Genomic DNA, 115,343 nt, shown 5'->3' with positions numbered 1-115,343 from the left:
ACAGTCAGGGCGTAAGAATGAAGACAGCACTCGCAACCGTTACCATATCTGGCACGCTGAGAGAAAAATTCGAAGCGGCGGCAAAAGCCGGTTTCCAAGGCGTGGAAATCTTCGAGAATGACTTAACTCAGTTTGATGGTACGCCAAAAGATGTGCGTCGTATGGCGCAAGATCTAGGCTTGGAAATTATTGCTTTGCAACCATTCCGTGATATGGAAGGTATGCCTGAGCCAATGCGCTCGCAAAAGGCAAAGATGTTGCAGCACAAAATCGATGTAGCTCATGAGTTGGGTACGAATCGTTTGTTATTTTGCAGTAATGTGCAGCCTTACTCTTCTGCGGATCGTGACGTTTGCGCGGCGGATTTATTTGCTCTTGCTGAAATAGCCAAAAAAGAAGGCATCATGCTGGGTTATGAAGCCCTAGCTTGGGGTTACCATATTGCCGATTATCATGAAGCATGGGATCTGGTTAAACGTGTTGATCACCCGAACTTGGGTATTATTTTAGATACCTTCCACATGTTTTCCCGTGGTAATACGCTAGATGTTCTGCGTGATGAAATTCCGCTAAACAAGATTGCGCTGGTGCAAGTGGCCGATGCGCCAAGTCTACAAATGGACGTGTTGCAATACAGTCGACATTTCCGTTGTTTCCCTGGCCAAGGCGACATGCCAGTGGTCGAGTTTTTACAAGTTTTGAAAGACAAAGGGTTTGATGACTATTTGTCCCATGAAATTTTCAACGACGAATTCCGTTCTTCTTCACCACTAGAAAAAGCCATTGATGGCATGCGTTCATTGATTTGGCTTGATGACCAAACAGTGAGTAAGCGTGAAGAAAAAACCGCCCCTATTGTGGCTCCACAAATTAGCGATGTGGAATTTATTGAATTTGCGATTGAAGGCGAAAGCGGAGAAGCGCTGACCAATACTTTGGCTCAGTTGGGTTTCCATGAAACACATAAACATCGCTCTAAAAACGTTAGCTTGATGCGTCAGGGCAATATTAACCTGATCCTCAACCGCGAGCCGAAAAGCCAAGCCCACGAGCATTTCCAAAAGCATGGAGTATCGGTTTGTGCGATGGCGTTTGCCTCTGAAAACGTCAAAGCTACTTTGTCTCTTGCTGAGCGTTATCGAGTTGAGCGTTTTGATAATCAGGCCGGTCCAGGTGAACTAAATATTCCAGCACTTCGCGGTATTGGCGATAGCTTGGTGTACCTTGTTTCAGCAGACGCCGCAGTACGTTTTTTCGAAGTGGATTTCAAACCAATTCAGGGTATTCAAGGCGAGTCTGGTGTTGGCTTAACGCGATTTGATCACATTGGCCAAACGGTTTCCAATACCGACTTTTTATCAGCGACTTTCTTTTATAAATCGTTGTTTGGTTTCGATATCGATGCCAGCCAAGACTTGCCGGATATTCATGGATTGGTCGTGAGTCGTACGGCGCTAAGCAAAGACAAGCGCGTACGTATTCCATTGAATATGACCAACGCACGTGGCGCGTCGGCACAGCGTTTTATTCAGAAATCAAAAGGCTCTGGTGTGCATCAAATTGCTTTTGCTTGTGATGATATTTTTGCTGCGGCAAAAAACATTGATAGCGAGAAGCAGTTACCGATTCCACACAACTATTATCGTGATATTGAAGCGCGCTTTGGTTTGCCTGCAGAGATGATTAAAAAATTACAGTCACACAACATCATGTATGACCAAAATGACGAAGGTGAATTCTTCCATTTCTATACAGAAGAAGTACATGGCGTCTTTTTTGAAGTTGTACAACGAGTTGGTGATTACAGCCGTTATGGCGAAGCGAATGCATTTGTCCGTCTTGCCTCACAGGCGCGCCAAGAGAAAAAATAAATCATTGTCATTGCGGGGAATGATTTATTTTAGGCGTATTCATTTGTGAGGAAATTACGCCGGAGGAAGGAAACTTCCTCCGGTTTTTTTTGCTTTAAAAAATGGAAATACAGCTGTGTCTTTTTGTTATTTGGCGGTTACTTGGAACCGACCAACCAGCGAGTTGAGCTTCAAGGCAGACAATCCAACGCGGGACGAACGTCTTTGTAGTGCAGCAATCGAGCGTTGCATTTGTTCTGTCGCTGCACCCATTTCATGTGCGGTTTTCGCATTTTCTTTGTTGCTTTCGTTGAGCAATAAAATAGCCTCAAACATGGTGTCGACTAAGGCGTATAAAGCACTGTCGCCAGTGTTGGTTTGTTCGTTTGCCATGAGATTTTTATCGACATTTTCTGCGCCTTTTTCCATAAAACTCACCGCACTGCGTGTTTCTTCCTGAATACCTTCTAGCATGGCTTGTATTTCTTCTGCAGCGGCGGCTGTTTTGGACGCTAGACTGCGTACTTCATCGGCCACGACGGAAAATCCACGTCCATGTTCGCCCGCTCTTGCGGCCTCAATAGCGGCGTTTAATGCCAATAAATTAGTTTGGTTGGTGATGTCCGAAATGGTGGTAATGATACCGGCAACTTCATTGGTTTTTTGATCTAGTGACTTTACCGATTCAGCTGTGGCTCGCACTACATCGCGTATTTCTTGTGTGCCTGTTTTGGCGTCTAGCAAGCGAGATTGTGTTTCTGCTGCCACTTGATTCATCGCTTGCTTCAAATCATCCGCGGTTTTCGATGCGTTTTGCACTTCGTCTATTTGTTGCTGAAACACTGTCAGCATGCTTTCAACCGTAGATTCGAGATAGTGCGAGGCTTGGCTTGCTTCTTCATTAGTGCGAACCATAAAGTCATTAGACTTTTTGACGTTGGTGCTGGCAGAGATAACTTGTCCCATAGTGGTATCAAGATTATCTATAAAACTATTCATCCAGCGTCCCATATCGCCGGTTTCGTCGTTGGCAAGATCGTCGTCAAGGCGCTGCTTAAGGTTGCCTTCACCCTCTGCGATGGTTTGAATTACTTCCGTCATTTGGCTCATGCTGCTGCTTATTTTTTTGGTGCTGAGTCTATTAAATAGCAGCCCTGCGACGGTTAAGCTGGCGAAAGCCGCCAAGCTGGTCAAGACAATGGATAAGTTGGTGTAAGCCTGTAATGAAGTGCTGACGATAAGAGGCACGCTGGAAGCCAATAGGTAGCTTTTCATTAATTTTAGATTGATAGAGCGACGACGATAGACTTCTTCCAAATCGCCTTCACACATCATCCCCCAAGTGTCTGGGCTGCCTTTTAACTGAAAGGTAACGCCTTTGCCGATAACAGGAATATGTCGGTAGTCAGAATAACCGGGGTAAGTCACAAAAAGATTCTGGCCGTTCTTGATGGTTTCTCTTACACCGGGATGTAATTCTTTTGTTGCTGGGTCAGTAAAGCGGATTTCAAACTCTGTGTGTTGTTGAACTTTAACTGTTCCCCAGTTTGTGGTTATTCCGCTTTTTAGGTTTTCGCCATGGCTGAAGGTGTTATCTTCAAAACGTGAGCGGGAAAGTGCTGTTCCGGGTAATAGGGATTTGTCGAACTCAGACTTCACCATGAACAAATAGTTGTCGCCGGATTCTTTATAAATGTGTCCCGCTTCGCGCTGGATTAGATCGCCAACTACATCATTGGGAACGCGAGCGCAAATAGCACCAACGCTGATGCCGTTTTGTTTAATTGGCAGGTAAAACATCAGGGTCACTGCATCATGGAATTTTGAGCTGGAAGCGCCGATGCTTAGCGTGTTTTGGTCCACGTATGGTCCATGGAGGAACTGATGATTTAAGCCAGCTTCTACTGCTTTAGCTTGTAAGTCTGTCTTATTGACACGGTCTTTTGTGGTGGAATTGAGCACTTTGCCTTGCGTATCAATCACGAAGTATTCAGACACGTCAGGCACTATACTTAGACGTTCTTCTAGCGCTTCTTGTTCAATATGAGGGAATGAGCTAGTTATTATTTCTAATAAAACTTCTAATTGTGACCATTGATTATTCACCCAAGTATTGAGTAGTTTTACCCTTGTGTTGGCGATGCTTTCAAAGGTTTTTTCAATATTGGGGTAAGTGTCTTTATTTAAGTAGCATGACCAAAAGAGAGAGAGTCGTCCGGTATTGCCAAACCAAGGTAACCAACGACGTTCTTTTGCTGAAAGTAACATCTGATTGCTTTTCAAACTCATATCTATATTGCTCCGTTGCGTTAAGCACTACTTCGTTGCATGCGCTTAGGGGGAGCTTATAAAAAGCAATTTTTTTGCCATTGTTTTTTCAATATAAAACTTTAGTTTGATGCACTGCTAACTTATAAAAATACCTTATCATTCGACTGAATATGAAGAGTAAAACAGTGTTTTATTTAATGGCGGATTTTTAAAGTTGCACCAAATTGGTGTATTTGTTTTTTTATTGCTCTCTGTTGGTTCTTTTTGGCGATAAAAGGTAATTTTTTGACGTTTTTAGTTTTAAGTTAAGTTTTGAGTAGGAATAGAGAATGAATCTTTTTGGTGGTGATAAAGTAAAAAACACTGACTACCTCATCTATAAAATTGGTAGTCAGTGTTTGCTAAGCAACAATTAAATGAATTAACGGAAAAGTTTCCGCTTCAGCCATTTTGTCCAAATAGGAGATTGCGTAAATAGAATTAAAACAATCACACTAAATAGCACTGTTGAAAGTGGGCTGTGGAATAGGTTAATAAATAAGTCCCCAACACTGCCACGTTCAGACAGAATAGCACGACGCCAGTTTTCGTCAGTCAAGGAACTCAAAATAACACCTAAGATTACTGGGCCAACGGGAAAACCGTATAGACGCATAAAGTAGCCAAATACACCAAAGGCGAGCATCCACCAAATATCCGTAATGGCATTGTTAATCGCATAAGCACCAACAATAGACAAAAGGAAAATTAACGGAATCAAAATGCCTTTAGGGCATTCGACAATTTTCGAGAAAAGTCTAATGCCAGTTAAGCCAAAGATCAGTACGAAAATGTTCGCTAGTGTGAGGTTACCGACGGTAAACCAGAACATATGAGGCTGTTCGATAAGCAACAAAGGACCTGGGTTTAAACCATGAATAAATAAGGCGCCGATAAACACTGCTGTTACTGCGTCCCCAGGGATACCCAAGGTTAACATTGGAATATAAGCACCACCGACAGCAGCGTTATTCGCCGATTCTGGTGCGATCAAGCCTTCTTTAGCACCTTCACCAAATGGAACTTTTGGATTCTTAGTTACGCGTTTAGCATGGTCGTAAGCCATCAGCGCGGCAATATCACCACCGGTTCCGGGTAACGCTCCTACAATGACGCCAATGAAAGACGTTTGTAAGCTCAGCGGCATGTACTTTTTAATGTCTGACCATTTTGGAATGATGCGAGATATCTTCTGCTTCACTACGGCCTTGTTCATGTGGTGTAACTGGTGCAAGGCTTCAGAAATACCAAACATACCAATCATTACCGCAACAGGGTTAATACCATCCCAAAGCTCGACAACGCCAAACGTAAAGCGCTCTTCGGCTGTCATTGGGTCTAGTCCAACGGTACCGATCAATAGTCCAAGAGCGCCAGCAAAAATGCCTCGAGCCAAACTGCTGCCAGACAAAGAGCCTACTAGCATAATGCCAAGCACGCCCAACATCATGTAATCGCGCGGTTGAAAGGTAATAGCAAATTCACTCACCGTTGGTGCGGCAATAGCCAAGACGATAATGCCGACAAAGCCACCGACCACGGACATAATTGTAGATAAACCAATGGCTTCCCCAGCTAAACCTTTTTTCGCCAAAGGATAACCATCTAGAGCCGTAGCAATAGCAGAAGGAGCACCTGGGATATTAAGCAATATAGCGGTACGAGAGCCTCCATATACCCCACCCATGTAGACACCAACCATAAGACACAGTGCGTAATTTACATCCCATGAGAAGGTAAATGAGATCAAGATAGAAACGGCCATAGTGACCGATAAACCGGGAATAGCGCCGACGTAAATACCCAAGAAAGTTCCTAGTGCTGTTAAGCCTAGTAATTCTGGGGACAACCAAGACATGGCGAAATAATTAAAAGCATCCATAAGGTGACTATCTCCACAAAGACTTTATTGAGGATAGGATTTCGCGCTCAGGTACGATGCCTTCGGGAAGCACGACTTGAAAAACGAGGCGGAAAATGATGTATACAACAATCAGTGCGAACAGCGTAATAGCGAGTGTTATGAGCGGACTGCGTCGATATAAAAATTGGATGGAAATGAATAGGAAAGCAAAACTAGTAAGAATGAATCCTAAGCTTTCCAGCACCACTGAGTAGATCAAAATCAATGCCATAATGGTTGCAATAACTGGCGGGAAACAGTGATAAACGAAACGAACATCCTTTGCTGCAGGTACTTTCAACGTGTTCAAAAAAGTCACACAAGATGCCAATATCATGGCAGCAGAAGCGGCAAGTGGAAACGCGCCAGGAGAGCTTAACGAGCTGAATCCTGAAATATTATAAGCTTGCCAAAATAGATAAACACTTCCTAAAACCAATAGAAAACAGAATATGCGTTCACCAGGTTTACGGGTTTTGATCATAGGAGATTGACTGGACATGGTAACTCCAGATAAAGCAAAAAGAGGAGACGCGACTTATTGTCAGTTAAGTCGCGTCTAGGGATCAAAATGGAACGATAACCTTATGGTTTACGGATACCAAACTCTTCTGGTGAAAACTTACTAAAGCCTGCATCATGCACTAACCAAGAAGATGTTGAACGGTATGCTTCTAGGAAGTAATCGGCTTCTTCACCTGAAATATTCATGATGGTGAAACCGCGCTTTTGCATTAGATCAACAAAGTCTTTGTTGAAAGCGGCTTTTTGGAAGGCTGCCTGCAATTTTTCTACCGCTTCATCAGGTGTGCCTTTTTTCACGAACACGCCAAAGAAAGGTCCCCATGGTAGGTAAGACTTCATGCCTGGTAGTGCATCAGTGATAGGTGCAAGGTTAGGCAGAAGTTTATTGGCTTCAACATCAACAATACTAATGGCTTTCATGCGGCCAGCTTTGATTTGTTCGATAGTAGCACCTAGTACGGCTGGCATTACATCAATAGCACCGCCTTGAAGAGCCGTCAATGCTGGGCCATCACCATTATACGGAATGCTGGTGTAGTCTAGTTTGACTTGAGAATCCAGCATGGCTGTAACAATAGAAGTTAACCCGCCAGGGCCTGTAGAACCAAATTTCACTTCGCCTGGATGGGCTTTTGTATACTCAATCAGTTCTTGCATCGTGTTAAATGGTGCGTCGTTGTTAGCCACAATAATTGGCGTACCACGAGCTAGCACATTGATCGCGATCATATCGCTGTAATCAATATCAGAAAGCCCTAAAATTTTGTACATCTGAGGATTTTCAGCCCCCATTAAAAGCGTGTAACCGTCGGCAGCTTTCGCATTAACATACTTAGTTGCAATAGCACCAACACCGCCAGTTTTGTTGGTTAGGATAATGTCTCCGCCAAGCTCTTTTTCAACGTGAGGGGCAATAGAACGCATAACCGTATCGGTTGAGCCGCCCGCTCCCCATTGGATAATGCCTTGTATATCTTTAGTTGGATAATCGGCGAAAGTTAGAGATGAAGATAAGGATAGTGCTGCTAGTAACGCTATTGTTGTTTTTTTCATTAGGGGCCTCTGTAGCGTCCATCTTTTGATGGTTTTGGCTTTGTTAGTGTTTTTATTATTAGCGATAGATACTTGATCAATCCTTGAGCTAGTATTTCGCAACCGCTATAACCTTAGCTGATCGATGATTGTTGATAAAGGCTGTATCGATTCCATATGTTACTCATTTTATTGCCTTTTAGTTATAGATAGCTTGGTTAAAATATGTAATTTACTATTTATCTAAGAGACGAAACAGAAAGAGTGAAAGAACCTATTAATATCAACTTATTGATATTAATAGGTAAAGGTAAGCGATGTTTTTATAGCGCGGTTGAAAAAGCGATGCGAGTAAGGTTTTCAGTCTGGTCAGTTTTCACCACCACATTGTCTTCAATACGAATGCCACCATAGGGCATGAAGTATTTAATGCGCGCCATATCGCAACCGTGATTTGATACTTCTGCCTGCATCTTGTCGATCAGCATTGGAATGAAATACAAGCCGGGTTCAATGGTGATCACCATATTCTGTTCTAATGTTCTTGTGAGGCGTAAAAAAGGAGCGTGCTCGTCTGGCATGCTTAAGGTGCCCGCTTGATCAATTTGATGGCCACCCACATCGTGAACCTGCAAGCCAAGCAAATGACCCAAGCCGTGAGGAAAGAAAACTTGTGGAATGCGTTTTGCTAGTTGCTCTTCAACGCTTAAAGCACAAATCTTATGTTCAAGCAGTAATGCCGCAATACCTGCTAGCGTGTTTTGGTGCAAATCGCGGAAGGCAACACCAGATATGGCGCTACGGCAAAGCTTTTGTTCCATTACATCAAGGTCATTGATCAAGGCGTTAAAGTCATCATCGTGACGGGTAAAAGTACGGGTAATGTCACTGGCATAGCCATGTTCGTTGGCACCAGCATCAATCAGGAGCGTACGAGAGTTGGCGACTTGTTCTATAGATTTATGTTCATAATGCAAAACAGCTGCATGCTCGTCTAAACCGACAATGCCCGGATAAGGTTCTTGGAAAGCACTTTGTTGGCTGGCTTTTAAAAAGGCGAGATGGATTTCCAGTTCGCTCATTCTTGCAAGAAACGCTTCTTTCGCCGCGAGATGACCAGCAGCACCGCGCATACTTGCTTGGCGCATGGCTTGTATTTCGAAGTCGGTTTTCACCGCTTTTGCAAAATCGACATAGGCTTTTAAACCATCACAAGCGACAGCGAATGACATTGCTTGTGGGCCAAGCCAAGCGGTTTTATTGGGTAAATCAGCGAACCATTTGTCTGTTTTTTTCGCCGTAACAATGTTCCAGTTTTGTTGCCAATCGCCGCTAGGAACAGGATTTGGAGCATGCCAGAAATCGTCACGAACAGGCCAAACTAACGTCGGTTTTTCGCCTGTTTTCAGCACAACATAAGTTTCTGCACCTAAGGTAAAAGGTAACCATTGTTGCGCGCCAGAATAGGCATGAAAAGGATGGGTATGATCATCCTGAAAGTAATAACTTTTTTCCCCTGAGGCTAAAACAATGGCATCTAGGCCAAAATGCGCCATGGCATTTTCATATCGATTGATGAGAACGGCAAGATGTTCTTGATACAGTGTCGTCATAGAAGGACTCATATTTCTCTGCAAGTGTTAGCTAGAATGCAGACTTGTATCCATTAAATCTGCATTGTGTATTCAGGGGGATAAATTATTAGGATACGCTAAATTTTAAGGGGGCTCTCACTATTTTTTGGCTGTAATTTTATTGAAGCCAAACATCAAGCAACGAAAAGTTAAGAATCCACAAAATACAGAAATAAAGGCCAATAACAAATCATTTTCCACATTAAAGAAATGTTTAAAAATATAGAAAAACGCGATGGTTATAATGATGCGTATCAGGCTGTCGATTAATGGGTAAAGTTTTGTCACGTTTGTATTTCCTTATGTCACGTTTGTATTTCCTTATAAAGACGCTGCTTGAAAAAAGATTTTCACATGAAAACAGCTAAGCCCATTATTTGATAGGCAAATATACTGAGGTGATGAAGTCTTTTGAGCTATTTTTTTGCATTGGCCCGGCTTCAAAAACTTCCACACCATAGTGTCGCCGATGGGGTTTTAAGTTGTGTAGTCTCATAAAGCTGTAAAGCACATGCCAAGCCAAAGATAAGTTTTGGTAGCAGCCTACATAGCGTAAATGCAAATAGTTACCTTGTAAGACAATACGTTCAGGGCAGAGTTCACAAGGCACAAGGTTTTGTACGGGAATACCTAATCGACCAGAAAAATAATGATGGGCGATGTCGGCTTTTTTATATAGAGCGAAACTTGGGCCAGCAGGTGGATTTTCAGGACCAAGCTCGGTAATCAAATCGTGAAAGCCTTGATCCATTTTTTGCGACATAGGTTGGTTGCTCACCACGAAAGGTCGAGTTACCGCATCAACATTGTCTAGCTTGGTCTTGTTAAGCCATTCAAAGGTTGGCGCGTTGTATTCATGGCTAGATGCTTTGCTGTATTTGTTTAGATAAGCCAATAGTTTTAGTAGTGCGAGTTCGGCGTCTTTATCCGAGCGAATGCTGTAATTTTTTTGTTTCCAACGGGTAAGAAAAGGCAATTTCCCCGTAATTTGAATGGTGATTAAAGTGCGTTCTTTCTGTTTAGTAAGGTCAATGTTGAAGTGTACGTCGTTTGGGTAAAATGCTGGCGCTTCTAATAACGTATGAAAATAATGAGCGCCGGAGCGTGCTGGTTTTAAAGTAATATGCCCATCTTTAATCAGCTTTCCTTGCCAAACTAAGCAGGAAGGAAAGACAGAATGAATGCCTGAGTTTAAGTATTCAAAGTCTACATAGGACTTAGGTTCATAAATGAGCCAAGGTAGCCAGACTTGCCAATTAGTAAGGTCACTTAGATCTTCAGTAATTGCATCAATCGGCGCATCAATAACTGCATTTTGTCGACTAAAGAAACGACCTCTAAATAAAAATAGATACGCTAATAATACAGCGCTGAAAAGCATGATCAGGAATAACGTGACAAGCATACATATCTCATCCTTATAATAGATTCAAAGAAGCGTTTATCGGCTAAGTGCTGAAAATAGGCAATCAGAATCTTGCTTTTCACAGCATAGTGTTTAATGTAACTATTTTGCAAGCGAGCGTTTTTTGAGCAGCCTACATAGGCTTCTATGAAAGAACACTTTAAAGAGAGCACGAGAGGATAGTTAAGATGAAATCAACACTGGTGTGGGATTGGCCTGTGCGAATTAGCCACTGGCTGATTGTGCTTTTATTTACTGGTTTGATTATTACGGGTAAATCAGAAGGCGATTATATACAGTACCATTTTTACATGGGCTATGGTTTGTCTGCGGTGGTTATTGCTCGTGTGCTTTATGGTTTCTATGGTTCTTATTACGCGCGTTTTAGTCAGTTTGTTAAGGGGCCAAAGGTCGCTTTTCGCTTTGCTATGTCGCTGTTGTCTGGTCGTCCAAAAAAGTACTTGGGTCATAACCCTGTTGGTGCATTAATGGTGGTAGTTTTATTGCTCGCGCTTTCAGTACAGTGGGGAACAGGCTTATTTACTAGTGATGAGGTGTTTTGGTTTGGGCCTTTTTATTCTCTTATTTCAGAAGATTTGGCTAGTCAGTTGGCGTCGATTCATCATTTCTTACCTAACGTATTACTTGGTTTAGTTGCCATGCATGTGCTGGCTGTGTTTTATCATGAGTTGTGTCTTAAAGAGCGTCTTATTGAAGCCATGATTCTCGGACGTAAAAAACATCATACAATTACATCGGTTGAAGTCGCTTCTGTTGAAGTGAAGACGCCCCGCTGGGGCGTGATATTTTCTTTGTTGATGGGGCTTTCCTGGTTGGCAGCACTATGGCTGGCGCCTATCTAAAAAGACTTGTTTTTTAGATGTATAGACAAGTTGATTGTTTGTTCTTATCGAGTCACGATATAATTATTTCTTAAATTCACGAACATATGGAATCCTTAGTGTCTGACGTAACTGCTCCCAATTTAGCGAATTTATTCGATGATTTACCGGATGCCCCTTTGCCGATATATGCCAAGTTAAAGCAGGCGATTTCGTTGAAAATTTCATCAGGAGAATGGCAGACAAATCAGCGTATACCTTCGGAATCTGAAGTCGTGAAAGCTTTGGGTGTGAGCCGTATGACGGTCAACCGCGCACTGCGCGAATTAACTGCTGAAGGTTTTCTTGTTCGTCACCAAGGATTAGGCACTTTTGTTGCCGAGAAAAAGGCTCATTCAGCACTGTTTGATGTTCATAACATCGCAGAAGAGGTGGCTGCTCGCGGTCATAAACATCGCTCTGAATTATTAGTCTTGGAATCTGCCAAAGCGACAATGGAAGAAGCGATGACGTTAGGTGTTCGTACCAATCATGGGATTTTCCGTTCGGTGGTTTTGCATTTCGAAAATGATTTACCAATTCAAATTGAAGAACGTGTTGTGAATGCGACGTTAGCACCAGAATACGATAAACAGGATTTTGCAAAGCATACGTCTTACGAATATTTAATGAGTGCTGCACCGATGACAGAAGGCGAGCATTTGGTGGAAGCTATTTTACCTAATGCAGTCGAATGTGAACGCTTACAAATTCAAGCATCAGAGCCGTGTTTGCAAATAAAACGCCGTACTTGGGCGGGCGATGACATCGTCACCGCTGCGCGTTTATTGCATCCTGGTTCTCGTTTCCAACTTTTTGGGCATTTTGGTCGTTAATCTAACTCAGTAATGTTAATAAAAACGCCACTGCCTTTAGTTAATTTTGCATTGGCGTTTTGCGAGAAAATCACCATGCTGTGTGCACTTATCGTCAAGACAGTATTCTCAATTTCTAGCATTCCATCCTCGCAAACATAAAAACCACAGAACAAGAAGTCGTCATTTGAAAACAAGGTGCTATTATTTGAAAATAAGAGCGAGCAAGGTGCTGTGAAGGCTTGAACATTGGCATGAGTGTCGGTTTCTCGCACCATGATGTTAAGGTCTTCAATCTTGCCACTTTTCAGTGTGGCATAAGTTGTATCTCCACCTGAAAAGCGCGCTATATCCAATGCATTACTTAACTTGTTTGTGTGGCTGTTGTTTTTGACTGCATGTTCGAGTGTCATTCCTTCGCCAGACAACAAGACTAAGGTGCGATGCAATCCGCTGAAGTCTGAAAATACGCCGTCTTCAACCACAGATGCTTGGCTGATACGAAAACGCAGGCCGCTTTCATCTTCATGGCGTTGAATCTCTAGGGTTTCGCCAAGGCCGTTTTTCCAAGGCATGCGTTGGTAATCACTTTGCGCAATGATCTGGTATGGCAACGAAGTATTAAACGTCATACATCACCTTTTTAATCACTTGAATAAAAGCCTGACGGCTGCTTTCTTCTTGCTGGTGGTGGAAGTCTTTTATTGTGTGTTTGCCAGCGACAAAAACGTCTTTAACGAGATTTTCATTGGTGGCAAATAACCAACGGTTGAGTAAGCTCTTTGATTCGCTTGCGGCGATAAAAGGGTGAGACTCGTCGAGCACCATAAAGTCAGCTCGGTTACCTTGGCTTAATCCCAATGACACGTCGCAAGCTTGATTACCACCCAATAAGGCTTGTTGGTATAGGTTGTCGCCGACGCTGGTTTGGTCAGCACGGTATAAACGGTTGCGCTGTTGATCGCGCAAACGTTGTCCATATTCCAGTGTTCTTAGCTCTTCAACAATCGACAAGCTAACATGGCTGTCGGAGCCAATTCCCCAACGGCCATTTTCTTTCTCGAATTCCACCGCAGGGAAAATGCCGTCGCCTAGATTTGCTTCGGTAGTTGGGCATAATCCCGCAACGGCTTTGCTCTTCGCAATGGCTTGGCGTTCTGCATCGGTTAGATGAGTGGCGTGAACTAAGCACCAGCGCTCATTCAAACCTATTTCATTATGTAGCCATTCCACTGGACGTTGTCCGCTGAAGGCTAGGCTGTCTTGAACTTCTTTTTGTTGCTCCGCGATATGAATGTGAACCGGACAATCTTTAGCAAGAGATTGTAAGACGGTGTCTATTTGCGGTTTGGTCACCGCGCGTAATGAGTGAAAGCAAATCCCTAGCCTATGGCGAGCATGATTCGCTAACGCTTTATCGCAGGCTTGATGTAATGCCAAATAAGAATCTGTGGAATTGATAAAACGCGCTTGTCCGGCGTTAGGTGCTTGCCCTCCAAAACCAGAGTGCGAATACAGCACTGGTAGCAAAGTTAAGCCCATTCCAGAGTCGTCCGCTGCAGCGATGATTTGATTCGACATCTCACCAAACTGGCCATAATGCTTTCCGCCAATATCGTGGTGCAGATAGTGGAATTCTCCGACTTGTGTATAACCGGCTTTTAGCATGTCGATATAAAGTTGTTTGGCAATAATACGAGCATCGTCTGGCGTAAGTTTTTGCACGATCTTGTACATCAAATCTCGCCAACTCCAAAAGCTATCATTCGGATTTAAGCTGATTTCTGCTGCACCAGCCATCACTCGCTGAAAGGCATGAGAATGAACGTTGGCAAGCGTTGGCAAGACTGGGCCAGATAATACATGGCAGTCTGTTATCGGTGTGCTGTCTGCTTTAAAAGAATGAAATTGTCCGTCTTTTACTGAGAAAAGCACATTATTCGACCAGCCAGAAGAGAGCAAAGCTCGTTCAGAAAAATAGTATTGAGTGCTATCGCAATGAGTTGAGTTATGGCCCGTCACAAGTCATTCCCTAATAAATATTGATGCTCTGAGTGTAATAGAAAATATAATGTATATACAAGTGTGTTTTTAATGGGTTTATTAGTTATCTATTTACTCGTTTATTTAGTGACTGTTTATTAAGGTTTTTTTTGTTGTGTTGATGGTTTTTTCTCTATTTTTAAAGATGAAAAGGCGATTAATTTTAAAAAATGGCTTGCATCCAGAAAAATTAGATTTTATCTTTAGATTGATTGTATATACATGTTCGTTAAATCTTCCTTTTAATCAGAATAAAAAGACATTCTTTGATAGGTGAAAAAATGACTAAGCAAACACTCGCTCAAAAACGTTACCGCGCAGGTGTCGTCAAAGCGGCAACCGGAACGACTCTTACCGCAAAATCTTGGTTTACTGAAGCGCCAATGCGTATGCTAATGAACAACCTAGATCCGGATGTGGCAGAAAACCCAGAAGAATTGGTGGTTTACGGTGGTATTGGGCGTGCGGCGCGTGATTGGGAATGTTATGACAAGATCGTTGAATCCCTAAAAGAACTAGAAGAAGACGAAACTTTATTGGTGCAATCTGGCAAGCCAGTGGGTGTATTCAAAACCCACAGCAACGCACCGCGTGTACTTATTGCCAACTCAAACTTAGTGCCACATTGGGCCAACTGGGAACACTTTAACGAGCTAGATGCCAAAGGCTTGGCGATGTACGGCCAAATGACAGCGGGTTCTTGGATCTACATTGGTAGCCAAGGCATTGTGCAAGGCACTTATGAAACTTTCGTTGAAGCGGGTCGTCAGCATTACGATGGTAACTTGGCAGGTCGTTGGGTATTAACGGCGGGGCTTGGTGGCATGGGTGGCGCACAACCTCTAGCAGCAACCTTGGCTGGCGCGTGTTCGTTGAATATCGAATGTCAGCAAAGCCGCATCGATTTCCGTCTACGTACTCGTTATGTGGATGAGCAAGCGACTGACCTAGACGATGCCATGGCTCGCATTAAGAAATACACCGCAGAAGGCAAAGCGGTTTCTATCGCGCTTTGCGGTAATGCTGCAGAAATTCTACCTGAAATGGTAAAACGTGGTATTCGCCCAGATATGGTGACAGACCAAACATCGGCTCATGATCCATTAAACGGCTACTTGCCATTAGGCATGAGCTGGGAAGAGTACCGAGAAAAAGCACAAACTCAGCCAAAAGAAATCGTAACCGCTGCGAAAAAATCCATGGCGAAACACGTTCAAGCTATGTTGGATTTCCAAAAAATGGGTGTGCCGACGTTTGATTACGGTAACAACATTCGTCAAATGGCGATGGAAGAAGGCGTGGAAAACGCCTTTGATTTCCCAGGCTTTGTACCTGCTTATATTCGTCCTTTGTTCTGTCGCGGTATCGGTCCTTTCCGTTGGGCTGCCTTGTCTGGTGATCCAGAAGATATCTATAAAACGGATGCCAAAGTAAAAGAATTGATCGCGGATGATGAGCATTTGCATCGTTGGTTAGACATGGCGCGTGAGCGTATTCAGTTCCAAGGTTTGCCAGCGCGTATTTGTTGGGTCGGTCTTGGTCAACGTGCCAAACTTGGCTTAGCCTTCAATGAAATGGTTCGTAGCGGTGAATTGTCTGCGCCAATTGTTATTGGTCGTGATCATTTGGACTCTGGTTCTGTATCGAGCCCGAACCGTGAAACCGAAGGTATGAAAGATGGCTCTGATGCGGTATCGGATTGGCCTCTATTGAATGCCTTATTGAACACTGCATCAGGTGCAACTTGGGTATCTTTGCACCACGGCGGTGGCGTAGGCATGGGCTTCTCTCAGCATTCTGGCATGGTGATTGTGTGTGACGGCAGTGATGATGCGGCAGCGCGTATTGCTAGAGTTCTTCATAATGATCCAGCGACAGGCGTGATGCGTCATGCAGATGCGGGTTATGAGATTGCTATCGATTGTGCGAAAGAGCAGGGATTAAATCTGCCTATGATTACCGGAAAGTAATAGACAGTTACAAGATCTTAATATACGACGCGACACTTAAATATTATTTGTTTTAAGTGTCGCGTACTGTTTATAGAAGAAGCCTCATAAGGGCGTAAAACAATATTATAAAAATTATTTGATGGCAGAATATGACATCAAGATTGGAGAGCACTATGTTTGAATTAACCATAAAACCAGGTCAATTGACTCTAAACGAATTGCGTCAAATTAGCCGTCGTCACGTTAAATTGACGTTAGACGAAAGCGCTTTCCCAGCGATTCATGCTAGCACGCAAGTGGTTAACGATGTAATAGCGGAAAATCGTACGGTGTACGGTATTAACACAGGCTTTGGTTTGTTGGCGAATACGCGTATTGCCCCAGAAGATTTGGATGAGTTGCAACGCAGTATCGTACTATCTCACGCTGCAGGTATCGGTGCTTTGATGGAAGACAAAACCGTCAAACTGATCATGGCGTTGAAGGTAAACAGCCTAGCGCGTGGTTTCTCTGGTATTCGTTTGGAAGTGATTCAAGCACTGCTGACTTTGATTAACAAAGAAGTGTATCCATGTATTCCGAAAAAAGGCTCGGTTGGCGCATCGGGCGATTTAGCGCCATTGGCTCACATGAGCACCGTGTTATTAGGTGAAGGCAAAGCCCGTTACCGTGGCGAAGTGATTTCCGGTCAAGCGGCGTTGTCTATCGCTGGATTAGAGCCTATTACCTTGGCTCCAAAAGAAGGTTTGGCGCTGCTAAACGGCACGCAAGCGTCTACCGCATTTGCCTTGGAAGGTTTGTTTGAAGCGGAAGATTTATTCGCCTCTGCTATTGTTTGTGGTTCTTTGTCTGTAGAAGCTGCGTTAGGTAGCCGTAGTCCATTTGATGCGCGTATTCATGAAGTCCGTGGTCATCAAACACAAATCGATGCAGCCGCTGCGTATCGTCATCTATTAGGCGAAACCAGCGAACTGGGTGACTCTCATCAAAATTGTGAGAAGGTCCAAGACCCGTATTCATTGCGCTGCCAGCCACAGGTTATGGGTGCGTGCCTTGAGCAAATCCGCAGCACGTCGAAAGTCTTGTGTGTAGAAGCCAACTCAGTATCGGATAACCCATTAGTCTTTGCCGCTGAAGGCGACATTATCTCTGGTGGTAACTTCCACGCAGAACCTGTTGCTATGGCGGCAGATAACCTTGCCTTGGCGATTGCCGAAATTGGTAGTTTATCAGAACGCCGTATGGCGTTGTTGATCGACAGCAATCTAAGTAAATTACCACCATTCTTGGTGGATAACGGCGGTGTGAACTCTGGTTTTATGATTGCTCAAGTAACGGCTGCAGCCCTTGCGAGTGAGAATAAAAGCTATGCGCATCCTGCGTCTGTAGATAGCTTACCAACGTCGGCTAACCAAGAAGATCACGTCTCTATGGCAACTTTTGCGGCACGTCGCTTGAAAGATATGGCGGAAAATACTCGCGGTATTTTGGCTGTTGAGATTTTGTCTGCGGTACAAGGTTTAGACTTCCGTGCGCCTTTGAAATCCAGCAAACGCCTAGAGAATGCTCGTGCAACGTTACGTGCTCGCGTGCCTTTCTACGATAAAGACCGTTACTTCGCGCCAGACATTGAAAAAGCCAATGAATTACTATTGGAAGCGGTACATAACGAAACGATGCCTGAAGGGCTATTACCTAGTGTTAAATAGCCTAGTTTATAAGTAACCTAGCGTATAAATAGCCAAGCTTATAAGCAAAGCGAAAAGTAAATATTTAAAAGGACAGCTATGACAAACGATACCCCAATGAAGTTAGACAGCTTATGGCGTGGTGCTAATATCGCTACCATGAAAAATGGCCTGTATAGCGTGATTGAAAACGCAGCGATAGGCGTCGTCTGCGGCCGTATCGTTTGGATTGGCGAAGCGCAAGATCTGCCAGACTATGAGACTCAAAGCGAACATGATCTGGATGGCGGTTGGATTACACCTGGCTTGATCGATTGCCACACGCATCTTGTGTTTGGCGGTAATCGCGCGGGCGAATTCGAACAGCGCTTAAATGGTGTGAGTTATCAAGAGATCGCCAAGCAGGGCGGAGGCATTGCGTCGTCTGTGAAGGCAACGCGTGACGCCAGTGAAGCAGAGTTAATAGCCAGTGCTTCCCGTCGTCTAAAAAGCTTGATGGCCGATGGTGTAACCACGGTTGAGATCAAATCAGGCTATGGTTTGTCGCTCGATTCAGAGCTGAAAATGCTGAGCGTAGCGACGCAACTAGGAAAGCTATTTCCCGTGACGGTGAAACGTACTTGTTTGGCTGCACACGCCATGCCGCCAGAGTTTGACGATAAAGACGCTTATATTGATTATCTCTGTGAAACGGTTCTACCAAAAGTCGCTGAGCTTGGCGTGGCTGATGCGGTGGATGCTTTTTGCGAAGGCATTGCCTTCAGTACAGAGCAAGTGGCGCGTTATTTTAAATCCGCTGAGTCGTTAGGTTTGTCGGTGAAAATCCATGCGGAGCAATTGTCTTCATTAGGCGGTACTCGTATGGCATCGTCGTTCAAGGCGTTGTCGGCGGATCATATTGAATTTATTGAAGAAGCCGATGTGAAAGCTATGGCAGAGTCCGGCACGGTTTCTGTGTTATTACCGGGAGCGTTTTTTACTCTAAAAGAAACTCAGCGTCCACCGATTGCTTTGTTGCGTCAATATGGTGTGCCGATGGCGATTGCCACGGATGCCAACCCCGGAACCTCTCCTGCTTTATCGCTTCGACTCATGATGAACATGGCGTGTACCTTGTTTGCACTTACGCCAGAAGAAGCGCTTGCTGGCGCGACCATTCATGCTGCAAAAGCATTGGGAATGTCTGATACTCATGGTAGCTTAGAAGTTGGTAAAGTCGCGGACTTTGTTTGTTGGGATGTAGAAAGTCCTGGAGAGCTAAGTTATTGGTTAGGTGGCGATTTATTAAAAGCTCGTGTGTACCAAGGCGAGAAAGAATAAGGGGCAAGATAAGATGACAACGCACAAGACGCTAATTGTACCAGCATTTGATTTTGTACAAGGAGACTCGCCTATATTGGTCAGTATGCCTCACTCAGGCTTGAACTTGACTGCTGAGGTGCAAGCTGGTTTGACAGATCAAGCTAAAAAATTGCCTGATACCGATTGGTTTATTCCTGAGCTTTATGAGTTTTTAGAACCATTGGATGTGGGTTTTATCAAGGCAAATTACTCTCGTTACGTCATCGACCTAAATCGTCCTTATGACGACAAACCACTTTATACGACGAAAACCACAGGCTTGTTTCCTGATATTTTATTCGAAGATAGTCCGGTTTTTGTCGATGGCAAAGCGCCAACGGACGAACATAAAGCTTTTTGCAAAGATCACATCTGGAAACCTTATCACGATATGATTGAGAAAGAGTTGGCTCGATTGAAAGCCAAATTCGGCTACGTGATCTTATTCGATGCTCACAGTATAGCGGCCGAAGTGCCTATGCTATTTGAAGGCACGCTGCCAGACTTTAACTGGGGCACCAACGAAGGTAAAGCTTGTGACGAGAAAATCGCCAACGCCGTCACGCAAATACTGCGACCACACTACACGCAAGTACTCAATGGACGTTTTAAAGGCGGCTACATCACTCGCCATTTCGGCCAACCAAGCGATGGTATTCACGCTATCCAGCTCGAACTTTCCCAAGCAACGTACTTAAATGATGAATTGGCAAAACAGTCTGAATATCAATTGGATGAAAAGAAACAGCCAGTGATTACACAACAACTTAAAGACGTGATTGAGGCTTTAATGGCGATTAGGTTGTAGTCTGCCTGCGAGGTATAAAATATAGTGATTGGAATATAACGATTCTAAGCACTATATTTTTAGCTACATCTTAAATGTGAGGCTGACGTTATGTATCAAGACGTTTTGGATTTTTGGTTTAATGATATTGAGCCGGAATCATGGTTTAAAAAAGACATCGACTTCGATAATAAAATCATCACTAAATTTGGCAAACTTCATCAACAAGCGGTTTAGGGCGAGTTGTCCGCTTGGCGTCATTCTCCTAAAGGCGCATTGGCTGAAATAATCATACTGGACCAATTCTCACGTAATATTTACCGCGATCAACCTGAATCTTTTGCAGCTGACCCTATGGCGTTAGCGCTGACTCAGGTTGCAATTCATAAGGGTTTTGATCAAAAATTATCTCTGTCAGAGCGAAGCTTTTTATACATGCCGTTTATGCACAGTGAATCCGCCGTGATTCACGAGGAAGCAGTAAATCTATTTAGAGATTTGGGTATTGTTAATAATTTAGATTTTGAGTTAAAGCACAGAAAAATTGTGGATCGTTTCGGACGTTATCCACATAGAAATGCCATCTTAGGGCGAAAATCTTCCGCTGAAGAGTTGGTATTTTTAGAAGAGCCCAATTCAAGTTTCTAATTCCCATCAAAACGTCTTGCGTATTCATGCTTTTATCCAGTGTTCACTTTTATAATGAAATGAGTGTTTTTTGATCAACAATAAATTAATCTGATAGAAGGTTAATTTATTCGATTTATAAAACGCTATATTTTCATGGGTAAATTGATAATCCGGATTAAAATATTACTATTTTTAAGCTGCTTTTTATTTCTGAGTGCTTGCTCTACCTTGGATTCCAATACCAATTTATCGGTTAAAAAGAGTTTATCTGTTGGATTTAAGCCTTATGGCGTGGCAACTGCTAATGTGTCTGATGGAGCGCCGGTTCGTACCGGTAACTCATCGTTCCGTTTCGAAGTTAGAGATGGAGATTGCGGTCATGATGGAGAGGGGTGGTGTGACTGCAAAAATGATCGTCAACGCTATGAATATTCGACTGGTGATGTGACTGGTGAAATTTGGTTTAACTGGTCACTGTATATACCCACTGATTTTGAAAGCATATCCCCAGCAACAGTTACCCTTGGTCAGTTTCATCAACATAATGGCTCAGGCCCACCGTTTATTTTTTTAACTGCCGGAAGAGCTTTCAAATCATATAGAGGAACGAGTTAGGAAACTTGATGGTTTTGTATTCAGTTTATTTGACCCCTGAAGTAGAAAAACTAACAATGGTCTAGTGCTATATTTTTTTATTTCCTAACAATGGATTGAAGAAACATGATTGAAAAAACAAGGAGTTGGTTACTTGGAAGTAGAGATAATCCACAGCAATACACGCAGCATGCGGTTCAGTTAATTGTCTTTGTTGCATTTTTGTACGCTGCGGCTATCAATTATGTAACCTCAGCTTCTGGTTATATTAATATCTGTATACAGTTAGCTATGTCCATTAGCACATTAGGTATTTGGTATCGTTCTCGCTGGCATAACGAATATCAACGTATGGCCATCACTTTTATGGTCATGATTACTACGATTACATTACCGATTAATTGGTTCTTGAATGGTGGTTCTTTCGGTCCGACTTTTTTCTTAAATATTTGTGTTTTCATGTATATCTCAGTCGCATTTCGAAAAAACCCTTATTATCGCTATTTTGGCCAAAGTTTTGCCGTCTTAGTACCTATCCCATTAGTAATGATTGAATATTACCATCCTGAATGGATTTCGACTTATCCTGATAATGAAACGCGCTTAATTGATCTAGCTTCAACTTCTGTTGTGACTAGCATTTTCATGTTGTTAATGATGGAAAATCTAACTAAAAAATTCCTTTTAAGGCATTCAAAAGTAGAACAACTATCAGAACAGTTACGTCAATTATCTGAACGAGATTCATTGACAGGGTTGCTAAATCGGCGTGCTTTTGAAAGTAGTTTTAGTGAGTGGAAAGAGACTAAAGAATGTCTGACTATTGCGGCAGTTGATCTCGATTTTTTCAAAAAAATTAATGATCAGTGGGGCCATTACTATGGTGATGAGGTTCTTATAAATAGTTCTACTCAATTGTCTGAAATATCCAAGGACACAGGATCTTTGGCCTTTCGTACGGGAGGCGAAGAATTTATGTTGATGATGCCATGCTCACTCAACGAAGCTTATAAACATATACAGATATTACATGATCGATTTGCAGAGATGAAACTGTTAAATGGTCCTGTTACTTTCAGTTCAGGGTTGGCTGAAGTAAAGCCAGATGAAAGCCAAGATCAATTTTTAAAACGGGTTGATAGGCTGCTCTATCAAGCAAAGAATCAGGGGCGGAACTGTACTGTCGTTGAATAGCGAATTAATTCAAATATTTTGAGATAAATTTGCAGCTTGATTAAATTAATATTGATGAAGCATTTAAGATTTATTGATTCTCTAATAAAAAGAGTTTTATTCGCCACACACTTTGACACTTTTGAAGCGGATTTTATTAATCTTTGGCGTCAAGATAGCAGCAACTTAGACGGATGAGCAGGCTTCTGCTAAGTAAAAGTATTCCAATAAAAAAGAGCAAGCTACTTTCATGGCTTGCTCTTTTTTGTCTATAGAAACTTGGCTAACCTTAAAGCACGGTTACTACGTCTTCTATAGCTAAGCGCGATTTTGGTAGCGCTGCGTTGTAGTCTTCGTCTTTGTGGTGATAACCGATAGCGAGTGCTACGTCGCATTGGTAGCCTTCAAGTTGAGCTTGGAAGGTTTCGCCGATGAGTTCTGGGTCAACGCCTTCCATTGGTGTGGAGTCAATACCAAGACGAGCTGCGGTGTGCATGACATTGCCAAGGGCTATGTAGACCTGAGACTTTGTCCACGCCGCGTTGTTACCGTTATCATCCATGTTCATTTCTGCGAAAGCAAAACCGCCGAAGGCCTGTTCTCTGTTTTCAGGTTTAGTACGGCCGTCTTCTATGCCTTTGTCTACAACTTTTGCGTAGTCCTCACGTTTGTAATGGGTTTTGTGAGCAAATAAGATGATGTGTGATGCATCTTTGGCGTGCTTTTGGTTGAACTGGAATTTGTTCGCAAACGTATCGTGAAAGCGTTGTTTCGCTTCATCACTTTCAATCACGATAAATTTCCACGGTTGAGAGTTAATAGAAGAAGGCGATAGGCGCATTGCTTCATAAATAACCTCTAAATCTGCCTGAGAAATTTTCTTCGAAGCGTCGTATTGCTTTGCTGTATGACGTTTTTCTAAGTCGGCAATAATCTGGTGTGACATGTTTTATCTCCACAATAAGCAAAAGTGTTTAGCGCTCTGAAAACTAGCAGCGCTAAAATTAATGGCGCTATAGTAACGAGACTTTATTAAATGAAGAACAGGGTTTTTATTGAATTATTATCAAATATTATTTGATAATAGATGGTAATTCTCTTTGCTAATAAGGACTAAACCATGCAGCTTGAAGATCTTCGAGTCGTTCTGAAAGTCGCAGAGTTTCGTAGCATTACGGCTGCTGCAACACATTTAGATATGCAAATGGCGACAGCAAGTGCGGCGGTTAAGCGAATAGAGGCTGCACTTGGTGTTGAATTGTTTGTTCGAACCACGCGTCACTTACGTTTATCCAGTGCTGGTGAGCGCTATTTGCCACAATGTATTGCCGCCATGTCTATGTTGGATCAAGCTAAACAAACTATTCACAATGATTTGGATATCATTAGCGGTGAGATTCGTTTAGCGGTGTCGTCTGATTTGGGGCGAAATATTGCGATTCCTTGGGTGGATGATTTTATGGAGCAGTATCCACAAGTCACCTTAAGAGCTCATGTTAGCGACAGCAATATAGATTTTTATCGTGATGCGTTGGATATTGCCCTGCGTTATGGCGCGCCATCGGATTCGAACTTGTACGGTTTTAAAATATGTAATGTGCCTCGATTATTAGTGGCGAGTCCAAGCTATCTTGAATTGCATGGCACGCCAGAACATCCTAAAGACTTGCTTAATCATCAAGGTTTGTTTTATCAGCTACAAAATATTTTGAACGATACTTGGCACTTCTCATGTAAAGAGTCAGGTGAAAAGCCTGGTGCAGAGCGCTCTTATAAAATTAAGCCCAAAGCCTATTGTGCGGCGAACGATGGAGACTTGGTTCGGCGTTGGTGCGTGGCGGGGAAAGGCGTGGCAATAAAGTCCTCGTTGGATATTGCCAATGACTTGCTTGCAGGTCATGTTGTTTCTTTGATGCCGGATTATAAAATTCCCCAAGTGGAGCTTTGGTTAATTAGTCCGAGTCGTCAATCCATCACGCCAACGGTGCGCCTCTTGCGAGATATGTTTCGAGAGCGCACCAAGGCGCTTTTAACTCAATTAGTAGATAAAGGGTTGTTAGGGAAAAGTGTACTGGAGGATTGAATGCTTTGCTTTACGACATGCTTTATAAAAAATGCTTATTTTAATAGAGCTTTTTTTTCTAAAAGAGGTGCTTGAAAATTTGCTTGGTGATCCTATTTTTAGCAATGTGACAGGTTCGTCTTACGTTAAAAGAGAACTTCTGTTACGACTTTTGATGATTAGTATTTTGCTTCAATTAGGAGGATCTATTATGAACTCAATTGATTTTACCCCACTTTATCGCAGTAGCATTGGTTTTGACCGTTTGGCGTCTTTACTTGACAATGCACTAACAACGGACAATGTGTCTGCGGGTTATCCACCTTATAATATCGAAGTGGTCGATGATAACCGCTACGCCATTTCGCTTGCTTTAGCAGGTTTTGAAGAAAGTGATCTAGATATTAAGGTGGAAAAAAATGTGCTAACTGTCCGTGGTGATAAAGCGGATTCTGATGGGCACAGATATCTCCATCAAGGCATTGCAAACCGCTCATTTGAGCGCAAATTTAATCTTGCCGATTATGTTGAGGTAACCGATGCGGTGCTAAAAAATGGACTACTTACCATCAGTTTGGTGAAAGAAATTCCTGAGGCAATGAAACCAAGAAATATTGCCATTAACCAAGCAAGTGATGGTGTTCTTGAGCATCAAAAAGATGACTCAATAGAAAGTAAGTCCAAAGTAGCTTAAGTAAGAATAGCTTATTAAGCACAAGGGCTGTGAAAAATCACGGCCCTTTTTTATCAATTTTTAGTCATAAATATTATTTTGCGAATAGTTGTCTCATATCTTTAAAGGCTTTGAATTCCAGAGCGTTACCGCAAGGGTCGAGGAAAAACATTGTGGCTTGTTCACCCACTTGGCCCTTGAAGCGAATATAAGGCTCAATAATAAAATCTGTTTCCTCGGCCTTGAGTCGCGCAGCTAATGCTTCCCATTGCTCCCAAGTTAATACCACTCCAAAATGCGGAACTGGCACATTGTGCCCGTCCACTGAGTTCGTGCCAGCCGCTTCCTGATATGACATTTTTGGGTGATGATGAATCACCAACTGATGACCGAAAAAATTGAAGTCTACCCAAGCCTCGGCGGATCGTCCTTCTTCTAAACCGAAAACATCACGATAAAATGCCCGTGCTAGCGGAACGTCGTAAACGGGAATGGCAAGGTGAAAGGGTTGTAAGCTCATTTTTTATCTCCTGCAGATGACTGACTTTAGAGATTGTAAATCGATCAATAGAACAATAATATCAATGAATATTTTTATGAATGATAAGAAAAATTGATCAATGATTAAAGAACTCAAAACACTGATTGCCGTGGCAGAGGAAGGGACGTTCGCAGCAGCGGGTAATAAAATTGGCCTAACGCAAGCGGCGGTTAGTGCTCAAATACAACGATTGGAAAATGAGTTAGGTCTAGTTTTGTTTGATCGAGTTGGACGTTCCGCTCATCTTAATCATGCTGGATTGACTGTGTTGGAGCAGGCGAAAGATATTGTTGAACGTTGTCGCCAATTAGGTATGACGCCACAAGCATCGGAAGGCGTTAAGCTTATTAATGTTGGTGCGATTACCTCTATACAAAGAACGCTTTTACCTACTGTTTTGGCGCAATTTCATCAGCAACATACTCATTGTCGAACACGAATATTTCCAGGTGTTTCGATGGCGTTGTTGGATCAGGTGGATTCAGGAGAGCTGGACCTTGCTGTAATGATTAAACCTACTTTCGTGGTGCATTCTGATTTGGTTTGGGAAGCCTTGATAGAGGAGCCGTTTGTCTTAATCGTGCCACGTAGTTATGACGTAAATGATTGGAAAATTGCTCTCAAACAATGTCCTTTTATTCGTTATGATCGAACGTCTTTTGGTGGGCGGCAAGTGGATAAGTTGCTACAGCAGCTGCCTTTTTATCTTGATGAAAAGTGTGAAGTTGATGAGATAGGTGCGATTGTGAAGCTGGTGGAGTTAGGTGCTGGCGTTGCCATTGTGCCGCAAACAGAAGAGCATCGAACTTGGCCTAAGTCAGTCAAAGCGTTAAAGCTTGGAGATCATAATATACAGCGTGAAATTGGCTTGGTTTATAAAAAGCATTCACTTGTTGATATTGATATAAATGGTTTAATTCAGTTGATCAAAATGTCACGTGAGTTGCTATAGTTATGAGACTAAATATTTTTCTATTGGAATGATGTCGAGGTAGGGATATGGCGGAATTTCTTGTTTTAGGTGCAGGAATGGTTGGTGTGAGCAGTGCGTTGGCGCTGCAAGCTCGTGGTCATCAAGTAACAATCGTTGATCGTACTGGTGCGGGTCTTGAAACCAGTTATGGCAATGCGGGTATGATTCAAGTCGAGGCTGCTGAGCCCTATGCGTTGCCAAAAGATATGGCAACATTGTTTAAATACGCGCTTGAAATTAGCAATGATGTGACTTGGAAGATGAACGGTGCGCTACAAATGGCGCCTGCTTTGTGGTCGTATTTTTGCAATTCGTCGCCCGAAAAACACGCTAAGATTTCTCGTGTTCATTCTCAACTAACTTTTCGGTCTACTGCTGATCATGAGCCTTTGATTCGCGATTCTGAATCTGAGCATTTGATTACTCATTGTGGTCTTGTCATGTTACATAGGGACGAAAGAGAGTTTCAGAAAGCCTCGAAAAAAGCCGAATTTCTCATGAAAGAATATGGCGTCACGTCTGATATTTTTGATGGCAAAAGCTATCAGAAAAAAGAACCTGCATTAAAGAAAACACCAGCGGGTGCGGTGCATTACACGCAAAGTTGGAGTTGTTCTTCTCCGGGGGATTTAACTAAGTCCTACTGCGATTTGTTCGTCAAACGAGGTGGCCGCTTTGTCACTGGTGACGCCAGTACTTTGCAACATACTGTTTCGGGTTGGCAGATTCTCACCAGTGATGGCGAGCTGAAGGTCGAGCAAGTGGTAGTAGCACTTGGGCCTTGGTCGCCAGAGTTACTAAAGCGCTTTGGTTATCGAATTCCGATGGTGTACAAGCGTGGTTATCATGGGCATTTTCACGCGCCAAAAACACTGCAACGGCCATTTTTAGACGTGGCCAATGGCGTGCTGGCTGCACCGATGGTTAAAGGATTAAGAGTGACGACGGGCGCGGCTTTGGTACCGCTTAATTCAGCTATTGATACTAGCCAGCTTAAACGCGGAGCTATCGCATTGAATGAAATCATCGACTTAGGCGAACAAGTAGAAGAACCTCAATGGATGGGAACTCGCCCTTGTATGCCTGACATGTTGCCACTTGTCGGTGAAGCGCCAAATCATAAGGGTTTGTGGTTTCACTTTGGTCATGGGCATCAAGGTTTTACGCTTGGCCCAACTACGTCAGAGTTGTTGATTCAAGCAATAGAAGGTGAGCGTAATGAGTTACTAGAAGCGCTTGTACCAATTAATCGTTTGTAATCCATCTAAAAGAAAATAAGAAAAGTAAAAACAAAAAAAGCAGACGTTTGTGAAAACGTCTGCTTTTTATTGACCAATTCATTAACGTCTTGAATTAGTTGCTTTTCAAGTAGTTCAGCATAGTGTCAGCATCAGATACTTCAAACGGGTCGCTTGGAGCATCGTCTTGGAAGCCAGCTTCAGAGAACATTTTCTTGATCTCGCCGTTTTCTACTAGCATAGAATAGCGCCAGCTGCGCATGCCAAAACCTAGGTTGTCTTTTTTGACAAGCATACCCATTTGGCGAGTGAAGTCACCGTTGCCGTCAGGTAAAAGGAAAACGTTTTTCGCGTTTTGGCTTTTGCCCCACTGGAACATAACAAACGCATCGTTCACAGAAATACAAATTACGGCATCAACGCCTTGCGCTTTGAATTCTTCGTATAGTTCTTCGTAGCGTGGTAGGTGAGATGTAGAGCAAGTAGGAGTGAATGCACCTGGCAAAGAAAAAACAACGACTTTTTTGTTGTTAAACAAATCAGCAGTAGTGACGTCTTTCCATTCAAATGGGTTCGATCCTTCTAACGCTTCATTACGAACACGTGTTTTAAAGACAACATTAGGTACATTAGTAATCATTTTCTTTCCTTTTTTTGCGTATTAATAATTTGAATTTACGTATTAGCGATTTAAGAAACCTCGTTTCTGCAAGAAGCTTAGCATATGTTCGCGTTTCTTTTTCTGTACAGCGGCCGCAGTTTGCTCAGACCAATTACTGCTTTTCTGATTATCACCACGGCTTTGGTAATACGCCTGCATTTGCGCATCATAGGCTTTAACATCTTCTGCACAACGGCTGCTGTCGTAGCTGTCTTTATGAAGGATGACATCGACTGGTAGACGTGGTTTTAAATCAGGTTGTGCGTCTGGGTAGCCAAGGCAAAGACCAAAGATTGGGTAAACTTGATCAGGAAGATTCAATACTTCAGCAACTTGTTCTGGATCGTTGCGAATACCACCGATAAACACGGCACCAAGACCAACCGATTCTGCTCCAAGCATTAAGTTTTGTGCAAAAAATGTCGCATCGGTTGTCGCTGCAATAAAGTGTTCTGTGTTGCCTTCTAACTCACCTAAGCCTTGCTCTAAGCTGCAATACTCAACGCGAGTAAGGTCTGCACAGATGACAAAGAATTCTGCTGCAGATTCGACCCATTTTTGACCGCCTGCCAGCGTTGCAATTTTTTGTCGATTTTCTTTGTTAGATACTTGAACAAGGGAATAGGCCTGAATAAAACTTGAAGAGGCCGCGCCTTGTGCGCACTGGATAAGTTGCTTGAGTAAAACTTCATCAATGGTTTTGTCTGTGTATTGACGAATAGATTTATGATTTGACTGAGCTTGAAGAATTGGGTTCATAGTCGACATCTTTTGAAAATGAGATGCATAGATACTAGAGGCTTAGTGGTGATGGGTCAAAGTACTATCAGTAATAAAGAAGTATAAACAGAGGAAAGACTTACCCATTTGGGGTAAGTCTTTCTATGTACAGGTGAAGTTTTTTTAGAAGCGGTATTCAGCACCAACACTAGCTTGTTTAAAATCAGAGTCAAAGTCTGAATTAGAATCAACGTTATCTGCGTTTAGATCAACGTCGTACCATGTATATTGAGCGTTAACTAGTAAGTTTTCTGTCACTTTGAAGTTAACACCTGCGCCTGCAAATAAGCTTCTATCGTCTGAACTGCCTTTAACCGAGGCGATGTTATAGTCGGTTTCATGCCAAAGCTGACCAGCCTTTGCAAAGAGCTCAACCGTTTGAGTGATAGGGATTGTTCCTTTTAACGCAGCTGTGTAACCAGTTGTTTCTGCATTTGCGGCACTGTTGCCGTAGCTGCCAAAGTCAATGTAACTACCTTCTAAGGCAAGGAAAGAGTTGAAACGGTAACCGACAATACCTTGTACTACATCGTTATCGTCATCAAAGTCATCATCGCTTTCCACTTTAAGATAACCGTAATTACCGCCAACATAGAAACCACTGTTGTTTTCAGCCATATCTTCCGCTTTCACTGCGGCACTGAATGAGGCTATAGCGATGCTACCTGCGATTACTGGAATAAATTTTTTCATTGTATAACTCCTTTTAGTTACTTAATTGAGAACTTTGCGAGTTGAGTTACTACTCTGGGACATGAATTTTTGAATGGCTAGTTTTCCGAAGGCTTTTACCTATTTGCTTCATTTTCTATGCGTTAAACCTAGGTAAGAAACGCTTTGCTGATACTTTATAGAGAGGGATTGAGCGGAGAAAATTAGGTTGAAGATAGTAAAAGAATTACATAAAGGTGCCAGAGCTTCGAAGTTACACTGGCACCTTTATGTATTTATTAATTGTTTTTATTCAATGATATTGATGACTAGCCACTTCTCCCCATAAGCTTTCAATACGATTGTCTCGGCCGCAGCTTGCACGGTAAAAAGCATAACGAATGGGATTCTTGGTGTAGTAACTCTGATGGTATTCTTTAGCAGGGTAGAACTTTTTGGCAGGAAGAATTTCGGTAACAATATCGTTTTTAAACGGTTTTGTTTTTTTGACCTTAGCTAGAGACGCTTCAAAAACTGCTTTTTGTTGGTCATCTTGGTAAAACATCGCGGTCTTGTAAGGAGAGCCTTTGTCACAGAATTGGCCTTCGGCATCGGTTGGGTCAATTGTTTTCCAGTAATAGTCAGCCAATGTCTTTAAAGAAACGATGTCATCATCAAAATAAATGACAACGGCTTCAAAGTGGCCGGTATTTTTGGCAGATACCTTGCTGTACGTTGGGTTTTCAGTATGACCTCCTGTATAGCCAGAGACAACATCACTGACACCTTGAACCAATTCAAAATCAGATTCTACACACCAGAAACAACCGCCTGCGACTATCATGGTTTGTGGTGCGGCTTGTGACATGCTACTAAAAGTTGTTACTCCAGTAAGAAGCAGCAATCCTAAAGCGCTGTTAAATATATGTTTTATGCTCATTTTGTGTGTCCTTTAAATCATAAGAAATATGTCATCTAGCTCTTTGGCGTTATGGGGAATGCTTTTCTTACATCTATTTTTTCTTACACTTATATAATAGATATAAACAGTAGGAGGAAATTGACATCTCGAATGCTAGATAAGGTGTAAGCAAGTTTAATACGTTATCTTCCTACTTAATGACCTATTTTTTGTACATTTGCATGGCACACTAGATGCGGTTCTAAAGGGAGCCGTTATTTGGCTGTATATATGCTGAGCATATTAAAGACATCTAAATAATCAATTAAACAAATATAGGATTGTCTTATAGTATGTTTAACAGTCAATTCAACTCTCATCTGTTCATGGATACGATCACTGTTAATTCGCACTGTTAGGTAGGTGAAGATTACCGCTGTGCTGTTTGAGGTTTGAAAAGAAATATTCTTTGTACAAATTTTAATGGGGTAGTCATGAGTGCATTTGTTACTGAACGTGTATTAAGCGTTCACCACTGGGATGAAAATTTATTCAGCTTTAAAACCACACGTAATCCAAGCTTACGTTTCGATAATGGTCAATTCGTTATGATTGGCTTGGAAACGGAAACTCGTCCTTTGATGCGTGCTTACAGTATTGCTAGCCCTAACTATGAAGAGCACTTGGAGTTTTTTAGCATTAAAGTGCCAAACGGGCCGTTAACTTCACGTTTACAGCATTTAAAAGTCGGCGATGATGTTTTGGTCAGCCGCAAACCGACTGGTACCTTGGTGACTCGCGATTTACACCCAGGTAAAAACTTGTATTTGTTGTCTACTGGCACAGGCTTGGCGCCTTTCTTAAGTGTTATTCAAGATTTTGACGCTTATGAACAATACGAAAAAATTGTTTTGATTCACGGTGTTCGCCACGTTAGTGAGTTGGCTTACGCTGACTTCATCGAAAAAGAATTGCCTGAAAATGAATTCTTCGGCGAGCAAGTAAAAGACAAATTAATTTATTATCCAACCGTGACGCGTGAACCGTTCCGCAATCAAGGTCGTCTGACCGATTTGATTCGCAGTGGTAAATTAGCCGAAGATATTGGTTTGCCTCAGTTGAATCCTGCTCACGACAGAGCCATGATTTGTGGTAGCCCAAGTATGCTTAAAGATACGTCCGCTTTGCTCGATGAACTTGGTTTTAACGAATCACCAAAAATCGGTGTGCCAGGGGATTATGTTATCGAGCGAGCTTTTGTCGAACATTAACTGCGAGAGTAATTTTCTCGCTGACAAATAAATTTAGGAGATGTTATGAGTACTGATACAAAATCGAATCAAGATTATGTTCCTCCAAAGGTTTGGACATGGAATACAGAAAATGGTGGTAAATTTGCCAGTACTAACCGTCCAATAGCAGGGGCAACGCACGAAAATGTCCTGCAAGTCGGTAAGCATTCACTTCAACTTCATTCTTTGGCTACGCCGAATGGTCAAAAAGTTACCATCATGCTGGAAGAGCTTTTAGCTTTGGGAATCAACGAAGCAGAATACGATGCGTATTTGATTAACATTGGTGAAGGTGATCAGTTTGGTTCAGGCTTTGTTGAGATCAACCCTAACTCCAAAATCCCTGCCTTGATGGATCATAGTACCACGCCACCAACTCGTGTATTTGAGTCTGGTTCTATCCTGCAATACCTAGCTGAAAAGTTTGATGCCTTGGTACCAAAAGATCTAGCTGCTAAAACAGAATGTCGTAACTGGTTGTTCTGGCAAATGGGCTCTGCGCCTTATTTAGGCGGTGGCTTTGGTCATTTTTACGCCTATGCTCCAACGAAAATGCAATATCCAATTGATCGCTTTTCTATGGAAACCAAACGTCAGTTAGATGTATTGGATAAGCAGTTAGCGAATAATACTTATATGGCGGGTGAGGAATATTCTATTGCTGATATCGCGATTTGGCCTTGGTACGGCAATTTGGTGCTAGGTAATTTATACAGCGCAGCGGAATTCCTTGATGTGACTAGCTATAAAAACGTATTGCGTTGGGCTAAAGCTATTGAGCAGCGTCCAGCGGTACAGCGCGGTCGCATTGTTAATAAGGCTTTTGGTGATGGCGCTAAGCTTCAAGAACGCCATGATGCAGCGGATTTCGACGGCCTTATCTAGTAAAAAAATAGAGCTGAAATGGTGCATTTTTATAAAGAGACAAGGCATAAAATGGCTTGTCTCTTTTTTATTTGTAATAAATAAGAAGAGTTCAAAAAATAAACAGTTATTTGTGTTTATTCTGTGGCTTGTCACCATTTTGTAAGACGTGTCTGTGTTAGAATTGAGGCCTACGAAATCTGTTGGCCAGCATGATGCTGCAACCTACTCTTTGTTTGTGTCTATGTACTAGGCGATGTTTGCCTTTTTTTGCAGCGGCTAGATAAAAGAGAACAGCTCTACGTCTCATTTAGAGAGCTTTACCATGCAAAATTTAACGCAAGATGGACAAAACCTAGTTAACTCCCTTTCCCGTCGCTACAACCTAAGCTTTGATGCTGTGATGCACATGTTGATTGCCGTCAATAATGGCAATGGTTCGATGGCACAGTTCAACTGCCCTGAGCTGGGCGGTGGCGGTCAGTGGATGCGCGGAGGCATGACCATGGTGGGTGACATGTTCAACTATGGTTTGAAATCGACAGTGGATAACCTGTGTAATGAATTGGCTAACGGCCTGGCTAATATGCAAGTGTTCATGCCATTACCAAAGGGCTCAAAATCCAGTAATCAATGGTGGCCGGGTGATCTTGGTCAGCCTTTTAGCAGCGGTGCGCAAAATAGCACGCGTTACGCTATTTTTCCGAATCGTTTAGCGGTTGAAGTGAATGGCAATGTGACGGTTTACGATACGTTAGACAATAATATTGGTGGCATAAGCCAGCAGCAGGGCGGTAATTCATCACTGACTTTTTCGAGCCAATACGGCACGATTCCGGTGAATACCTTACCCATTGTTTCTGGTGCAGGTTCGTCTAGCTCAAATACGAACAATCAATCATCACAACAGTCAGCACAACAAAATCTAGCACCACAGAATAACTTTGTGGCTCCGCCTGCGCCAATGGCCTTTACGCCAGCGCCTGCGATGCAAGCTCCTCAGAATTTGACTAATGCATCGTCTGTTGATGAAGTGATTCAATTGATTGAAAAGTTGGCTAAGTTGCGAGATATGGGCGCGATTTCAGATAACGAATACAATTCTAAGAAAACAGATTTACTCAATCGTATTTGATTGAGTAAATAGAGTGTTTTGTTAGGTAATTGCAACCAATTAGAACGGCAGAGCAGCATCAGCCTGTAACATGGCTTGCATGTTTTCTGCTGTCATTGGTTTGGCGTAATAATAGCCTTGCCCGTAAAGGCAGCCCATTTCGATTAACCTTTCTGATTGTGATTTATTTTCTATACCTTCCGCGATGACTTCGCATTCAAAAGAATTTGCCAGCATGACGACAGATGACACGACGGCTTGTTTTCTAATATCCTGCTCTACTCCATCAATAAACGATCGGTCAATTTTTATGTGGTTTACATTAAGATTGCTGATGTAAGACAAAGAGCTCATGCCTGTGCCAAAATCGTCTATAGCTAATTTGATTCCGGCTTCTTTAAAGTTATTTAGACTTTGAGATATGTATTCTATGTTGACGCTGGTTGCAGATTCGATTAACTCTATTTCTAGTTTATTTGCTTCAATTTTATGATTTTTAAGTAGCCTAAGAGTGAAGTCTAATAAACTTGGGTCGAGTAAATTGTAAGGTGATAGGTTAATTGCGATGGGTGTAAACAGCCCTTGCTGGTGCCAAAGGTCAAGCTGTTCAATTGCGTTTGTAATAACGTAGCGGCCAAATTCTTGAACACGACCACTTTGCTCTATCAACTCAATAAAATGGGCTGGGGGTAGAAGCCCATCTGTTGGATGATACCAACGAGCTAATGCTTCAACACCAATAATATGACCATCTTTAAGTGACACTTTAGGTTGATAATGAAGCTTAATTTGCCTTTCAGATAATGCATCATCTAAATCGGCACGAAGTTTTAAGCGCTGGCGACCGCACTGTATATTTCTTTCATTAAACATACTCCAGCCACTGCGATTTTGTTTCGCTTCATACATGGCCGTATCAGCATATAGTATCAACGACTCTGGGTCTGTGGCCTGGCTTGGATAATGTGAAAGGCCAATGCTGGCACCTGTGCTAATCGCGAGTTTATTAATCATTACCGGCTCATTACAGGTAATGATTAATCTCTGTACAAGATTTTTAGCTTGCTCAATATCCACTTCTGGTGCCCAAATGATAAATTTGTCACCACCAAAGCGAACAAGCGTTTGAGCGTCGTCTAATACTTGATTCAGTTTTTGAGCCACTTTTATTAAAAGAGTATCGCCTGCTGCATGCCCAAATGTGTCGTTTACTTCTTTGAATTTGTCTAAATCGATGACAAAAAGACAACCTTGTTTAGGGTGATGGCTATAAAATTCTTCGTATTTTTTATACGTTGGATCCGAGTGATCGATAATGATGGGGTGCATCATGTTAGCCAGAAACAGGCGGTTGGGTAATCCTGTTAATGAATCATGAGTCGCCAGATGAGCTAGTGAATCGTTTTTATCCTGAACGCGTTTATTCATCCATGATGATAGAGTCAGTGCGAACCAAGTTGCTAACCAGAAGACGATAATTGAGGTAATGATGAGGCGTTTCATCACAAATGTGAGTGTATTATCAATATATTCTGATGTCTTGATAATGATGACTTGGTATTTATCCCCTCTTACCACCTGCCAAAGAAATTGCTTTCCACTCATTGTTTCTTGGCCATTTGGCATATCAACGGTAGATAAAGACGTGCTTGTCAACAACATGAGTTTAGATAATAAGAGATCAATCTCAATAGGGTTCATTTTATGATCAATAGACCATTCTAGATTTGGTCCAGTGATTTTTATATAAAGCTCTGATTCCTCTAAATGACCATTAAAGTAGACCAACTTAATAAGTTCTGCGAGATGTTCTTCAGGAGCTTTCTTGTTAGTAATGAGAAGTTCACCATGGATCAACATGGCTTGCCTATGTAGTGAGTCTAGCGCTGTTTTTAGACCCAGATCAGCCGCAAGGCGATAAGATACGACCGTATAAATAGAGGCGACAGATAACGCAACAGTAAGACATATCAGTATCAGCTTTAAGCGGAAGGATTTGTCTCTTTGTAACTCTAACAGTGCTGTCATAAAAACCTTGAGTGGGTGGAAGGCTTCTTATTTTTTAACTTTATAGGTACTAATCCCTGCGACATGATAAACGGGGCACCATCCTGACAATAGGGATATTAAGTTGAGTGCACCGAATACGCCTATTAATACTTCTAATACAGGCTCTTCTAAATAGTCGCCGTTGAAAAGAGCAAAACCAGTAAATACAATTCCTACAACGCCTCGAATTATTCTATCCGCAGGATGTAAATTTCTTTTCATTTAGGACTGCCTTTTAAATTTATTAATATCACGAGTACTGCAAAATAGTCGGCTTTATGCGGATAAGAAACAATATCAAGACTGTAAGGAATTGCATCACATTTGTAATTGGAGTGTGTTGACAGGGCTTCCTGACTACAAAATAAGGCGCGTTTTGATGAAGTTTAAAAAAGCTTCAATACGAGATGCTAGAGCTGTGTGTTTGTAGTAGACCGCATTAACTTGCTCTCTGGGATTGGGTGTCTGTATGGATTCGATTAGTAGGCTGATCAAGCGTCCTGCTTTGATATCTTCACTCACCATAAAGTTAGAGAGTAAGGCAATGCCATTACCTGCTAAACACAATTGACGAACGGTTTCGCCGCTACTTGCTTTGATGTCAATTGACAGTTGAATAGGTGGTATTGTTGGCAGTTTGTTTAAATTGGCAATATCGGAAAAGCCGATGATATCGTGCAGTGCTAGCTCCTCGACTGTCTTTGGTATGCCGTTTATTGCCAGATAATCTGGCGAAGCAACCAAATGAAGTATGCTTCTTCCAAGCAAGGTGGCATGTAATCCTGAATCACTTAATCCTCCAATACGAATAGCAAGATCGGTGCGTTTTTCAATTAAGTCAATAATGCTGTCGTTCGATACTAGCTCAAGTTCAATATCTGGATAAGCCGCTCTAAAGGGTTTAATAAGAGGAACGAGTTGATGAAGTACAAAAGGACTAGCTGCATCGATGCGTAATCGCCCAGAAGGTCTGGTTTTTTGGGCAGTAAGCGCAAACTCCGCACCAGCAATCTGTTCCATTGCACTGCGAATCGCCATGATAAAGCGTTCGCCTTCCTGTGTTAGGCTGACTTTTCGTGTCGTGCGGGTAAACAAACTGCATGCGTGTTCTTGCTCTAAGCGAGTTATGGCACGAGATACTTTCGCCACTTGAATGTCTAATGCATTGGCTGCTGCAGAGAAGCCGCCATGATCGGCAACCGCAAGCAATATTTCTAAGTCTTCTGTTTTTGATCGAATGCCGTTCATTGCTTATTCCATCACATTATTATTGCTGTTATTGATAAAGTAATTTGTTACTTATGCTGTTTTTGTAAATATTAGCAAGCTTCATACTCCACTCCAACAAAACTTGAAATGTCTCTTTTAAAGGCAGCTTTCTTTAATGGAATGTTTCTTCAATATAGGAGTGCATGATTATGCCACTTGCTCTTTGGGCGCTGACTCTCAGTGCCTTTGCAATAGGAACCACAGAGTTTGTTATCGTAGGTTTGATACCGACGATAGCGAATGATTTATCCGTCAGTTTACCCAGTGCAGGCTTGCTCGTCAGTTTGTATGCGTTAGGTGTTGCGGTTGGCGCACCAGTGCTAACGGCTTTGACGGGCAAGCTCAATCGTAAATGGCTGCTCATTGGCTTAATGAGTTTGTTCATTCTTGGCAACATGCTGGCTTGGGCGGCACCGGGTTATAACTCGCTCATTGTTGCTCGTATCTTAACCGGATTGGCTCACGGAGTATTTTTTTCGATCGGTTCGACGATAGCCACACGTTTGGTGTCGAAAGAAAAAGAGGCCAGCGCGATTGCGCTCATGTTTACTGGTTTGACCGTTGCTCTTGTTACTGGTGTTCCGTTAGGAACTTGGATTGGACAGCATTTCGGCTGGCGTGCGACTTTCTTGGTGGTCTCAGCATTGGGCTTAATCGCCATGATTGGCAGCGCAATTCTAGTGCCAAATAATCTTAAACAATCCCCTAATGCCAGTTTGGTAAAACAAATGTCTGTATTGGTTAAGCCACGTTTGCTTTTGGTGTATGCCATGACAGCAGTGGGTTACGGCGGAACGTTCGTGGCCTTTACTTTTCTCGCCTCCATTCTTGAATCTGTGAGCGGTTTCCCATCTTCCGCCATTGGTTTGATCATGCTGGTGTACGGTGTATCGGTAGCGATTGGTAATATTTGGGGCGGAAAAATGGCTGACCGAATTGGTCCGATTAGTGCTTTGTCTTATATTTTCTTGGCTTTGGCTGCGGTGCTTGTTCTCTTTTACTTCACCGCGCCCTATCCATGGCTGGCCTTGATAACCGTATTGCTTTGGGGCGCTTTCGCTTTTGGTAATGTACCAGGCTTGCAGGTTTATGTAGTGCAAATTGCGGAACGAGAAACGCCCCACGCAGTAGACGTTGCCTCGGGTTTAAACATCGCTGCGTTCAATGTAGGCATTGCGTTAGGAGCGCTTATAGGCGGACACATTGTTGATCAATATCGCTTAATAGATACGGCTTGGGTTGGTGCGGTCATTGTTTTGGTGGCGCTGGTTCTGACACGCTTTAGCGGCTACTTAGATAAGAAAGACCGCTTTACGGTTCAATTAAATAACCTTTAACAGGAAAAATATTATGAAAAATACCAACTTTACGCTGGGAATGGGCACTTTTCGACTTCAAGATAAAGTCGCTTATGACTCTGTGAAAATGGCGTTAGAAGAAGGCTATCGCCATATTGACACTGCTCAAATCTACGGGAATGAAGCCGAAGTAGGGCAAGCCATTGCAGATAGCGGTATCCCAAGAGACGAATTGTTCATTACGACAAAAGTTTGGTTCGAAGCTTTTAGCGAGGACAAATTCATCGATAGTGTGAAAAAAAGCCTTACTAAGTTGAAAACCGATTATGTGGATTTACTTTTGATTCACTGGCCGTCGCCGCAAGATGAAGTCGATATGGTGTTGTATCTAAACGAATTGAAAAAGTCGAAAGATATGGGGTTAGCACTCGAAATCGGTATTTCTAACTTCACCATAGCGCAAACTCAACAAGCGCTAGACATTCTGGGTGAAGACGAGCTATTCACGAACCAGATCGAAGTGCATCCATATTTGCAAAACGACAAGCTAGTGAATTTTTGCCAAACTAATAAGGTTGCAGTGACAGGTTATATGCCGTTTGCCTATGGCAAAGTATTGTCTGATGAAACGCTAAAAGCTATTGCTGAAAAACACCAAATAAGTACTGCGCAACTAGTTATTCAATGGCTGGCTCAGCGCGATATTGTCACTATTCCGTCGTCTACTAAACGTAAGAACCTTACTTCAAACTTTGAGAAAGTAAGTATTACTCTAAGCGATGCAGACATGGATCGAATTGCCGAATTGGATTGTAATGATCGACAGGCCAACCCAGATTTTGCCCCTGAATGGGATGCATTTAGTTAGTTTTAAAGAATATTAGCGTTTAAAAAGCTGGCTTGTTGAGGGATTTGACTCGACGAGTTGGCTTTTTCGTTTTGGGAAAAATAGAAGAATAAAATAGCTGCGAAAAATACCAAATAAAAAGCATCTATGCAGACTTTGTCTAAGTTTGTTCCATTAGTTACGGGAGTCATCTAAGATAAACTTTAGTTTAAAGTTTATTGGATAGTTTATTGGAAAGGGTTGTTGTTAATGTTTGTAAGGTTTCTGCGTCCAAACAATCTCTCCCAAAAAATGATGCGTGTGATTTTTTCCATTTATTTGGTTGTTACCCTTCTAATCACAAGTTTGCAGTTTTTGAGTGAATATCTGAAAACGCAGGATGCTATTGTCAGTGAATTACAGCAATTGGATGCAACCGTTCGAGGTCCTATTTCGACTAGCTTGTGGCAGTACAACCACAATCAGTTAGATTCGCTCACCTCGGGGCTTATTCAAATGCCAATTATTGAAGGTGTGGATGTTTTCGATCAAAATTCGCAAAGTATAATATCGAAAAGATTTTACGATCCTACCTCTGTTCCATTGTCTATTTTTGATTCGACATCAGAATTAAGCTGGTCTCTAAATGGCGAAAGCATACCTCTTGGTACGCTGGTACTTTATTCATCCTCAGGTGTGGTGCTAGAACGAGTTTGGTTCGGCTTTGCTTTGATTGCTATTACCGCATTCATCAAGTTAACTGTTTTATTCTGGCTGTTTATTTGGGCCTTTGACCGCTATTTAGCCGCTCCTTTAAGAGAGCTGATGTCGCAGGTGAATGAGGTGCAATTAAGCCCAAGCATTAGTAAGCGAATTAATTTATCAAACACTGACAATAATGAACTCAGCCAGCTTCAAGAACATATGAATAATATGCTCAGTGCCATGTCGACAGATCGAGCTCGACTGCTTGAAGGCGAGCAAGCCCGGCGAGATTGGTTAGAAGATGCTGTGGCAAAGCGCACCGAAGACCTACAAATTCTCAATGAAAAACTCAAACACCTCGCAACAAGAGATTCTTTGACTGACGTCTTAAATCGAGGAAGCTTTTTTGAAACAGCACAACAGTTGCTGGTTCTTTCCCAGCGTCAAAAATCGATAGCGTCTTTTATCCTGATGGATTTAGATTTTTTTAAGCGTATCAATGATACTTATGGTCATTTTATCGGGGACAAAGTACTGATCCACTTTACCCAAACACTTCAGGGCTTTTTAAGAAAATCAGACCTTCTTGGCAGAGTGGGCGGTGAAGAGTTCGCCATATTTCTTCCTGATACCGGATTAGATGCTGCTTGCCAGCTTGCTGATAAAATACGTCAAACTATAAGTGATGCCGCGTTAGAAGTGGAAGGTAAGACGGTCACTTATACTGTAAGCCTTGGTGTTGAGTCATCTGGTCCCGAAGATCAATTAATTGATGAACTGTTTAAGCGTGTCGATTTGAAGTTGTACGGAGCGAAAGATAAGGGGAGAGATCGCGTTGAGAGATAATAAACTAAGAATGCTATCTTTCCTTATGTTTGCCTTGGGAGCTGGCGTGTCGAGTGTTAGCCATGCGAAAACACTAAAAGTGTGTTATGACCAATGGCCACCAATGACCATATTTCCCACAAAAGAAGTGCCTGAACGCGGTGTTGTCATCGATATGGTGGAGCAAATTTATTCATCAAAAGATTATTCCCTCGAATACTTTGAAGTGCCGCTAGCAAGGGGATTAGACATGGTAGCTGAAGGGCTTTGTGACATGCTGCCAGAATATCTCTATTCGAAGAATTCAGACAATGCCTTTGTCTATGCCAGTGAGGCAACATTTTCATACGCTACCGCTTTTGTTGTCAGAAAAAGTGACTCTTGGCGCTATCAAGGCATTCAATCCTTAAATGGCAAACGTATCGCCACGGGGCCGGGTTGGGATTACAGTTCGATGAGTGCTGGCTATCAACATTATATTGATGATCCTGCGAACTCGGATTTTGTTGAAGTAATCGCGGGTTATGATGACGTAGTTGATCGTATCTTCCATATGATTAAAGAGGATCGCGTCGACTTATACGCCGATAACGACCTTGTTCTTCAATATGTTTTAAACCAATTAGATTTAAATGATGACCTTATAATTGTGCGCCCCGGCTTTGAAAAACAATTGGTCGAAATGCCTATCTTTTCAAAACAAATGCCCGTTGAAAAAAGACAAGACTTGATCAATATTTGGAACGAAGGCCGCTTGGCCATGAAGGGCAAAGAAGAGCAGGCCCTTCTAAAAAAATACAAAGTTTCATTAGAGAAGTAACGTAAGACAGACCAGCATAGCTTTGGAATTGTTGGAAACTAAAAAAGATGGGCTCACTATCAGATCAACTCATAGAAGAGCTGACCCATCTAGAATTGACTTGTTCGATGATCAGCTTGAACCACTATTCGTATCAGCTAAGAGATCATCAACATGTACGGATAGTGAAATGCTAAGTAATACAACCGAACTCCAGCTTGAACCGATTGATGCTGTCATCACTTGGGTCGATGGAAATGCTGTGAAACACCGTCAGAAACGACAAAAATATATGGCAATGGAGTCTCTGCCGCTACATGAAAATGCGTCGAATCCTCATAGATGGATGTGTAACGATGAAATTTTGTACTGCATCCAATCGATCGAAAATCATGCGCCGTGGATAGGTAAAATCTGGATAGTTGTTGATGAGGAAGGCCCCGATTTATCAAGCCTATCAGAAAGCATTAGGGCCAAGGTGCATCTTGCTTACCATGCGGAAATCTTTGACGGTTTCACGCACGTGTTACCAACTTTCAACTCTCTAACTATTGAAAGTATGCTGTGGCGAATTGAAGGGTTGAGTGAACGCTTCATCTACTTCAATGATGATGTGTTCTTGGCTGCACCTCTAAAACCGACAGACGTTTTTGACGGACTGACTCCTATTTTGCGGGGCAAGTGGGTTGACTATAGCGGGTTGCTTAGCAGTGCCGAAACACTGGATGACCCTGCGAAATTTCACTATTTCATGCAGATAAATGCGGCGAAAATTATTGGTTTTCCCGCTACAGAGCTGTTTTCTGCTGCTCATGTTGTGCACCCTTTTCGACGTTCAAAGATGGCTGAATTGTTTGAACGGTATCCCGATGAGTTTCTCAATAACATTAAATACAGATTTCGGAATTTGGAGCAATTTCTCCCGCAGGGTCTGCATAATCATGCTTGTATCATGGACAAAGAGGCCAAGATCAACACATCAGATGACCACCTTCACATCTCGAGCGGATATGGAAAAGGACAGCCTCCTGCCGACACTTTAGCGATACTGAGTAGAGCGACAGATCCTAGCATCAAATTTCTATGCGTTAATGATCTTCCTCAACTGGTCGAAATTATCCCTAATGCTGCCGAATGGATTGCTCAGGCTATTGGTGGTTTTCCGGGGCTAAATACAGCCATTAAAGAGTTGTGTCTGCAATCAGAGGAGGCGGCGACAAATTTGGCAGAAGCATGATGTCGCTATCGAACAATGTAACAGCGGAATGAGTGGCTAGTTTACAAAAAATAAGTGTGGCTAATGGTTTAGTACACTTAAATCAACCAGACAGACAGGCTATTAGATCTTTTAGATTGTGGAAGCTAAAGAGATGGGCCCACTACCAGATAAACTCATTGGATAGTTGGCCCATTTAGAATTAACTAGTTCGACGGTGAACCTGAACCACCGTTACCTTTGCCGCCATTGCTTCCTGCACCATTACGATTACTTCCCATACCACCGCCATTCATTCCCATGTCACTAGACCAAGAAGGCAAAGTGACACCTTGTTCACGAGCCCGAATTAGCATTTGGTTGTGGTGCAAGTCACGGAATTTTTCGCGTTCTTGTTCTGTTTTTAATGCAAAATATTTCTGATGATATTGTAACCGCTCTTGCTGGGTCATGAGTTGAGAACCATAAACCATCTCCATGTCTTCACGCTGGATTTGATCCTTGTCTTGAGTTCTGTCCTGATCAGCGGCAAAAATCGGATTACTGGCCGTCATAATGGATGCACCAGCAATAATAGATAGTAAAGTGAGTTGCTTAAACATACGGATCTCCTTAAATAGGTAAAAAACCGTGTCGCCTAAGCCTTGCCAGCGATACGACCTAAGACTCAACCTCGCGGACACTCCGCGGATCAATTCTTAGTTCCATCATAGAAGTTTATTCCGACTAAGATCGTGCGCTACATCACATTAGATGAAATGAATATAACTCTTATTGTGTTATGTCTTTTTCAGTTGGCTATTTATTAAAGCCTGCTTTGCTATCTGTAGGTTAGCCTTAAACTTAGGGTCGAATTCTCATAGCTTCTTGGTTACTCTGGATCAAACTCTAATAAGACAGATTAAGGTATTTCATGCCAGAGCAACTAAACGACCAAACTCTCGATAAACAATTCGCCTTTTTATGTGAGATAGACCAACTAAAATCTGTTATCCGTAAATCGCCATTGATTGATAAATCACGAAGAGAGAACTCTGCCGAACATTCATGGCATTTGGCCATGTATGCCTTAATCCTAAAAGACAGTTCCGACAAGGAAATTAATATTGAGCGCGTGATCAAAATGCTCTTGATCCATGACATTGTTGAAATCGACGCGGGTGATCACCCGATACATGAAACGGTGGATAACACAGCTCAAGAAGAGGCAGAGCAAAAAGCTGGGGATCGTCTCTTTGGTTTATTACCAACATCTCAAGGTGAAGAACTCAAAGCCCTTTGGTACGAATTTGAAGCCGCTGAAACAAATGACGCCGTGTTTGCGAAATCTCTAGACCGACTACAACCATTGATTCACAACGTGGCTACCAACGGCGGTACATGGATCGAAGGTAATGTCAGCCATGAACAAGTTAAACAGCGTTATGGGTCAGTGATTAGCGCGGGCTCAAAAAGAATCTGGAATCTAGTGCAAAAATTGGTTGGCCAGTATTTTCATAGATAGAGTCCGCTGTCTTGAATTAGCCTAATAGTAGAAAAACAAAAAGCCGAAAATCCAGTGATTTTCGGCTTTTGTTTTCTGATACTAATCGATAGGAAGATTAGTATTGAGAGTCTTTTAACACTCGTTCGCCATAGATGCCATTCTTTGGAATAGGTGTGTAGCTAGAGTTAGCCGCGCGCATCACACGAATTCCCTCGGCACCCGCGTCACGGGCAGAAATAATGTCGCCATCTGCATCGCCGTAATAAACTTTGATGTCATTATCTTTGATGTACTTAGTTTTCGTGTATTCAGTGCGGCTTGATCCCGCAAAAATAACATCGTGCATATCTTTGATATCAAAAGTCTTTTTCAAATACTCAGTAGTGAAATTACAATCAGAACCTGTACGACCTGTAATGAAATAAATGCTATCACCACGTTCTTGGTGCATCGCAATCAACTCTTTGGCAATATTCTTCGGCATGCTGAATGCGTCCCAGCCACAGTTTGCTTTATCCCAAAAGTCTTGATTCGTTAGGTAAGAATAACCGTTTGGCGAGAATTCTTGTTGGCCACGATAAAAAACCGGCGTGCTAAACAAGGTCGTATCATCGATATCAAAACCAACCGCAAAAGGCGCCTTGCCTTGCAGCTCTTTCTGGATATCTGCAACAGAAATCATCTTCACATCAGCTGGCATGCCCGCAGTGGTCATATCAATGGTGGAATAGCCTTTATGAGTACCAGGTGTTTTTGGATCCGCGTTAGCAGATAAACTAGCGACACAAGCCAGTACAAGCGTTATCGAGCGTAGAGTATGGTTCACAGTGTTCCCTATAGGTTTCATTGTTAATAACTTGCGTATATTATCGCTAAAATATATGACTTTCTATCCATTTGGTTTGGTAGGAAATAGTTTGCGAATGAGGTTGCGTGAATCGACTGACCAGTTAATAAAGAGTCAGCTTCATCGATCTACTGGCAAGAAAGGGTGCCAATAGACCGATGATGGCTGATTTATATTATTTATTACTTAGCTTAACTACGACTTTTGCCTCGCCTAAATCGGTGCTCAAGAGTGCGCCTGATTCAGATACCTTGGTAAAACTCAAAGTATTAGCCAAGGTTTCTGTCTTGATGTAATCAAGGTGATGCTGGCACCAATGAGTCAGTACGTCACTCGCTTCGATACTAATGTCGATGCGATCCAATACCTTGTAGCCCTGTTGTTTGCGCATTTTCTGAATGTGGCTAACAATTTCTCGCATGGCGCCTTCCGCCACCAATTCCTCTGTCAGTTCTGGGTCGATGCTGATCGACACAAAACGGTTGGACGTGGTGTGCGTACCCGCTTTGGCTTGACGATAGACGTTAATCTCTTCTTGGTTAAATACTTGCCCATCCACCTCGATTTGCCCGTGAGTTTCTAGATGCTCCAGCTCTTGCTCATTGAGTTGCGCAATACGTGCTGCATAGTATTTCATTTGCTTGCCAAGGCGTTTGCCTAAAACTGGGAAATTCGCTTTAGCGTAGAAGTCGATGTAGTCATTTTCCTGTTGGCTAAAGAGTACGTCTTTGATGTTCAGCTCGGTTTGAATGTAATCCGTCAAACGAGCGATGTCGTTTAGTACCTGAGCCTCTTTATGCAATACGGTCAGCGATTTGAGCGGGGTTTTTAGTTTAATTCTCAAATCGTTACGCAGTTGACGACCCATTACCAAGATATGCTGAACACGAGCAACACTGGCTTCTAAGTCTTCGTGTTTTAACGCCGCATTTGCCGTGGGGTAGTCGCACAAATGCACAGACTCTGGCCTATCGTTAGCGGAAAAAGGCAACAGCTCTTGGTATAAATGCTCCGCAAGGAAGGGGGTAAAAGGCGCCATCAATGTATTGAAGGTATCCAAGCAAAGGTACAAAGTCTGAAAGGCTTGTTGCTTATCGTCATTCAGCTCCTTCTGCCAGAAACGAGCTCGGTTAAGGCGAATATAGCCGTTGGTGAGATCCTCGATAAACTCGAACAGCGCAGGTACCACATTGTACAGATGATAGGCTTGCATCTCTTGATTGATCTTGGTTGTCAGCGTTTGCAAACGTGACAAAATCCATTGATCCAAGATATTGTCAGAACCTTGGTTATCTCCTTTGTGCTGCCATTGGTCGATCTCGGCGTAAGTCGAGAAGAAGCGAAAACCATTGAGCCAAGGCAACAAGACCTGACGCACCATATCTTGTACGCCAGCATCAGAAAAACGTTGCTCTTCCGCCTTTACCAAGCCTGAGTTGATCAAATATAGACGCAAAGCATCCGCTCCGTAATGCTCCATCAGAGTATCAGGGGGCGTGTAGTTTTTGAGGCGCTTGGACATTTTCTTGCCATCTTCCGCCATCACGATGCCATTGACGATAACGTTTTTAAACGCTGGTCGCCCGAACAAACATTGGCTGAGAACTTGTAAGGTATAAAACCAGCCTCGTGTTTGATCCACCCCTTCTGCGATAAACGCAGCTGGGAAGTTACGTTCAAATTGCTCTTTATTTTCAAACGGATAATGTACTTGTGCATAAGGCATGGCACCGGACTCAAACCAGCAGTCGAATACTTCCGCAATGCGTCGATAGGTGCCTGGTTCCTCTGGAAGGGAGAAAGTCAGTTCATCAACATGATCACGATGCAAATCGTCGACGGTTACGCCAGTGTAGTTTTTTAACTCTTCTATAGAGCCAAGACACAAATGCTTTCCTGTTGTATCGTTTACCCAGATTGGTAGCGGAGTACCCCAATAGCGGTTACGCGATACCGACCAATCGATTGCACCTTCTAACCATTTTCCCATTCGGCCTTGTTGGATATGCTCTGGTACCCAATTGATCTGTTCGTTGTTGGCTTGTAGCTCTGCACGCATTTGCTCTACCTTGATGTACCAAGAGGGCACAGAACGGTAGATGATGGGCGTATCGGAGCGAGGGCAAAAAGGATAACTATGGGTGATGGTTTCCTGACGGTACAAAAGATCACGCGCTTTTAATGTTTGTATGATGGCTTTATCTGCATCTTTCACATACAAGCTCTCGAAGTCAGTCACTTCATGGGTGAAGCGGCCACGACTGTCTAAAGGGCAAACTGAGGCATGTAGACCATTGGCTTTGCAGACGCGGTTATCGTCTTCGCCAAAAGCGGGTGCCATGTGGACAATGCCTGTACCACTGCCAGTCGAGACAAAATCATCGGCAAATATTTGGAAAGCACCGGACTCATTCAAGTGGCTAAAATAGGGGAAAAGCGGCTCGTAGTGTTTACCACTCAAGTCTGCTCCCAAAACTTTATCAAGCACCTCTACATCACGGCCTTTGCACATAGATTCCAGTTGCGCCTCGGCGAGCCAAAGGGTTTGGTTGATAGTGGCATCATGTACTTTCACATAAGGAATGTCTGGGCCAACACACAGAGCAAGGTTTGAAGGCAATGTCCAAGGAGTCGTCGTCCAAGCGGCAAAATAGGCGTCTTCCTCTACGAGTTTAAACAACACAGTGACCGCAGGGTCTTGAACTTCCTTGTAGTTAGAACTGGCTTCAAAGTTAGATAATACGGTTTCCAGCTCAGTGGAATAGGCGATAACCTTGTCCCCTTGGTAGACGAGCCCTTTGTCCCACAATTGTTTAAAGACCCACCAAACGGACTCCATGTACCAAGGCTCCATGGTGCGATAATCGTTGTCAAAATCTACCCAGCGGCCAAGGCGCGTGATGGTCTTTTCCCACTCGCTGGCATAACGCTGAACAATGCCACGGCATTCCGCGTTGTAACGAGCGATACCCAGCGATTCAACCGCCTCTTTGGCGGACATACCAAGGGATTTATCGATTTCATGCTCGATGGGCAAACCATGACAATCCCAACCAAAGCGCCGCTCTACATGGAATCCTTTCATCGTAAAGTAACGCGGGATGATGTCTTTGATGGTTGATGCCACCAGATGACCATGATGGGGCAACCCCGTTGCAAACGGTGGCCCATCGTAAAACACATAGTCAGGCTTATGTTTCGACGCGGCAAGAGAGCGCTTAAAAATCTGTTTGTCCTGCCAAAATGTCAGCACAGCATGTTCAGCATCCACGAACGAAAAACGCTCGGATGTAGAGGAATTGTCAGCCTCAGGGGCTAAATGCGAAGGGGAGTCTTGAGTACTCATATCGGCTTCCTGTTAAAACCCAAGAAGCAGAAAAAAGAAACCCGCCTCTTGGGCGGGTTTGCTTTATTTACTCAACAACGAACCCACCACTCCTAGGAATGATGATAATAATTCGTTGCTGAGTAAGGGATACGTTTTTCATAGCTCTATTTTTACCTTTGATCAGAATGACAGTCAAGTGTGGTTGAGGTATTTATGATTCTCTTAATGATAGGTATCTATTTCGCAGCATTTTTTATATAGTCTTAAAATCAACGTAAATTTGTTGGAAATGGTTTTTTATGATTATTTCAATGCGGTTTAGCAATTTTTATAGCTTTGCCCAAGAAGCATCGATTAACTTTGCTGTGGGGAAAAAGCCAATCCCATCTGGGTTTGATGTCAACTTGCCTGACATTCGTTTAAACAAAGTGCTTGCTGTAGTTGGGGCAAATGGATCCGGTAAGACGCAATTTATAAAACCACTGGTCTTTTTAAGCTGGTTTGCTAGTTCGTCCTTTTTAAAAGGTGATCCTGATAGTGATGTTCCTTTTCAACCTCACCGTCTTCACCTTGAGGAAGACACCATGGTTGAAGTCGATTTCTTATTAGATAATCAGACTTATCGGTATCGACTTGAACTTAATAATGAACGTATTCAATTCGAAGGTTTGTATGTAAAAACAAGCAGTCAGTTCAGTTACCTATTTAAGCGAGAAAAAAAGGGTGAGACGTTTTCTTTTAAAGAAAAGGGCTTTCCTTTCCCTGCAAACAAGGCGGAAACACTGCGTGATAATGCCTCTCTTTTGTCTGCGGCCTATAGTTACGATATTTTAGAAGCTCGCCCATTTATTGATTTTTTTAAAAGTGTTGCAAGCAATGTGGCTTATATGGGGCGTAGACATTTCCGGTCTGAAGCCTTGTTTCATGCCGCAGAATCGTATGAAAAGTCTCCAACGCTAAAAGCTCGCATGATCGAAGTAATGGGAATGTTTGATTTAGGGCTGTCTAACGTGGAGATTAAAGCGTTTAAAGCGACGGACAAGGATGGCTCATCTGAACAACTTTATATGCCTATTGGCATACATCAATCTGCTGATGGAAAAGCGTTTTCCTTACCGTTTTTGGAAGAATCGAGTGGTACGCAATCGGCTTTTGTAATGTTAGAGCGCCTGTTGACCGTGCTTGAAAAGGGCGGTTGTGCTGTGATTGATGAAATCGATAATGACCTACATCCATACTTGATTCCTAAAATCATAGAATGGTTTCGCTTTGAACATACTAATCCCCATCAAGCTCAACTTATCTTCACGTGTCACACACCAGAAGTCCTTAACCGCTTGCAAAAACACCAGATTTATCTTTGTGAAAAACAGCAACAAATCTCAGATGCATGGCGTTTAGATGAGGTGGTTGGCGTACGAGCTGATGATAATCTCTATGCCAAATATATGGCTGGAGCACTTGGCGCAGTGCCAGAACTGTAAACTCTGCAATTAAAAGATGGCTAGCAAAGGAATGACATAATGGCCAAACGTAAACAGATTAGAAAAAAAGTCAGCACATCGCTTCTGGTTGTAGGTGAAGGTGCTGATGATAAAGCTTTTATAGACCACATGAAGCGATTCTTTTGTCCGAGATCTTGTGGTCGAACTGCCAAAGTGGAAGCGGGTGATGGCGGTTCAGCAGGAAATATTATTCAAAATGCCATTCGTAGTTTTAAAGCTGTTGATTACGACAAGCGATATCTTGTTCTAGACTCGGATCTTCCTCCCACTAATGCTGAAATGAAAAAAGCACATCAGAATGGCTACAAGATAATACTTTGGTCACCACAATGCTTAGAAGGTGCATTATTAGATGTACTTGGAGAGCGGGTGAACGACCATGAAATCAGTCAAGATCTTAAAAAGCGTCTGCATCCACGACTTGATGGTAAACATACCGACATGAATGCCTACCAAACCCTTTTTCCAGAAGACATCTTAGCGACCACGATGAATCAATCTGTAGGATCTGTTAAAAAAGTGTTGCTTGATAAATGAACAGTCGCAAATTAAAATGACCTTTTATTAGGTCGATTAAAGGTGCTTTAAAATGACTTCTAGAATCCTTTCCGACGTGGCTGCCAGCATTACGGAATTTAAAGCCAACCCAATGAAAGTTGCCGCCAGCGCACACGGTAAAGCGGTTGCTGTATTAAATCGCAATGAACCTGCGTTTTACTGTGTCCCTGCCGAAGCGTATGAAGCCTTAATGGATAAATTGGAAGATATGGAACTGATAGCACTCGCGAAGGAACGCGCCAATGAAGAAAGTATCCCAGTCAGCATCGCTGACTTATAAACTCGAATTCAAAAAGAGCGCTCTGAAGGAATGGCAAAAACTTGGAGCCACGCTACAGCAGCAATTCAAAAAGAAGCTGATCGAGCGTTTAGACCATCCACATGTTCTTGCTTCAAAGCTTTCAGGCGCTGACAACCTCTACAAGATAAAATTACGTCAATCAGGTTATCGCCTTGTCTACGAAGTGCAGGATGATGTAATTATTGTCACTGTTCTTGCAGTAGGAAAACGGGAGCGTAATGAGGTATATAATAAGGCGATGAAACGAGTTTGATTTTTAGGCTACAATTGTTAAATTATATCTTTAAAAAAGGATTGACTAATGAAAAATGAAAACAAATGGGCGTTTGATGAGAATTCATTTGCTTTCAATTTTTTCCTTCAATTTATTATCTATATTATTTGTGCTGTTTTAACATTTCTAACTGGGCTGATAGCATCAATCCTATGTGGTGATTTTACTCATTTAGGAAGAGCTGGAGCTGTTATTACATTGCTTGCAATTTCAATGGCTTATAGAGATTTCTATATGGATTTGCGTAATATGAGTTTTGAGGAAGTTGTTAAATTTCTTGGTAAAGAAAAGTTATTTGAAATATGGGCCTCATCATTTATTCATAAGAAAAAAGATAGGCTTGAAAAAATTAAGCCAGGATTTAATGAAAAAGATGCTCTTGATTTTTTAGATAAAATGAATAGCGTAGATGGGTTTAGTAAATATGGCGAAGATGCTTTTATAAAAGCATGGCTTAAAGAAATGTTTGATATATGGTCTAAAAAACTACGAGGTTGGGAGTTTAAAATGTTAGGGTTTGGTACTTTTTTATGGGCTTTTTCTGATTTAATAAATAATTTACTAGGGTGGTAAAAGGTAAGGTATGTTTTAAAGTATATCTAATCGAGATAGTATCTTCATTTAGCGAATCAAGATTTAAAGCCAATTCATTGAGTTGGCTTTTGTGTTTCTGAGCGACGTAAATCCTAGCTGCTTTTCTTCAACCCCAAGTAGTTCTCTATTCCTTTGATCTGGTCTTCCGCGTGGTGGTTGACGTAGAGCACGGTGGTTTCTTTGCCTTCACAGATTTTCTCGATAAGAGCTAAAACCAGCTGGCGGTTCATGTCGTCTAGGCCAAGGCAGGGTTCGTCTAGGATCAAGAGTGGCGGATGTTTCACCATGGCGCGGGCGATGAGCAGTAAACGTTGGTCGCCGTAGGAGAGTTTGTTAAATGGCTGGTCGGCGCGGTCTTTCATGCCGAGCAGTGCAAGCCATTGGTTGGCGATTTTCTTCTGGTTATCGGTTGGTTTGCTGTACATGCCAATGCTGTCGTAGAAGCCGGAAATAATCACGTTTTTGCAGCTAGTGCTGACACGATATTCCCATTGCAAAGATGTCGAAACGTAGCCGATAAATTGTTTGATCTGCCAAATGCTTTCGCCGTTACCGCGCTGGAATCCGAAGACAAAAATATCGTTGGTGTAGCATTGTGGATGATCGCCTGTGATTAAGGACAATACACAGGTTTTGCCGCTACCGTTGGGGCCGCTAAGCTGCCAATGTTGGCCGCGCTCAATGGTCCAATCCAGTTTATCGACAATGATTGTATCACCGTATTGGATGGTCGCTTGGTTGAGTTTAACTAGCGGCTGACTTGGGTTGGGTGCTGGCAGTTTGTTCGCAGGGTCGGCTTCTGGCACGCTTAGGTCGGTGGTTTTCAAATGCAGTAATTGGTAAAGCTCGTTGAAAGCATTTTCGTCTTTTTTATCTACTGTCAGTTCCACTCGTCCCTTATCAACATAAGCCACATGAGTAATAAACTCAGGCATTTCATCAAAGCGATTTAGCACCATGATCATCGGCGTTGTTTCTATGATAGAAGCGAGATGCGCTTGCAGCATGGCAAGGGTGTCGACGTCTAAACCATCGAATGGCTCGTCTAAAATTAGTAAGTCGGGTTTGCTGGATAAAGCGCGAATTAGCATGACTTTGCGGGTTTCGCCTGTGGAAAGTTTACGAAAGGCGCGGTCGAGTAGTTTGCTTAAACCAAATTTTTCTACTAGAGAGTTGGCAAGCTCCGGGTCTTGGCAGTTATCGAAAATTATTTCGTGTACAGGTGTGCCGAGTGAAATCACGTCCATGATGTCGGCGTCGTCTTTTTTCAGTTCTTTGGCAATCAGTTCGGCTTGGGCTTCAAAAGACACCAATCCCACATTTTTTGGAAGACCAGTTACTGTGCCGTTTTCAATATCGCCCACTCCGGCTAAGACTGCTGCCAAAGCGGATTTACCGGCACCATTACTGCCTGTAATCACCCAATGTTGGTTGGGTTCAATGGTCCAGTTAATCTCGCTTAGTGTAAAGCGATCATCAAAGTTCACTGTCACTTTCTTTAACTGGATAGTGTCTAAGCGGATGCTGTCCATGGTATTTCCTGATGTTTTGTTTAGAACAAGAAGAGACAAAAAAGCCGAGATCATTTATGTAAACAATCTCGGCTTTTTGAGTTTAAAGCACGATCTTATAAGCGAGCGCGCATTAATCTAATCGTCGTATTAAACGATTTTTTTCATATCCGCCATGTGGCCGCGTAACACCGCGCCAACTGCTTCTACTGGATGTGAACGAAGTGCTTTGTTTACTTCGATCAAACGAGCGTTATCTACGCCGTTGTCTTCTACAGAAAGACCTTTACCGATAACGTCGGTTTTGATGTCTTTCATGAAGTCAGCCAATAGTGGAACACAAGCGTGGTTGTATAGGTAACAACCGTATTCTGCTGTATCAGAGATTGTCGCGTTCATTTCGTACAATTTCTTACGAGCTATAGTGTTCGCGATTAGTGGAGTTTCGTGTAGAGACTCGTAGTAAGCCGATTCAGCAATGATACCAGCTGCTGTCATAGTTTCGAAAGCAAGCTCAACGCCAGCTTTAACCATAGCAACCATCAAGATACCGTTGTCGAAGAATTCTTGCTCAGAAATTTCTACATCGCCAGCAGGTGTTTTTTCGAAGTTAGTTTCAGCCGTGTCTGCACGCCATTGAAGAAGATTTTTATCATCGTTCGCCCAGTCTTCCATCATAGTTTGAGAGAAGTGACCACTGATGATGTCGTCTTGGTGCTTGTTGTACAAAGGACGCATGATCACTTTTAGTTCTTCAGAAAGATCGAATGCTTTGATCTTAGCTGGGTTAGAAAGACGATCTAGCATGTTGGTCACGCCGCCGTATTTCAATGCTTCAGTGATAGTTTCCCAACCGAATTGGATCAAGCGAGATGCGTAGCCAGCGTCGATGCCTTCTTCAACCATTTTGTCGAAGCAAAGGATAGAGCCAGTTTGCAACATACCACAAAGGATAGTTTGCTCACCCATAAGGTCAGATTTAACTTCAGCGATGAAAGAAGACATCAAAACGCCTGCTTTGTGACCGCCGGTACCTACCGCGTACGCTTTTGCTAGCGCAAGACCTTCACCTTTAGGATCGTTGTCTTCGTGAACTGCGATCAGTGTTGGAACACCGAAACCACGAACGTATTCAGCGCGAACTTCAGAACCTGGGCACTTAGGAGCAACCATGATTACTGTTAAGTCTTCGCGGATTTTCATGCCTTCTTCTACGATGTTGAAACCGTGAGAGTAAGATAGGCAAGCGTCTTTCTTCATAAGAGGCATAACAGCAGTAACAACTGGAGTATGTTGCTTATCTGGTGTTAGGTTCAAAACTACATCGGCAGTTGGGATCAAATCTTCGTAAGTGCCAACAACAAAACCGTTTTCAGTCGCGTTTTTCCAAGACTGACGTTTTTGTGCAATCGCTTCAGGACGCAAAGCGTAAGAAACGTCTAGACCAGAATCACGTAGGTTCAAGCCTTGGTTAAGACCTTGTGCACCACAACCGATAACAACCATTTTTTTGCCTTTAAGCGCTTCTACGCCATCTGCAAATTCAGAGCTGTCCATGAAGCGACATTTTGCTAATTGAGCTAGTTGCTCGCGTAGCGGCAAAGTATTGAAGTAGTTAGCCATGTTATACACATCCTATAGATTTGATTAATGTATCAACGATAAAAACACGCTGATATTAAAAATGGATTACACAGTCGTCAAGCCATGCTTTTTATGACGTCCTGCGAGTAGAACTAATCTAACGCAGTGGAACCTTTTCGTAAATTGATATATTCGCAATATAGTGTCCCATTTTTTGCAAACATGTTTTATGATGAACGGACACTAATCGTGCGAAGGTTTCATGATGAATATTAAGACGCTTAAACAGTTCCTCGCCTTGGCGGAAATATTGAACTTCGGACGCGCCAGTGACGAATGTCATATCAGTATTTCTGCCATGTCGCGTAACATTCGGCACTTAGAGGATGAGCTAGGTGTGTCGCTGTTCAACCGTGATAATCGTACTGTGGTATTGACTCAAGAAGGGCAGAAATTCCTCAAATACGCTCGTGATACCAGCCGACAATGGCACTTGATACGCCATGAACTAATGGATAATTCCGACCAACTTAGCGGTGAAATTAGTCTCTATGGTTCGGTTACAGCGAGCTATAGTTTTTTGTATGAGTTGCTGCGGCGTTTTCGTATTGCCTATCCTGCTATTGAAATCAAACTGCGCACGGGTGATCCAGAACACGCTATAGCCCATGTTCTCGATGGTAAAGAAGACATTAGTCTTGCTGCACGTCCAACTAACCTGCCTCGTGGATTAGCCTTTAAACCTATCGCTATCTCGCCTTTGTTGTTTATTGCTCCCCTTGAGCAGCAAGTGCCGAATGTGCCAACAAATACGCCAACCACGCCGGAAGAGTGGGCGAATATTCCAATGATTCTTTCAGAAAGTGGCGTGTCTCGAACACGTATTGATGAATGGTTTCGCCAGCAAGACATCGCGCCACGGATTTATGCACAAGTCACCGGTAATGAGGCGATCGTGAGTATGGTGAGCCTAGGTTTTGGTATCGGCGTGGTGCCAAAAATCGTCTTGGATAACAGCCCATTGGTGGATCGAATTAAGGTGCTAGATGTACAACCTGAATTGGAGCCATACGATATTGGTTTGTTTGCTCTGAAGAAAAGCTTGAAGAACCCGCTGGTAGAAGCGTTTTGGAATTTGATGGAAGAAGAGACGCCGTAGCGCCTCTTCTCTTTTTTTGCTGTGTGAGGTGGAAAGCTTAATTTACTTCCAACCACCTTGGTCCATTAATTTAACCGCTTGACGGTTGTTTTCACCTAATACACTCAAAGACACTTTATCGGCTTTGAACTCACCAAACGTTGCTAAGCTTTTAGGTGGCGCCACGCCTTCGATCACTGCGTATTCGTTGTTCACGTTGGCGTACCATTCTTGGCTTTGCTTATTGGTTAAGAAGTCAATGAGCTGTTGAGCGTTTTCTTTGTTTTTCGCGGATGCGGTGATGCCAATACCGCTGACATTCACATGAGCGCCACGTTCGTTGTCAGCTTGGTTAGGCCAGAACATTTTAAGCTTGTTAAAAACAGCGCGTTCGTCTGCCTTGTCGCTTAACCCTAAACGGCCAAAGTAATAGGTATTCGCTATGGCAATGTCACAAACCCCCGCAGCTGCGGCTTTTAGCTGATCAGTGTCGCCGCCTGCTGGTGGACGAGCAAAGTTGGCTACTAAACCTTTAATCCACTCAAGAGTTTGCTTTTCACCGTTTGCATCTATCATCGAAGCAACCAAAGATTGGTTGTATATGTTGTTAGAAGAGCGAATGCAAATTTTGCCTTTCCATTTAGGGTCAGCTAGATCTTCGTAAGTTGATAGATCAGCAGCGGATACAGTCTCTGGATTATAAAGGATAACGCGAGCACGTTGAGAAAGGCCGTACCAGTAACCTTCGCGATCTTTTAGGTGCTCAGGCACAACTTTGTTTAGATTGTCAGTTTCAAACGGCTGAAGCACATCTGCTTCTTTTGCTCGGTATAAACGTCCTGCATCAACAGTAATGAATACATCGGCTGGGCTAGCGTCACCTTCTGATTGTAGGCGGCTCAATAGAGCATCCGCGCTACCGGTAATTAGGTTTACTTTGACATTGTTTTCTTTTGAATAGATATCTAACAAAGGTGCGATAAGTGCTTCGCTGCGAGCAGAGTAAATATTAACCTCGCCACTTGCCTGAACGGATGTACTGCTAAAAGCGAGTATCGAGGTTGCGCCAGCTAAGGTTATTAATGATGTTTTTGTTGTTGGACGTTTCATTACGGGTTCCTATCTATAGTATGAAGTTGGGACTGCCAATGATTACTCCGCTATAGACAGACGGGAATGGAAATCGTTCCTGTTTAAAGTCGTGTTTTTAATAAATTTTCTATGTATTACTGAAATACCGGACAAACACAATTTCTACCGTCTGATTTTGCTTCGTACAATGCCTTGTCTACCATATCGAGAGCGCTTTCTAGGTCTGTAGTTGGGGCCAATTCAATAACACCTGCAGACAGTGTGATGTGCACTGATTGTTGATTGATTAAGAAAGTATGAGTTGCCATGCCTTTACATAATCTCTCTGCGGTTTTTAGTGCGTTTTGTATATCTGTATCTCGCATTAAAATATAAAATTCCTCGCCACCAACGCGAAATAAAGTATCTGTGGTGCGTAACTGGCTTTGTAACCAATTAGCGATTAATTGTAATGCTTGATCGCCTCCGCCATGACCAAATTTGTCGTTGATTTTCTTGAAAAAATCCACATCCAATGTCATTAAACTGAGCGTTTGTTCCGAGTGTTTTCGTTTGTTGAATTCATCATGAATAATGAGATTAAATTCTCTACGATTTGACGTGCCTGTTAAGGGGTCTGTGCGAGTAGCTTTATCTAGCTGTCGGATTAATTGGTTGCGTTCGGTAACGTCTAGCATGACGCCAACCTGTCCTAAGGCTTGACCATTTGATTTAGTGAAAACGGCTTTATTGAACTCCATTTCATGGAGGGAACCGTCGGAAAATCGTACTTCCGCCTCATAACACTGCGTGCCGCCTTTGGCTAATAATTGGCAATCAGCTTTATAATAAGTGTCTGCGAGGTGTTTTGGCGCTACATCATATACAGAATGACCAATGACTTTTTCACGAGAAAAACCAAGGGATTGACAAAATGCCGTGTTGCAGCCTCGATAAATATGCAAATGGTCTTTGAAAAAAATAGGTACGGGAATCGCATCTATGATGACTTGTAACACGTCATTTTCAGTTTGATTGGAAGGGTTTAAAGTAAAACTTGAGAGTTCAGATATTATCCACGCAGCGAGATGTTCGTCATCACGTGCAAAACAGTTTGCTGCTCCTCTTTGTATCCATGTAACGCTTCGTTCTAAGCTCCATTCGTCGACGATAACTATGGTCTTTCTGGATGCTAAAAGAGGCCAATCAGATGCTTTTATATCTTTTTCTGCAAGTAATGCGACAGATAGAACAGGTGACTGATCAATACTTTGTACAGCTTGCCATTCGACGGCTTGTCCACAAGTCAATAATAGTGTGTCTAGTTGCGTCTTCCATGATGCTAGTTGAGGTGAATAATATAAAATCGCAGATGTCATTGGTTCTCATAGCAGTTTGTTTATTAATCAACATCGTCTCATAGGTGAGGGTGAAATTCTGTAAAAAAATGTAGGAGTTTTAAGAACCTATGTGCGGATCTTGTGGTGTTGTCGTAACAAAGAAAGATAGAAGTTACAGCCATGAAAAGCGCCTATCCATTTAATAAATGGATAGGCGCATGGAGGATTAAGATGGTTAGTATTAAAGCTTGAAGAAACTTAATTGCTGTTGCACGTCGACACTGCTTTGAGCCATGTTAAGACCTGAACGTTTGGCCATTTCCGCACTTTGTTTTGTTAAGCTTTGCACAGAGTGCATTTTCTTGGTGATGTCTTCAGATACTTGCGTTTGCTCTTCTATAGATTGAGCAATGTGTTGAGCTTGCTCTGAAACTCGCTCAATGCCAGCTAGAATATTACCAGTAAGCTCGTTGGTTTTTTCGACTTGGTCTTTTGATGATTCCACTAATTTTAAGCTGACTTCCATACGGTTGACCGCTTGGCCACTGGCAGTACTAAGTTGAGCCAAAAGTGTTTCAATCTCATTTACGCTATCTTGTGAACGTTGCGCTAGAGTTCGAACTTCGTCTGCAACAACGGCGAATCCTCGGCCTTGTTCGCCTGCACGAGCTGCTTCTATCGCAGCGTTCAGGGCAAGTAAATTGGTTTGCTCTGCGATACTACGAATAACATCTAAGATGGTTTCTATATTGGTTGTTTCTTGGCGTAGTTGAGTAACAACAGTTCCTGTTTCTTTTAAGGAGCCAACCAACTGATTTATTGCGTCTAAGGTACCGTTTGCTGTGGTTAAACTGTTTTGTGCCACAGTGCGAATGTTATTGGCGGCGTCGGCTGATTGTTGAGTGTTGTCAGCAATGGTGCGGTTATTAGCGGACATCTGATCTAGTGCCACAACCACTTGAGTGGTGTTGTCCATAATGTGAACAGAATATTCGCTTACCTCTTGGTTTACCTTTAATACTTCTTGGCTATTTTCATTTACTTTGTTTACCGAACTAAGAACACCAGCAATGACAGAGCGTAGATTTTTCGCAGAGGTATTAATGGCATTACCAAGTTCAGCAATTTCATCGCTTCCTGACACTTGAACTGGCTTATTAAGGTGGCCTTGTGCCATATTTTGTGCGGCGTTACGAACTGCCAAAATACCACGTACTATGTTGTTGGATATCAAATAGCTAAGCGTGATGGAAATAATCAGTGCGATTAAGATAGAAATCCAAAAGCCGATTTCAATTTCTGCAACAAGACTTTCCGTTTGTTTTTTTGCTTCAATGACTTCGGTGTTTGTCTTGTCTGTTAGAAGCGCGAAGTATGTCATCAGGTCATTGTATGAGCCGATGAAAGCAGAAAATACGGGGAAGGGCGCTTTGTTATCGGCCGAATTTTCCATCGCGCTGACGAAAGCTTTTGTTTTACTTTGAAAATTATTAAGCAGTGTTTGTAGCTTTCTAGATTCGTCGGATTTATCAGAAAGGCCTTTGTTAAGCTCATTAATAAGAGACGGTGTTGTGTTGTAGCTTTTTGAGATAGCTTCTAAATAACCTGGGATTTGCTGGTCGAGTGATAGTAGATAAGCAATCTGTAACCCTCGGACATTGAGGACGATATTAACCTGTGCTTCTTTCACTCGCTCTAAATTGAGCGAAACATTGTGGTTTTCTTCATAGAATCGGTCAAAGCGAGTTGCTAATTCTGTACTTTTTGCTTTTATTAAACTTAATGCCACCAAAAATATAATGATGATAGATAAAATGAGGGTGATGAATTTCGCTTTTACGGATAAATTGTTCATGTCGGTTCCTTCAACGTTGATAGATTATCTCGCGTGATCTTGGTGCTGTTTTTTTGCGTTATTTTGGTGCGTAGTTTGTATGGCATTTTCCATAAAAAATCAAAGTAATTCTTCTTAAAGAAAAATTATTTGGTAAGGGAGAAGGGGATGTTTAGACTTTCTAAATTGATCAGAGCTAGCATTAAGATAACTATCAATAAACATCCATATTTCACTATTCCGTTATGCTTAAAAAAGTGGACAATAGCGGTCTTTCTTGTCGCTCTCATTCCTGCAGGTCATCATGATATCAATTCCTTCTACTGAGGATACGGCTTCTCGCCGTGTTCAATACTTGCGCGTTTTTGTGCTGGGCTTCAGTGCTTTTATTTTTAACACCACAGAATTTGTTCCTGTGGGGTTGTTGTCGGATATTGCGCAAAGCTTTTCGATTCCGCCTGCACAGGTTGGTTGGATGCTGACTGTATATGCGTGGATTGTGGCACTTATGTCGCTGCCAATGATGTTGTTGACGCGTAAGCTAGAGCGTAAGACGTTATTGCTAGGTCTGTTTGCCTTGTTTATTGCCAGCCATATTTTGACGGTAGTGGCGTGGAATTTTACGACTTTGTTGGTGAGTCGTATTGGGATCGCTTTTGCTCATGCGGTGTTTTGGTCGATTACCGCTTCCATTGCAATTCGTGTTGCTCCGCAAGGAAAACATACCTTTGCGCTGAGTGTACTGGCAACGGGAACAGGTCTGGCGATGGTGCTTGGTGTGCCAGCGGGTCGTATCATTGGTCAGCTTTTAGGATGGCGAGCCACTTTTGCGGTTATTGCAGTCATCGCATTAATTATCATGTTAGCCATGTACCGTTTGCTACCTAATTTACCTAGTTTGTTTTCGGGTTCTCTTAGTAAGGTACCAGAAGTGCTTCGTAATAAAGTATTGCTAGGCATGTATTTATTTATCTTCGTGATTTTTTCTGCCCATTACACAGCTTACAGCTACATAGAGCCCTTCTTAAAAGAGATCGGTTCAGCCAGTGGTCAATTCACCACGTTGGTATTATTGCTGTTTGGTATGGCGGGGATTGTTGGAAGTGTGCTGTTTAGTTACTTTGGTGAAAGAGCGAATACTTTGATGTTAGTTTCTAGTGTCGTCATCGCATCATTGTGTATGAGTGCTTTGTACTTTGTCGCACCAAGTGGCTCTTTGCTGATTACCAGCGTTTTGTTGTGGGGTGCGTCGCTGATGATTATTGGCTTGAGCATGCAGATACGAGTGCTGAAAGTAGACGATACTGCCGCTGATATTATTATGTCTTTGTATTCTGGCATTATAAATTTGGGTATCGGTGCGGGTGCTTTGATTGGTAATCAGGTCATTCAATTTGTTGGCTTGGGGAGTGTCGGTTTCACTGGTGCTATTCTAGGTGTTTGTGCTCTAGCGGTTATTGTGACGCTACTAAAACGTATTGGTAAGCCTACCGCAGTATAGAATTTTATCTATGGGCGTTGTTAAGTACAGATACGAAAGTGTATCTGTACTTAGTTTAAATTCAGTTAATATCATCAATATGCGTTGCTTGATTCCGACCTTGGGCTTTTGAATGGTAAAGTGCAATATCAGCATTTTTCATTAACGTGTCGGTGTCAGTTTTTCCATTTTTTACTCTAGTTACAATACCTATACTTACCGTGATGACATCTGCAATCTTGCTTGTTTTATGCTCTATGTTTATTAACTCAATTACCTGTTTCATTTGCTGGGCAATTTCTTCCGCTTGTTTTGCGCTTTTATTTGGAAGGATGACAACAAATTCTTCTCCGCCATAGCGAGCGAGCAAATCGGTTTCTTTGTTAATTATACTTTCTAGTGACGAGGCAATTTTCTGTAATGCTTCATCACCGCTAATATGTCCATATGTGTCATTATATTGTTTAAAATAGTCGACATCTATTAGCAGGATGGATAGGTCGTACCTGCTACTCTTGTCTGATGACAGTTCAACTAACAAGCGCTGATCAAACGCCCGTCTGTTAGCTATATTGGTCAAGCTGTCTGTGAGAGACAGGCTCTCCAAGCGGCGTGTTTGCGTATTAATCGTGTTTGAGAACTCATCAAAAGCCTGAAATAACTCATCAATCTCATCCCTATTTGAAGGAAGGTTATGTGAGCCTTTGGTCATTAGGTTAATTTTTTGAGTTAAGGTTCGTAAGCGCTTAACCGCATAACTATAAAGTCCTAATGTCGCAATGATCATTGTGGATAATAAAATAAAACCACAAATGAACCATATTTTCTGTGTCGTCATCCCTTGTGTCAGTGAGGCTATTTTGCCGTTTAAATTATTATATTCAACAAGGGACTGTTGGTTTGTTATGTTGCTGTAGTCGCTGATCATATTATGGATGAAATGCTCGCGCCCGCGAGTTCTACCGATAATTCGAAGATAATTTGCCTGTTGTTCTGCAAGATTTTCAGGATCTGAAAGGATGCATCTAAGATCAGTATTGATCTGTTCAACTTGTTTTTTTAATGGGGCTGCAAGGTTTGTCGAAACCACATCCATGTTTTGTAAGTTGAGTTCGAGTAAACGATGTATTTCTTGTAAATCGCTTAATCGTTCAGTGTTTTCTATTTTATAGGCAAATGAGAGTGTTTGTAATAAAGCAATCTGCCATTGCATAAAATACGTTTGCTCCAATGGCAAGATATTAGTGGGTGGGTTTATTTGATCTGCTTCAATTTTCAGATCCCATATTTTTTTCAAGTTAACTTTTATTTTATAGGCTAGGTCTAGTTTCTGATCAATTAAGACGTTGAGGTGCTCGGTTTCTTCCTGAGTGGTTTTGAGCAACATAATGACAGTTTGGTTATCGGTTATTTTGCTGGTTTCTTTTTCTAGTGCTTTGAGCTTTTCTGTTACCTCTAATTCGGCAATTCTTCTTTCTGCCGGTGTTGTTGCGGAGGTTAAGGACTCTAGTGCAGACAGCAATTCACCTGATTTTAATGCGCTTCTAGTGGCATTATTCATCGCTGGAATAGTATTGAGAGTTAAGTCATTAAGTATGGATTGAGTTTGCTCTAATCTAGTTTGCAATACATACCCAACGCTAACAAAAAGCAATAAACCGATAACTAGTAATATACCCAGTTGTTTTACTAAGCTTAATCGCCGATTGTTACTTGTCTTTGAAATAGGGGGAAATAGCGGTTTGTTGTTCATGTTTAATTTTCTACCGCTAGATTTTTTAATCGACCATCAATCTTAGGCGCAATGACTTTCTTCTGGTGAATTTCAACGCTCATGATGTCTGATAGGGTTAAGCTGTTGGTTTGCTTATAAGTCAGTGCTTTGCTGTTTTTAAACATAGTAAATCCATCGCCACCATTTATTAGATAGTCGAGCGAGACAACTTTATAGATTTGTTTTGGTTGTAGCGGTTGTTTGTTTAATGTAACAGAAATCAGGCGTTTGCCTATGGGGCGTGACGAGTCATAAGTTACTTTAATTCCAGCGACTTGTAAAAACTGGCCACTTTGTGATTCTAATTTGCTGAGGCCATGCTCTAGTGCGTCCATTATTTGTTGCCCGGTTGCTTCTATTAACTGGAGGGTATTGCGATAGGGTAGCATGGCACGAATGTCTCTTACTGTAAGAGGCGACCCTGCTTGGAGTATTTTTTCACTTCGTAATGTACCGCTATTTATAAGAGCAATTTGAGCATCGGTAAAATCTTTTAATGTATCTGTAACCAAATTGGCAAAGCCGTTTTCAGAAGTACGCAGTACTTTTCGTTGTAAATTAATTTGTGTGTCGGTTTTACCTATTACTTCGTTTAATAATGAGTTGAGTCTATTATCGTATTCTTCTTCCAACTGCAATACTTTAGGTTTGGCAGGAAGAGAAGTTAGATCAACACTGATCTCTTCGATGACCAAACTATCGTGAGGGTGATCTGGTTGCCAGGTAAGTTGAATAACCGCAGCGTCACTCTTTTTTGCCAGCACAAGATTATTTGGATGTCGTGGGGAATTTAAATAAGTATTAGAGTGGAAGTTTTGATCCTCAAAAAGAGCAAGATCAATGATGCCTTGTTCCAATAGTTGGTTAATAACAGGATAAAAAGTGGAGTAATGTAAAACAATTAAATCTACATTTTGCTTCCTAAGTAATTTAGCTATTTCCAAGACTGCTTGTAGTGGCGGTGTAATTACTAGTCTTTTTGTTGGGTACTTTTCGGTAACGATTGGGTCTAGTATGGAAATGAACCCTAGTTTCACCTCACCTTGTTTTAGCAAAGTATAGGCTTCAATGCCTTCTGGTGATTGCTTGGAGATAGGGTCATATAAGTTGCTTGATACGATTGGAAAAGCGGCTTCATAGGTACGTAATATCAGCTCATCTTCTTGATAGCTAAATTCCCGTTTTGAAACTCCCATAGCATTAGGTTCGAGGCTATTAAGTACATCAATAATATGGGCGCCCCTGTCCATAGAGGATAGCATGCTTGGTCCTAAGCTTTCGCCACCGAAAATGAAAAACGTACTGGTACTTTTTTCTCTATAATCATCAATAAGAGTTGCTAACTGAGCATAGCTGCCATTTTTTGCATCGTTAATTGTCGACATTTCAGCATCAAAAATAATGGTCGCTTGTTTCTCTGCAAAAGCACTGTTTTGAGCAAAAAAAGTCAGAAGAGTAAGTAGTTTTACAATAGTCAGATAGCGCATTTTGAATGTGTTCATCCATTGGTCTTATTGTTGTTTCATTATTGATAAATATTTTATAGATCGACCTTGCTTAAAGTTAACCTGTTTAGTTGTGCTATTTCCTGATTTTCACATAACAGATCGTGCATGTCGTCATCAAAAAAGTGTTTTATGATCACTTTTAAACACTAAAGTAGTTAAGCCCTTTCAAAAACTTAGGTTTTATATCCTAACTTTTACAGCATCTAACTATGTTAATATTTAAGTTCATTGTTTGGATTGATTTTTATGCTTTATATCCTAGCTTTAGTTGTACAACACTTATCAAGAACCCTCTATGTTTAATTGGTTAAATGTCTCTATGACACGAAAAATAAGCAGCCTGTCTTTTGTTCTCTTATCGTTTCTCTTTGTGGTGATTCTTTATTCAACGTATCAGACACAAAAAATCTACAAAGAAATGCAAGAGGTCGCGGAGATTGATATTCCACTTTCCGAAGTCATTGCTGATATAGAAATTTTGCAGCTTAAACAACATTTATTGATGGAGGGAATTCGTCTACAAGGCGATGCTTTTTTTGCTGATGAAGTATCACAGACCAAAAGTGTCAAAGGCTTTGATGAGTTTAGTCAGCTGCTATCTGCACAGCTTGATAAGAGTATTAGCATACTTCATACAGGCATGATATTCGGCAGCATTCGTATCAAAGTAGAAGAACATCAATCCTTGATTCAGCAGATTAGTGTGTTACATAGCCATAGAGTAGGTTTCGAAAGCTTGTTCTCTCGGTTTTTGAACAAAGGCGAAGAGCATTATTCGGTATCGTGGGATGAGCTAGAAAAACAAGATAATTTATTAGATTCTCAAGCCGATGAGTTGCTTGTGAATATTGACCAACTCACGATGAAGGTCGCCGCGACAGTAGAAAAACAAGAACGTGATTTTATGGTTGTGAATGCCATACTCGGTTTTTCTGCCTTTGCTATTGGCGGCTATTTAACCCTTTATACGATTTTGTCTTTTCGTCAGAAGGTGGGTTCGTTGCGTGGTCAGATAGAGTCTTTGCATCGTTCTATTTCTCCTGATGAGAGTAGCGATGCTACTCGCAATAAAGGTTCTGATGAATTGGATCAATTGGAAAAAGATTTAAAGATTCTGATGGCACGTTTCTCGTTGGAAAAAGATAATCGTGACGAAGTTGAAACTCAGCTGATTGAGTTAGCCACACGAGACAAGCTAACTGGTGCATTTAATCGTCACAAATGGGACGAACAAATCAAAGATGAACTGGCGCTTGCCAATCGCGGTCATCATTTTAGTTTGATTTTGCTAGATGTTGATCATTTTAAGAAAATCAACGATGCCCATGGGCATGACGTTGGTGATAATGTACTCAAATTACTGGTTAATACCTTGCGAAAACGTCTACGTGAAACAGACATGTTGTTCAGAATCGGCGGTGAGGAATTTGCTGTATTACTAAGAGATACAAATTGTGAAGATGCTGGAGTATTGGCTGAACAGTTACGCAAGAAGATTGAAACTTTGAATGAAGATGGCATGCCAGCATTTACCATCAGTTTAGGCGTGACTGATTATCAAGATTTTGATGATCAGAGTCGTATCGTAAAACGCGCCGATATCTTACTCTATGAGGCCAAAGGTGCTGGACGAAATCGAGTTATGATCGGCTAACTTTTAGCTTTATTTATGCAACATTTATCAAGAAGCTTTATATGTTTAATTGGTTAAATATATCTATGACGCGAAAAATTAGCAGTTTGTCGTTTATTCTTTTGTCATTTTTATTTGTCGTGATTTTTTATTCTGCTTACCAATCTCAGCGTATTTATAAAGAAATGCATGAGGTAGCAGAAATTGATGTACCGCTCTCTGAAGTAATGGCAGACATCGAAATGTTGCAGCTTAAGCAGCATTTATTGATGGAGAGTATTCGCCAACAAGGTGATGCTTTTTTTGCTAATAAATCCATGCAAGCGAAAAGCGTAAAAGGTTTTGATGAATTTAGCGAACAGCTTGCCGCTCAGTTGGATAAGTCTACGGAAATACTACACACTGGGCTTGGTTTCGGTAGCGTAAGAATTAAATTACTTGATCATAAGGCTTTAATTGAACAAATTAACCTTCTGCACCAACATCGAATGAGCTTTGATCGTCTTGTAGATGATTTTCTAGAGCAGGACAAACAAGGGTTTTCAACATCTTGGCAAATATTAGAACAGCAGGATAAAGATTTAGATGCCCAGGCTGATGAGATGCTCAGAAAAATTGACCAATTAACCATGAATGTTTCGGCAACGGTTGAAAGTCAAGAACGTCATTTTGTGATTATGAATGCTATTTTGGGTGTATCTGCTTTTGGTATTGGTACTTATCTAACCTTATATATCATCATTACTTTTCGTAAACGAATTTGGTCACTGCGTGGGCAGATAGAGTCATTGCATCGTTCAATTGTTATCGAACATGACAATACCTCGCTAAGCTACAAAGGCTTAGATGAACTTGACGAATTAGAAACAGACTTAAGGGCATTAGTAGGGCAGTTTTCGAAAGAAATGAGTAATCGACATAAAGTCGAAACTCAGTTGATTGAGCTAGCAACACGAGATAAGTTGACTGGTACGTTTAATCGCCACAAATGGGACGAGCAAATTAAAGATGAACTTGCGCTGGCGAACCGTGGCCATCATTTTAGTTTAATCTTGTTAGATGTCGATCATTTTAAAAAAATCAACGATGGCTTTGGTCATGATGTCGGAGATAATGTGCTCAAATTACTGGTTAACACGTTGCGAAAACGCCTGCGTGAAACCGATGTATTGTTTAGAATTGGTGGTGAAGAATTTGCCATATTACTAAGAGATACTAACCTCAAAGATGCTGGTGTATTGGCAGAGCAGCTACGCAAGAAGATTGACCTTCTGAATGAAAATGGTATGCCTCCATTCACCATTAGCTTGGGAGTGACCGATTACCAAGATTTTGATGATCAGACTCGGATTGTAAAACGCGCCGATATTTTACTGTATGAGGCTAAAGGCGCAGGACGTAATCGAGTAGTTGTTGGTTAGTCTATTGATAAAAAGAAACTATTTTTGGCAATGGATTGACCATTAACAAGAATCTCTACCTCATGCAGGCCGTCATAATACACTCGGGTGGTGATGGCTTTGAAAGGGTGTTTCTTACTCATGGATAGACTTTTTCCAGCCAGTAAAGTGGCTTTCTTCCACTTAAATACCTTGGGTGTTGTTTTACCATTCTTCTTTTGGTGATGAATGACATAATCGATCATTAAGCTTTGATCTCCCTCGTTGGTTGATTCGACTAACAGTGAAAATTCCAAATTGCCGTTCAATTTCACCTGCTCTTCATGGATTTCCAACTTAATACTGCCTAACTTTGGTTTGCCATAACCGAATACTTCTAGTGCCTTCTGGTTACCTTGTTTTAATAAGGTTCTACAAGCATGGCGAATCAGCTTCTGACGGTTTATATCCGCGCCTTGCATCCATTTTTTGGCGATATCTGCTACAAGGTCAGGGTGATCCTTGGCAATGTCGTTGAGATTATTCGCAACTGAGCGACGTACGTATTCTTCTGGATCGTCTTTAAGCGCTTCAAGTAATTCAATTACGGGTGTTGGATTCTGAATAAAACTCGGTAACTGCATGGCCCAAGGCAAGCGTGGTCGAGTACCTTCTGAAATTAAACGTCGTACATGCTTGTTGTCATCTTTGAGCCAGTTTTTGAGGGTATTAAGCGTTTCTTCTGGAGAGGCCAGTAAGAAAAAACGAATGCTAAATTCGGAGGTAAAACGACGCGTCATGGCATTTAACAAAATCATGGATAGATCATGATGCGCAAGGCCATGCATGCCCACGTAATCGCCCATTGGCATAATCGCCCAGCCAGAAATACCGTCACTCTCAGTTGCTGGTTTTTCTTTTGCTTCTGGTGCCGTTTCTTTTGATTCTGGTGCCAAGGCTGCGAGTAAAATTTGCCCTGCGTGTTCGAAATCATCCGGCAAATAACGACTCATGGCTGCGGTGATTTGTTGTGAGCGGGCCTTTAGTTCTAACTCTTCAAGTTGATCGCATGCCGCGTCAACAAAACCTTGTTTATCGAAGTCTTTCCAATGGCGCTGAAAATGTTTCGCTATCTCGTTAATAACATTGTGATTGAAGAGGTTTTTAAAAGGTTCTGTCATGCGTTGATCTTCCTGAGTAATGGGCAACAGCGTAACCTTATCATCGCTTAATGTCAGTTCTTGTCAGCAGAAAAATAGCTTAGTTTAATTGAATATTGTTTCAATGAATCATAAAGATACGTTTGTTTGCTTTGCTTAAATGGCAAGGATATTATCTCAAAACTCTTCTTTTTAGGTGTCTTCATAAAGATTAGTATCCTTAAGCTTCACTTCGTCAATGGTGACGGTGAATCTTATAAGAATGGAATCGAATAAAAATAACGAGAGCTAATTATATGAATTTTTTTACAGAGCTGTTTTCTTCTGTTTTTGATCGCCGTTATCGCAAAGCACGATCGAATGAAGAGGATAATCGAACAGTAAAAGCCATGTGTCAGGATTTACTTACTCGTCATGGTGAAGTATCTGGTGGCGCATTAGCGAGAAATATCCTCGATCGTTATGATCAAATGTCCAGCGATGAAAAACGTGAATTATTTGAATTTATGACTCACGGTTTAGAAGTGGTTACTGATGAAGTGATTACCGCTTTGACGGAATATCAAAAGCAACCAAGCAAGCAGACTTATAAGGCCTTTGCCTCTGCTTGTGAGCCAAGACGACAAGAGCTGATTCGTCGCTTTAATCAAGTTCCTGGCGCTACGCCAAAATTGGTAAAAATGCGTGAAGACTTATTAAAAGCCACTAAAGAAGATGCCTCATTAGGGATTTTAGACGTAGATTTTAACCATCTATTCACTTCCTGGTTTAATCGTGGCTTTTTGGTGCTACGCCCAATTAATTGGGACAGTCCTGCCAGTATTTTGGAAAAAATCATAGCTTATGAAGCTGTGCACGCCATCGATAGCTGGGATGATTTACGCCAACGTTTAAAGCCTTCAGATCGTCGTTGTTATGGCTTTTTTCATCCTTCTATGGCGGACGACCCATTAATTTTTGTTGAGGTCGCATTAACCAAAGGCACTGCGAGCTCCATACAATCTTTGTTGACGACCGATCGAGAAATAATTGAAGCTGACGAAGCTGACACCGCAGTTTTCTATTCTATTTCTAACTGCCAGCCTGGATTAGCGGGAATATCGTTTGGTAATTTCCTCATCAAACAAGTTGCTGCAAACCTTGCTAGAGACTTGGATAATCTAAATACCTTTGTGACCCTGTCACCTATTCCAGGTTTGGCTAAGTGGGCTAATAGCGCTGGAATGGGGTCTTTAGGGAAGGGGAAAGACCAAGCTTTAGCTGCATATTATCTGCTGAATGCTAAGCGTCCTGATGGTAAACCTTTAGATCCTGTTACGCGTTTTCACCTCGGTAATGGCGCGATGATTCAAGCGGTGCATGCCGATGCAGACGTTTCGTCAAACGGCTTGAAACAGTCAAACGGAGCCATGGTAAATTATTTATACGACCTAACTCAGGTTTCCAAAAATCACGAACAGTTCGTCACGGAACAAAAAGTAGTGGCATCGGATGCGGTACATGCGTTAAGTGCTTCTATCGCGACTAGAAAAAAAGGAGAATAACAATGACAAATCCACTATACGATCGCTTATTTGGTAAGCACAAAGGCAAAACAAGCGTTTTTTTGCAGCAGCCTGATGGCTCTACTATGACTCATAATGAGTTTCTTGAATTGGCCTCGCAATACGCCCATACATTGGTTCAGTTAGGTTTGCAGCCTGATGATTGTCTAGCGGTACAAATTGCTAAGTCTCCCCAAGCCTTAGCTGTGTATGCAGCCTGTGCACAAGCCGGTGTTGTTTTCTTGCCATTGAATACGGCTTATACCGCGGATGAAGTATCTTACTTTGTCAAAGACAGTCGAGCAAAAGTGCTACTTTGTGACGAGAAACAAGCCGCCGCATTGCAACCTGTGGCCGCCGCTTGTGGCGCTATATTAAAAACGCTAAACGAAGATGGTTCCGGTGAGTTTTCTGTATTAGCTCAAACTATGCCTACAGTGTTTGATACGGTACCTCGTGAAGAGGATGACTTGGCTTCTTTCCTTTATACCTCAGGTACGACTGGGCGTTCAAAAGGGGCGATGTTGACTCATGGTAACTTGTTATCCAACTCTCAAGCACTTGCCGATGAATGGCGTTTTACTGAGCAAGATGTTCTGCTCCACGCACTTCCTATTTTCCATACTCATGGCTTGTTTGTTGCGACAAACGTTTCATTGACTGCGGGTAGTAAAATCATTTTCTTGCCAAAGTTTGATCTTGATATCATGTTGAATTTGATGCCTCAGGCGACGGTTATGATGGGGGTTCCAACTTTTTACACACGTTTATTGAGTGATCCTCGTTTTACCAAAGAACTTGCGCAGCCTATGCGTTTGTTTATTTCTGGTAGCGCGCCTTTGTTAGCCGATACTCATGTTGAGTTTGAAGAACGAACTGGGCATCGCATTTTGGAACGTTATGGCATGACGGAAACCAATATGAATACCTCTAATCCTTATGACGGGGAGCGTCGTGCTGGTACTGTTGGTCTTCCTCTACCGGGAACCGAGGTGAAAATTACTGATATGGATACTGGCGAAACGTTACCTCAGGGTGAAATTGGCCAGATTGAGGTACGTGGACCTAATGTCTTTAAAGGCTATTGGCAAATGCCAGAAAAAACGGCTGAAGAGCTGCGTGAAGATGGTTTCTTTATTACAGGGGACCTAGGACTTATCGATAAAGATGGCTATGTTCATATCGTCGGACGTAATAAAGACCTCATTATCTCTGGCGGCTACAATATTTATCCAAAAGAGTTGGAGTTATTGCTCGACGAAGAAGAAGGTGTATTAGAGAGTGCCGTGATTGGTGTGCCACATGCAGATTTTGGTGAAACGGTTGTTGCCGTTTTAATTGCAAAATCAGGTGTGACGCTAGATTTAGAGTCGATAGAGAAAAATATTGCTCAGACTTTGGCGCGTTTTAAGCAACCGAAGAAGTTTGTTGTTATCGAGGAGTTGCCAAGAAATACGATGGGCAAAGTACAGAAAAATCTATTGCGAGATCAGTTCGGGCATCTATTCGTAGCGTAAATAAAACTCCCTCGGTGGCACATTGTGCCACCTTTTTTATTGGTAATGTCAGGTTAAGCCAGTTATTGATGGGCTTTGGTGTTACCATGGCCTGTCTTCGCACTGATCCACACCCCGTAATGGACGCCTACTTTTGCAAGATTGGATGTCCCTCTCAGACCACTTCGTATATTTTATACATCAGCAGTATTAATAATAATTCTAACGACATTTAACAGATCTAAACCAGTTTATTGGCGTGGTTGATCACGCGTTTGTGAACTCAAACAAGTTTATATTTTTATTAAATTCTTTATTAAAAAGGAAACAGTATGAGTCAACTAACTTTTGGCGTGATCGGTACATCTAGAAAAACAGATGAGCGACGTTATCCTATCCATCCGGAGCATTTAGCTCGCATTCCTGAATATCTTCGTCATCGCTTAATTTTTGAAGAAGGTTACGGTACAGCGTTTAATATTTCTGACGATGAGATCGCGGCACAAACCGGCGGCATTGCCACACGCCATGAAATACTTGCCGATATTGGTGCTGTAATTATAGCCAAACCTGTATTGGCCGATTTAGAAGAATTACGCGAAGGCGGCATTTTGTGGGGTTATGTTCATTGCGTGCAACAACGGGAGATTACCCAAGCGGCACTGGATCGCAAGCTCACCTTGATTGCTTTCGAAGACATGTTTGTCTGGTCTCCAACGGGACAAGTTGGTCGTCATACCTTTTATAAAAACAATGAAATGGCCGGTTATTGTGCGGTGATTCATGCCTTGCAGTTAAAAGGCATCGACGGACATTATGGCAACCAGCGTAAAGTGGTTATTTTTAGCTTTGGAGCAGTAAGTCGCGGTGCGATTTATGCGCTTAAAGCCCACGGATTTCGTGATATCACCATTTGTATTCAGCGACCAGACCATGAAGTACGTGAAGAAGTACTCGATTGTCATTATGTAAAGGTACGCGAAGGTCAAAAGGGCGAAGCGCGCATGGTAGTGGTTGAACACGACGGCACGATTCGTCCTTTGACTGAGCTGATTGGTGAAACGGATATTATCGTGAATGGTACTTTCCAAGAAACAGATCATCCGACCAATTTTATTATCGAATCCGAAGCGGCATCGTTGAAACCAAATTGTTTAATCATTGATGTCAGCTGTGACGAAGGCATGGGCTTTTTCTTTGCCAAGCCGACTAGCTTCCAAGAGCCGATGTTTCAGTACAACACTATCGATTATTATGCTGTCGATCATACGCCAAGCTACTTATGGGAAAGCGCCACGCGCTCGATTTCTGCCGCCTTGATTGTCTACTTAGAAAACGTCTTAGAAGGCCGCGAGCATTGGCAGCAAAACGAAACTATTCGCCGAGCGATAAACATCGATGAAGGCGTGATTAAAAATCCGCTGATTTTATCCTTTCAACATCGGGAAATTACACCTCCTTATGCCGCGCTAACGGCGTAAATAGAACAAGGCAAAAAAACAAACAGCCAATATTCCGGTGTGAGATGGAAGCTTGGCTGTGATGGCTTTCTGTCATTTTATTGGTAAACAGGAGTGTCCTTTATAGCTTCTGATTTACCTTTTCCATCAAGGTATCCACTTCTTTGTGGCGGCCAATATCAGCGATAGGACGAGTTGGTCTAGGAGCGGCTTTTTGGGCTTTTTCTAGGTGTTGTTTCGCTCCTTCATAGTCACCATCGTCGTATAAAAACTCTGCAAGGAAGTAGTTACTGTCGATGCTAGTCGGGCTAAGTTTGTAAGACTGCACCAGTAATTCTTTGGCCTTTTTGTCGCTACCAAAGCCAATCGGCCAACCTGGCACTTTATGATAAAGCACGCCTAAGCTTGTCATTGCGGAACCCGATAAAGCACTAGGGTTAATCGTAATAGCGTCTTCGAATGACTTTTTCGCCGCTTTCGCTAAAGATAATGCACCTAATCCGCCTTTTGCACCCGCAGTGCTCGATTGAATAATACCAAGCCAAATCAGATCGTCTGGATTGTTCGGTTCTGCATTAACCAGTTCCTGCGCCTTGATCACAAGGTCGTTAAACGCTGCTTCTTTGGCTTCGTCTTCCATTTGATAGTTAATTTGCGCCCAACGCTGTTGAATCTCTAACAAACTAGAGGTGCCAGCGGCCCAAGTAGAGGAAACTAAGCCGAGAGTGAGTAGGCTAGCAGTAATAAATGATTTCATGATAATACCTCTTGTGCTGTTTGCTCGACGTCTTTTTCACGACGTAGAAAGCGTTTAATAATCGGAAGTTTTTTAAACAGAGCTTTGTCCACAATATGTGGAAAAGCACCGTTGATTTTGACAAAGAGCTTTTCAGGAAAACCGACAAACAGTCTGGCGTGACCTTTTTCAAGTTGTTGAATAAGGGCGTTAGCAACGCTTTCTGGTGAATCTACGCTATTGCCCAAGGCTTTGTTCATCGCCATGGCTTGATCGCTGTTAATGCTGGTGGCGGTTGCTCGTGGCGCAAAGTAACTAACATGAACATTCGTATCTGCTAATTCACGGTACAAGGCTTCAGTAAAACCTCGTAGACCAAATTTGCTGGCGCAGTAAATCGATTGTCCAGCGAAACCTATGCTGCCAAACGCTGAGCCAACATTGATCACGTATGACGGTGCTGGTTGCTGTTGATCGGCTTTTTGCAACAAAGGCAGTAATTCTTGAATAAGTAGAATTGGTGCTAATAAGTTGATTTCTAAGGTGTCTACAATGACGGCTTCTTCTGTCTCTTCCAGTAAAGAGAACTGCCCAACGCCTGCGTTATTAATCAACATACTGATTGCGTTCAATTCAGCCATGCGGCAGATTTTTTCACGGCCTTGTATTGTGGTGATGTCCGCCACGAGTATCTTATGTTCGCCAGTCAAAGAGTCGCTAAGTTGTTGCAAGCGAGATTCACTTCGACCTTGCAGTATCAAGCTTACCCCTTTGTTGGCTAAGGCTGTCGCGATGGCTTGACCTATGCCGCCCGTCGCGCCAGTTAATAAACAGATTTGTTGTTGCCATTGCATCATGCTTCTCCTATGCCGCGTCGGCTTGAGCTGCTGTACTGTCTAGCTCGCGGAAAATATTGGCGTAAAGTTTGAAAAACATTTTTGCACTGTGAATGATCTGATCTTGTTCGTTTTTGTCAGTGATTTTATTCATCAGGTTTTCAAAGAAGACGATGTGTTCTTGATCCAATGAGCCATGTGAACGCAAGTAGCTAAAGGCATTCGCAGGTAAGTCGAGTTTGTTTTTGATTTGTTCTGCAGCGTTATCAGCTAAGGCAATGCTGGTGCCTTCAAGCACGAAAACCATGCCGAAAAAACGCAATGGATTGATACGATTTACTGCGTCGTAGGCGTACGCTACCATCAATTCTGTTGCCGCTTCTGGCAGGCTTCTGCGTACGGTTTCTTTGTCCGCACCACAGGCTGCGATGTCGTTTAGGATCCATTCTTGATGGCCCATTTCTTCTTCAATGTATTCGCCAACAGCTTCCCGTAGCCATTCTTTTTCTTCCGATAAACGACTACCCACAGCCATCAATAATGGCACTGTGTGTTTGACGTGATGATAAGCCTGAGTCAAAAAATCGATGTAGTTTTCTAAGGTGATTTGGCCATGGAAACAGCGTTGGATAATAGGTGATGTCACCAAGTATTGTCTTTCAGCTAGGGTTTCTTGTTGTAGGCGTTGATAAAGTGTCATAGTGATTCTCCAAATGCGGTGTTTAATTGTAAAAAAGTGTCTTGGTATAAGGGTTCAATTTGGTCGGCAAAATGCGCCAAAATTTTATCGCGAATCGGTTTTCCTGTAGCGGTGACCATGCCCGGAATGCTCATCAATGGCTGCGCTAGTGGAAGCCAAGTGCCAATACGAGCGTAATCTGGCAAGTGTTGATTCACCATGGAAACCACTTGTTGAATTTGCTCTTCGGTGATGTGCGCTGCTGCAGGGCTGAGTAATGCGCCGCAAGAAGGTTTTGCTTCACCAAACACCAATGCTTCGCGGAAATAACCCGTTGCCATGAGTTCGGCTTCTACCCATTCTGGTGACAAGTTGCGACCAAAAGAGTTAATGATGATGTTCTTCTGGCGCCCATCAATGTTCAGAAAACCGTTTGTTAAGCTGACTAAATCTCCAGTGCGTACTTCTTGTGGATAAAAGCTTTCTGGTTGATTTAGGTAACCAAGGAAAAGGTTGCCAGTGATTACTAATTCTCCTTGCTCAATATGTAATTGATTATGGGGCAACACGGCTCCGGCAGAGGCTTGGTCTTCTTGCATAGGTGTATTTAATGACACCACAGACGCGCATTCAGACAAGCCATAACCTTGATAAACAGGTAAACCAAGAACGTGTGCTTTTTGCACTAAACCTGCAGCGACTTTTCCGCCGCCAACAGCTATAAATCTTAAGGACTGTGGAGGCTTCCAACCTTGCTGACAGGCACCAACAAACAGCGAAAGCAGCTCTGGTACTAAAATCAAACTGGTTGGTTGTTGCTGGCTGATCAGTGCTAGTAATTGTTGTGGTTGAGCCAAACGGCTGCCACTAAAACCACGTTCTTCTTGGCTTGCCAAAATAATGGTGCCGCCAACTAAAAGAGGTGCATAAATACCCGCGATATTTTCTAACAAAGTCGCCAAAGGTAATAAACACAAATGGCGAACGTCTTGTAGCGCTACTGCATCAGCAAGAGAGTGCGCGACATTTAATTGTGCTTCGTTGCTCAAACAGACGCCTTTCGGACTGCCTGTGGTGCCAGATGTAAAGGTGATTTTATTCGTCCCAGCTGGAATTTTGGGCTCATGTTGTACCGTTAAACGAGTGGCATAAACACCTGCAAACGGGCTATCCGTCGCATCATTGTTAGCTGGGCTGTTCCTGTTACTGGGACTATTGTTGTCTTGTGTTAGCATCAATTCGATGCCGCTTTCATTAAGCAAGTGAGCCGTTTGTTGAGGGCTAAAAAAGCTCGGTACTGGCACGCAACAAAGCTCTGCGTCTTGGCATGCTAGGTCAAACAATACCCATTCAATGGTGTTATCCATGGCGACGGCAACCCGAGACACTTGTTGCTCTATCAGCCAGTTTTTACGAGCGGTCACAGCATAGGCTAGCGCTTGATAGGTTAGCTGTTTGTCTTGTTGTACTAGGGCGATTTTATTTGCCCATTCTGGTGAAGAGAAATACCACATTATGCGTTCCTTAGCTGCTGCAATAGGTGTTGGAAATTTGCTTGAACAAGATCCATTAAGGCTTCTAGTTCAGGTTGCTGCAGTGCTAGTGCGACTGCTTTTTTCACGTCCAAAAACATTACTTTGGGGTTGTTGTCGTAATAACTGCCCCATTGAGTGCCGTCATTTTTTAGCAAGTTAGGGTTTGCATCGGCTAAAAAGGTAAGTGGCAGTTTTAGTTTTCCCAGTAGCTGGCGTACCTTATCTGTACCGGCAAAAACCAGATAATTTACCTCAGAAAGGTATAGACCCATCACTACCGTCATTAATAAGGGCAAGGTAAAACGCTGGTTTTGACTATAGAGATTACCTAACTCTGCAACACTGGTGCGTTCGGTCCAGATGCCGTGTTTTTCTAAGCTCTCGGTGATTGAAACAGGTAAATATTGTTCGACAAATAATGGCTGAGTGCCGCGACGAACGCCCATCACGGCTCTTAAACCTTGTGCTTTAATACCAAGCAGAATCGGCATAAAAGTGTTCACATCCGCTTGGTACTTTTTCGCAAAACCGTCTTTGACAAAAGTTTCTAAATCCCGTCGAGCGTAACCGTCTGCATTAGCAGCAACAAACTCATAGGGCATGGTTGGGGTGGCGACAATGGTTCGCTCTTTGTTGGTCTGTAATGAATCTGAATGCTGCATAGTGGAAAACACCTCAATTTGTATAGCTTCAGATTAGAGACTTAGAATTAAGAAAAACTTACGTCGAAAAAGTATTTTATTAATAATAATAAAAAAGTTTTTCACGTGATTAGTGATTAATAAACCTTTTAATATCATGTATTTATCTTCTGTTTTTAATTTTATTGAAGCCTCTTAGAGGCTTAAGAAAAGTACTTTCCTTAAGAATTCTTAAGAAAGTACATGGAAAATTAAGCGATTGGAGCTAGCTGGGTTTAGACGCATGGACAAGAAGTTATCGAGAGTGTTTTATTATTTTAAGGAGGCCACTTGCTTTGCCTAAAATGCATGGATACCTTCGAATTATTCCGCTTTTTCGATGCCTTTTTGAGGCTTAACATCGTTTTAATTTAATTACGATGTGAATAACTCACTAAGAAGGTATGGATGGAAGCTTGTGATCTAAATGCAGCCGAAGCGCGCCGATTGATGGCGCAAAAGTCATTGTCTGTTATGGAGTTGGCGCAAAGCTGTATTACGCGAATGAATGCAGTGAATCATGCTGTGAATGCAATTGTTGCTTGTGATCCAGATGATCTAATGGCTCAAGCTAAGCGAGCTCAAAAAGCCATTGATAAAGGCGAGTCGTTGGGCGTGTTGCATGGTTTGCCATTGAGCGTGAAAGACATGGTCGACCTAACGGGGTTCCCAACGACATTCGGCAGTACAATTTATAAAGATAATATGGCCACATCTGATGACCCAATGGTCGCACAACTACGCCAAGCAGGCGCTTTGCCCCTGGGCAAAGCCAATAATCCGGAATGGAGTGCGGGTGGCAATACACGCAATGCTGTTTATGGTGCGACGGCGAACCCGTTTGATGTGACTCGTTCGGCGGCCGGATCTTCTGGCGGCTCGGCGGTGGCGTTAGCTTGCGGCATGACCCCATTAGCAACCGGATCAGATACTGGCGGCAGCTTGCGTAATCCAGCGGCCTTTTGTGGCGTAGTTGGCTTTCGTCCTTCTCCAGGCGTGGTGCCTGGACATAGTCGGCCTATCGGCTTAATTCCTCTACCAACCAATGGGCCGATGGCTCGTTCAGTCGAAGATGTTGGCTTGATGTTATCGCAGATGATTCGTCCTGATCGTCGTGATCCTTGGGTCTCTGTGGTGGAGGGCGTTGGGCAACACAATGCCGATGCTTATCGCCACTTACCGGACTTTGATCTGAGTAGCGCTAAAGTGGCTTTTACCAACGACTTTGGCTTTGCCATGACGGAAAATTTGATCAAAGAATCCTTCCAAGAAAAAATCGACAAGTTTGGTTCTGTATTCGCCCAATGTGACAATGCGCATCCTAATTGCGACAACGCCGATCATATTTTTGCTGTGTTAAGAGCGCTTAACTTTTCTGGTCATCACCGCGATTTGTCCCACAAATACCCAGATCAAATGGGGCCAAATATTTTGATGAATATTGAAGAAGGCGAGTCATACAGCGCATTAGATGTAGTCAGTGCGCTAAACAAACAAAGCGTGATGTATCGTGCGTGGCAGCTGTTTTTTGATGAGTATGATTTTATTTTGGCGCCAACCACGACGATTAGCCCACGAGATTGGCATGAACTTTATCCAGAGCAGATTGATGGCAAGCCGACACAAAGCTATTATCACTGGCTTTCTATGGCGTACGCATCAACCTTAACAGGTCATCCGTCTGTGACTCTGCCAGTGGGCCGAGACAAAAACAACATGCCGTTTGGTTTGCAGATCATTGGCCGACGAGGCGACGATTTATCCACCTTGGCATTTGCCAAATCGTTAGAAGCCTTGTTAGAAAAAACACCTGATCTAGCGCGCCCAAGAGTCGATATCGCCATGTTGTCTCGTTTGCCAGCGTTGAAAAATACAGACGGTTTTATGGGATTTTAATTTATCGAAAGCTTTCATGGAGTATTTAAGTGACCGACTATATTTCTACCCCTGTTGTGCAGTCGCTCATTGCGTTGCAGGAAATGACTTGGTTTAATCCGAAAAAAATGCAGTTTGATGAAGTGCAATCTAAGCTGTCTCTGCAAATGTCAGACATGCTAGATGCCTCTGATCGACTCACGCGTTTTGCACCTTATCTTGCTCAAGTGTTTTCCGAAACGGCGGTTACTAACGGCATCATCGAATCTGAGTTAAAGGCCATTCCTGCTATGCAGCGAGCTTTGTCGGATTCGCTGAATCTAGAAATCCCCGGCCGTTTATGGGTGAAGTGCGACAATCAATTACCGATTGCTGGCTCTATTAAAGCTCGTGGTGGTATTTATGAAGTCTTATTGCATGCCGAGCGTTTGGCGCTAGCAAATGGCTTATTAAAAACCAGTGACGATTATCGGGCTTGTGATTTAGAGCATTTTCGAGAGTTATTTTCAAAGCATCAAATAGTTGTCGGTTCAACCGGAAATCTTGGCTTAAGCATTGGCATTATGAGCGCCAAATTGGGCTTTGATGTCACGGTTCACATGTCGTCTGATGCCCGTGAATGGAAAAAAGCCTTGCTAAGAAGCAAAGGCGTCAATGTCGTTGAACATACTGCTGATTATGGGGTGGCAGTGGAACAAGGTCGACAGGAAGCCATGCAAAAGGATACGGCGTATTTTATCGATGATGAAGATTCTAAGTCATTGTTTTTAGGCTACAGCGTGGCGGCATTACGATTGCAAAAGCAGCTGGTCGAGCAGGGCATTGTCGTCGATAAAGATCATCCTTTGTTTGTCTACTTGCCTTGTGGTGTCGGCGGCGCGCCTGGCGGTATTACCTTTGGCCTGAAACAGGTGTTTGGTGATCATGTGCATTGTTTTTTTGCAGAACCGACGCATTCTCCTTGTATGGTGTTAGGAATGGAAACGGCTTTGCATAACGGCATTTCTGTACAAGAACTGGGTATCGATAATCAAACCTGTGCCGATGGTTTAGCCGTTGGCCGACCTTCTGCTTTTGTTGGCCCAATGATGGATTCACTGCTCAGCGGTGTTTATACCGTCTCTGATGACAATATGTATCGTCATTTAGCCATGCTGGTGGATGCTGAAGGTATTCCTGTAGAGCCGTCTGGCGCCGCGGGTGCAAGTGGTGTGCTGCGAATTTTAACCGAAGGGCATGATTACCTAACGGCTCACCAAATCGAAGAAAAAATGTCGCAAGCGACACATATTATGTGGGCAACTGGCGGCGACATGGTGCCAGAAGAAGAAAGAAAAGCCTATTATCAGAAAGGTAAGGCTCTCTTGGAAAAGGGTAGAGGTTTCTAGAAAAAAGGCACAGCATTATTGTTTTGATGAATTGAGCCAAAGGTCGTCTTTGGCTCTTTTTTTATATCTTAAAAATTGAAAGTAGTGCTGAGTCTATGTCTTAGATGCTTTTTTCATTCTGCATTTTTTCGATCATATAATCTAAGAATACTCTCACTGCAGCGGGTAAGGTTCGTCCTGATAGGGTTTGTACTTCAATGTTGCGGATGTCCATACCCCTATCTCGAATCGGGATAGCGACCAATTCGCTGCTGGCCAGTTGATGACGTATCGAAATTTCACCCGCAAGATGAATACCGCCGTCATAAGTCGTAAAGCGGTTTAAGGTCGCCATATTGTTGGATACTAAAACAGGATCGAATAATAAATTTAAACGGCTACAGCAGATATCAAACAGCTGTCTGACTGTGGTGCTTTCTTCTGGTAGAGCTATTGGGTATGGCTGTAATTGGGCTAAGGAGATGCTTTTTTTGTTAGCTAATGGGTGATTTGGATTTACCACAGCGAGGATCGGAGAAGGTTGTCGGTAGGCGACTTGAATATCTTTGGCTGGAGATAAACTTAAGGTCACTCCTATGTCGGCATCTCCATGGCTAACGCGTCGTGATACTTCCCCAGGAGAGCTGACATTGATCTGAAAATGAATGCCTTCATGTTGTTCTCGAAAACTTGCAATGTTACGAGGCAAGAATTCCATTGCAAAACCTTCCGAGCAAGAAATTTTCACATGGCCTCGATTAAGACCTTCCAAAGCGGCAATTTCCGATACAATTCTGTCCGATTCTAGTGCGTTTTTACGAGCGTAAACCGCGAGCATTTCACCTGCTGCACTCAACTCCATCCCTCGAGGGCGGCGCTCAAACAAGGTTGTACTGAGAATATCTTCTAGATTATTTATCTGCCTGCTAATTGCGCTTGCTGCCACATTTAAGTGCAAAGAAGCTTCGCTTATCGATCCATATCTTGCGACCTCTAAAAAATAGCGTAGCGCGGTATCTTGTAATCTTAATGCGGCTTCCATCGTGTTTTTCCTGCATTTTAACGAACGTTGGCGATTTTTATTAGATTTTATATTTTTTATCATTTCGCCATAGTCATGCTTTTTTGGCAACGATTCTTTGCATTTTTTTTAATTGTGGCAATGGTATTTTTTGCATAATGTGAATAAAAAATGAAAGTTGCACTGCATGAATATCACATTAAAAAAATGTAAAAGGAACGAAACGATGAAAAAACTCAGTCATAACCATTTTTCTCGACGTCAAGTATTAGACCGCGCTCCACGTCGAACGCTGGTCAGTGCTCTTATCGCTTGCTCTTTGGTTGGTGTGACAGCGCCAGCATTAGCGAATAAGGCGAATGACACCTTGGTGTACGCTGTAGGGCTTGAGCCGGAAAACGTCAGTCCTTATCACAACAATGTGAGGGAAGGTATTATCCTGTCTCATCTTGCTTGGGATACGTTGATTCATCGAGACATGGAAACTGGCGAATATCAGCCTTTGTTAGCGACCAGCTGGAAATGGGAAGATCCAACGCATTTGCTTTTTACTTTACGTAAGGGCGTCACTTTCCAAAATGGAGATGCTTTCAGCGCGGCGGATGTGGCTTTCACCTTTAATTATGTTACGTCTCCTGAGTCTAAAATCGTCACGCGTCAAAACGTCGATTGGATCGATCATGCTGAGCAAGTTGATGAATACACTGTACGTTTGGTACTAAAGCAACCTTTCCCCGCAGCATTGGAATACTTGTCTGGCCCAACGCCTATCTATCCTGAAAAATATTTTAAGTCGGTTGGCATTGAAGGCTATGCCAAAGCACCTATTGGTACAGGCCCTTATAAAATCACTGAAGTACTGAGTGGTGAAGGAGCGAACCTAGAACGCTACGAAGGCTACTTTGAAGGTGGTCCGATTAAAAAACCTGCAATCGGAAAAATTCAATTCAAAGTCATTCCTGATCCTGATGCTCGCCTTGCTCAGCTGATGACCGGCGGTGTGGATTGGACATGGCGTGTACCGTCCGATCAGGCGGATGAAATGAAAATGATGCCAAATTTGGAAGTAATTAGTTCCGAAACTATGCGAGTTGGCTATTTGGCAATGGATACCAGCAGCGAAGCTCTAAAAGATTCGCCATTCCACAATAAGCTAGTTCGTGAGGCTGTGAACTACGCGATTAATCGTGATGCGCTAGCAAATGAATTAGTTCGTGGCGGCAGTCGTGCCATTTATACGCCGTGTTTCCCTTCCCAGTTTGGTTGTGATGTGTCCGCTGCGAAAAAATTCGACTATAACCCAACCAAAGCGAAAGCCTTGCTTGCAGAAGCTGGCTACCCAAATGGTTTCCAAACTGATTTTTATGCTTACCGAGATATGGATTTAGCTGAGGCTGTTCTAGGTAACCTTCGAGCAATTGGTATCACCGCTAAAATGCACATGTTGACCTATGCAGCATTGCGCAAAGAGCAGCGTTCAGGAAACGTTCCCTTGGCTTTCCAAACATGGGGTTCTTATTCTGTGAACGATGCTTCTGCCATGACCAGCGTTTATTTTAATGGTGGCGCGGATGACATGAATCATGACAAAGAGGTGATCGCTTTAGTCAATGCAGCGGATACCAACGTTGACCCTGAAATTCGTAAAAAGAATTACAGTGAAGCGATTAAGAAAATTACTGAAGAGGCTTATTGGGCGCCAATGTTTTCTTATTCAAGTAATTACGCCTTCAGTAAAGAGTTGAACTTCACACCTTACCCTGATGAGTTACCGCGCTTTGTAGAATCAAGCTGGAAGTAATTAGTAAGACGCTTACTACTTTGTGGTAAGCGTCGCTAGTTTGAACCTTTGCTCCTGTGCCTAGTGATAAAGGGTACAAAGGATCAAAGTCACAAAGGCGGTTGTGAGGTTTTTTTATGTTGGTATTTATATTTCGTCGATTACTGGTGGCGTTGAGTGTGGCAATCACTGTGTCTATCGTGAGCTTTATGTTGCTGCATTTGTCTGGTGATTTGGCTATTTCGATTGCTGGACCTGAGTCTACCGCTGAACAGGTGGAGCAAATCAGAATCGATTTTGGTTTGGATAAGCCGATGGTTTATCAATACTTTGATTGGCTATGGTCAGCGGTTCAATTGGATTTTGGTCGCTCTTATTATTTTCAAGATACCGTAATGTCACTGATTAGTGATCGTTTACCGGTAACGCTGACACTAGGTGGTTTGGCGTTAGGATTAGCAACGGTAATTGCCATCCCTCTTGGTGTGATTGCTGCTATTAAGCAAGATACTTGGATTGATCGCTTGGCGTTGACCATCGCGGTTATTGGTCAAGCTATGCCGAGCTTTTGGTTTGGTTTAACTCTGATTGTGGTGTTTGCGGTTAACTTGCATTGGTTACCTGCTGGCGGTAATGAGACATGGCAGCACTTTGTTTTACCTGCCATCGCTTTGGGCTATTACGCCATGCCAGCCATGATGCGCTTAACGCGTACCGGCATGCTTGAAGTATTGAATTCTGACTACATTCGTACCGCTCGTTCTAAAGGATTGAATGAATCTTCTGTCATCTTTAAACATGCTTTGCGCAATGCGGTAATTCCTGTTGTGGCCTTGGCGGCGGTCGAATTGGGTTTTATGTTAGGCGGCTCGGTGGTTATCGAATCGGTGTTTTCTTTAAAAGGTTTAGGGCAGCTCGCGTGGGATGCGATCACCCGTAATGACTATCCAGTGGTGCAAGCCGTGGTGTTGATTATTGCGGTGTTTTATATCCTGTTAACTTTTCTAGCTGATGTGATCAACGCCATGCTTGATCCACGTTTGCGTGTTCGCTGAGGTGTCTACTATGTCTGATTCTACTTCTACTGTTTCAACCGCTCCTAGCGCAAATACCTTTTTGCCTGTGGTTCCTGAGTGGCGCCGAATGATGAATCGCTTCTTGGGTCACCGTGGTTTGTTAATGGGCTCAATTATTCTTGGTCTGATTGTGGTGCTGGCGATATTGGCGCCTTGGTTGGCACCTCATGATCCTTATTTACAAAATATTTCTCAGCGCATGATCCCACCTGTTTGGCACGAAAAAGGCTCTTGGGAACATATCTTTGGCACCGATAAATTAGGCCGAGATTACCTAAGTCGCTTGCTTTACGGGGCGCGAATTTCGCTGACGATTGGTTTGTCCGCAGCACTTATTTCTGGGCTAATTGGTACGACTTTGGGTGTTCTGGCTGGCTATTTCGGTGGCCGAGTCGATGCGGTAATCAGCTACATCATTACTACGCGTTTGGCTATGCCGGTTGTTCTTGTGGCTTTAGCTATGTCTGCTTTGGTAGGTGGCTCCTTGCAAATGGTGATCATCTTATTGGGGTTGTTGTTGTGGGATAGATTTGCGGTGGTGGCACGCTCCACGACTCAGCAATTGCGGGATGCTGAATTCATAGCTTCGGCCAAAGTACTAGGTGCTTCAACAACTTACATTCTAGTGCGGGAACTATTACCTAATATTTTAAGCGCGTTGATTGTTGTTATGACCTTGGAAATGGCACATGCAATATTGCTAGAAGCGACTTTGTCCTTTTTAGGATTGGGTGTTCAGCCGCCAATGCCATCTTGGGGATTAATGATCTCGGAAGGCAAAGCATACATGTTTTTCAAAACTTGGGTCATTGCGATTCCCGGCATTGCGCTGATGGTGTTGGTATTGGCGATTAATTTAGTGGGTGACGGTTTGCGTGATATGAACGCACCAGAAGGCCGGAATTGAGGTCAGAGGAGACATCATGAAACGAATACTCGATGTGAAAAACTTACAAGTCAGTCTGCCAACGCCAAATGGCGATTTGCGAGCGGTGCGTGGTATCGATTTACATGTAAATAAAGGTGAAATGCTCTGTATCGTAGGGGAATCTGGTTGTGGTAAATCCATGACTTCTATGGCGCTGATGGGCTTATTGCCGAAGCGAGCTGAAGTGACAGCTGAGGCAATGCAATTTGACGGTATGGATTTATTATCCTTATCGAAAAAAGAGCGCAATCAAGTGCGCGGCATGCGTATGTCGATGATTTTTCAAGAGCCGATGACCTCTCTTAATCCTTCTTATACGTTAGGTAATCAACTTTGCGAAGGCATTATCAAGCACAAAAAAGTGAGTAAAGACGAAGCCAAAAAACGCGCAGTGTATTTATTGGAGCGCGCTGGTGTGCCGTATCCAGAAAAGCGTTTAGATCAGTATCCACATCAATTGTCTGGTGGTTTGCGTCAACGAGTGATGATCGCCATGGCGCTGATGTGCGAGCCAGACTTGATCATCGCGGATGAACCAACCACGGCACTAGATGTGACGATTCAAGCACAGATATTACGTTTAATTCGTGAACTTCAGCAGGAATTTGGCACCGCCGTTATTTTTATCACTCATGACCTTGGTGTGGTCGCACGCATTGCCGATCGTGTAGCGGTGATGTATGCCGGACAAGTAGTAGAAACGGCTTCTGCGCAAGATTTGTTTTCTGATCCACAGCATCCTTATACCAAAGGGTTGCTCAACTGTATTCCTGTTCCTGGTAAAACCTTACCTGGTAGTCATTTGGAGTCTATTCCGGGCGTGGTTCCGAGTCTGATTGGTGAACTAAAAGGTTGTGCTTTTGAAAACCGTTGTAGCGTCTCTATTGGAGAGTGTTGTTACCGTTCGCCTAGCTTAGAAAATCACCTAGGTTCAGAAGATCATCAAGTACGTTGTTCTATTGCTACAGCGTCGTCATTTCGGGAGGCGGTGTAATGTCAGAATATGCTTTGGAGTTATCAAATTTGTCGCGCCATTTTTATCTAAAAAATGGGGCTTTCAAAGAGCCTACATTACTGAAAGCAGTAGACGGCATTTCGTTACGTATTCGTCCCGGTGAAACCTTGGGTTTGGTTGGCGAATCAGGCTGCGGGAAAAGTACTTTGGCGAAAATGATTCTAGGTTTATTAGAGCCTACTAATGGCGACGTATTGATTAATGATAAGGCGAGAGGATCAAGTTCTCGTTTATCGATGTCTCGTCAGCTTCAACCGATTTTTCAAGACCCTTATTCCTCTTTGAATCCACGTAAAACTATTGAGCAAATTATTCGTTTGCCATTGCAGCTGCATAAAATTGGTGATGCTAAAAGCCAGCAAAAAGCCGTGAAAGACATCAGCGATTTGGTGGGTTTGCCTGAGCGGTTATTAAAAAATTATCCGGGGCAATTGTCAGGTGGTCAGCGTCAACGTGTTGCTATTGCTCGAGCCTTGATTTTAAAACCTAGCATTTTGGTATGCGATGAGCCGACTTCGGCGCTAGATGTGTCTGTTCAGGCACAAATTCTTAACTTATTGATGGATCTGAAAAAAGAGCTAGGACTGACGTACTTATTTATCAGTCATAACCTTGGTGTGGTTGAGCATTTGGTGGATCGAGTGGCAGTGATGTATCGCGGGAAAATTGTCGAGCAGGGCACCCGAGAACAAATCTTTCAAAATGCACAACATCCTTATACACAAGCTTTGTTGTCTTCCGTTTTAACACCAGAGCCCGCTCTAGGTTTGCCTGACGTGTTGGACTCTAGTGCATGGGATAAGGCTTCGTAATTTTTTCATTTTTTAAGGGCCACTTTAGCCTGCTTTTTATTTTACTTAAGGAGAGAACATGAGTCGTCAATCCAGCATTCAAGGTGCGGAGTTTTACTTTGATTCCGGTGCCTTTTTTACTGCCTTAGAGCAACGTGTTAGTGTTCACAGTGAAAGCCAGAACCACGATGCCTTTGATCAATTACGTGCTTATTTGCAAGACATTATTATGCCCGAACTTGCTTTATTGGGCTTTCAATCACGTATTGTTGCCAATCCGGTTACCGAAGCAACACAGCCGGGCTCTTGGCCATTTTTGATTGCCGAACGAATCGAAGATCCAACCCAACTGACGTTGCTGACCTATGGTCATGGCGACGTCGTGCGCGGCTATGACGATCAATGGAAAGCTGGATTATCGCCATGGAAAGTAGTGGTAGATGGCGACCGTTGGTATGGACGTGGAACGGCGGATAATAAAGGCCAGCACACTATCAATTTTGCTGCGTTGAAGCAGGTTATTGATGCGAAAGAAGGCAAACTAGGCTTTAACGTTAAAGTGATTTTAGAAATGGGTGAAGAAGCCGGCTCACCCGGATTGGCTGAGCTTTGTGAACTGCATAAAGATGAACTGGCGGCAGATTTGTTTATTGCGTCCGATGGTCCAAGGTTAAGTGCTGAGCACCCGACAATTTTCCTCGGTTCTCGAGGAGGATTTAGTTTCGATTTAAAAGTTCTGTTGCGCGATGGTGCCCATCATTCAGGCAATTGGGGGGGCTTATTGAGCAACGCTGGTACGCGCTTGGCCCATGCTTGGGCTTCCATGGTGGATGCCAAAGGTAAGATTCTTGTCAAAGGCTTGTTGCCTGCGCGCTTGCCTGAATCGGTTCGTGCTGCTTTAAAAGACATTCCCGTGGGTGAGGGTGCAAATAGCCCGGCCATTGATCCTAATTGGGGCGAGCCAGATTTAACCCCAGCCGAGCGGGTTTTTGCGTGGAACACTTTGGAAATGTTGGCCTGTAAAACAGGTAATCCAGATATGCCTGTAAATGCTATTCCCGGTTACGCTAGCGCTCATTGTCAGCTGCGTTTTGTGGTAGAAAGCGACAGCCAAAACTTTTTAAAACATATTCGTGACCACCTTGATCGTCATGGTTTTAGCGATGTTGAAGTTACTGATAGTGGTCATATCATGGAGGCTACGCGTCTTGATCCTGAAGATCCTTGGGTGGATTGGGCTTTGGGTTCTCTTGCTCAAACTACCGGTAAGAAACCTGTGTTACTGCCTAATTTAGGTGGCTCGCTGCCAAATGATGTGTTTGCCAATATTCTTAATTTACCTACCGTTTGGGTACCACATTCGTACCCAGCGTGCAGTCAACATGCGCCAAATGAACACGTTCTAGCGCCAGTGTGTCGTGAAGCCTTACAGATAATGACGGGACTTTTTTGGGATTTATCCGAACAAGGCTCATCAATTCAGGCCAAACGTTAAGGAGAGCAAAATGACATTATCGACAGCAAAAAAGGTAAGCAACAGCGCACTCGCACCTTATGCGGATTTACTTTGTGACTGGTTGGCAACACAAGAAGACGAGATGATCCAATGTCTAAAGGAATTAGTCGATACCGACTCGAACAGCTATGACAAAGATGGTGTTGATGCGGCAGGAAAGCTGATGGCCTCTTGGTTAGAAGCCGATGGTATCGAATGTCGATGGCATAAGTCTGCTAGCTCTGGCGATGTATTGGAAGCACGTATTGCTTCTGGATTTGATAAAAAAGACGCACAGCCTGCTATTTATCTTATGGGACATAGGGACACAGTTTTTCCCAAAGGAACGACGGCAACGCGAGGTTTTACTCGTGACGGCATGACGGCGTTTGGGCCTGGCGTAGCTGACATGAAATCTGGCTTGGTTTTGAATTGCTTCGTTTTAAGAGGTTTGCAGTATCTGTTAAATAACTCTGATCTCACCGAATTGCCTCATCCCGTTGTTGGCTTGTTCACTGGTGATGAAGAAATTGGCTCGCCAGAAGGTCGACACGTTATTCAGCAAATGGTTAAGGGCGCAAAAGCCGTATTCAATGCCGAACCTGGTCGTATCAGTGGCAATGTTGTGTCGGCCCGAAAAGGCGGTGCGAGCTTTGAAATTTTAGTTAAAGGCAAAGCTGCTCACTCTGGCGTAAACCATGCCGATGGAGCCAGCGCAATTGGAGGCTTGGCTCTGGTCATCACTGAGCTGCATGCGTTGACTAATTACGAAACCGGTGTAACGACCAATGTTGGTTTAATTAGCGGTGGTATGTCTTCTAATACTGTGGCTTCAGATGCCACTGCCAAATTGGATTTACGCTATATCACCAAAGAACAAATGGTCGAAGCTATAGACGCAATTCAGGCTATTGTTGATACGCCTAGACTGAATGGTGTGACCGCTTCTGTGCGATTGATATCGGCGTTCCATCCTTTTGAATCAAGCATGAGCGATGTCTTATTGGCGCACTATCAAAAACAAGCAGAGTCACTGGGGTTCACCGTAGAAGGGGAATTCACGGGTGGTTGTTCGGATGCTGGTTTTACCTCGTCGATGGGCGTTCCGACCTTATGTGGAACAGGACCCGTAGGCGCAAAAATGCATACTGATGGCGAGCTTTGTTTGTTGGATACCTTCGTGCCTCGTACTCAAGCTGTTGCTAAGAGTGTGTTGCTTCTGCCGTAAAAGCTGGAAAAATAGTATTTTCGTCATTAAATTATCGAGTGTAGTTTATTTTATCTATAAAAAGGCTTCCACAGGGAAGCCTTTTTTTGATTTTTTTGACCTTTACTATTTGGCCTTTCATAAGCGCTCTTATTTTCTACAGACGTTTTTATTTTTAGTTAGTCATCTCTTTTCTGCTTTATTGCGTATAGCTTGTAGTGTAAAAGTGAATAATATCCGTTCCTGATAAGACAATAAGGAGATTATATGATTACGGTTCATCACTTAGAGAATTCCCGCTCTCAGCGTATTTTATGGTTGTTAGAAGAGCTTGGGCTTGAATACGAAATTGTGGAGTATAAGCGTGACCCTGAAACCGCTTCTGGTCCTGAATCTTTGAAAAAAGTACACCCGCTGGGTAAGTCTCCGGTTATTACCGATGGGGATTTAACCGTGGCTGAGTCCGGAGCGATTATTGAATATTTATTAGATCAATATGATACGGAAAAGCGCTTGAGACCGACGGATGGTAAAGCCTTATTGGATTACCGTTATTGGTTGCATTTTGCTGAAGGCTCTTTGATGCCTTTGTTAGTGATGAAGTTGGTGATGATGAAGGTGCCACAAAGTCCGATGCCTTTCTTTATCAAACCCATTGCGAAAGCGATCACCAGTAAGATCCAAGATAAATTCATCACGCCACGTATTACTCCTCAAATGCAGTTTATTGAAAAAACTTTGGGTGAGCATACGTGGTTTGTCGGTGAGGAATTAACTGCTGCAGACATTCAGATGAGTTTTCCATTGCAAGCATCGAGCACACGCATGGACTTGTCTAAATATCCGAATATTGCGCGTTTTATCAAGCAAGTAGAAGCGGTGCCAGCTTATCAACAAGCTTTAGCAAAAGGTGGTACTTTTACTACTTTGTAGTCTCTTTTTTAAAGTATTGCTTACATCAAACTAGAGTTGATTCTTCAAAATAGTCTTTAGTTTGATGTTTAAATATCTTTCATTTATTGATATTCATTCTCATTTGCTGTACTTTTCTGCTTCTAAAATATATTTTTATTAAAATGAGGTTGAACGGTTCAATGAATCCTGAGCGTCAAAAATCTCAACAGGTTGGTGAGCTTTATGCTGAGCATAGCTCATGGCTCACTGGATGGATTCGTAGCCGCCTTGGCTGTCATGAATTGGCAGCAGATATTGCACAAGATACTTTTGTGCGATTGCTTAAAAGACCGAAATACTTTTCTAATATGGGCGAAGCCAGAGCTTTTTTGAGCACCATTGCCAAAGGCTTGTATATTGATCACTGGCGGCGTAAGCAGGTCGAGCAGGCTTGGTTGGAGTCTTTAGCCCATTGCGACGAAGAGTTTGTGCCTTCAGCAGAACATTCAGCCTCTATGATTGAATTGCTTTGCGAACTAGACGCGATGATCGCTAAGTTACCTAAAAAAGTGGCAAATACGCTTATCTTGTCTCAACTCCATGGTTTGACCTACCGAGAAATTGCCGAACGTTTGTCCGTATCAGAGCGCATGGTGAAGCGCTATATGGCACAGGCGATGTTGCAATGTCTTTTGTTTAAATCCGATCGGTCTCTTTAGATTTTATGGCATCTTCCCAACCTGCAAATTATGTTCATTTAGAAGCCGCTGCCGAATGGTTTGCTGTGCTGGCTGATAAGCCTGTTTCTGAAGCCAGTCAACTTGCTTGGCAGCAGTGGTTAAACGAAGATGAAGCGCATCGTAAAGCATGGCAGCAAGTTGAGTCAGTTGGCACTATGTTTTCCTCTTTTCAAGATGATAAATCCCAACAATCGGCAAGTTATGTTTTAGACAACACTAGTTTAATGAATCGTCGTCAGTTGATGAAAGGCGTGCTGGGAGTGAGTGGTGTTGCTGCATTAGGCTGGATTGGCTGGAACGAAACACCATTGCCAAGAATAGCGTCAGCTTGGATGGCTGATTTTCATACTCAAGTTGGACAGGTGTCGGCCTACGATCTAGAGGATGGTACTAAGATCTGGCTGAATACCAATAGTGCAATGAATCGATCCTATGGCCGTGATTATCCAGGTTTGTCCCTCGTGACAGGAGAAATCTTGGTACAAACTAAAGCTTCTTCAGACAGCCGCGCTTTTTCTGTTTCCTGTGCTCATGGCGTTATACGCTCTGGTGTAGACAAAACTCGTTTTTGTGTACGCCAGCTATCGGATAAACAAACTGTTCTAGCGGTTTATGAAGGGGCAGTTTCCCTTGCGCTTTTGGATTCTCAGTTGTCTAAGACGCTGTATGTTGGCCAAGAAGTCGTTTTTAACGCTCAGTCTATATCTGATACTCGGCCAGCTTCTTTGCTTTATGAGTCTTGGCGTAATGGGTTATTAATTGTTGAAGATATGCCGCTAGCAAATTTTATGGCAGAAATAGGTCGTTATCATTATGTCCATTTCAATCTTGATCCTAGTTTAGCGGACTTGCGTGTTGTGGGGACTTTTCCTACTCACGATATGGATCTTGTGCTTTCTATGTTATCTAAATCTTTTCCTATTCGTATAAAGCATCCATTGCCTTGGTGGGTGGGTATTTCCGCAGCTTAGTGTTCAGTGGAATTTATTTTCAAAGTATTTTTAAAAAACATTTTTTTCATGTCCCTTTCTTCGTTTACGTTCGGTAATAGTAATAAGAAATATTATTATTACGGAGTTTATATGGCCCTTGCTTGTTCACTTAAGCGACGAAAGAATGCTCGTACCGCTTTGTCATTGCTTTTCGTCAATACGTTACTTGCTGGTGGCGTTGGTATGATGTTTAGCTCAGTAACTTATGCAGAAGCTGCAGCATCAGAGACACATTATTACAACATTCCTGCAGGGCCTTTATCTAAGGCGATTAATGCATTTGCTGCCGTATCAGGTATGTATTTAGGTGGCAACAGTGAGCTTCTTAAAAGTAAAAATACGCAGGGTTTTGTAGGTGAATACTCTGCCGGACAAGCCCTGGATTTATTGTTAATCGGTACAGGTTTGTCATATGAAGCAGGGGAAGGTAGAAGTATCGTTCTTATTGATACTGAGTCTGTTTCTGAAGGTGAGAATGGCATCACCATGTCACCCTTGTTGGTTCGTGAAGATAAAGTTGTAACCACTTTAGGTGCGAGCACACTAAACGCAAGTGAAATTGAAAGTATGGCTGGAGAGACTGGAAATCTTACTGATTTACTAAGAGGAAATGGTGCGGTCCGTTATAGTCGTTCTTCGAGCACTTCAGCAAGTAGCGCAAGCATGCGCCCTGATGAGGTGTCTATTCATGGTCAGTCACATTATCAAAACTCGTTTGTTATCGATGGGATGTCTGCTAATAATGATTTAAATCCTGGAAACTCCGAAGATACTTATTCCAATCCGATTAATCCGAGTAATTTGAGCATGCTGTCCGGCAGTTCATCTCAAAGCTATTATATTGATCCTGATGCTGTGGAGTCAGTTACTGTTTATGACTCTAATATTCCAGTCGAATTTGGTGGCTTTCTAGGCGGTGTTATTTCAGCCAAATTAAAGCGATATGATGGCGAAGATTATTTGTCAGTAAAATATGGGATATCTAAGGATGAGTGGGATGAAATGCACGCTGATGAATCTTTAGCGGGTGATATGGCTGATGGTGATTCATTAGAAGGAGAGTATACACCGGAGTATTTAAAGCAGAGGTATACATTAACCGGTGCGCAAGGAATTACAGACAAGCTTGGTATGACATTTACTGCTTCACGTGCGAACTCTAATTTTGATCAAAGTTATGTGAAAAATATTGGTAATACGGTTTATGGAAAACAAGGCATTTCTTACGATGATACTATTGATAACTTAATGGCTAGATTTGACTATAAAGCTAATCAAAATTTAGATATTGGTGTGTCTATCCTTTATGCAAATCGTTACCATGATGGAGTTACTAATGCCTCATATGACTCTGCATTTATAAAATCACATAAAGCATCAGGTATTAGCTCCGAGGTTATATATAACGCAGATTCTGGAATATTAAAAACGACATTTTCTTACGATGAGGCAAGAGACACTTTGTCTTCTGATGATTCAGAGTACATATACCATTATGCCGATTATTATAATGGACGATGGCCTTATACTGGTGGTTATGGAAACATAAATCAGCAACAGAATACGACGACTCTTAAATTCGACTGGCTACACAAAGCATCTGATGTTGGCTCTTTCAAACACACCTTTAGAGTTGGTGCTGAGTTGAATCGAAAAAAACAGTTTTATCAAGTAAAAGACAAAATTGTCAGTGAAAACTATCAGTGTGTAATCAGTCGCTGCGGTGATACAAATAGTGATGGTGTTATTGACTATAATGATGAATATCTTCGTATTCTTAATATTATCGATGCAAATAAACTGGAAAAATCATCTCACTCAGAAGGTGTTTACTTATCTGATACTATTGAAAATGGAGATTGGACTTATTACTTAGGATTACGTGCGGATTATGAATCAACTTTAGGGAATTTAAATTTCTCGCCACGATTTAATGTGCAATGGGATGTGTTTAGTGACAATGAAACCCGTTTAATCACTGGGGCAAATCGTTATTACGGACGAGATTTTTTTCAATATGAGGTTAATAGCCAGTTGCGTTCTTGGCGTACGACATATCGATATAATACCAATGGTACACTTAACCGTTTTACCTCTTATTCAGATAATTCCTTTTATGATTATGATCTTGATACGCCTTACTCTGATGAGCTGGTATTGGGTGTGATTCAGCAAGTAGGTAATGTTGATGTTACTGTAAAGTATGTGAACCGTGAAACTCGTGACATGGTAACTCGTTCTAAGACTGCATCAGGATTGAATTACTATTCAAATTTTGGTCGTAGTTCTACCGATACTATTTCTTTAAAGATAGAAACTCGAAAACCTTTTGAGTTCGGTGGAACAAAGACTGATGGTAAATTTTCTATTAGTTATCAAGAAAGTAAAACAAATACGTTGTCAGACGTATCTTATGAGGATGAAATTAACTCTAAACAGATTTATTATAAAGGTAATGTTATTTATAACTCACAATTACCTAAGTCTGACTTTAATATTCCGTTTAGCATAGAATTCTCTACCTCAACGGCTATTCCAGATTGGAATCTAGTTTGGGCTAATCGAATTAATGTCGAATCTGGCGGTAAAATAGCTCAGGATACAGGAGATAATTATACTAACCTATCCGGTAATTATGATATTTATGATGATCTAGAGTTTAATAGTTTAATTACTTTAGATACGTCTTTTGAATGGAAGCCAGTTATTTTTAAAGAGATTGAAGGTTATCTAAAACTTTCTATAAATAACGTTTTTGACGATTACATTGATAAATCTACTAATTCAGGAAGTTATTCTTATACATTAGGGCGCTCGACCAGTGTAGAAGTCGGCATGCGGTTTTAAGCTGATGTTCCTTTTATCTCCTTTCTTTTCTTGTAAACAAATGCTCTGTCGAGCATTTGTTTATGGCTGTTTTTGAATGATTTTTTTGTGAGCTGTTTTATGCTTTTTTTACAAAAAATCCTGTGTGTTATGGGATTAACCTGTTTGTTTGTTTTTGTCACTCCAGTATATGCCAATGATAAGGGTTTACCTTGGGATAAGCGTGTTGTGCAGGGGACTTTGGATAATGGCTTCCGCTATTATTTATTCGATTCAAAACAAGAAAAAGACGCGCCAAAAGGGCTGACATTAGCGAATTTAGTCGTACTTTCTGGTGCCATTGATGAGGAAGAAAATCAGTTAGGCGTGGCGCACATGGTGGAACACATGGTATTCCACGAAAGTAAGGGGTTGCCGAATGGCGTGCGAAAAGCCTTTACTGATATGGGGTTTAAGCAAGGTCGTGATTTTAATGCCATGACCAACAGCGAAAATACCCGCTATATGGTGAATTTGAAAAACACCACGCCAGATCGATTGAACAATGTGTTGGATATTTATCAGCAAATTGCTTTTCATGCCGAAATCAAAGCCTCGTCTTTGGATAAAGAGCGTTTAATTATTCAAGAGGAATGGCGTGGCAAGTTGAGCCATCGTTCCCGCGTTAATGACGAGAAAAAAGCCTTACTGAGAGTTGGCTCTTTGTATCCAGAACGTCCAGTGCTTGGTACTCAGGCAACCATTCAACACACCCCAGCAACACAGCTTCAGTCTTTTTATCAACATTGGTATGCGCCAAATAACATGGCGTTGGTGGTTTTTGGACCTATGGATACCGCTGTATTAGAAGCACAAATTAAGCGTGTCTTTGGTTCTGAACGTAAGCGAGAGCTTCCAAAGCGTCACCCAAAAGACCCTGTACTGGATGAGAATCTAAAAATTGGTCAGCTTAATGATTCTGGTAATAAAGTGAACCGAGTGGTTTTTTTATACCGATTTGAAAGTGAAGCAGGTAGCACTGACGAAGCACGTCGTGACGGCTTGATTGATTACATGGCTCGCAATCTTTTAACTCAGCAGGTTTATCGTCAGAGAGAGGTATTACCTGAGCATGTACGGGTATTATCGAGTACAAAAGGAACGGTCTCTCCAAATGTGGCGATATTAGGTTTTTCAGTCAATGTGGACGACGGATATCACGCTCTAGGGTTGGAAACCTTAATTCAAGAGATTGAACGAATAGAGACGCAGGGATTTTTTCAGCAAGATTTTGATCAAATCTATCAAAAGGTTGTTGATGTTGCTAAACGCAATAAAAACGCGGCAAAGAGCCGAGGCACCATTTGGTCAGTGAAAATGGTCGAGGCGGTGACTTCTGACAAAATACTTCATGACCCCCAAGAAAGTAATGATCGTATTTTACGTCTAATAACTACTATCTCACTAGAAGATGTAAATACTCGCTTAAGGCAATGGCTGTCTTCGCCAGATCGTATTCTTTATACACAAGCCGTGGGCGGGAAGCATGTAGATATAGGTACGGTGGAATCTGTTGAAGCACTGTTTGATGAGATGCAATCTCGTCAGCTTGGTGCCTTAGAGAAAGAAAAAATAGTAGCGGTGAAAGCATTACCTGTTGTAACGAAAAGTGGCTCGGTGGCACTTATATCGAGAGACGTAGAGTTGGGTGTTTCAAATTGGTCTTTATCAAATGGCGATAAACTGACAGTGCTAGACCCGAGTGTTTTGGCTGAGCGTTATCAAATTGATCAATCCGAAATAGACAATAAAACTTACTTCACCGCGATTTCTGACGCAGGTTATAGCGTAAAGCAAGGCTCTACTTGGGCAGAGCAAATTGCCGTGCAAATGTCTGATGCCACCGGTGTTTATGGTTGGACTGATGAAGAGTTTCAACAATGGCGTAAAGAAAATAGTGTGTTTTTAACCTCTAAACAGAAGGCGCAAAGCCTTGCGTATCGAGGGTCAATTGATAGTGATAATTTAGATAAGTTACTGAACGTTTACCATGTGAACCAAGTTACCCCCAAAATCGATATCGATGTTTACGACAGCATAATGGCAAGCTTAAAAAGAAGCGCCAGTATTGATGTTGTACGTCCGATTGAAGTGTTTTCACGACGTTTAGCACAAGCGCGCTTTGGGAAAAGTGACACGACGTTGAGTTTGTCGCATTTAGCGCCGTTGTCGTTAGATAAGATAGAAAAAACACGACAACAACAAGTTGCCTTGCCAGTGCATTATTTTATGGTGTCTCGTTTGCCTGAAGTAGATGTGACTCGCTTGTCGGCTTTGTATTTGGCCAATATTCCTCGTGATCCGCTTGCTTTCACAGATAACACAAAGGCTGTTGTGCAGCAAGCCGGTGAAGCGATTGTTGATGTGTCATTGAATACGGAACCGAAAGCCGAATATCGTTTGTATGCCTATCAATCTTTGCCTTGGTCGCCTGTTGCCGCGCTTCAGTTGACCTATTTGGGTGAGCGTTTAGAGGCAGAGTTAAAACAGCGGCTGCGTAGTGAGGTTCAAGGCGTTTACAGTGTAAGAGTAGGCTTGGATCTGAACAAAGATACCAAGCGTGCTGAGTTAAGTATTCAGTATTCCAGCTCTCCAGCACGATTAGACGATTTGGCAGAGATGACCAAAAACGTGCTATCTGATTTGCCAGACATAGTGACAGAAGAATGGGCAAAGGAAATACAGGATGCCTTCGCAGATGTTGAGCAGAACCGCTTGGAGAAAGCCTTTGATTCCACCTTGTTACATCGTCTTGAGTTAAGCGAAACACTTTATGGTGATGCCCGCTATCTTGATGAAATGGATCAATTGAAGTCCGGTTTAACGGTGGCGAAGCTAAAAGCCTTGGTCGATACATTAACCTTTACCAATAGAGTGACAGGGTTTTATCGCCCTATAGATTAATCATTCAATAACTAATCTAACAACACTTTAAAATGCCCAGTAATGAGATTGCTGGGCATTTTTTTAACATTAAAGGTTAGTTAAAAGGTGGCTTGTTGCTCGACTTATGAGTAAGTCATGAATACTATGAAATCAATCTATCATTGTGATCTGTCTTAGTTAGCTGTCTTAGTTAGGAAAGCATTCATGTCGCGTCCCGTGAAATTACTCAGTGTGTCTATTGGTCTTATCTGTCTCCTGTTGGCGTTGAACTTTGGTTTGCGCTCATCAATGGGCTTTTTTATGGCACCGATCTCCCAAGAGTTTGGTTATGGGCGCGAAGTGTTTGCTTTTGCCTTGGCATTACAAAACCTATGTTGGGGCTTGTTTCAGCCGATTGCTGGTGCCTTTGCCGATCGTTATGGCACTTTGAAAACCTTATTTATTGGGGCTGCGTTATATGCATTAGGTTTATATGTGACCGCTGGTGCCGATGGTGTGCTAGGACTCAATATGGGCGCTGGCGTATTAATGGGAATGGGCATCGCAGCAACGGGATTTGGTGTGGTATTGCCAGCGATGGCGCGCATGGTCTCTCCTGAAAAACGCTCCTTTGCTTTGGGTTTGGGCAGTGCGGCAGGTTCTGCTGGGCAGTTATTGGTAATCCCTATTGCTCAAGATTTTATTGCTTCCTATGGTTGGAGCAACGCCTTATTGTTGATGGCGGTGTGTGCCTTGATGATGGTGTTATTATCGAGCCCATTTCGCCAAGAAAAAGACGGTATGAATGCGAATGCAACCACAATAGAAGTGACGCAAACCATGAAAGAAGCCTTGCGTGAAGCAAGTGCTTATTCCCATTATTGGTTGTTGGTGGTTGGCTTTTTTGTTTGTGGTTTTCAATTGGCTTTTATCACTGTGCATATGCCAGCGTTTTTATCTGACCAAGGTTTTTCGCCCGATGTAGCGGTAGCGAGTTTGGCTCTTATTGGTTTGTTTAATATTTTTGGTTGTTTATTATCTGGCAGTTGGGCTGGGAAATATTCGAAGAAAAAATTGCTCACTATTATCTATGCACTTCGAGCCTTGTCGATTGCCTTGTTTATGACGCTGCCAATGACAAGCATGTCTGTGTATGTTTTTTCCATTGTGACAGGCTTGCTTTGGCTGGCGACGGTACCGCCAACCTCGGGTCTGGTGGCACAAATGTTTGGCTTACGTTACATGGGCTTGCTGTACGGCATCGTCTTTTTAGGTCATCAACTTGGCTCGTTCAGCGGCGTTTGGTTAGGCGGTTATCTCTACGATAAAACTGGTTCTTACGATGTTGTCTGGTGGGCAGCTTGTATTATCGCCCTGATTACGGCATTGATTCATATCTTAATCGACGAGCGCCCAGTGGCACGTCTTCGTGCCGCTGTGGCTTGAGTGATATAAAGAATAGAAACTAAGAGCCTTAGCTTCTATTCTTGTGCTTGCCATTGTTGTTGGTAGAAGCGCTGAACCTTGTCGCCTTCCCATTGAAACAAATACAGCCAGCCGTTATCGATCAGTTGTCTAACAATATTGTGCTTTGCGGCGATTTTCTCGATAGCCGTTTTTGGTGCAGCAACGTAAACCGCGAGTTTAACCGGTGTGTGCATCCATTTCTGACCATCGTTTAAAGACTGCATGGAAAGCCCGATGCGCAAGTCCCCGCCGTTGCCTTCAAATACGCCAATGTTTCCGCCAACGGCGTTGTGCAGCACTTTATTACCACAGCCGAATTTGAAGTTATCAGTCACCGATAAGTTGTATTGCATGTTGATCCAGTGAGTCACCAGCATTGGCGCGGTAAGAATACGTTCTAGAATGCTAAAGCCTGAGTCATTGTGTTGATTATAATCGTGTAGAAAACTGCGTCCTTCAAGATCGAGGTGGCGGGTCTTCTGGCGTGGAGCGATGATAAAAGAATGATTGTTAGCAAGTCCCCATTCTGGGTTAACTTGTGACCAGTCGTTGGCACGTTTGCTAAAAGCTTTTGAGCGTTGTTTGTCCGAAGCATTCAGCAAGGCCGTATCTAACTTTGTTGCACGTTCTTGTTGAGCGAGAAACTGGGCTTTTTCAAACCAATCCATTATTTTGCTATCGATGCTTTTGGCATCTTTTATTTGATCAAAGCAAGTTAATTGATCTGTGGTGGTGTTATGCATCGCAGGGACAAATTGCGTGTCGCTAGGAATCTCCATCCCCATGTCGTTGAGTAAGGCGCGCACCTTGTGGTCATTTAATAGTGATGCCAAAACCTTGACGTTGACCTCGCCACTTTGTCCGCCACAAGCGCCACATTCTAATCCGGCAGCATGAAGGTTGTTGCTGGTATGGCTACCGTGACCGACTAACATGATGATAGGCGCATAGGTGGTTAGCTTGATGGTATCTAAAATGCCTTTTGCTAAATTGGCTTTATCTTGATCTGTCAGTGCAAGGCCATGCTGAGTCAATTGCCAGTCGGTATTTGGCGCTAAACGATTGGCTGGGTGTTCTTGTCTCTGGGAGAAAAGTGTTTGCTTGAACATTTTAAAGGCGTACCACCAACCCATGGATTCCACCATGGAAAAGGATGCTGGCGCGGCGTGTCCCCAACGATGCCAACGGGCTTCTTTTTGCTGGTGGTGAACGTGATTTTTATCGCTCGTCAATTCGGTGACGGTTATGGACGCTTGTAATAAGCCGGGAAGTTGCGGGCGAACATAGTGGCTGTCTTTTGCTTTGTATTCGATAGGCAAACCAAAAAAGCCCGCAAAACCCAGTGTTTGAATCTTGTCGGATTGTTTTTCCAGCGCACGTCTAAATACTTCTGAACGAACGTCGATGCAAAATATAGCTTGCAGTTCAGGTCTTGCTGAGCCTGCTAAAGAAGATGAAGGCGGTGTAGAGATTAGAGTTTGATGTAAGCTTTTTTGCTCACTGTATTGCAGTGCCAAGGCCCAAGTTTTGGATGTTAATAAAGCGTCTTGATGTGTTTGAATCAGCGCTGGGATGGCATTTTTTTGTTCTGACCATTTTTTAGCTATTGCGCTATGTAATGCTTGGGATGTGTGTTTTAAGTAACGCCAAACAACCAATTCCCATGCCATTTTTATGGCGAGCAAAGACTCCACATGGTTTTCTTGCGCAAGGTTTTCATTGCTATCGCCTTTGGACCAATTTAAGTAAGCCAGATAACTGCTCCAGCCATTAATATCGAGCAATAATGCTTGTGCGTAGAAATGTAGCGCTTGATCATCCAAGGCCAATTCTTCGATGGCCAGAGCAAATAAGGCTTCTTTGTCAGTGGGTAAGTTATGGAAGAAGTCAGTGAGTTTTGATTCGCCCATGATAATGCTTAGACCTTTGTCTTCATTGGTGACTTCTAACCAATGGCTGTATAGATCGAGCTCGTTGTTAATGTTTTGCTGTCTTAAGGTTGGGCTTTGCTGCTGGTAATGCGCGGCGCAAAACTGGCTGACTTGATGGGTGATTTCATCGTGCCAAGACATCTTATTAGCGGGTCTATGTTGATCGGCAAGGTCTGCAATATTACGCCAAGAATCTGGCAAATTATTGGCTTGAGACAAATGCTCAAGTAAGGCGTCTTGCTCATTGAGGTCATAGTGTTCAGAAGCTTTGGTTAGGCAATGGTGTGAAATTTTCCCTTCATCAAACCAAGCGCGATACGTCTCATTAGACATATAGGTTTTGATGCCAGCCAAGGCGGACAACTCATCAGAAATGTCATCAAAGGGTTTATCAACCAATGACCAAAGTGGATTGACCGCGATCAGTTTATCCAATGGCCAATGGGGAGCAATAGTACGAGTCGCATCGAGCAATAGGTCCTTTTGTTGCATGCTTAATGTATTTGTAGCCTTGATAGTCATGCGATTCTCCTAAGGTTTTAGCGACGGTTTATTTTTGCTTAATGCGTGATGTTGTTCTTTGGCTCTGGCGGGTAAGGTGACTGGCCAGAATTTAAGCACCAGACGTGTGAGCCATTCATCCAGATAAAGCCCTGCAAACAGGGCAATAGATAAGCGACGAACTGCGCGCCAGCGTACTTGATAATGCAGCAGCGCACTTAAGATGAAGAGCAGGCTAAATAAAACCATCGCCCAGATATCGGCTAGGGAAAAAGCCTGAATCGTGTGAGTTGAATAGGTCGGTAATGCGTAATGCATGGCGTATTTTAATGCAGCATAAATCACACACAAAAACACGCCCATCATGAAGGTGTAAACAACCGAAGGTGAGTGCTCGCACGTGCGCCATTGCACGATAAGAATAGTGAGTGCGAGAGCGAATAACCACCAAGCACTAAACGCGCTATCGAAGCCAAATAAAGTTCGCACAATCACCACAATCGCGGTACTTAAACCAAGAGAAAGCAGCCAGGTTTGTGCATTTGGCACGACGGCTTTGTTCGTCAGTGAAGACTGAGTATTGGTTTTTGCGGCACTAGAAAGACGTAATCGAATGGCGTCATTCACCGCGTTGCCGGAGTTGAGAAAAGAGTAGGCTTTGTAAAAAGAATGGGCGAGCAAGTGCAGCAAGACTAATTCGTACAACCCTAAGGCAAATTCCAACAACATTAAGCCCATTTGCGCGCAAGTAGACCAAGCAAGGCGAACTTTGACGCTGATTCGAGTTGTCATGATCAAGGCGCTGGCGAGCGTCGATAAGCCAGCCACAATTAACAATAGCCAGATTGCCACGGAACTTTGGGCAACTAACGGTGTGAACAAAAGCAGTAGATAACCACCTAAGTTGATAACACCTGCATGCAACAAGGCGCTGACTGGTGTTGGCGACTCAACCACCTGAATTAACCAACCATGGAAAGGAAGCTGGGCACATTTGATTAACGCAGCCAGTGCGATCAAGCAGGCTGTGACTTGCTCTTGCCAGTGTAATGCCAATCCGGCGCTAGATTGGGCAACAGCGGTATCGATAATAGTGTTGATGTATAAACTGTCGTATTGCTGGTAAAGCAAGGCAAAAGCGGCAAACAAAGACAGCTCGGCAATGCGTGCCAGCATGAACTTCTTGTGGGCGGCGAGAATGGCTCGTGGACGATCCGCGTAGAAGGTTAATAAGTTGTTGAGTGACAAACTAATGCCTAACCAGCCGAGCCAGAAAATCACCAAATGGTTGGTGGTCACTGTTATGGCTACGGACGCCAAGGTAAACATTAACCAACGATAGTAACGATTCAGATTAACCTGTCCTGCCATGTAGTTTCGCGAGAAGCTGATCAGCACCCAACCCATGATAGTCACCAATCCAAGCATGATCTGATTGAGTGCTGTGTGACGAATCAAAGTAGAAGATTGCCAAGCATCAGTGAAAAAGTAACTGACCGGAAAGGTGGCGAGAAAGATAATCAGCAAGACAAAGCTTAATCGAGACGCTTTTTGTGCCACGTATTGGGTTTTCTCACGGCCGAGATACCAGCCGCCAAAAAACAGCGTAAAGGGAATGAAAATCGGTAAGAAACTTAACACGACTAAGGACATACATAACCTACGTTTATTGGATTTAATAAATTGAGGCGATTATGAAGTCTTTATTTTGTTAATAAAAATACATATATTGTTATGTAATGTTCACTTTTAGTTATGTATTTAAAGGATGATAGGCAATGAGTCGGTTGAATTATCATCATTTGTATTATTTTTGGCGGGTTGCCAAGAGCCCGAGTCTGACGGAAGCGGCAGAAACCTTGCACATCTCTCAGTCCGCTCTGTCGGCGCAGATCAAGCAGCTTGAACAGAGTCTTGATGTGGCATTGTTTATTCGTCAAGGGCGTAAGCTGGTACTGACCGATGTTGGGCGTCGGGTGTTGGCTTATGCGCAAGATATTTTTAATACCGGCGAAGAGCTAGAAAAGTTTATCCAGAAAGACAGTGCTACGCAGGTTCAGCATATTACCATCGGCGTGCAGAGCAATTTGTCGAGAAACTTTATTGAGAGCTTTATTGCGCCTTTGTTAAAAAGCGAGAACGTGGATTTTTCACTTGCTTCGAGAGGCATGACGGATTTGCTCAGTGGTCTCGTTAACCACGAGTTGGATTTGGCGCTGACCAATCGTGCCATTTTAAGCGAAAGTCATGACACGACATGGCGAAACCAGCTAGTCGCTAGACAAGCTGTGGCGATTGTTGGGCCTTATGGCGAAAAGCCAGAGATGCCTTTTCCACAGGGCTATGAAGATAAAAAATGGGTAGTGCCGGGACGCAATACCGATATTCGTTCATCATTTGAATCCTTTTGCGCCACGCATCAATATCAGCCAGATATCAAGGCCGAAGTGGATGACATGGCGATGTTGCGATTGTTAGCAAGGGACAGTGGTTATTTGTCCGTATTGCCGCCGGTGGTGGTAAAAGACGAGATTCAATCGAAAGTGCTACAGGATTATGAAAGCATTCCTCAAGCATTCGAAAACTTTTACGCCATTACTATGCCACGTAAATTTACTTCGCAACCTGTATTGGATTTGATCAAAATTGCGATTCATCAGTATTCTGTGGACCACTCAATTTAAGTGTTTTGAAGGCGCAGTCTGAAAGCCCCATAATTAAAAAGGCAATAGTAAGAAGGCAATACTAAACAAGGAAATAGTACATGACTCCTTTGCAAGTCTATCAAACTCGTCTAGAGCAGAACGAAGTGACGTTTGATGAGCGTCAGCAGCCTGCGCTAAATGAGTTAGAACGTGTTTATCAATCGTTACTGTCGAACTTATCAAATAGCGACGTGTTAGAGCCAATCAAAGGCGTTTATCTTTGGGGCGATGTGGGTCGTGGCAAGACGTTTCTGATGGATTTGTTTTATGACTGTTTGCCTGATGGAATGGCGTTAAGGCTGCATTTTCATCATTTTATGGCGCGTTTACACCGAGAGTTGAATCTTGCCTGCGGTCAGAAAAATCCTTTAAAAGGCATTGCCAAACGCTTGGCGTCAGAATGCCAAGTGCTATGTTTTGACGAGTTTTTTGTCTCTGACATTGGTGATGCTATGTTACTGCGGGGGTTGGTTGAAGCCTTGTTTGAAGAAGGTGTGGTGCTGGTGGCAACATCGAATATTGCGGTGGAAAACTTGTTTCAAAACCAGTTGCAAAAAGAACGCTTCGCGCCAGCTATTGCCTTGTTACAAGCGCATTTAAATAGCATTCATCTTGGCGGTGAAGAGGATCATCGATTACGTCATACAGGATTTACGCCGATTTATTTTGTCAAACACGAGCAAGATATGTCGCTCTTGTTTAAGCAGCTGGCAAAGGGAAAAATCAACCGACAGCCGCTGCAAATCTGTCGTCGAGCTATTGCGGTGATTGAATCGGCGGATAACATTGCTTGGTTTGACTTTTATGCTTTGTGTGATGGTCCTAGATCGTCTCTGGATTACATTGAGCTAGCGCAAACTTATCCGTTGATAATGCTGACAGGTATTCCAGAACTAAGCAGCGAACCTTATGAACACATCAAAGCGCGAGGCACAGAAGACGGCGCTATTGGCTCAGGGCAAACGGGTGAACGCGCGGTTTCATTAGGTGTTAATGATGATGCTGTGCGTCGTTTTATTAGTTTGGTGGATGAGTGCTATGACCATCAGGTGGTTTTGTTACTGAACGCTGACGTACCTTTGGATAACTTGTATTTAAACGGTTCGTTGTTGTTTGAGTTTCGTCGTACATACAGTCGTTTAATTGAAATGAAATCTCATTACTATCAAGCATTACGAATAAGTCTGATGAATAAGTAGTATGGCAAGCTTTATTGACCAAATAGACGGGTTAAATGGTTGATTTCATTCTGACTATTTTTGCTAAGTTTTTCGTAAAAGCTTGATAAAACCAGAATGCGCGACCACTATATTTAAAAGCAATGAATTTAAAAGACATTAATAAAATGACAATAAGGAGGGCGATCATGCAGTATGAAGATCGCGTTGATGCGTTAGTCGCACCGAAAGGTTCGTTAGAAATGTTGTCTCAAGATGAGATTTCTCGTTTGTCAGAAGAAACAGGTCCACTTCATGAACTATTTCATCGTTGTGCTTTGGCTATTTTGAACTGCGGTAGTGATTCTGATGATCCGCAAGCAGCCATGGAAGAGTTTAAAGATTTTGAAATCCGCATCGTACAACAAGAACGAGGCGTGAAACTGCAGCTGAAAAATGCACCGGGCAGTGCTTTTGTCGACGGCAAGATGATTAGCAGCGTACGCGAAATGTTGTTTAGCGTATTGCGAGATATTATTTTTACTCAGCACGAATACATTCTTGCTCGCGGTTTAGAAAACGCGAGTTCAGATAAATTAACCAATGTGGTGTTTGAATTATTACGTAACGCTAATGTTTTTCGACGTATTCAAAATCCAGATATGATTGTGTGTTGGGGCGGCCATTCTATTGCGCGTCACGAGTACGATTACACCAAGCGTGTCGGCCATGAATTAGGTTTACGTGAACTGAATATTTGTACCGGTTGTGGACCAGGGGCAATGAAAGGGCCGATGAAAGGCGCTGCCATTGCTCACGCAAAACAACGTATCAAAAATGGTATTTATCTAGGTTTAACGGAGCCGGGCATTATAGCCGCTGAATCACCGAATCCAATCGTGAATCAGCTAGTGATTATGCCAGACATAGAGAAGCGTCTTGAAGCCTTTGTACGTGCTGGGCATGGCATTGTGGTCTTCCCTGGTGGGGCCGGGACCGCAGAGGAAATTTTGTATATTTTGGGTATCTTGTTACATCCGAAAAATGCCGATGTACCATTTCCTTTGGTGTTTACTGGACCAAAAGAAAGTGCGGATTATTTTGAGCAAATTCATGCCTTCATTGGTGATGTACTAGGTGCGGAAGCGCAGAACAAATACCGCATTATTATTGAAGATGAAGTGGAAGTGGCTCGCGCCATGAAGCAAGGTATGGAAGAAGTTCGCCAATACCGTAAAGCCCATCAAGATGCGTTTTACTACAATTGGAAACTGCATATTCCAGAAGAGTTTCAGTATCCGTTTGAACCAACCCATGAAAAAGTTCGTGAGCTGAATCTACATTTTAATCAAGAAACGCATTTGCTTGCCGCGGATTTACGTCGAGCGTTTTCATCTATTGTTGCCGGTAATGTGAAAGCGCAAGGCGTGGCGTATATCAAAGAGTTTGGGCCATTCGAGATTCATGGAGATAAAGCTTTGTTAGCGAAACTGGATGCCTTGTTACAAGCTTTTGTTCGTCAGCAACGTATGAAGTTGCCGGGCAGTGCGTATGTGCCGTGTTATAAAGTCATCACAGACTAATAGGATGGCTACTGTGCTCGTGACGCCATCTGTAGACTTCTAATGTAAAAAAGGGCTTCTCGTGAAGCCCTTTTCTGTTTTAGCTGTGAGCGTTCTTGCTCTGGTTTTGAGCTTAACCAAACACTGACCAGCCGATGCTTTCCGATAGTGCTTCAAGCGCTGCCATGCCCGCTAGTGAATTGCCCGATTTGTTCAGTTCGGGTGACCAAACACACACTGAAAAACGATTAGGGACGATGGCAAGAATACCGCCACCAACACCACTTTTTCCTGGCAGTCCTACTCGATAAGCAAAGTTACCTGCTTCGTCGTATAGGCCGCTGGTGGCGAGTAGACCGTTTACCTGAGTAGTTTCTCGCGCACTAAGTACTTGTTCACCACTAAGCTGTGAGTAGCCCTTGTTGGCAAGGAAACTAAAGGCCTTAGCTGAATCCACACAGTTCATGCGCATGGCACAGTTATCGAAGTAACTATGCAACACATCTTCTACGTCGTTTTCAAAATTGCCAAAGGCTTTCATCAAATACGCCATGGAAGCATTGCGCGCACGAAACTCGTATTCGGAGCTGGCAACGATTTTGTCTGAGTTCAATAGCGGGTTATCGGCTAAGCGACGAATGAACTCTCGCATGGCGTAATGCGGTGAGGCAAAACGGGACTGATTCATGTCGCTGATTACTAGAGCGCCAGCATTGATAAAGGGATTACGGGGTACACCGGCTTCGTATTCTAGCTGCACTAATGAATTAAACGGATTGCCTGAAGGCTCTCGTCCAACGCGTTTCCACATATCTTCGCCATAGTGTTTGATGGCAAGGGTTAAGCTAAAGACTTTAGAAATACTCTGGATAGAGAAGTCTGTATAGGCTTGGCCTGCATGATAAAGCTCGCCGTTGTTGCTGTAGATGGCAATACCAAATTGATTAGGATCGACATTGGCCAACGCGGGTATGTAGTCTGCGACTTTACCTAAACCGATTAATGGTTTTACTTTTTGTTCTATTGAATGCAGTAAATCTTCCACGAGGTTCTCAGTGTTATTTTAATGGGAAGTGAATGGTTGAGCTTGATGGGGGGCTAGTATAGGTATTTACCTAAAAATTTCTAGGGATAAAGGGGGATTTGGTGAATATGGCTGCTTTCAAACACGCCATTTGATTGCTGGCGTGTTTGAAAGTAAGAGAGTCGTTACTATAGCGTTTTTACTTCTCTTGTTTTTTTTATATGGTCTACATGCAAGTTAATCAATTGTCCTGAGATGGTTGCGTTGTTTGGCATATTCGGTAAATTATCGATTTGATACCAGTTAGCTTCTTCTATTTCGCCAGGTGCTGGCGTAATTTCACCGCTGGCATAATCAGCAAAAAAACCTGTCATTAATTGATGTGGAAAAGACCATGGCTGGCTACTTACGTAGCGAATGTTGGTGACTTCTATGCCAACTTCTTCTCTAATTTCTCTTGCTACCGCTTGTTCCAATGTCTCGCCAGCTTCGACAAAACCAGCGATATTACTAAATCTGTCTTTGGGCGCCTGTGGGCCTCGAGCAAGCAGTACTTGATCGTCCTTACGGATCGATACAATGATGCAGGGGGAGATTCGAGGGTAGTGACGCAGATTGCACGACGGACAGATCTTTGTGTGTTCGGTGGCGTGCTTTTCTCTCATGGCGGTGCCGCAGCGGCCACAAAATTGATGGTCACGGTCCCATGTAGATAGCTGGTGTGCTCGACTTAACAAAATGTAATTGTGTTGATCTTGTAGGAAGAGTAACTCTCTTAGACCAATTTCAGTAAAGCCTTTGGGAATAGATTCAAAACGACACACGAAGATATCTTGGCCATGCCATTGGCCACAATACACAGCACTCATTTTAGAGTTAGGCTGGAAGTGCGTAAAAGGCGTAAGAAATTGATTTTCGGATTCTATTAATACTTGGTTTCTATGTAACAAGATGTAGAGCGCATCTTGATGGGGAAGCGGGTGTGTTTGAATGCCTATTTCTAACATGTGATTGCTCGGTTTGCGTCTAAAGGAATTACGCTAACGCGATCATCTTCTAGACGCAATAACCTAAGAGGATTTAATTCCAATCCAAAATGACTTTTCCTGATAGACCTGAGCCCATGGTGTCGAAGCCTTGCTGAAATTCATCGACTTTAAAACGATGGGTAATGATTGGGCTAATGTCTAAGCCAGACTGCAACATAGCAACCATCTTGTACCAAGTTTCATACATTTCTCGGCCATAAATGCCTTTGATGATAAGACCTTTAAAGATAACTTGGTTCCAATCGATGAGTGTGCCTTTGCTAGGAATACCTAACATGGCAATTTTTCCACCGTGGTTCATGCATTCCAACATGGAGCGGAAGGCCGTGTCATTGCCAGACATTTCCAAACCCACGTCGAATCCTTCATTCATGCCTATTTCTGTCATGACGTCTTTTAACGACTCACGACTAACGTTGACCGTGCGGGTTGCGCCCATCTTTTTTGCTAGATCTAGGCGGAAGTCGTTCACATCAGTAATCACCACATTACGTGCGCCTACGTGCTTAGCAATGGCTGCAGCCATTGCACCAATTGGCCCAGCGCCTGTGATTAAAACGTCTTCGCCGATTAAATCGAATGACAGAGCGGTGTGGGTCGCGTTACCAAATGGATCAAATATCGCGGCCATATCGTCACTAATATTGTCGGGGATTTTGAACGCGTTGCTAGCAGGAATCACTAAATACTCGGCAAACGCGCCGGTGCGGTTTACGCCAACACCGAGGGTTTTTCGGCATAGATGACGACGACCCGCACGACAGTTACGGCAATGGCCGCAAGTAATGTGGCCTTCACCAGAAACGCGATCACCAATTTTGAAACCAGAGACTTCTGGGCCGATTTCTGTGATCACTCCAACAAACTCATGACCAACTGTCATCGGCACTGGAATGGTGTTTTGTGCCCAATCGTCCCACTGATAAATATGCATGTCTGTCCCGCATATCGCGGTTTTACTTATTTTGATAACGACATCATTGTGACCACAATCTGGATGTGGAACATCTGTCATCCAAATGCCTTTTTCGGCGTGAAGTTTCGCAAGCGTTTTCATTATTTATTTCCTTCCTTTAATGACACCCATCTCACGGCCTACCTTTGCAAAGGCGGCTATGGCGAGATTAAGCTGTTCCGTTGTTAGTGACGCTGACATCTGTGTGCGAATTCTGGCTTTCCCCATTGGTACGACTGGATAGGCAAATCCTGTCACAAATATCCCTTCTTTATATAACTCATTTGCCATCTCTTGTGCGAGTTTTGCGTCACCTAAAATAACAGGAATGATTGGGTGATCACCAGGTACTAGGTTAAAACCTAAAGCATTCATTTGGGTACGGAAGTATTGGCTGTTGGCTTTTAGTTGCTTGCGGGCTGAATCGCCATGTTTGAGGGACTCGATAATTTGCAAGCTGGTGGCGGTAATGACTGGTGCCAATGAGTTAGAAAACAAATAAGGTCGAGAGCGCTGACGCAACCAATCGACAATGCTTTTAGAGGCGCTGGTGTAGCCGCCAGACGCGCCACCAAGGGCTTTACCCAATGTGCCAGTGATAATGTCGATGCGACCCAGTACATCACAATATTCGTGACTGCCGCGGCCGTTTTCGCCTAAAAAGCCTACCGCATGGGAATCATCTACCATGACTAAAGCGTCGTACTTGTCAGCAAGGTCGCAGATAGATTTAAGGTCAGCAATGATGCCGTCCATGGAGAAGACACCATCGGTCACAATAAGCTTGGTTTTCGCACCGTCTTCATCTGCTTGTTTTAGATTAGCTTCTAGCTCTCGCATGTCATTGTTGGCGTAGCGATAGCGCTTTGCCTTACACAAACGAATGCCGTCAATGATACTGGCGTGATTGAGTGCGTCGCTGATGACAGCATCTTCTTCGTTTAATAGGGTTTCAAATAAGCCGCCGTTAGCATCAAAGCAAGAAGAATACAAAATAGTGTCTTCCATTTGCAGGAAGTCACTAAGGCTTTTTTCTAGTTGAGTATGAATGCTTTGTGTGCCGCAAATAAAACGTACGGAAGCCATGCCGTAACCGTATTCGTCTAGTGCTTGATGAGCGGCTTTTGTGACTTGGCTATCATTTGCTAGTCCAAGGTAGTTGTTCGCGCAAAGATTGATTAAGGGCGTTTTATCAGCGGTGGTAATTTGGCTGGCTTGTGGCGTGATAAGCGGGCGCTCTACTTTATAGAGACCTTTTTGTTTAAGTGTTTGGAGTTGATTCTCAAGATTTTGGTAAAAAACGGATTTACTCATGACTCTTCCTCTTGTGGAGATAGGTATTCCTTTTGCTGCGAACTCCTTGATGTCACTTGAGTGTAGGAGGGCGGCTTCAATATGAGTAGATGCAGTGACATAGTAAAACGGGCATAACAGTTTTGCTTTTTGATCAGGCTGGTCTTGCTGTCCGTTCGTCCGTAGAATGTGGGTAAATATTAAGCAAAGAGGAAATGACATGTTGTCAAAGGTTCATTACAGCATTTTACTGGGGGCGTTGAGCGCCAGTATTGCGGCTCAAGCTCAGGATTATCTACCCGTTCTGCAATACCATCATGTAAGTGCTAGTTCACCTAAATCGACTTCTGTTACCCCTGAACAGTTTACCGAGCAAATGGATTACCTAAAGAGCGCAGGCTTTCAGGTTGTGGATTTGCGTTCTGCGTTGGATGATTTAAAAGCCAATAAACCATTACCTGAAAAAGCGGTCGCGATTTCGTTTGATGATGCTTACCGCAGTATTTACCAAGCAGGCTTTCCAATCCTTAAAGAAAGAAACTTTCCTTTTACAGTGTTTATTAATACAGAACCTGTTGAACGTAAAAGTCGTAGCTTCTTAACTTGGGAGCAAATGAAAGAAATGGAACAGTCTGGTGGCGTGTTTGCTAATCACACCATTAGTCATCCTTATATGTTGCGTAAAGAAAAGGGTGAGTCTGATGAGGCTTGGTTGTCTCGTATGACAAACGAAGTAGATACGGTTGAAGGTTTACTAGAGAAAAACCTTGGGCATTCACCAAAAATGTTGGCTTATCCTTATGGCGAATCTAATAGCCAAATTCGAACCATGATGAAAGAGCGGGGCATAATGGCATTTGGGCAGCAGTCTGGTGTAGTGAGTGCGGATTCGGACTTCGAAAATTTGCCTCGTTTCCCCGCTTCAGGAGCTTATGCCAAGTTATCTACGTTAAAGACGAAGCTAAATGCTAAGCCAATGCCTTTGTTGTCCGAAAAGACTGGCGGTGACTATGCAACAGATCAGCCTGTTTCTATTAGTTTGACCTTTAAAGAAGGTAAGTACCGTTTGAAAGACTTAACCTGTTACGTTGCAGGCCAAGGCAAAGCTAAGCTGGATTGGGTGTCTGATACAGAAGTGACGGCGACTGCAGAGAAACCATTCAGTGTTGGCCGTGGCCGTATTAACTGCACTATGCCAGACAATTCGGGCAAACATTATTACTGGTATTCTAATGTTTGGATCCGTTCTTCCCCTGATCAGGGCTATGTGAGTGAAAAAAGTTAAACTTTTTTAAAAAAGAGGTTGCACTGAAATTTCAAATCAGTATTATACACCTCGCTCGCAACGGAGGGGTGGCAGAGCGGTTTAATGCACCAGTCTTGAAAACTGGCGTAGGTTAATAGCCTACCGAGAGTTCGAATCTCTCCTCCTCCGCCATCTTCTGAAGATGGTTGTTGTAAGCAAGATAAAATATTAATTCCTCGATAGCTCAGTTGGTAGAGCAAATGACTGTTAATCATTGGGTCACTGGTTCGAGTCCAGTTCGAGGAGCCATCGGAGTATAGCGCAGTCTGGTAGCGCGCCTGCTTTGGGAGCAGGATGTCGGGGGTTCGAATCCCTCTACTCCGACCATTATATTTTATCATCACCATTAGTAATGGTGGGCGTAGCTCAGTTGGTAGAGCTCCGGATTGTGATTCCGGCGGTCGTGGGTTCAAGCCCCATCGTCCACCCCATTACTTGATAGTTGGGTCGTTAGCTCAGTTGGTAGAGCAGTTGACTTTTAATCAATTGGTCACTGGTTCGAATCCAGTACGACCCACCAACTATCTCAAAATACCTTATTCTGTATGAATCTGATTAATTCCTCGATAGCTCAGTTGGTAGAGCAAATGACTGTTAATCATTGGGTCACTGGTTCGAGTCCAGTTCGAGGAGCCATCGGAGTATAGCGCAGTCTGGTAGCGCGCCTGCTTTGGGAGCAGGATGTCGGGGGTTCGAATCCCTCTACTCCGACCATCAGTTTTAAAGTAAAAAGTTATGAGCGGGTCGTTAGCTCAGTTGGTAGAGCAGTTGACTTTTAATCAATTGGTCACTGGTTCGAATCCAGTACGACCCACCATTCTTCTCATAATTATCCTATCTCTCGTATTTATTTCTTGATATTTCTCTAGATAGCTTCAAAATCGTCTATCGTCTATCGTCTATCGTCTATC

General features: G+C 42.8%; 93 protein-coding genes, 8 tRNA genes and 1 pseudogene. 62 read left to right on the top strand and 40 right to left on the bottom strand.

Going from position 1 to position 115,343, the window contains the following annotated elements:
* Positions 1-17: 17 nt before the first annotated feature.
* Positions 18-1,871, top strand: coding sequence for a bifunctional sugar phosphate isomerase/epimerase/4-hydroxyphenylpyruvate dioxygenase family protein (locus TY87_RS06510; RefSeq protein ID WP_072840142.1), 1,854 nt, complete (start codon positions 18-20; stop codon positions 1,869-1,871).
* A gap of 126 nt (positions 1,872-1,997) precedes the next feature.
* On the opposite strand, the gene TY87_RS06505 is transcribed toward TY87_RS06510, so the two are convergent.
* The 6 genes from TY87_RS06505 to TY87_RS06475 form a co-directional block, all read right to left on the bottom strand.
* A complete protein-coding gene (locus TY87_RS06505) occupies positions 1,998-4,139 on the bottom strand; it encodes a methyl-accepting chemotaxis protein (protein WP_100186462.1) in 2,142 nt (713 codons plus the stop codon).
* 403 nt (positions 4,140-4,542) lie between these two features.
* Positions 4,543-6,042, bottom strand: coding sequence for a tripartite tricarboxylate transporter permease (locus TY87_RS06500; protein ID WP_072840140.1), 1,500 nt, complete (start codon positions 6,040-6,042; stop codon positions 4,543-4,545).
* 7 nt (positions 6,043-6,049) lie between these two features.
* Positions 6,050-6,565, bottom strand: coding sequence for a tripartite tricarboxylate transporter TctB family protein (locus tag TY87_RS06495; RefSeq protein ID WP_072840139.1), 516 nt, complete (start codon positions 6,563-6,565; stop codon positions 6,050-6,052).
* Positions 6,566-6,648: 83 nt separating this feature from the next.
* On the bottom strand, positions 6,649-7,641 hold the full coding sequence (locus TY87_RS06490) for a tripartite tricarboxylate transporter substrate binding protein (RefSeq protein WP_072840138.1): 993 nt from the start codon (positions 7,639-7,641) through the stop codon (positions 6,649-6,651).
* Positions 7,642-7,943: 302 nt separating this feature from the next.
* Complete coding sequence (pepQ, locus tag TY87_RS06485) at positions 7,944-9,233, bottom strand: Xaa-Pro dipeptidase (protein WP_232617083.1); 1,290 nt, start codon at positions 9,231-9,233, stop codon at positions 7,944-7,946.
* A 394-nt stretch (positions 9,234-9,627) separates the two neighbouring features.
* Positions 9,628-10,659 carry an SRPBCC family protein gene (locus TY87_RS06475; RefSeq protein WP_100186459.1) on the bottom strand — a complete coding sequence of 344 codons (1,032 nt, stop codon included), beginning with the start codon at positions 10,657-10,659 and terminating at the stop codon, positions 9,628-9,630.
* A 188-nt stretch (positions 10,660-10,847) separates the two neighbouring features.
* Between TY87_RS06475 and TY87_RS06470 the strand changes: the two genes are divergently transcribed.
* Complete coding sequence (locus TY87_RS06470) at positions 10,848-11,522, top strand: cytochrome b/b6 domain-containing protein (protein ID WP_100186458.1); 675 nt, start codon at positions 10,848-10,850, stop codon at positions 11,520-11,522.
* 98 nt (positions 11,523-11,620) lie between these two features.
* Positions 11,621-12,376, top strand: a complete 756-nt coding sequence (hutC, locus tag TY87_RS06465) for a histidine utilization transcriptional repressor HutC (RefSeq protein WP_232617082.1) — start codon at positions 11,621-11,623, stop codon at positions 12,374-12,376.
* Here hutC and TY87_RS06460 read toward each other — a convergent pair.
* Together TY87_RS06460 and TY87_RS06455 are read right to left on the bottom strand one after the other, a co-directional pair.
* Positions 12,373-12,987, bottom strand: a complete 615-nt coding sequence (locus tag TY87_RS06460; RefSeq protein WP_100186457.1) for a HutD/Ves family protein — start codon at positions 12,985-12,987, stop codon at positions 12,373-12,375. The two genes, hutC and TY87_RS06460, sit on opposite strands and share 4 nt — an antisense overlap.
* Positions 12,977-14,377, bottom strand: coding sequence for a formimidoylglutamate deiminase (locus tag TY87_RS06455; RefSeq protein WP_100186456.1), 1,401 nt, complete (start codon positions 14,375-14,377; stop codon positions 12,977-12,979). The genes TY87_RS06460 and TY87_RS06455 overlap by 11 nt, the downstream gene beginning before the upstream one ends.
* Before the next feature lie 302 nt (positions 14,378-14,679).
* On the opposite strand from TY87_RS06455, the gene hutU reads away from it, so the two are divergent.
* From hutU to TY87_RS06420, 7 genes and pseudogenes are all read left to right on the top strand, one after another.
* Positions 14,680-16,368, top strand: a complete 1,689-nt coding sequence (hutU, locus tag TY87_RS06450; RefSeq protein WP_100186455.1) for a urocanate hydratase — start codon at positions 14,680-14,682, stop codon at positions 16,366-16,368.
* Positions 16,369-16,523: 155 nt separating this feature from the next.
* Positions 16,524-18,059: a histidine ammonia-lyase gene (hutH, locus tag TY87_RS06445; protein ID WP_100186454.1), complete on the top strand. Its 1,536-nt coding sequence runs from the start codon at positions 16,524-16,526 to the stop codon at positions 18,057-18,059.
* Between the two features lie 78 nt (positions 18,060-18,137).
* Positions 18,138-19,358: an imidazolonepropionase gene (gene hutI / locus TY87_RS06440; RefSeq protein ID WP_100186453.1), complete on the top strand. Its 1,221-nt coding sequence runs from the start codon at positions 18,138-18,140 to the stop codon at positions 19,356-19,358.
* Between the two features lie 13 nt (positions 19,359-19,371).
* On the top strand, positions 19,372-20,187 hold the full coding sequence (gene hutG / locus TY87_RS06435) for an N-formylglutamate deformylase (protein ID WP_100186452.1): 816 nt from the start codon (positions 19,372-19,374) through the stop codon (positions 20,185-20,187).
* 90 nt (positions 20,188-20,277) lie between these two features.
* Positions 20,278-20,814 (top strand): annotated as a pseudogene (locus TY87_RS06430) (DUF924 family protein).
* 135 nt (positions 20,815-20,949) lie between these two features.
* Complete coding sequence (locus tag TY87_RS06425) at positions 20,950-21,411, top strand: heparin lyase I family protein (RefSeq protein ID WP_100186451.1); 462 nt, start codon at positions 20,950-20,952, stop codon at positions 21,409-21,411.
* Between the two features lie 105 nt (positions 21,412-21,516).
* Complete coding sequence (locus TY87_RS06420; protein ID WP_100186450.1) at positions 21,517-22,584, top strand: GGDEF domain-containing protein; 1,068 nt, start codon at positions 21,517-21,519, stop codon at positions 22,582-22,584.
* Positions 22,585-22,852: 268 nt separating this feature from the next.
* Here the strand turns inward: TY87_RS06420 and TY87_RS06415 are convergent, their stop codons facing one another.
* Positions 22,853-23,509 (bottom strand): NAD(P)H-dependent oxidoreductase, encoded by a 657-nt coding sequence (locus tag TY87_RS06415; protein WP_100186449.1) that lies wholly within the window; start codon positions 23,507-23,509, stop codon positions 22,853-22,855.
* Between the two features lie 174 nt (positions 23,510-23,683).
* Here TY87_RS06415 and TY87_RS06410 point away from each other — a divergent pair, with 174 nt between their 5' ends.
* Both TY87_RS06410 and TY87_RS06405 read left to right on the top strand, forming a co-directional pair.
* Entirely contained in the window at positions 23,684-24,646 is a 963-nt protein-coding gene (locus TY87_RS06410) for a LysR family transcriptional regulator (RefSeq protein WP_100186448.1), read from the top strand.
* Positions 24,647-24,836: 190 nt separating this feature from the next.
* Positions 24,837-25,319: an Hsp20 family protein gene (locus tag TY87_RS06405; protein WP_100186515.1), complete on the top strand. Its 483-nt coding sequence runs from the start codon at positions 24,837-24,839 to the stop codon at positions 25,317-25,319.
* A gap of 73 nt (positions 25,320-25,392) precedes the next feature.
* Here TY87_RS06405 and TY87_RS06400 read toward each other — a convergent pair whose 3' ends face one another.
* Complete coding sequence (locus TY87_RS06400) at positions 25,393-25,818, bottom strand: VOC family protein (RefSeq protein WP_100186447.1); 426 nt, start codon at positions 25,816-25,818, stop codon at positions 25,393-25,395.
* A gap of 100 nt (positions 25,819-25,918) precedes the next feature.
* Between TY87_RS06400 and TY87_RS06395 the strand changes: the two genes are divergently transcribed.
* Together TY87_RS06395 and TY87_RS06390 are read left to right on the top strand one after the other, a co-directional pair.
* Positions 25,919-26,791 (top strand): LysR substrate-binding domain-containing protein, encoded by an 873-nt coding sequence (locus TY87_RS06395; protein WP_100186446.1) that lies wholly within the window; start codon positions 25,919-25,921, stop codon positions 26,789-26,791.
* A 47-nt stretch (positions 26,792-26,838) separates the two neighbouring features.
* Positions 26,839-28,071, top strand: coding sequence for an NAD(P)/FAD-dependent oxidoreductase (locus TY87_RS06390; RefSeq protein WP_100186445.1), 1,233 nt, complete (start codon positions 26,839-26,841; stop codon positions 28,069-28,071).
* A gap of 94 nt (positions 28,072-28,165) precedes the next feature.
* Here the strand turns inward: TY87_RS06390 and TY87_RS06385 are convergent, their stop codons facing one another.
* The 4 genes from TY87_RS06385 to msrA form a co-directional block, all read right to left on the bottom strand.
* Positions 28,166-28,690 carry a peroxiredoxin gene (locus TY87_RS06385; protein ID WP_072840120.1) on the bottom strand — a complete coding sequence of 175 codons (525 nt, stop codon included), beginning with the start codon at positions 28,688-28,690 and terminating at the stop codon, positions 28,166-28,168.
* Between the two features lie 42 nt (positions 28,691-28,732).
* A complete protein-coding gene (gene nfsA, locus TY87_RS06380) occupies positions 28,733-29,470 on the bottom strand; it encodes an oxygen-insensitive NADPH nitroreductase (RefSeq protein ID WP_232617081.1) in 738 nt (245 codons plus the stop codon).
* Positions 29,471-29,614: 144 nt separating this feature from the next.
* The gene (locus TY87_RS06375) at positions 29,615-30,184 is read right to left on the bottom strand and encodes a porin family protein (protein WP_072840118.1); all 570 of its coding nucleotides are present in this window, start codon (positions 30,182-30,184) and stop codon (positions 29,615-29,617) included.
* 271 nt (positions 30,185-30,455) lie between these two features.
* Complete coding sequence (gene msrA / locus TY87_RS06370) at positions 30,456-31,082, bottom strand: peptide-methionine (S)-S-oxide reductase MsrA (RefSeq protein ID WP_100186443.1); 627 nt, start codon at positions 31,080-31,082, stop codon at positions 30,456-30,458.
* Positions 31,083-31,537: 455 nt separating this feature from the next.
* Between msrA and TY87_RS06365 the strand changes: the two genes are divergently transcribed.
* From TY87_RS06365 to TY87_RS06355, 3 genes are all read left to right on the top strand, one after another.
* On the top strand, positions 31,538-32,314 hold the full coding sequence (locus TY87_RS06365; RefSeq protein WP_100186442.1) for a ferredoxin--NADP reductase: 777 nt from the start codon (positions 31,538-31,540) through the stop codon (positions 32,312-32,314).
* A 45-nt stretch (positions 32,315-32,359) separates the two neighbouring features.
* Positions 32,360-33,220, top strand: coding sequence for a glutathione-dependent disulfide-bond oxidoreductase (gene yghU, locus TY87_RS06360; RefSeq protein ID WP_100186441.1), 861 nt, complete (start codon positions 32,360-32,362; stop codon positions 33,218-33,220).
* A 304-nt stretch (positions 33,221-33,524) separates the two neighbouring features.
* A complete protein-coding gene (locus TY87_RS06355; protein ID WP_100186440.1) occupies positions 33,525-34,334 on the top strand; it encodes an SHOCT domain-containing protein in 810 nt (269 codons plus the stop codon).
* A gap of 39 nt (positions 34,335-34,373) precedes the next feature.
* On the opposite strand, the gene TY87_RS06350 is transcribed toward TY87_RS06355, so the two are convergent.
* From TY87_RS06350 to TY87_RS06340, 3 genes are all read right to left on the bottom strand, one after another.
* On the bottom strand, positions 34,374-36,341 hold the full coding sequence (locus TY87_RS06350) for a putative bifunctional diguanylate cyclase/phosphodiesterase (RefSeq protein WP_100186439.1): 1,968 nt from the start codon (positions 36,339-36,341) through the stop codon (positions 34,374-34,376).
* A 27-nt stretch (positions 36,342-36,368) separates the two neighbouring features.
* Positions 36,369-36,584 carry a YgaP family membrane protein gene (locus tag TY87_RS06345; RefSeq protein ID WP_072840111.1) on the bottom strand — a complete coding sequence of 72 codons (216 nt, stop codon included), beginning with the start codon at positions 36,582-36,584 and terminating at the stop codon, positions 36,369-36,371.
* A gap of 135 nt (positions 36,585-36,719) precedes the next feature.
* On the bottom strand, positions 36,720-37,610 hold the full coding sequence (locus tag TY87_RS06340) for a LysR family transcriptional regulator (RefSeq protein WP_100186438.1): 891 nt from the start codon (positions 37,608-37,610) through the stop codon (positions 36,720-36,722).
* A gap of 170 nt (positions 37,611-37,780) precedes the next feature.
* Between TY87_RS06340 and TY87_RS06335 the strand changes: the two genes are divergently transcribed.
* From TY87_RS06335 to TY87_RS06315, 5 genes are all read left to right on the top strand, one after another.
* Positions 37,781-38,968 carry an MFS transporter gene (locus TY87_RS06335; RefSeq protein WP_100186437.1) on the top strand — a complete coding sequence of 396 codons (1,188 nt, stop codon included), beginning with the start codon at positions 37,781-37,783 and terminating at the stop codon, positions 38,966-38,968.
* A gap of 13 nt (positions 38,969-38,981) precedes the next feature.
* Complete coding sequence (gene dkgB, locus TY87_RS06330; protein WP_100186436.1) at positions 38,982-39,797, top strand: 2,5-didehydrogluconate reductase DkgB; 816 nt, start codon at positions 38,982-38,984, stop codon at positions 39,795-39,797.
* 228 nt (positions 39,798-40,025) lie between these two features.
* Positions 40,026-41,306, top strand: coding sequence for a sensor domain-containing diguanylate cyclase (locus TY87_RS06325; protein ID WP_198432050.1), 1,281 nt, complete (start codon positions 40,026-40,028; stop codon positions 41,304-41,306).
* On the top strand, positions 41,296-42,105 hold the full coding sequence (locus tag TY87_RS06320) for a substrate-binding periplasmic protein (protein WP_232617080.1): 810 nt from the start codon (positions 41,296-41,298) through the stop codon (positions 42,103-42,105). The genes TY87_RS06325 and TY87_RS06320 overlap by 11 nt, the downstream gene beginning before the upstream one ends.
* Before the next feature lie 169 nt (positions 42,106-42,274).
* Positions 42,275-43,321 (top strand): Stealth CR1 domain-containing protein, encoded by a 1,047-nt coding sequence (locus TY87_RS06315; protein WP_100186433.1) that lies wholly within the window; start codon positions 42,275-42,277, stop codon positions 43,319-43,321.
* A gap of 185 nt (positions 43,322-43,506) precedes the next feature.
* On the opposite strand, the gene TY87_RS06310 is transcribed toward TY87_RS06315, so the two are convergent.
* Positions 43,507-43,902 carry a hypothetical protein gene (locus TY87_RS06310; protein WP_100186432.1) on the bottom strand — a complete coding sequence of 132 codons (396 nt, stop codon included), beginning with the start codon at positions 43,900-43,902 and terminating at the stop codon, positions 43,507-43,509.
* 311 nt (positions 43,903-44,213) lie between these two features.
* Between TY87_RS06310 and TY87_RS06305 the strand changes: the two genes are divergently transcribed.
* Positions 44,214-44,804: an HD domain-containing protein gene (locus tag TY87_RS06305; protein WP_100186431.1), complete on the top strand. Its 591-nt coding sequence runs from the start codon at positions 44,214-44,216 to the stop codon at positions 44,802-44,804.
* 97 nt (positions 44,805-44,901) lie between these two features.
* On the opposite strand, the gene aphA is transcribed toward TY87_RS06305, so the two are convergent.
* Both aphA and ileS read right to left on the bottom strand, forming a co-directional pair.
* Complete coding sequence (gene aphA, locus TY87_RS06300; RefSeq protein WP_100186430.1) at positions 44,902-45,612, bottom strand: acid phosphatase AphA; 711 nt, start codon at positions 45,610-45,612, stop codon at positions 44,902-44,904.
* Between the two features lie 196 nt (positions 45,613-45,808).
* A complete protein-coding gene (gene ileS, locus TY87_RS06295) occupies positions 45,809-48,979 on the bottom strand; it encodes an isoleucine--tRNA ligase (RefSeq protein ID WP_100186429.1) in 3,171 nt (1,056 codons plus the stop codon).
* Positions 48,980-49,260: 281 nt separating this feature from the next.
* On the opposite strand from ileS, the gene TY87_RS06290 reads away from it, so the two are divergent.
* Genes TY87_RS06290 through TY87_RS06270 form a run of 5 tightly spaced genes read left to right on the top strand, consistent with a single transcriptional unit; the run spans position 49,261 to position 52,172 of the window.
* Positions 49,261-50,445, top strand: a complete 1,185-nt coding sequence (locus tag TY87_RS06290; protein WP_100186428.1) for an AAA family ATPase — start codon at positions 49,261-49,263, stop codon at positions 50,443-50,445.
* 39 nt (positions 50,446-50,484) lie between these two features.
* Positions 50,485-51,003: a hypothetical protein gene (locus TY87_RS06285; protein ID WP_100186427.1), complete on the top strand. Its 519-nt coding sequence runs from the start codon at positions 50,485-50,487 to the stop codon at positions 51,001-51,003.
* A 52-nt stretch (positions 51,004-51,055) separates the two neighbouring features.
* A complete protein-coding gene (locus TY87_RS06280; protein ID WP_012071514.1) occupies positions 51,056-51,304 on the top strand; it encodes a type II toxin-antitoxin system Phd/YefM family antitoxin in 249 nt (82 codons plus the stop codon).
* Positions 51,267-51,578 (top strand): type II toxin-antitoxin system RelE family toxin, encoded by a 312-nt coding sequence (locus TY87_RS06275; RefSeq protein ID WP_442919208.1) that lies wholly within the window; start codon positions 51,267-51,269, stop codon positions 51,576-51,578. Before TY87_RS06280 ends, TY87_RS06275 begins: the two co-directional genes overlap by 38 nt.
* A gap of 48 nt (positions 51,579-51,626) precedes the next feature.
* The gene (locus tag TY87_RS06270) at positions 51,627-52,172 is read left to right on the top strand and encodes a hypothetical protein (protein ID WP_100186426.1); all 546 of its coding nucleotides are present in this window, start codon (positions 51,627-51,629) and stop codon (positions 52,170-52,172) included.
* A gap of 113 nt (positions 52,173-52,285) precedes the next feature.
* Here TY87_RS06270 and modF read toward each other — a convergent pair whose 3' ends face one another.
* On the bottom strand, positions 52,286-53,725 hold the full coding sequence (modF, locus tag TY87_RS06265; protein WP_100186425.1) for a molybdate ABC transporter ATP-binding protein ModF: 1,440 nt from the start codon (positions 53,723-53,725) through the stop codon (positions 52,286-52,288).
* Between the two features lie 129 nt (positions 53,726-53,854).
* Positions 53,855-55,327 carry a ketol-acid reductoisomerase gene (gene ilvC / locus TY87_RS06260; protein WP_100186424.1) on the bottom strand — a complete coding sequence of 491 codons (1,473 nt, stop codon included), beginning with the start codon at positions 55,325-55,327 and terminating at the stop codon, positions 53,855-53,857.
* A gap of 226 nt (positions 55,328-55,553) precedes the next feature.
* Here ilvC and ilvY point away from each other — a divergent pair, with 226 nt between their 5' ends.
* Positions 55,554-56,447, top strand: coding sequence for an HTH-type transcriptional activator IlvY (gene ilvY, locus TY87_RS06255; protein ID WP_100186423.1), 894 nt, complete (start codon positions 55,554-55,556; stop codon positions 56,445-56,447).
* Positions 56,448-56,489: 42 nt separating this feature from the next.
* Here ilvY and TY87_RS06250 read toward each other — a convergent pair whose 3' ends face one another.
* The 3 genes from TY87_RS06250 to TY87_RS06240 form a co-directional block, all read right to left on the bottom strand.
* Positions 56,490-57,536 carry a Fe(3+) ABC transporter substrate-binding protein gene (locus TY87_RS06250; RefSeq protein WP_100186422.1) on the bottom strand — a complete coding sequence of 349 codons (1,047 nt, stop codon included), beginning with the start codon at positions 57,534-57,536 and terminating at the stop codon, positions 56,490-56,492.
* Between the two features lie 116 nt (positions 57,537-57,652).
* The gene (locus TY87_RS06245) at positions 57,653-58,876 is read right to left on the bottom strand and encodes a GGDEF domain-containing protein (protein WP_100186421.1); all 1,224 of its coding nucleotides are present in this window, start codon (positions 58,874-58,876) and stop codon (positions 57,653-57,655) included.
* Positions 58,877-59,078: 202 nt separating this feature from the next.
* Positions 59,079-60,692, bottom strand: a complete 1,614-nt coding sequence (locus TY87_RS06240; protein WP_100186420.1) for a methyl-accepting chemotaxis protein — start codon at positions 60,690-60,692, stop codon at positions 59,079-59,081.
* A gap of 283 nt (positions 60,693-60,975) precedes the next feature.
* Between TY87_RS06240 and TY87_RS06235 the strand changes: the two genes are divergently transcribed.
* The gene (locus TY87_RS06235) at positions 60,976-62,172 is read left to right on the top strand and encodes a sugar transporter (RefSeq protein ID WP_100186419.1); all 1,197 of its coding nucleotides are present in this window, start codon (positions 60,976-60,978) and stop codon (positions 62,170-62,172) included.
* 61 nt (positions 62,173-62,233) lie between these two features.
* On the opposite strand, the gene TY87_RS06230 is transcribed toward TY87_RS06235, so the two are convergent.
* Positions 62,234-63,904, bottom strand: a complete 1,671-nt coding sequence (locus TY87_RS06230) for a GGDEF domain-containing protein (protein WP_100186418.1) — start codon at positions 63,902-63,904, stop codon at positions 62,234-62,236.
* A 2-nt stretch (positions 63,905-63,906) separates the two neighbouring features.
* Complete coding sequence (locus TY87_RS06225) at positions 63,907-65,427, bottom strand: bifunctional metallophosphatase/5'-nucleotidase (RefSeq protein ID WP_100186417.1); 1,521 nt, start codon at positions 65,425-65,427, stop codon at positions 63,907-63,909.
* 301 nt (positions 65,428-65,728) lie between these two features.
* Here TY87_RS06225 and TY87_RS06220 point away from each other — a divergent pair, with 301 nt between their 5' ends.
* Together TY87_RS06220 and TY87_RS06215 are read left to right on the top strand one after the other, a co-directional pair.
* Positions 65,729-67,087 carry a GGDEF domain-containing protein gene (locus TY87_RS06220; RefSeq protein ID WP_100186416.1) on the top strand — a complete coding sequence of 453 codons (1,359 nt, stop codon included), beginning with the start codon at positions 65,729-65,731 and terminating at the stop codon, positions 67,085-67,087.
* Between the two features lie 41 nt (positions 67,088-67,128).
* Positions 67,129-68,487 (top strand): GGDEF domain-containing protein, encoded by a 1,359-nt coding sequence (locus TY87_RS06215; RefSeq protein WP_100186415.1) that lies wholly within the window; start codon positions 67,129-67,131, stop codon positions 68,485-68,487.
* Here TY87_RS06215 and TY87_RS06210 read toward each other — a convergent pair.
* Positions 68,484-69,626 (bottom strand): DNA alkylation repair protein, encoded by a 1,143-nt coding sequence (locus TY87_RS06210; RefSeq protein WP_100186414.1) that lies wholly within the window; start codon positions 69,624-69,626, stop codon positions 68,484-68,486. The two genes, TY87_RS06215 and TY87_RS06210, sit on opposite strands and share 4 nt — an antisense overlap.
* Positions 69,627-69,901: 275 nt before the next feature.
* Between TY87_RS06210 and TY87_RS06205 the strand changes: the two genes are divergently transcribed.
* From TY87_RS06205 to TY87_RS06195, 3 genes are all read left to right on the top strand, one after another.
* Entirely contained in the window at positions 69,902-71,149 is a 1,248-nt protein-coding gene (locus TY87_RS06205) for a malonyl-CoA decarboxylase (protein ID WP_072840088.1), read from the top strand.
* A 2-nt stretch (positions 71,150-71,151) separates the two neighbouring features.
* The gene (locus TY87_RS06200; protein WP_100186413.1) at positions 71,152-72,666 is read left to right on the top strand and encodes a malonate--CoA ligase; all 1,515 of its coding nucleotides are present in this window, start codon (positions 71,152-71,154) and stop codon (positions 72,664-72,666) included.
* A gap of 311 nt (positions 72,667-72,977) precedes the next feature.
* Entirely contained in the window at positions 72,978-74,126 is a 1,149-nt protein-coding gene (locus tag TY87_RS06195) for a N(5)-(carboxyethyl)ornithine synthase (protein ID WP_100186412.1), read from the top strand.
* A 100-nt stretch (positions 74,127-74,226) separates the two neighbouring features.
* Here TY87_RS06195 and TY87_RS06190 read toward each other — a convergent pair whose 3' ends face one another.
* Genes TY87_RS06190 through TY87_RS06170 form a run of 5 tightly spaced genes read right to left on the bottom strand, consistent with a single transcriptional unit; the run spans position 74,227 to position 78,553 of the window.
* Positions 74,227-74,862, bottom strand: coding sequence for a tetratricopeptide repeat protein (locus tag TY87_RS06190; protein ID WP_100186411.1), 636 nt, complete (start codon positions 74,860-74,862; stop codon positions 74,227-74,229).
* The gene (locus tag TY87_RS06185) at positions 74,859-75,698 is read right to left on the bottom strand and encodes an SDR family oxidoreductase (RefSeq protein WP_100186410.1); all 840 of its coding nucleotides are present in this window, start codon (positions 75,696-75,698) and stop codon (positions 74,859-74,861) included. Before TY87_RS06185 ends, TY87_RS06190 begins: the two co-directional genes overlap by 4 nt.
* A 7-nt stretch (positions 75,699-75,705) precedes the next feature.
* Entirely contained in the window at positions 75,706-76,377 is a 672-nt protein-coding gene (locus tag TY87_RS06180) for an iron-containing redox enzyme family protein (RefSeq protein ID WP_100186409.1), read from the bottom strand.
* Positions 76,374-77,870, bottom strand: coding sequence for an AMP-binding protein (locus TY87_RS06175; protein WP_100186408.1), 1,497 nt, complete (start codon positions 77,868-77,870; stop codon positions 76,374-76,376). Before TY87_RS06175 ends, TY87_RS06180 begins: the two co-directional genes overlap by 4 nt.
* Positions 77,870-78,553, bottom strand: a complete 684-nt coding sequence (locus TY87_RS06170) for a thermostable hemolysin (RefSeq protein ID WP_100186407.1) — start codon at positions 78,551-78,553, stop codon at positions 77,870-77,872. Before TY87_RS06170 ends, TY87_RS06175 begins: the two co-directional genes overlap by 1 nt.
* 426 nt (positions 78,554-78,979) lie before the next feature.
* On the opposite strand from TY87_RS06170, the gene TY87_RS06165 reads away from it, so the two are divergent.
* Positions 78,980-80,467, top strand: a complete 1,488-nt coding sequence (locus TY87_RS06165) for an amidase (RefSeq protein WP_100186406.1) — start codon at positions 78,980-78,982, stop codon at positions 80,465-80,467.
* Positions 80,468-80,496: 29 nt separating this feature from the next.
* Positions 80,497-81,834, top strand: a complete 1,338-nt coding sequence (locus TY87_RS06160; protein ID WP_100186405.1) for a D-serine ammonia-lyase — start codon at positions 80,497-80,499, stop codon at positions 81,832-81,834.
* 100 nt (positions 81,835-81,934) lie between these two features.
* Here TY87_RS06160 and TY87_RS06155 read toward each other — a convergent pair whose 3' ends face one another.
* Positions 81,935-82,855 (bottom strand): LysR family transcriptional regulator, encoded by a 921-nt coding sequence (locus TY87_RS06155; protein WP_100186404.1) that lies wholly within the window; start codon positions 82,853-82,855, stop codon positions 81,935-81,937.
* 205 nt (positions 82,856-83,060) lie between these two features.
* Here TY87_RS06155 and TY87_RS06150 point away from each other — a divergent pair, with 205 nt between their 5' ends.
* The 13 genes from TY87_RS06150 to TY87_RS06090 all read left to right on the top strand — a co-directional run bounded on the left by TY87_RS06150 (position 83,061) and on the right by TY87_RS06090 (position 100,928).
* Positions 83,061-84,635, top strand: a complete 1,575-nt coding sequence (locus TY87_RS06150) for an ABC transporter substrate-binding protein (RefSeq protein ID WP_100186403.1) — start codon at positions 83,061-83,063, stop codon at positions 84,633-84,635.
* Between the two features lie 116 nt (positions 84,636-84,751).
* On the top strand, positions 84,752-85,669 hold the full coding sequence (locus TY87_RS06145; protein WP_072840078.1) for an ABC transporter permease: 918 nt from the start codon (positions 84,752-84,754) through the stop codon (positions 85,667-85,669).
* Positions 85,670-85,679: 10 nt separating this feature from the next.
* Positions 85,680-86,597 carry an ABC transporter permease gene (locus TY87_RS06140; protein ID WP_072840077.1) on the top strand — a complete coding sequence of 306 codons (918 nt, stop codon included), beginning with the start codon at positions 85,680-85,682 and terminating at the stop codon, positions 86,595-86,597.
* Positions 86,598-86,613: 16 nt separating this feature from the next.
* Positions 86,614-87,612 carry an ABC transporter ATP-binding protein gene (locus tag TY87_RS06135; protein ID WP_100186402.1) on the top strand — a complete coding sequence of 333 codons (999 nt, stop codon included), beginning with the start codon at positions 86,614-86,616 and terminating at the stop codon, positions 87,610-87,612.
* Positions 87,612-88,445 carry an ATP-binding cassette domain-containing protein gene (locus TY87_RS06130; protein ID WP_100186401.1) on the top strand — a complete coding sequence of 278 codons (834 nt, stop codon included), beginning with the start codon at positions 87,612-87,614 and terminating at the stop codon, positions 88,443-88,445. Before TY87_RS06135 ends, TY87_RS06130 begins: the two co-directional genes overlap by 1 nt.
* Positions 88,446-88,503: 58 nt before the next feature.
* Positions 88,504-89,919 carry a M20 family metallopeptidase gene (locus tag TY87_RS06125; RefSeq protein ID WP_100186400.1) on the top strand — a complete coding sequence of 472 codons (1,416 nt, stop codon included), beginning with the start codon at positions 88,504-88,506 and terminating at the stop codon, positions 89,917-89,919.
* A gap of 10 nt (positions 89,920-89,929) precedes the next feature.
* Entirely contained in the window at positions 89,930-91,147 is a 1,218-nt protein-coding gene (locus TY87_RS06120; protein ID WP_100186399.1) for a M20 family metallopeptidase, read from the top strand.
* A 246-nt stretch (positions 91,148-91,393) separates the two neighbouring features.
* Positions 91,394-92,059 (top strand): glutathione S-transferase, encoded by a 666-nt coding sequence (locus TY87_RS06115; protein WP_100186398.1) that lies wholly within the window; start codon positions 91,394-91,396, stop codon positions 92,057-92,059.
* 161 nt (positions 92,060-92,220) lie between these two features.
* Positions 92,221-92,739, top strand: a complete 519-nt coding sequence (locus TY87_RS06110) for a sigma-70 family RNA polymerase sigma factor (RefSeq protein WP_012071476.1) — start codon at positions 92,221-92,223, stop codon at positions 92,737-92,739.
* Between the two features lie 5 nt (positions 92,740-92,744).
* A complete protein-coding gene (locus TY87_RS06105) occupies positions 92,745-93,731 on the top strand; it encodes a FecR domain-containing protein (RefSeq protein WP_100186397.1) in 987 nt (328 codons plus the stop codon).
* 111 nt (positions 93,732-93,842) lie between these two features.
* Positions 93,843-96,599 (top strand): TonB-dependent receptor, encoded by a 2,757-nt coding sequence (locus TY87_RS06100; RefSeq protein WP_157789874.1) that lies wholly within the window; start codon positions 93,843-93,845, stop codon positions 96,597-96,599.
* A gap of 99 nt (positions 96,600-96,698) precedes the next feature.
* On the top strand, positions 96,699-99,521 hold the full coding sequence (locus TY87_RS06095; protein ID WP_100186395.1) for a M16 family metallopeptidase: 2,823 nt from the start codon (positions 96,699-96,701) through the stop codon (positions 99,519-99,521).
* A gap of 186 nt (positions 99,522-99,707) precedes the next feature.
* A complete protein-coding gene (locus TY87_RS06090; RefSeq protein WP_100186394.1) occupies positions 99,708-100,928 on the top strand; it encodes an MFS transporter in 1,221 nt (406 codons plus the stop codon).
* A 35-nt stretch (positions 100,929-100,963) separates the two neighbouring features.
* On the opposite strand, the gene TY87_RS06085 is transcribed toward TY87_RS06090, so the two are convergent.
* Both TY87_RS06085 and TY87_RS06080 read right to left on the bottom strand, forming a co-directional pair.
* Positions 100,964-103,402, bottom strand: a complete 2,439-nt coding sequence (locus TY87_RS06085; protein ID WP_100186393.1) for a DUF2309 domain-containing protein — start codon at positions 103,400-103,402, stop codon at positions 100,964-100,966.
* Between the two features lie 9 nt (positions 103,403-103,411).
* Positions 103,412-105,034, bottom strand: a complete 1,623-nt coding sequence (locus tag TY87_RS06080) for an NADH-quinone oxidoreductase subunit L (RefSeq protein ID WP_100186392.1) — start codon at positions 105,032-105,034, stop codon at positions 103,412-103,414.
* Positions 105,035-105,159: 125 nt separating this feature from the next.
* Between TY87_RS06080 and TY87_RS06075 the strand changes: the two genes are divergently transcribed.
* From TY87_RS06075 to ppnN, 3 genes are all read left to right on the top strand, one after another.
* Complete coding sequence (locus TY87_RS06075; RefSeq protein WP_100186391.1) at positions 105,160-106,065, top strand: LysR family transcriptional regulator; 906 nt, start codon at positions 105,160-105,162, stop codon at positions 106,063-106,065.
* Between the two features lie 80 nt (positions 106,066-106,145).
* A complete protein-coding gene (gene zapE / locus TY87_RS06070; protein ID WP_100186390.1) occupies positions 106,146-107,285 on the top strand; it encodes a cell division protein ZapE in 1,140 nt (379 codons plus the stop codon).
* A gap of 167 nt (positions 107,286-107,452) precedes the next feature.
* The gene (ppnN, locus tag TY87_RS06065; protein WP_072840063.1) at positions 107,453-108,826 is read left to right on the top strand and encodes a nucleotide 5'-monophosphate nucleosidase PpnN; all 1,374 of its coding nucleotides are present in this window, start codon (positions 107,453-107,455) and stop codon (positions 108,824-108,826) included.
* 112 nt (positions 108,827-108,938) lie between these two features.
* Here ppnN and glsB read toward each other — a convergent pair whose 3' ends face one another.
* The 4 genes from glsB to TY87_RS06045 form a co-directional block, all read right to left on the bottom strand.
* Positions 108,939-109,850 carry a glutaminase B gene (gene glsB / locus TY87_RS06060; protein ID WP_100186389.1) on the bottom strand — a complete coding sequence of 304 codons (912 nt, stop codon included), beginning with the start codon at positions 109,848-109,850 and terminating at the stop codon, positions 108,939-108,941.
* Positions 109,851-110,017: 167 nt separating this feature from the next.
* On the bottom strand, positions 110,018-110,836 hold the full coding sequence (nudC, locus tag TY87_RS06055; protein WP_100186388.1) for an NAD(+) diphosphatase: 819 nt from the start codon (positions 110,834-110,836) through the stop codon (positions 110,018-110,020).
* 73 nt (positions 110,837-110,909) lie between these two features.
* The gene (gene tdh, locus TY87_RS06050) at positions 110,910-111,935 is read right to left on the bottom strand and encodes an L-threonine 3-dehydrogenase (protein ID WP_100186387.1); all 1,026 of its coding nucleotides are present in this window, start codon (positions 111,933-111,935) and stop codon (positions 110,910-110,912) included.
* A 3-nt stretch (positions 111,936-111,938) separates the two neighbouring features.
* Positions 111,939-113,147 carry a glycine C-acetyltransferase gene (locus TY87_RS06045; RefSeq protein ID WP_100186386.1) on the bottom strand — a complete coding sequence of 403 codons (1,209 nt, stop codon included), beginning with the start codon at positions 113,145-113,147 and terminating at the stop codon, positions 111,939-111,941.
* A gap of 199 nt (positions 113,148-113,346) precedes the next feature.
* Between TY87_RS06045 and TY87_RS06040 the strand changes: the two genes are divergently transcribed.
* The 9 genes from TY87_RS06040 to TY87_RS06000 all read left to right on the top strand — a co-directional run bounded on the left by TY87_RS06040 (position 113,347) and on the right by TY87_RS06000 (position 115,249).
* On the top strand, positions 113,347-114,411 hold the full coding sequence (locus TY87_RS06040) for a polysaccharide deacetylase family protein (RefSeq protein ID WP_072840058.1): 1,065 nt from the start codon (positions 113,347-113,349) through the stop codon (positions 114,409-114,411).
* A gap of 62 nt (positions 114,412-114,473) precedes the next feature.
* Positions 114,474-114,564: transfer RNA gene (locus TY87_RS06035), tRNA-Ser, on the top strand.
* Positions 114,565-114,605: 41 nt separating this feature from the next.
* Positions 114,606-114,681 (top strand) — tRNA-Asn (locus TY87_RS06030).
* A gap of 1 nt (position 114,682) precedes the next feature.
* A tRNA-Pro gene (locus TY87_RS06025) sits at positions 114,683-114,759 on the top strand.
* 28 nt (positions 114,760-114,787) lie between these two features.
* Positions 114,788-114,863, top strand: a tRNA-His gene (locus tag TY87_RS06020).
* Positions 114,864-114,876: 13 nt separating this feature from the next.
* Positions 114,877-114,952, top strand: a tRNA-Lys gene (locus tag TY87_RS06015).
* 40 nt (positions 114,953-114,992) lie between these two features.
* A tRNA-Asn gene (locus tag TY87_RS06010) sits at positions 114,993-115,068 on the top strand.
* Between the two features lies 1 nt (position 115,069).
* Positions 115,070-115,146, top strand: a tRNA-Pro gene (locus tag TY87_RS06005).
* A gap of 27 nt (positions 115,147-115,173) precedes the next feature.
* Positions 115,174-115,249 (top strand) — tRNA-Lys (locus tag TY87_RS06000).
* Positions 115,250-115,343: the final 94 nt, after the last annotated feature.

Origin of the sequence: Marinomonas sp. BSi20584 (assembly GCF_002792415.1) — a bacterium.
GTDB classification, from domain to species: Bacteria; Pseudomonadota; Gammaproteobacteria; order Pseudomonadales; family Marinomonadaceae; genus Marinomonas; species Marinomonas polaris.
Note: the sequence above shows the minus strand (reverse complement) of the source record. Positions and strands in the feature narration are given on the sequence as shown.

Bases quoted from the DNA above. Each gene is read 5' to 3' on its own strand.
- TY87_RS06510 (WP_072840142.1), top strand. From the start codon at position 18: ATGAAGACAGCACTCGCAACCGTTACCATATCTGGCACGCTGAGAGAA.
- TY87_RS06505 (WP_100186462.1), bottom strand. From the start codon at position 4,139: ATGAGTTTGAAAAGCAATCAGATGTTACTTTCAGCAAAAGAACGTCGT.
- TY87_RS06500 (WP_072840140.1), bottom strand. From the start codon at position 6,042: ATGGATGCTTTTAATTATTTCGCCATGTCTTGGTTGTCCCCAGAATTA.
- TY87_RS06495 (WP_072840139.1), bottom strand. From the start codon at position 6,565: ATGTCCAGTCAATCTCCTATGATCAAAACCCGTAAACCTGGTGAACGC.
- TY87_RS06490 (WP_072840138.1), bottom strand. From the start codon at position 7,641: ATGAAAAAAACAACAATAGCGTTACTAGCAGCACTATCCTTATCTTCA.
- pepQ (WP_232617083.1), bottom strand. From the start codon at position 9,233: ATGACGACACTGTATCAAGAACATCTTGCCGTTCTCATCAATCGATAT.
- TY87_RS06475 (WP_100186459.1), bottom strand. From the start codon at position 10,659: ATGCTTGTCACGTTATTCCTGATCATGCTTTTCAGCGCTGTATTATTA.
- TY87_RS06470 (WP_100186458.1), top strand. From the start codon at position 10,848: ATGAAATCAACACTGGTGTGGGATTGGCCTGTGCGAATTAGCCACTGG.
- TY87_RS06460 (WP_100186457.1), bottom strand. From the start codon at position 12,987: ATGACGTTTAATACTTCGTTGCCATACCAGATCATTGCGCAAAGTGAT.
- hutU (WP_100186455.1), top strand. From the start codon at position 14,680: ATGACTAAGCAAACACTCGCTCAAAAACGTTACCGCGCAGGTGTCGTC.
- hutH (WP_100186454.1), top strand. From the start codon at position 16,524: ATGTTTGAATTAACCATAAAACCAGGTCAATTGACTCTAAACGAATTG.
- hutI (WP_100186453.1), top strand. From the start codon at position 18,138: ATGACAAACGATACCCCAATGAAGTTAGACAGCTTATGGCGTGGTGCT.
- hutG (WP_100186452.1), top strand. From the start codon at position 19,372: ATGACAACGCACAAGACGCTAATTGTACCAGCATTTGATTTTGTACAA.
- TY87_RS06425 (WP_100186451.1), top strand. From the start codon at position 20,950: ATGGGTAAATTGATAATCCGGATTAAAATATTACTATTTTTAAGCTGC.
- TY87_RS06420 (WP_100186450.1), top strand. From the start codon at position 21,517: ATGATTGAAAAAACAAGGAGTTGGTTACTTGGAAGTAGAGATAATCCA.
- TY87_RS06415 (WP_100186449.1), bottom strand. From the start codon at position 23,509: ATGTCACACCAGATTATTGCCGACTTAGAAAAACGTCATACAGCAAAG.
- TY87_RS06410 (WP_100186448.1), top strand. From the start codon at position 23,684: ATGCAGCTTGAAGATCTTCGAGTCGTTCTGAAAGTCGCAGAGTTTCGT.
- TY87_RS06405 (WP_100186515.1), top strand. From the start codon at position 24,837: ATGAACTCAATTGATTTTACCCCACTTTATCGCAGTAGCATTGGTTTT.
- TY87_RS06400 (WP_100186447.1), bottom strand. From the start codon at position 25,818: ATGAGCTTACAACCCTTTCACCTTGCCATTCCCGTTTACGACGTTCCG.
- TY87_RS06395 (WP_100186446.1), top strand. From the start codon at position 25,919: ATGATTAAAGAACTCAAAACACTGATTGCCGTGGCAGAGGAAGGGACG.
- TY87_RS06390 (WP_100186445.1), top strand. From the start codon at position 26,839: ATGGCGGAATTTCTTGTTTTAGGTGCAGGAATGGTTGGTGTGAGCAGT.
- TY87_RS06385 (WP_072840120.1), bottom strand. From the start codon at position 28,690: ATGATTACTAATGTACCTAATGTTGTCTTTAAAACACGTGTTCGTAAT.
- nfsA (WP_232617081.1), bottom strand. From the start codon at position 29,470: ATGAACCCAATTCTTCAAGCTCAGTCAAATCATAAATCTATTCGTCAA.
- TY87_RS06375 (WP_072840118.1), bottom strand. From the start codon at position 30,184: ATGAAAAAATTTATTCCAGTAATCGCAGGTAGCATCGCTATAGCCTCA.
- msrA (WP_100186443.1), bottom strand. From the start codon at position 31,082: ATGAGCATAAAACATATATTTAACAGCGCTTTAGGATTGCTGCTTCTT.
- TY87_RS06365 (WP_100186442.1), top strand. From the start codon at position 31,538: ATGAGTGCATTTGTTACTGAACGTGTATTAAGCGTTCACCACTGGGAT.
- yghU (WP_100186441.1), top strand. From the start codon at position 32,360: ATGAGTACTGATACAAAATCGAATCAAGATTATGTTCCTCCAAAGGTT.
- TY87_RS06355 (WP_100186440.1), top strand. From the start codon at position 33,525: ATGCAAAATTTAACGCAAGATGGACAAAACCTAGTTAACTCCCTTTCC.
- TY87_RS06350 (WP_100186439.1), bottom strand. From the start codon at position 36,341: ATGACAGCACTGTTAGAGTTACAAAGAGACAAATCCTTCCGCTTAAAG.
- TY87_RS06345 (WP_072840111.1), bottom strand. From the start codon at position 36,584: ATGAAAAGAAATTTACATCCTGCGGATAGAATAATTCGAGGCGTTGTA.
- TY87_RS06340 (WP_100186438.1), bottom strand. From the start codon at position 37,610: ATGAACGGCATTCGATCAAAAACAGAAGACTTAGAAATATTGCTTGCG.
- TY87_RS06335 (WP_100186437.1), top strand. From the start codon at position 37,781: ATGCCACTTGCTCTTTGGGCGCTGACTCTCAGTGCCTTTGCAATAGGA.
- dkgB (WP_100186436.1), top strand. From the start codon at position 38,982: ATGAAAAATACCAACTTTACGCTGGGAATGGGCACTTTTCGACTTCAA.
- TY87_RS06325 (WP_198432050.1), top strand. From the start codon at position 40,026: ATGTTTGTAAGGTTTCTGCGTCCAAACAATCTCTCCCAAAAAATGATG.
- TY87_RS06315 (WP_100186433.1), top strand. From the start codon at position 42,275: ATGCTAAGTAATACAACCGAACTCCAGCTTGAACCGATTGATGCTGTC.
- TY87_RS06310 (WP_100186432.1), bottom strand. From the start codon at position 43,902: ATGTTTAAGCAACTCACTTTACTATCTATTATTGCTGGTGCATCCATT.
- TY87_RS06305 (WP_100186431.1), top strand. From the start codon at position 44,214: ATGCCAGAGCAACTAAACGACCAAACTCTCGATAAACAATTCGCCTTT.
- ileS (WP_100186429.1), bottom strand. From the start codon at position 48,979: ATGAGTACTCAAGACTCCCCTTCGCATTTAGCCCCTGAGGCTGACAAT.
- TY87_RS06290 (WP_100186428.1), top strand. From the start codon at position 49,261: ATGATTATTTCAATGCGGTTTAGCAATTTTTATAGCTTTGCCCAAGAA.
- TY87_RS06285 (WP_100186427.1), top strand. From the start codon at position 50,485: ATGGCCAAACGTAAACAGATTAGAAAAAAAGTCAGCACATCGCTTCTG.
- TY87_RS06280 (WP_012071514.1), top strand. From the start codon at position 51,056: ATGACTTCTAGAATCCTTTCCGACGTGGCTGCCAGCATTACGGAATTT.
- TY87_RS06275 (WP_442919208.1), top strand. From the start codon at position 51,267: ATGAAGAAAGTATCCCAGTCAGCATCGCTGACTTATAAACTCGAATTC.
- TY87_RS06270 (WP_100186426.1), top strand. From the start codon at position 51,627: ATGAAAAATGAAAACAAATGGGCGTTTGATGAGAATTCATTTGCTTTC.
- modF (WP_100186425.1), bottom strand. From the start codon at position 53,725: ATGGACAGCATCCGCTTAGACACTATCCAGTTAAAGAAAGTGACAGTG.
- ilvC (WP_100186424.1), bottom strand. From the start codon at position 55,327: ATGGCTAACTACTTCAATACTTTGCCGCTACGCGAGCAACTAGCTCAA.
- ilvY (WP_100186423.1), top strand. From the start codon at position 55,554: ATGAATATTAAGACGCTTAAACAGTTCCTCGCCTTGGCGGAAATATTG.
- TY87_RS06250 (WP_100186422.1), bottom strand. From the start codon at position 57,536: ATGAAACGTCCAACAACAAAAACATCATTAATAACCTTAGCTGGCGCA.
- TY87_RS06245 (WP_100186421.1), bottom strand. From the start codon at position 58,876: ATGACATCTGCGATTTTATATTATTCACCTCAACTAGCATCATGGAAG.
- TY87_RS06240 (WP_100186420.1), bottom strand. From the start codon at position 60,692: ATGAACAATTTATCCGTAAAAGCGAAATTCATCACCCTCATTTTATCT.
- TY87_RS06235 (WP_100186419.1), top strand. From the start codon at position 60,976: ATGATATCAATTCCTTCTACTGAGGATACGGCTTCTCGCCGTGTTCAA.
- TY87_RS06230 (WP_100186418.1), bottom strand. From the start codon at position 63,904: ATGAACAACAAACCGCTATTTCCCCCTATTTCAAAGACAAGTAACAAT.
- TY87_RS06225 (WP_100186417.1), bottom strand. From the start codon at position 65,427: ATGAACACATTCAAAATGCGCTATCTGACTATTGTAAAACTACTTACT.
- TY87_RS06220 (WP_100186416.1), top strand. From the start codon at position 65,729: ATGTTTAATTGGTTAAATGTCTCTATGACACGAAAAATAAGCAGCCTG.
- TY87_RS06215 (WP_100186415.1), top strand. From the start codon at position 67,129: ATGTTTAATTGGTTAAATATATCTATGACGCGAAAAATTAGCAGTTTG.
- TY87_RS06210 (WP_100186414.1), bottom strand. From the start codon at position 69,626: ATGACAGAACCTTTTAAAAACCTCTTCAATCACAATGTTATTAACGAG.
- TY87_RS06205 (WP_072840088.1), top strand. From the start codon at position 69,902: ATGAATTTTTTTACAGAGCTGTTTTCTTCTGTTTTTGATCGCCGTTAT.
- TY87_RS06200 (WP_100186413.1), top strand. From the start codon at position 71,152: ATGACAAATCCACTATACGATCGCTTATTTGGTAAGCACAAAGGCAAA.
- TY87_RS06195 (WP_100186412.1), top strand. From the start codon at position 72,978: ATGAGTCAACTAACTTTTGGCGTGATCGGTACATCTAGAAAAACAGAT.
- TY87_RS06190 (WP_100186411.1), bottom strand. From the start codon at position 74,862: ATGAAATCATTTATTACTGCTAGCCTACTCACTCTCGGCTTAGTTTCC.
- TY87_RS06185 (WP_100186410.1), bottom strand. From the start codon at position 75,698: ATGATGCAATGGCAACAACAAATCTGTTTATTAACTGGCGCGACGGGC.
- TY87_RS06180 (WP_100186409.1), bottom strand. From the start codon at position 76,377: ATGACACTTTATCAACGCCTACAACAAGAAACCCTAGCTGAAAGACAA.
- TY87_RS06175 (WP_100186408.1), bottom strand. From the start codon at position 77,870: ATGTGGTATTTCTCTTCACCAGAATGGGCAAATAAAATCGCCCTAGTA.
- TY87_RS06170 (WP_100186407.1), bottom strand. From the start codon at position 78,553: ATGCAGCATTCAGATTCATTACAGACCAACAAAGAGCGAACCATTGTC.
- TY87_RS06165 (WP_100186406.1), top strand. From the start codon at position 78,980: ATGGAAGCTTGTGATCTAAATGCAGCCGAAGCGCGCCGATTGATGGCG.
- TY87_RS06155 (WP_100186404.1), bottom strand. From the start codon at position 82,855: ATGGAAGCCGCATTAAGATTACAAGATACCGCGCTACGCTATTTTTTA.
- TY87_RS06150 (WP_100186403.1), top strand. From the start codon at position 83,061: ATGAAAAAACTCAGTCATAACCATTTTTCTCGACGTCAAGTATTAGAC.
- TY87_RS06145 (WP_072840078.1), top strand. From the start codon at position 84,752: ATGTTGGTATTTATATTTCGTCGATTACTGGTGGCGTTGAGTGTGGCA.
- TY87_RS06140 (WP_072840077.1), top strand. From the start codon at position 85,680: ATGTCTGATTCTACTTCTACTGTTTCAACCGCTCCTAGCGCAAATACC.
- TY87_RS06135 (WP_100186402.1), top strand. From the start codon at position 86,614: ATGAAACGAATACTCGATGTGAAAAACTTACAAGTCAGTCTGCCAACG.
- TY87_RS06130 (WP_100186401.1), top strand. From the start codon at position 87,612: ATGTCAGAATATGCTTTGGAGTTATCAAATTTGTCGCGCCATTTTTAT.
- TY87_RS06125 (WP_100186400.1), top strand. From the start codon at position 88,504: ATGAGTCGTCAATCCAGCATTCAAGGTGCGGAGTTTTACTTTGATTCC.
- TY87_RS06120 (WP_100186399.1), top strand. From the start codon at position 89,930: ATGACATTATCGACAGCAAAAAAGGTAAGCAACAGCGCACTCGCACCT.
- TY87_RS06115 (WP_100186398.1), top strand. From the start codon at position 91,394: ATGATTACGGTTCATCACTTAGAGAATTCCCGCTCTCAGCGTATTTTA.
- TY87_RS06110 (WP_012071476.1), top strand. From the start codon at position 92,221: ATGAATCCTGAGCGTCAAAAATCTCAACAGGTTGGTGAGCTTTATGCT.
- TY87_RS06105 (WP_100186397.1), top strand. From the start codon at position 92,745: ATGGCATCTTCCCAACCTGCAAATTATGTTCATTTAGAAGCCGCTGCC.
- TY87_RS06100 (WP_157789874.1), top strand. From the start codon at position 93,843: ATGGCCCTTGCTTGTTCACTTAAGCGACGAAAGAATGCTCGTACCGCT.
- TY87_RS06095 (WP_100186395.1), top strand. From the start codon at position 96,699: ATGCTTTTTTTACAAAAAATCCTGTGTGTTATGGGATTAACCTGTTTG.
- TY87_RS06090 (WP_100186394.1), top strand. From the start codon at position 99,708: ATGTCGCGTCCCGTGAAATTACTCAGTGTGTCTATTGGTCTTATCTGT.
- TY87_RS06085 (WP_100186393.1), bottom strand. From the start codon at position 103,402: ATGACTATCAAGGCTACAAATACATTAAGCATGCAACAAAAGGACCTA.
- TY87_RS06080 (WP_100186392.1), bottom strand. From the start codon at position 105,034: ATGTCCTTAGTCGTGTTAAGTTTCTTACCGATTTTCATTCCCTTTACG.
- TY87_RS06075 (WP_100186391.1), top strand. From the start codon at position 105,160: ATGAGTCGGTTGAATTATCATCATTTGTATTATTTTTGGCGGGTTGCC.
- zapE (WP_100186390.1), top strand. From the start codon at position 106,146: ATGACTCCTTTGCAAGTCTATCAAACTCGTCTAGAGCAGAACGAAGTG.
- ppnN (WP_072840063.1), top strand. From the start codon at position 107,453: ATGCAGTATGAAGATCGCGTTGATGCGTTAGTCGCACCGAAAGGTTCG.
- nudC (WP_100186388.1), bottom strand. From the start codon at position 110,836: ATGTTAGAAATAGGCATTCAAACACACCCGCTTCCCCATCAAGATGCG.
- tdh (WP_100186387.1), bottom strand. From the start codon at position 111,935: ATGAAAACGCTTGCGAAACTTCACGCCGAAAAAGGCATTTGGATGACA.
- TY87_RS06045 (WP_100186386.1), bottom strand. From the start codon at position 113,147: ATGAGTAAATCCGTTTTTTACCAAAATCTTGAGAATCAACTCCAAACA.
- TY87_RS06040 (WP_072840058.1), top strand. From the start codon at position 113,347: ATGTTGTCAAAGGTTCATTACAGCATTTTACTGGGGGCGTTGAGCGCC.